The organism is Mesorhizobium sp. Ca11 (assembly GCF_020165275.1).
In the GTDB taxonomy this organism is placed as follows: Bacteria; Pseudomonadota; Alphaproteobacteria; order Rhizobiales; family Rhizobiaceae; genus Mesorhizobium.
This window is the reverse complement of record NZ_JAIUHU010000015.1, coordinates 55,077-143,872: the sequence shown is the minus strand read 5'-3', so window position 1 is coordinate 143,872 and position 88,796 is coordinate 55,077. Positions and strand designations below refer to the sequence as shown.

Below are 88,796 nucleotides of genomic sequence, written 5' to 3'. Positions count from 1 at the left end.
CTGTCCGAAAGGACGACCAGGATTCATTCGGTCTCCTTCCCACTTCAACCATACACCAGAACCAACACACAGGATTCTAGGGTCTGCGCGCGTCGCTTCGCTCCTTGCTTCGCCCTAGAATGACGAACCAACTGGCGCTTCGGCTGAGCTCCACAATGGAACGATTTGCCAACGCAGGCGGCGTCCGATAGCTCCTTCCTAGCTGCCCAGCGGATGCGGCATGTAGCCGACAAAGCCGGCAATCTTCCAGCGTCCGCCGACCTTGCGGCAGAAGTAGAGCGTCTGCCACTTGAGCCGGTCGACGCCGCCGTCGGCCTTGGCGACCGAGCCGTCGAACTTCTTGTGCAGCACCGCGCGGTCGCCGTCGACGTCGATGTCGCGCATGTTGGTGACGCGAAACAGCGCTTCGCGCAGCGGCTCGGCGAATTTCGTCGCCGCGGTTTCCTTGGCCTGCCGCAGCCATTCGTCGCGATAGACCTCCAGCCGGGGGAACTGCAGCCGCCAGGCATCTGCATTGGCAAGGAAATGCGCATGCATGCCGAAGAAGCTTTCCGCGATGAAATCGTCCTCGACCATCGACCAGTCCTGACCGAGGAAGGCGTCGATATCGCGCCGCACCAGCATTTCCCACAGCGCGTGGCGGTCGGCATCGCCTTCCGGAAACGGATTCTTGTCGAAGGTCATGCCGATCTCCCTCATATGCGCGGCCGATTTCAAGCCGCGTCGAGCGCAAGATGCTCAGGCTTCTGTAATAAAGCAACATGGATTTCGAAAGAATGTTGCTTTCCGACATTGGCTCTAGGAGGATCGTGCCGACAGGCGTAGACGGCTATGTAACCCCGGTTCCCGTCGTCGATTGAAGGAGGCTCCCCTTGTCCAAGCAGTGCTTTGGGAAATCCCACGTTCCGCTCTCGCCCGCCGTCCGCGCCGGCGATTTCGTCTATATTTCCGGTCAAGTGCCGGTGGGCAGCGACGGGCTCGTGATCAAGGGCGGCATCGCCGAGCAGGCCGAGCAGGTGCTGCAGAACGTCAAAGCGGCCCTGGCGCTCGCCGGCTGCACCATGGACGATGTGGTGAAGACCACCGTCTGGCTGGAGGACGCGCGCGATTTCGGCACATTCAACACCGTTTATGCAAAACATTTCCCGAAGGATCCGCCGGCGCGGACCACGGTCGAATCGCGCCTGATGATCGACATCAAGATCGAAGTCGAAGCCGTCGCCTATCGGCCGGTCTGATCGCCCGCTCGGATCGCTTGAAACAATTCCAGGAAAAGTGCTTAGCGGTTAGTTCGGCGACTTCGCCGTACCTTCCGTCCGGAATTGCGTGAAACGAACAAACAAAGCGAGGGCACCGATGCAGTTCGATCTCCTGATCAAGGGCGGACGCCTCATCGATCCCGCATCGGGCCTGGACGCGCCACGCGATGTTGCCATTGCCGATGGCCGCGTCACCGCGATCGACGCCGCCATCAATGCCGAGGCGGCGAGTGAAGTCGTCGATGCCAGGGATTGCATCGTCACGCCCGGCCTGATCGACCTGCACAGCCACGTCTATTGGGGCGGCACCTCGCTCGGTGTCGACGCCGACCGGCTCGCCGCCAAGAGCGGCACCACCACCTTCATCGACGCCGGCAGCGCCGGCGCCGGCAATTTCCTGGGTTTTCGCCGCCACGTCATCGAGCGCTCGAAGGTCCGCATCCTGGCTTACGTCAACATCTCCTTCGCCGGCATTTTCGGCTTTTCCAACACGGTGTCCGTCGGCGAATGCAGCGATCTCAGGCTCTGCGAGCCGCGCGAGACCGTGGCGGCAGTGCGCGAGCATGCCGACGTCGTCGTCGGCGTGAAAGTCCGCTCCGGCAAGCATGCCGGCGGCTCGAGCGGCATCGCGCCTGTCGACCTCGCGCTCGAAGCCGCCGACAAGGCCGGCCTGCCGCTGATGGCGCATATCGACGAGCCGCCGCCCGGCCGCTCGGAGGTGCTGCCCAGGCTGCGGCGTGGCGACATTCTCACCCATTGCTTCCGGCCGTTCCCCAACGCGCCCGTGTTCGCCTCCGGCGCGGTGCGGCCGGACATGCGCCTGGCGCGCGAGCGCGGCGTCATCTTCGACATCGGCCACGGCATGGGTTCCTTCGACTTCGAGGTGGCGAAGGCGATGCTCGCCGAAGGCCTGGCGCCCGACGTCATCTCCAGCGACGTGCATCTCTACTGCGTCGACGGTCCGGCCTTCGACATATTGGTCTGCATGTCGAAGCTCATGGCCCTCGGCATGCCGTTGGTCGAGGTGCTGCGCGCGGCGACGCAGCGGCCGGCGGAGGCGATCGCAAGGCCGGAACTCGGCGCGCTGAAGGTCGGCGGCACCGGCGATGTTGCCGTGCTGAAGCTCCAACCCGGCCGCTTCACCTTCGTCGACGCCGTCGGGGCGTCATTGGTCGCGGATCAGCGGCTGGTCTCCAACGGCATCGTCATCGGCGGCAAATGGTGGCCGAACGAAACGACGGATTACAACGAGACGGAGCGCTTCGAGGCCCATTCGCATCACACGCATGTTGATGTGGCGGCGAGGCATTTTGGCCCCTCATCGTCGTCATTCTAGGGCGGAGCGACGCGAAGCGGAGCGCAGACCCTAGAATCCATGCCGTGACTGTCACCGAAGAATGCAGCGGTGCAGAATGGGGCTTGAGACGCCCGGCGAAGAATCCCGTCCTGGTCCGCTTGCGCACGTCACGAATGTCACGGCATGGATTCTAGGGTCTGCGCCGCGTCGCTTCGCTCCTTGCTCCGCCCTAGAATGACGAAGCTAGGATCGCGAATTACTCGGCTCCCCATACACCGGCGTCGCTATCCCCTCCATGCGCGCCTTGAGCTGCAGCGCCACATATTTCGAGTAGAATCTCGACAGCGCCAGATTGCCGCCGTGGAACCATAGCGCTTCCTGTGCCGTCGGCTTCCACATGTTGCGCAATTCGCCCTGCCACGGACCGGGATCGCCCTTCACGCCGGAGCCGAGGCCCCAGCACGGGCCGACCTTGTCGGCGACCTCGCGCGAGACGATTCCCGCAACTGTCTCGTTCATCGACTGATAGCCGGTGCAGCAGATGATTGCGTCGACGGCGAGTTCGCTGCCGTCGTCGAACAGGATGCCGTCCGGCGTCAGCGACTTGATGCTGACACCGCTCTTCACCTGGATCTCGCCGTTCAGGATCAACTCGCAAGCGCCGACATCGATGTAATAGCCCGAGCCTGTCCGATAGGCTTTCATCAACAGTCCTGTCTCGTCCTCGCCGAAGTCGATGGCGAAGCCGCTGTTGCTGAGGCGCTGGTAGAAATCCGCGTCGCGCGCCCGGATCACATCATAAAGCGCCCGCTGGCCCTTCGGCACCAGCGCGAAGGGCGTAGAGGCCACGATCATGTCGGCCTTGTCGGTGGTGATGCCGCGCGCCAGCGCCTTTTCCGAGAAGATCTCGAAGCCGATATCCATCAGCGTGTCGGACTTCACCACCGTCGTCGGCGAGCGCTGCACCATGGTGACCTTGGCGCCCGCTTCCCACAGATCGACGCTGACATCGTGGCCTGAGCTTGCAGCACCTATCACCGCCACGCGCTTGCCGCGAAACTTCTCGCCGGTGGAATATTGGCTGGAATGCAGAAGCTCGCCCTTGAAGCTGTCGGCGCCCGGCAGCTCGATCTGCCGCGGCGGGCCGTAGGCGCCGGTAGCGAAGACGATATGCTTCGGCTTCAGCGTGATGCGCTGGCCGACGCGGTCGACCACCACGGTCCAGACTTTTTCGGCCTCGTCATAGGCGGCGCTGATGCATTTGGTGGCGACCCAGTAGTTCAGCTCCATGACGCGGGTATACATCTCCAGCCAGTCGCCCATCTTGTCCTTGGGCGTGAAGACCGGCCAGTTTTCCGGGAACGGAATGTAGGGCAGATGATCGTACCAGACGGGATCGTGCAGCACGAGCGAGCGGTATCGGTTGCGCCAGGAATCGCCGGCGCGCGCGTTCTTCTCGATGATCAGCGTAGGGACGCCGAGCTGGCGCAGCCGGGCGCCGAGCATGATGCCGCCCTGCCCGCCGCCGATCACCAGGCAATAGGGCTGCTCATGCACGCCGAGATCGCGCGCCTCGCGTGCCCGTGCTTCCGCCCAGGTCTCGCGGTTCGGGTCGGCCTTGTAGCGGATGCCGAGTGGCCGCGCCGGCCCCTTCCGTTCCTCGAACCCCTTGAGTTCGCTCATCGCCGTGAATAGCGTGCGGCAGCGGCCGTCCTTGAGCCGCAGGATCCCCTCGCCGCGCGCCACCGCCGTCTCGAATGTAAACCAGGCTTCGACGGTGCCGTCGTCGACGCTGGGCTCTCCGGACAGCCGCCAGTGCGAGGGCTGCGCCAAGTGGAGCGTGGCCTTGAGCATTTCGCGGATCGCCGCCTGCCCTTCCATGGTCTTGATATTCCAGGTGAAGGTCAAGAGATCGCGCCAGTAGCAATCCTGCGCGAAGAGGTTCGTCGCCGCCTCGATATCGCCGGCCTCGAGCGCCCGGCCGAATGAGCCGAGCCAGGTTGCCGCCTGTTGCGATGGTGCGATGTCGAGCATTTTTCTTCGTTCCCTTTTTGTTCGAATTCTTTTATCCTTTTCGGTCGACCTTGTGAAGCGCATCGTCACGGTCGAGGACAAGGAAGTGAAACTGTCGCCCAAGGAATACGACATCCTGCGCATGCGCGTGCAATATGCCGGCAAGGTGCTGACGCATCAGTTCCTGATGAAGCAGATCTGGAACGACTCGACCGACGTCCAGTATCTCAGGGTCTATGTGCGTCAGCTGCGGCAGAAGATCGAGAAGACGCCGGACCAGTCGCGCTACATCATCACCGAGACGGGAGTGGGATACCGTTTGCGCGAGGTTGAGTAGCTGAGGCAAGCCGTGCTGGTTGGCCGAAACCTTCCAACTTCGTCATCCCTGGGCGGAGCAGCCGCGAAGCGGCGTCGCGGAGACCCTGGGATCCATTCCGTTACCTGGATTGTAGAGCGCAGCGGCGCAGAATTCTGCACCGTGAGCAGCGCTCCTATGTCACGGAATGGATCCTCGGGTCTGCGCGCGTCGCTTCGCTCCTTGCTCCGCCCGTGGATGACGAAGCGTTCAGCCGGCCGGTCTTCGACAACCTAGTCCGCCGATAGATCCGCCGTCCGCGCCAGAGCGCTGCCGAAGCCGTTAAGCGAGATGGTGAAGGAAATCGGCTGCGCAGTGTCGGCCGCCGTGGCGTTGACCTTCAGCGTGGTGCCGTTCTGCAGCAACGGCGTGATATTGGCGTCGAACGTCACCGGTACCAGGCAACCTACCGCCTGGCAGGTGTTGAACTGCAACGTGCCGTCCAGCTTCTTGTCGTCGATTTCGAACGAGATCCCGTTGGCCAAGGCAAGCCCGAAGGGCAGCGCCAGCGTGCCGGCGGCGTCCTCACCGGTCTTGGTCGTCAATTCGATCGCCAGCAGCCGCTGGCCACTCTGCTTGTTGAACTGCTGATGCGACAGGCTGCAGACCTTGTTGGTGCCGGTGACCTGGCAGTTGACCGTCCAGTCGCCATGCGTCTCCGACAGCGCCGAGGCGCCGCCCGGCAGCTGCGGCTTGGCCGCTGCGTCGCCTGACTGAGCGGCCGCGGGCGCCACCTTGTCGGCCTTATTCTGCGCGGCAACTCCCGCTGCCGGCACACCGGCAATGCAGGCGGCTGCCAGCATCGCCGCGAGATACGCGTATTTCGTCCTCATGAGATCCCTTCTTAGCCGCCGCCCGCGTCAGCTAAAAGCTGACCTTCAGAGACACGCTGACCGCATTCTGCTTGACCGTTTGCCCAAAGGCGTCGTTGTACCTGACAGCCAACCCGACGCCGTTAACGCCATCGAGCTCCAGCCCGGCGCCGACCCCGATAGAGGGGCGAATCGATGGCTTCCGTCAAGTGCAATGCGGGATTGCCGGGCAGATTCTCGGCGGCGGCGAAACCCCCTCGATCTCCCACTGCTTGGTGGAGAACTCGACGCCGGCCTTTCCGCAGATGCGGGAACTGGCGATGGCGCTGACCGGGATGTCGGCCCCGATCTCCAGCGCCGGCGTCCCGGCATAGCCAATCGCCCGGCGTCGGTGAGCCGCATCACGTTTCGCGGTTACCCATGGCGTTATTGGCTGCCCGCATTATATGAAATGCATGGTTTTTTGTATGGGAGCCGCGCGGATGCTTCGTCACAGTCTGGCTGTTCTTGCAGGCGCAGTGCTGGCGGCCTCGGTTTATCTGATTGCGCCGTCTTATGCGCAGATCGTCATCCCGACGAACCGCAATGCATTGGTGCAGCAGAATGAGCTGCAGCAGTTGCAGAACCGCTTGCAGCGGCAGCAATACCAGCAGCAGCAGCAAATCTATCGCGAGCTCGACCGGCCGGCCCCGCCCAGGAGCCAGCCCGATGTGCCGGTATTTGACAAGACATGCCGGATGGAAGCGGTCGGCAACACGATTTCCAGGGTTTGCCGCTGACATTTTGTTTTTTTCAGTTTATTAGCCGACTTACTTGCCGGCAAAATGCCGGATTGCAAGGGCGGTGGTTCTAGAGCAATTCCAGGAAAAATGTGACACGGTTTTCCGTCAGGAATTGCGTCAAAACTAAAGAGATGGAGCGGGTCGCCGTTTCCGTGAAACGGTGAAACGCTCTAGAGTTTGCAGGAGGACAGGTTTTTGCCCGCGCGGATAGCGTATGGCAGGGATGCTGCTCTGACGGAATTTGGAATGGCAACAACCAAGAAGAAAGCAGTCCGCAGAGCCAGGAAAGGCCAACGCATCCGCCAGGTGGCGGCCATTCCATATCGGGTGCGAGAAGACGGCAATCTCGAAGTGTTGCTGGTCACCTCACGCACCACGCGGCGCTTCATTGTGCCAAAAGGCTGGCCGATGAAGGGCAAGAGCGGGCGCAAGGCGGCAACGATCGAAGCCCGCGAGGAAGCCGGCGTGCTCGGCAGGACGCTGAAGCAGCCTGCCGGCACCTATTCCTATTGGAAACGCATGCCCAACGGCTTCATTCGCGTCGACGTTGTGGTCTATCTGCTCGAGGTCGCCGAGGAGCTTGCCGATTGGCAGGAAGCCGCGAACCGGCAGCGCGCATGGCTTCCGGCGGTCGACGCCGCCCTGCTCATCGACGAACCGGACCTTTCCACGCTGCTGAGGGATTTGACCGTTCCGTCAGCAAACGCGGCATAAGCAACCATCTTTTCAGTGCCGTCCGGCCGTACCGGCGTGCCGGCCCACGGCCGCGGCTTCAGGTGCGCGTCCTCATTCGCTGCTTGACTCATGCATATCCCAATGGTTATACGTCAATCAATAGCCAACGGGTTATCGGTTAAAAATGACGACCGCGCATGACATGCTGTTCAGGACGCTCGCTGATCCGACGCGACGCGCCATCTTCGAACGCCTCTGCCGTCAGGGCGAGCAGACGGTCGGGGCCCTGACCGCCCAGGCCGGGGTGTCGCAGCCGGCGGTGTCGAAGCATCTGGGCATCCTCAAGGAAGCGGGACTGGTGCGCGACCGCCATGAGGGTCGCCAGACCCATTACAGTGCCCAGCTCAAGGCGCTCGCGCCGTTGATGGACTGGACGCGCCACATGGCGGGGTTTTGGGAAAGCCGCTTCGACGATCTGGAAGACCTGCTCAAAAGGATGGATCAATGAATGAGGCCGCAACGCGCTCCGTCATCGTCGAGCGCGAGATACCTTTTCCGCCAGAAAAGATCTGGCGCGCGCTCACCCAACCGCATCTCATCGAGGAGTGGCTGATGAAGAACAGCTTCAAGCCGGTCGTGGACCATCGCTTCAACATGAGCGCCGAATGGGGCGGCGTCGACTGCCAGGTGCGGACGGTCGAGCCCAACCGAACCCTGTCCTACAGCTGGGACACCAAGGATCTCGAGAGCGTGGTCACCTGGACGCTCACCCCGACGGGCAAGGGCACGCATTTGCGCATGGAGCAGGTCGGCTTCCGCACCGACCAGGAGCCGTATTACCGCGGCGCCACAGTGGGCTGGAAACGCAACTTCACGGCCCTGGAGCAGCTGCTTTCGCGGATCGATTGACGTCCGCCGAAGCCTCAAAAGACAGACACGGTCCCGGCGGGGCGGCAAACCGCAGGCGTAAGCAATGGAGACACCAAAATGAAGATCAAGCTGACCAGCATCTATGTCGACGACCAGGAAAAGGCCCTTGGCTTCTATACCGAAATTCTGGGCTTCACCAAGAAGGCCGACTTCACCAATGGGCCGTTTCGCTGGCTGACTGTCGTCTCGCCTGACGATCCGGACGGCACCGAACTGCAGCTGGCCCTCAACGACAATCCGGCGGCAAAGACTTATCAGCAGGCCATCTTCAAGCAAGGCTAGCCGGCGCTGATGCTGTTCACCGACGACATCAAGAGCGACCATGAGCGCATCAAGGCCAATGGCGGCAGTTTTGCCATGGCGCCGACCGCGGTGACCGGCGCGACCATCGCGCAGCTCAACGACACCTGTGGCAACCTCATTCAGCTTTCGCAACTGGCGCACTGGTAGAGAGCTCGATCCGTATCGTCATTCGCAAGGGAGGTTATATTGAACTGGAGCAAGTGGATCAGGCAGCTTCACCGCTGGCTTTCGATCATCTTCACCGTCACCGTCATTGCCAATTTCGCTGCCATGGCCATGGGCCCGCCGCCCGCCTGGATCGTCTATTCGCCGTTGATTCCGCTTTTCCTGCTGCTGTTCAGCGGCCTCTATATGTTCGTGCTGCCCTATGCCGCCAGATGGCGCGGGGAGCCGGCGGGCGAGCGCACGGGATCGGCCTGATGGCAAAGACGAAATCGAAGGCTGCCGGATCCGCGGACGCCAAACCTGTCCTGCTTTCGGGCGGCAACCCGCAGATCGCCAAGGGCCATGGCGATGCTCCGGTGCAGGCCTATATCGCGGCGATGCCGGGCTGGAAGAGCGAGGTCGGGCGCCGGCTCGACCAGCTCATCATGCAGGCCGTCCCTGGTGTGCAAAAGGCTGTCAAATGGAACTCTCCCTTCTACGGCATGGAAGGCGAAGGCTGGTTCCTCGGCATCCATTGCTTCGCCAAATACATCAAGGTGGCGTTCTTCCGCGGCCTGTCGCTGAAGCCCGTGCCGCCTGTCGAATCCAAGAGCAAGGACACACGCTATTTCCACATCCACGAGAACGAGCCGATCGACGAGGAGCAGTTCGTCTCCTGGGTGAAGCAGGCAAGCCGGCTGCCCGGCGAACGGATGTAAGCGCACGAAAAATCAAGCGCCATCTCCCCGAAAGGGCCATGGTGGCGATCTCTTATTCAGCATCGAGGAGAACCGGACATGCAACAAGGCGACGTACAGGACGGCAAGTCTGCGTCCGAACTGATCGACGGACGGATCAAGGAGCTGGGCGACTGGCGGGGCGAGACGCTTGCCCGACTCCGCGCTCTTATCAGGGAGGCGGCGCCCGAAGCCGTCGAGACATGGAAATGGCGCGGCGTCCCGGTCTGGGAGGATGCCGGCATGATCTGCACCGGCGAGACTTACAAGGCCGTCGTCAAGCTGACCTTCGCCAAAGGCGCGGCGCTGCCCGATCCCAAGAAGCTCTTCAACTCCAGCCTGGAAGGCAACACCCGGCGCGCCATCGATTTCAAGGAAGGCGACAAGATCGACGCCGACGCCCTGAAGGCGCTCGTCCGCGAGGCCGTTGCGCTCAACAAATCCAAGACCAGGCGCTGAGACGAGACTGTCGCGCGGCGCTATCGGATTGATGTTGCCGGCTTTTCTTCCGCGCCCTCGCACCGTAAACCGATATTAGGCACGAAATATCGGCATCAAGCGTGTAAGCGTCCTTCTGTTGCTGAGCAATAACTCATGAAACAAATACTGGGCAAATTTATCGACCGTTAATCCAGGCACGTTATTTGGATTGATGTCGCCAGTAACCGGACGACATGTGGGGAAGAACATCGTCTCAACCGGCGGATGAGCCAGTCGGACAGACACCGAGGGGGCCTGCGCACGGGCCATGGGAATGGGATGAAGCTCTCATCGACCGATGCCGCCCCGCGTCTCATCGGGCTGGTCTGGCCCTTCGTCGCGGTCGTCCTGATCCAGGCGCTGATTGCGACTCTCAGCCTCCACACGTTGTCAGCCGTCCGCGCCTATGTCGGCGGCGAAAGCCAGTGGTCGAAGGGGCAGAAGCACGCCATCTATTTCCTCAGCCTTTATGCCGACACCGGCCGGGAAGAGTATTTCAGCGAATATCGTCAGGCCATCGCCGTGCCGCTGGCAGATCGCACCGCGCGGCTTGCGCTCGAACAGGCTGAGCCCGACACGCATGCGGCCAGACTTGGCTTTCTCGGCGGCAACAACCATCCCGACGATGTCGCCGGCCTGATCTGGCTGTTCCGGAATTTCCGCGGCGTCAGCTATCTCGACACGGCGATCCGCCACTGGACGGCTGCCGACGAGATGATTCTCGCAATCCAAAGACTTGGCGACGACATGCATCGCAGGCTCGAAAAAGGGCCGCCATCGTCAGCCGAGATCGCTCTCTGGAAAGTGCAAATCCACCAGATCGACCATCGGATCGGGCCGCTCGCCAAGGACTTTTCGGACAGTCTCGGCGAGGGATCGCGCTTCATCAAGACGGCGCTGACGGCGGCCAATCTCGCGACAGCCGCGCTGCTTATCCTGCTCGCCGTCTGGCGCACGCGAAAGCTGATGAAACAGCGCCAGGCATTTCAGACAGCCCTCAGCGCCGAGCGCGAGCGGGCTCAGATCACATTGGCCTCGATCGGCCAGGCTGTCATCAGCACCGATGCCAAGGGGCGGCTGGACTATATGAATGCCGGAGCGGAAAGGCTGCTTGCCTGCTCTTTAGCCGCCGCCAAAGGCAGATCGGTCGCCTCGTTGTTCCGGCTCGTGGACAAGGACAGCGGCGTCGAGGAGACCGATCTGATCCCGCGCCTGCTGGCGGGCGAGCCGCGCCGCTCCAATGTTCGCCCGCAGCTTCTGGAGCGCCCCGACGGTTCGGTCGTGCCGGTGGCGCTGAACGGCGCTCCGCTGATCGTTTCCGGCTCGATCCTGGGTTGCGTCCTGGCCCTGCAAGACATGACGCGCGAGCAGGACTATATCGAACGCCTGTCGTGGCAGGCATCGCATGATGCGCTGACCGGTCTCGTCAACCGCCGCGACTTCGAGAAGCGTCTGGCGAGCGCGATCTCAGAAGACCCGGAAAAGTCGCGCCGGCACGCGCTGATGTATCTCGATCTCGATCAGTTCAAGCTGGTCAACGATACCTGCGGCCACGCCGCCGGCGACCAGTTGCTGCGCCAGATCTCGGCGCTGCTCGCCAACGAGCTGCCGCCCGGCGACATCCTGGCGAGACTGGGCGGCGACGAGTTCGGCGTGCTGCTCTTCGATTGCGATGCCGACTGTGCCGCCGCCACCGCCGAACGGTTGCGCGCCACGGTCCAGGATCTGCACTTCTCCTGGGAAGGGCGTCCCTTCAACATCAGCGTCAGCATCGGCATGGTCGAGGTCGCCAATGTCGGCATGACGCTGGAGGAGGTGCTGCGCGCCGCCGACGTCGCCTGCTACATGGCCAAGGAAAAGGGCCGCAACCGCGTCCAGCTCCACAGCGACGGCGACACCGCACTTCGCGAGCGCTTCGGCGAGATGGCCTGGGTGCAGCGCCTGCATGCTGCGCTGGATGAGAACCGCTTCCGGCTGCATGCGCAGGAGATCGCGCCGTTGCGCGACGATATTGCCGAGGCAGGCGCGCATGTCGAAATCCTGCTCAGGCTGACCGACGAGGACGGCAGCTTCGTCACCCCGCAGAGCTTCATTCCGGCGGCGGAGCGCTACGGACTGATGCCGGCGATCGACCGCTGGGTGGTACGCAACGCCTTCGCCATATTGGCGTCGCGACGCACCGATCCGCACGCGGCGCCGATATCCACCTGCGCGATCAATCTCTCCGGCGCCACATTCGGCGACGAGACGTTTCTCGGCTTCATGCGTGAGCAGTTCGCCGCGCACGCCATTGCGCCCGAAACGATCTGCCTGGAGATCACCGAGACCAGTGCCATCGCCAATCTGACCGAGGCCATGCGCTTCATAGCCGATCTGCGCAGCCTGGGCTGCCGCTTCGCGCTCGACGATTTCGGCTCCGGCATGTCGTCCTTCGCCTATCTGAAACATCTGCCGGTCGACTACCTCAAGATCGACGGCGGCTTCGTCAAGGACATGCTCGACGACCGCATCGATCGCGCGATGGTCGAGATGATCCATCACATCGGCAAGGTGACGGGAAAACGCACCATCGCCGAATTCGTCGAAAGCGATGGCATCGTCGAAGCCTTGAAGGCGATCGGCGTCGACTACGCGCAGGGCTATGCCATAGCGAGGCCTCAGCCATTCGACGCGACGACGGTGCTGGGCAGCCATCCAGGTGCAAAGGCGGACGCGTGGAACGGAGTGGCAGGGGCCTTGCGCCGCAAGGCGGGTTAAGCGCTTTGCTTTCCGGATCCGGCCTGCCGTTCCAGCAGGATCGTCGGCTTCTCGTGGTAGGTGGTCCGCAAAATTTCTTTATAGCCGTTCCTTTCGGCCACCTTCTGCGAAGCGCCGTTTTCCGGATCGATGATGCAGACGGTTCTTGCCTGTCCGAACGTCTCGTCACTCCAGGCGACGATCCGCCTCACGACTTCTCGCAAGCCCTTGGCCATGCGCCTCCGAGGCCAGCGCCCAGCCGGCCTCCGGCACGCCTTCGAGAGACGGCACGATCTCGCGCTTGAGGTCGTGGAAGCCGGCCTCGCCGATAAAGCTCCCCCTCGCCTTGTCCTCGATCGCCCAGAATCCATAGCCGATCAGCGACCATAGGCCGGCATGGCGCAGGAAGCGCATCCAGCTCTCCTCCCGCGTGCGCGGCTTGCCGCCGATGAAACGGGTGACGGCGGGCTCCGCCCACATGGCGGCATAGGCTTCAAAATCGTCCAGCCTGTGCGGCCGCAAAACGGTGCGCGCCGTTTCGAGAAGCGGCACGCCGGCTTCGATCTTGATGCTCATGGCATTGCCCTCCATTGACGCGACCGCGCTTAGCAAAACAGCACGCTCGATCAAGAGCCAGGCCAATGCGTTGGCTCTTCCAGCCATAAAAGCCATGGCACGGCAGCATCGCTATGGGCTTTTCGCCCGGCGATGCTAGTTTGCGCGCGAAGCCGACCCAGAAACGCAAGTCGACCGAAGGAAGAACCATGGACACCACAGACCTGTTGCTGGCGATCGCGCATCACCTTCTGGTGTTCTCGCTGGCCGGCATCATCGGCGCCGAGTTCGTGCTGGTGCGCGGCGATTTGGCAGCGGCGACGCTGAAGCGCCTTGCCGGCATCGACCGCCACTACGGCATCATCGCCGCGCTGATCGTCATCGTCGGCATCTGCCGGGTGTTCTTCGGTCTGAAGGGCTGGGAATTCTACGTCTACAATTGGGTGTTCTGGGCAAAGATGGCGGCCTTCGTCATCGTCGGCCTGCTGTCGATTGTGCCGACTATGCGCTTCCTCTCCTGGAACAGGCAGGCGAGCGGCAATCCGTCTTTCGCGGTGCCGGCGGCGGAATTGGCCTCGGTGAAGAACTATGTCCGCGCCGAGGGCTTTATCTTCCTGCTCATTCCAGTTTTTGCCGCGGCCATGGCGCGCGGCTACGGATATTAGAACACCACCCTAGGCCTCGACCGGAAACGTCTCATCCAGCGGCGCGATCGGCACCAGCGGGGCGGGCACGTCGGTGGTCTTTTCCTTCGACTTGCAGATGTCGGCGATGACGCAGACCGGGCAATCGGGCTTGCGCGCCTTGCAGACATAGCGGCCATGCAGGATCAGCCAGTGATGCGCATGGCGCATATATTCGGCGGGGATGACCTTGAGCAGCCCCTGTTCGACCTGATCCGGCGTATTGCCGGGCGCCAGCCCGATACGGTTGCCGATGCGGAAGATATGCGTGTCGACCGCCATGGTATGCTGGCCGAAGGCGACGTTGAGCACGACATTGGCGGTCTTGCGCCCGACGCCCGGCAGCTTCACCAGCTCATCGCGATCCTGCGGCACCTGGCCTGCATAATCGTCGATCAGCGCCTTCGAAAGCGCGATCACGTTCTTGGCCTTGTTGCGCCACAGACCGATGGTGCGGATATAGTCGCCGACCTTGGCCTCGCCCAACGCCAGCATCTTGGCCGGCGTGTCGGCCGCGGCGAACAGCGCCTTCGTCGCCTTGTTGACGCCGGCGTCCGTCGCTTGCGCCGACAGCACCACCGCGACCAGCAGGGTGAAGGCGTTGACATAGTCGAGCTCGCCTTTCGGCTCAGGCCGCTGCACGGAAAAGCGCCGGAAGATCTCATGCACCTCGGCGGGGCTGTAGAGCGACCGCGTGGCGGCTTTTCGCGTCCGTCGACCAGGCGCCCGGCCGTCGCTCGCGATAGCGGCCTGAGGTTTTTTGACAGCTGCGGATTTTTTCGACTTGGGAGGCGCCATTTCCCTCCTATAATATTCCCTCATGAGCGACACAAACGCCTCGTTCCAGGCCGACGAGCCATTTTTCCAGGCCTTGCTGACGCCACACCGCTCGCTCGGCCGCACCGGCTTCCTGATCCTGATGGGAGCGCTTCTGTTCGGCTGGGCGGTCCCCGGCGCGTTCTTCCTGGCGCATGGCGCCTGGCCGGTGTTTGGCTTCTTCGGCCTCGACGTGGTCGCCGTCTACATCGCTTTCCGCGCCAATTACCGGGCTGCGCGCGCCCGTGAGGAAATCTCGGTCTCGCGCACCAGTCTCGACATTCGCAAGACAGCGCCTTCCGGCCGCTCGGAAAACCATCGCTTCAACCCGTTCTGGACGCGGTTCTCGATCGCCCGCCATGCTGAGATCGGCATCACCAAGATGGCCGTCGAGGCGCAAGGCAAGAGTGTCGCGATTGGCGGCTTCCTCAATCCCGACGACCGCGAAAGTTTTGCCACCGCCTTTTCGCGCGCGCTGGCGGCCGCCAAGACGCGCTGATACGTCCAGTGTCTTCGCCCGGATGCAAATCTTAGCCCGAGGTTGCCGCCGACCTTGAGCCTTGAGAATCATAGTCGATCTTGCGCACCGCCTCGTCGGCAAAGCGATCCTGGAGCAGCGAATTGGCCAGCCGGCTCTCCAGCGCCTTGCCGTAGAGCGTCATCAGCAAGGTCTCTCTTGCCCCGGTCAGATCAACCTTTTCGACGGTCATGATCGTCCTCTTCGGCGCGAAGCTGACTCTATCTGGGTGCGGATGGCGGGAAGGCAAGTTTCGGGTGGTGGCAAAGCTCTGGAGGACCGATATTCGCGGTCAAGGAGATATTGCCATGAACGCTCAGATGACCATGAATACGCGGATGAAACCAACCGCGATCCTTGAGAACGACATCACGCCGGAAGGCAGCGACTACGACGTCGTGCGCCGCGCCATCGAGAAGATCAGCCTCGACTATCGCGACCAGCCCTCGCTCGAGGTGCTGGCCGAGGAAGTCGGCGAGACGCCTACCGGCCTGCAGAAACTGTTCACGCGCTGGGCCGGCCTGTCGCCCAAGGCCTTCCTGCAGGCGGTGACGCTCGACCACGCGCGCAGGCTGCTCGATTCAGGCATGCCGCTCCTGGAGACCTCGTTCGAGCTCGGCATGTCCGGTCCCGGCCGGCTGCACGACCTCTTCGTCACCCATGAGGCGATGTCGCCCGGCGACTATAAGACCCGGGGCGCGGGTCTCACCATCCGCTACGGCTATCACATCTCGCCTTTCGGCATCGCGCTCATCATGGTCACCGACCGGGGCCTGGCGGGCCTCGCCTTCTGTGACGCCGGCGGCGAGCGGGCTGCCTTCGCCGACATGTCCGGCCGCTGGCCGAACGCGACTTACGTCGAGGACATGTCCGCCACCCAGGCTTACGCCGCGCGGGTCTTCGACCCGACGCAATGGCGCGCCGACCAGCCGCTGCGCGTGGTGATGATAGGCACTGATTTCCAGCTTCGCGTCTGGGAAGCATTGCTGCGCATCCCGATGGGTAGGGCCTGCACCTATTCCTCGATCGCGGCAAGCATCGGCGCGCCAAGCGCGAGCCGGGCCGTGGGCGCGGCGGTGGGCGCCAACCCGATGTCGTTCGTGGTGCCCTGCCACCGGGCGTTGGGCAAGTCCGGCGCGCTCACCGGCTATCACTGGGGCCTAACGCGCAAGCGCGCCATCCTCGGTTGGGAAGCGGGACAAGTGACGTCCTGAAAAACAATCGATTTTTTCGCGCCTCCTTGCGAAAAACCGCGCATCAAATATAAAGCGGCACAAGCCAAACAAATAAACAGCCTTGTTCATGAAATGCAACCGGCGACAACCTCCGGTTATCGCCGCTTTCTTTGAAGTTGCTTTCCGTTGTTATTTCACTTAACGCTAAATTAACCACGATAAAGAGAAGATAACCCTACATTGAGCCGCATTATCCGGCTCGAAAGCGGGGTCTCAATGAAGTTCTTTCGCGCCGTCACGGCTGCGAGCGTGCTCGCCGCCTGCGGCGGCCAGGCAGCATCGGCCGCCACCACCGGAAATGTGCTGTTCAATGGTACGATCACCGCGACCTGCACGGTCACGATCAACTCCAACGGTACGATGACCGCCAGCAGCAATCTTCAGTCGCTGAGCTCGCATAATGCCGGCGGCTCAGCCGGCAGCGCTCAGGTCGATACCACGGGCGGCGTCTCGCTCAGCGTAGACCCGGTAACCACGACGACCGTGCCGGCTTCGGACGTTACGGCGACGACATGGACCCCCACCTTCGCCACTTCCGGCGCCCAGACGATTGCGGAAACCGGCACTGCGACGGCCCTGACGGTGCCAGGCACATCCACGGTCGCCGTCAATCTTTCCGGCACCAAGAGCGGCACGAACCGCTTCTCCGCCGGCAACTACCAAGCAACGGTGACGCTGCGCTGCGAATAGTCTTGTCGCGAAAGGAGTGATCCTTGAGAACGATTGCAATTCTGGCGGCGGGCCTGACTGCCGTGCTGTTTCCCATCGCCGCGACCGGCCAGTCGATGACGCCGATGCGGGGTGAGGTGCGATCCTTCGCGGATGCCTTCGCCGTTCGTGTCTTCCCAGGCAACCCGTATAACCAGCGCATACGTGTCGAGGTTCATGTCTATGACCAGGATTTCCAGCCGGTCGACGCCAAGATCACGCCAAGCGCCTTCCTTCTGGCCGGCCAGGCGTCGCGTCCGGTTCTGGTGGTCGTCCCGTTCGACGGCGCGAACGAGCGCAAGGTGCGTATCTGTACCGAGAGTATCCCCTTTCCAAGCGAGCAGACCCAGATAAGGGCACAGATATGCGGAAAGTTTTTCGGGCATCGCAGGTTCTGACCTTGTCCCTGCTGTCCGCCTTGGCTGTCGTAAGTCAGGGGCTTGCCGAGGACATCCTGAACCTGAATCAGAACCAGACCGGTTTCAGTCTGCCCGGCGTCAGCCTGCCTCAGGGCCAGGACGAGGTTCATGCCAGCGACGGCACGACCTGCCGCTCAGCCGTCTCCGGCAGCGGCGCCTATCTCGACCTCGGCGTCATCCGGGGCAACAACAGCAGCAATCAGGCCAATAGCGACATCGCAACATACGGCCGCGTGGTGATCCCGATCGGGCAGACGCCGAAACGCGTCGATTGCAGCCGCCTCTACGAGCTGGAAGTCGAGCGCCTGCAGCTTGAATTGAAGCTCCTGAAAATGGGCCTTGGCGCCGATGGTCAGACAACGGGGAGCACGACGGGCATCGCTGCCACGGCTTCCGAGGCTCCTACGGCTCGCTCGGCCGCATCGGCGGGATGGGCCAACGAAGGCTGGAGCATCAGAGGCACGACCGGCAATGAAAAGAAAAAGAAGAGGAAATAGCCGCGCGCTGCTTACGACGGCAGCGCTTGCCGGCTTCTGTCTCCCAGCACAGGCGGCGATCATCGGCACCTGCACCATCATGATCGGTGCCTCGGGAACGATGAAGTCGAACCCCTCTATCAACATATTCGGTTCCAAGCAGGCGGGCGGGTCGAGCGCCGGCGCCACCATCATCGCGAACTCGACGCTGTGTTCGATCCTGAACCTGCTAGACTGCTATACCGTCTCCGCGCCGGCGCCGATCGCCTTCACGTCGGCTCCGAGCGGCGGCGACACCGACGTCTCTTTCGCCTCAGTCTTCCGCCTCGACGGCTCAGGGCTGGATAACCCAGGCGGCTCGCCGCAGCGGCTGACCAACGGCACCCATACCATCCAGGTCGATCTGACCGCCACGAAATCGCCGGGCATCTTCCCGGCCGGCAGTTACCAGGCGGAGGTCACTGTCCGTTGCGAATGATGCTGTGGGCCAGACCGCGCCAGCGACGACATGATCTGGCAACCGGCGGGCTTTGCGGCTAGCTTCGCGCCCAGCCTGCAATTCCAGGGGAAAAAACACGCCATGCATTTCCCCTGGAATTGCGCAAGAAAGCAGAAGTCTTGGAGCAGGTCCGCCTTTCAGCACAGGCTGACCCGCCTCACCGGGAGGCAGTTTTTTGATTATCGTTGTCGGTTCGATCAACCTCGACCTCATCGCCAATGTCGACCGCTTGCCGGAACCCGGCGAGACGGTGCGCGGCTCCGGCTTCGCCACCGCGCCCGGCGGCAAGGGGGCCAACCAGGCGCTGGCCGCGGTGCGCGCCGGCGCGCAAGTGCGCATGGTGGGCGCGGTCGGCAAGGATAGTTTTGCCGCCGAGGCGCTCGCCCTTCTCAGGGCCGGCAATGTCGATCTGTCCGGTGTCGGCGAGACCTTCGCCTCCACCGGCACGGCGTTGATCCTGGTCGGCGGCGACGGCGAAAACGTCATCGCCGTCGTGCCGGGCGCCAATGATTCGGTTGTGCCGGGCGATGTCGCCAAGGCCTATCTCAAGAAAGGCGACGTCGTGCTCCTGCAGCACGAGATCCCGTTGCAGACGGTCGAGGCCACGCTCGACGCGGCGCGCGCGGCGGGCGCCGTCAGCGTGCTCAACACCGCCCCCTTCCGTGCCGAAGCCGCCGACCTCCTCGGCAAGGCCGACTATGCCGTCGCCAACGAAACCGAGTTCGATCTCTATGGCGAGGCGCTCGCGCTTTCGGGGCGCGACCGCCCGGCCCGCATGCGCGACTATGCCAAAAAGACAGGCCGCATCATCGTCGTCACGCTCGGAGGCGACGGGGTGCTGGCCGCCACACCGGGCGATTTCCTTGCCGTTCCGGCGCTGAAGATCACCCCGGTCGACACGGTGGGCGCCGGCGATACGTTTTGCGGCTATTTCGGCGCCGGCCTGTCGTCCGGTCTCTCACTTCAGGATGCGCTCACCCGCGCCGCCGCGGCCGGGTCGCTCGCCTGCCTGAAGCCAGGCGCGCAACCGGCCATCCCACTGGCCAAGGATGTCGACGCGACTTTGGCGGGCACCCGTTGAGCGATGCGCCCCGTCACAAAACATGCCGTGCCGCCGGCCGGCGATATCTGCCGCCTCTCCGCCGTTGAGCTCGCTGAAGGCATCAGACGGCGTCGCTTTTCGGTTCGCGAGGTGGTCGGCGCGTTCCTCGACCGCATCGAGGCCGTGAACCCACAGGTCAATGCCATCGTCTCGCTGCGCGAGCGCGCCGATGTCCTTGCCGAGGCCGGCAGGGCCGATGCTCATCTCGCCCGTGGCGGCGAGGCCGGATCGCTGTACGGCCTGCCGATCGCCATCAAGGACCTTGCCCAGACCAAGGGGCTCAGAACCACCTTCGGCTCGCCGATCTTTGCCGATTTCATTCCCGACACGGACGACTTCTTCGTCGAGCGCGTCCGCGAGGCCGGGGCCATCATCATCGGCAAGACCAATGTTCCGGAATTCGGCCTCGGCTCCAACACCTACAATCCGGTTTTCGGGCCGACGCTCAACGCCTTCGACCCGGCGCTGACCGCCGGCGGCTCGAGCGGCGGCGCGGCCGTGGCGCTGGCGCTCGACATGGTGCCGGTCGCCGACGGCAGCGACTTCGGCGGTTCGCTGCGCAATCCGGCGGCCTACAACAATGTCTACGGCTTCCGTCCCTCGCAGGGCTTGGTGCCTGCTGGCCCGGACGTCGATGTCTTCCATTCGCAGATGGGCGTCGAGGGCCCGATGGGCCGCAGCGTGCGCGACATCGCGCTGCTCCTCGACGAACAGGCGGGCTATCACCCGCATGCACCGCTTTCGCACGACAAGACGGGCTCGTTCCTTGAAGGTTTGCGGACCAAAGCGTCAGGCGGCCGCATCGCCTGGCTGGGCGACCTCGGCGGTCGCTTGCCGACGGAGCCCGGCGTGCTTGACCTTTGCGAGGCTGCGCTTGCCCGCTTCGCCGATGCTTCCTTCCACAGCGAGGCCTTGCTGCCGGATGTCGACTTCGAGGCGCTGTGGCAGGCTTTTGTCACCTTGCGCCAGGCGAGCAGCGGCTGCGGGCTGAAGGCGCATTACGACGATCCGGCAAAACGCAGGCTTCTGAAGCCCGAGGCTGTCTGGGAAGTGGAGCAGGCGATGCGCCTGACCGCGCCGCAGATCCATGCCGCGACCGTCCGGCGCACCTCGTGGCACCGCACGCTGCTGTCGCTGTTCGAGCGCTTCGACCTGATCGCGCTGCCCACTGCCCAGGTCTTCCCGTTCGACGTGACCACCCACTGGCCGCGCGAGGTCGCGGGGCGAACCATGGACAGCTATCACCGCTGGATGCAGGTCTCCGCTTTCGCCACGCTGGGCGGCTGCCCGGCGCTCAACGTGCCGGCCGGCTTCGACGAGAAGGGCCGGCCCATGGGCATGCAGTTGATCGGCCGCCCGCGCGGCGATCTCGCCGTGCTCAAGGCCGGCGCCGCCTACGAGGCAACCCTGCCATGGGCGGCGGGAGCTGCATGACGGGCCGCCCTGTCCGGCCAGCTTGCGCCAGCGTCAATCCCGTGCATTGATCGCGCTCCGCCCAAGTCGGCGCTGTCCTGTTCGAGAGAAATCATGTCGCTGGAACTCTACGCCACCTATGTCGTCGCCTGCATCGTCATCATCCTGGTGCCGGGACCCACGGTCACGCTGATCATCGCCAACAGCATCCGCCACGGCTCGCGCTCCGGCTTGGCCAACGTCGCCGGCACGCAGGCCGGGCTCGCCATCATGATCGCCATCGTCGGCATCGGCCTCAACACGCTGATCGCCGGCATGGGCCACTGGTTCGAATGGGTGCGACTGATCGGCGCCGCTTATCTCATCTGGATGGGCGTGCAGATGTTTCGCGCCAAAGGCGCGCTGAACCCCGACGGCTCGGCCAAAAAGCCGCGCGGCGGCTTCTTCCTGCAGGGTTTTCTGGTGGCGATCTCAAATCCGAAGACCTTGGTGTTCTTCGGCGCCTTCTTCCCGCAGTTCATTTCACCGCAAGGCAATTATACGCTGCAGATCATCGTCATGGGCCTGACCGCGATGATCTTCGCCGCCATGTCGGACTCGACCTATGCCCTTGCCGCTGGCCGCGCCGGGCGCGTTCTGTCGGCCAGCCGCGTCAAGCTGATGTCGCGCATCAGCGGCAGCTTCCTGGTCGGCGGCGGACTGTGGCTGGCATTCTCGAAGGCGAAGTAGCACCTCTCCCTTCTCCCCTTGTGGGAGAAGGTGGATCGGCGCGATAGCGCCGAGACGGATGAGGGGTGTTCCAGCGGAGTGAGACGTCGGCGTTCCCTGGAACACCCCTCATCCGACCGAGCTTCGCTCGGCCACCTTCCCCCACAAGAGGGGAAGGAAAGGCCCTTACAGCCGCCCGAGCCGCTCCACCAGCAGCGCGAAGAAGCCGTCATGGTCGATGTCGCGCATCACCATGGCGTTCTTTTTGCGCTTGGTGACGCCCCACCAGTCGATCACCGTCATGCCCATGGTGAGCTCGGAGGTCGTCTCGACGCTGACATTGCAGTGGCGGCCCTTGAACAGCTCCGGTTTGACGAGATAGGCGATCACGCACGGGTCGTGCAGCGGCCCGCCATCGGTGCCGTATTTCTCCTCGTCATAGCGCTCGAAGAACTCCAGCATCTCGGCGGTCGCGGTGCCGACCTTGGTGCCGAGCTTGCGGAAGGCCTGGATGCGCTCGGACGTGGTCAGCGCCTGGTGGGTGACGTCGAGCGGCATCATCACGATCGGAATGCCCGATTTGAACACCAGATCGGCGGCCTGCGGGTCGACATAGATATTGAATTCGGCGGCCGGCGTGACATTGCCGCCCTCGAAGAAGCCGCCGCCCATCAGGACGATTTCCTTGATCCGCGGCGCGATCCTGGGCTCGCGGATCAGCGCCAGCGCGATGTTGGTGAGCGGTCCGAGCGGGCAGAGCGTGATGGTGCCGCTTTCCTCGCGCATCAGCGTCTCGACGATGAAATCGACGGCATATTGTTCCTGGAGCGGCATGGTCGGCTCGGGCAGCTGCGGGCCGTTCAGGCCGGTCTTGCCATGCACCTCCTCGGCGGTGACGAGTTCACGCGCCAGCGGCCGGATGGCGCCGGCATAGACCTTGATGTCGGGCCGGCCGGCCAGCTCGCATATCTTGCGGGCGTTGTTCTGGGTCAGATTCAGCGGCACGTTGCCGGCTACCGCGGTGATGCCGACGATCTCCAGCTCGGAACTGCCGAGCGCCAGCAATATGGCGACGGCATCGTCCTGGCCGGGATCCGTGTCGATGATGATCTTTCTGGACTGGGGCATTTCAATTCCTTTTGGGAAGTCTTTTTGGGCGGGTTTTAGAGCATGGTTCCCGGAAGGTGGGAACCGGTTTTCGGACGAAATCATGCTCCAATGAAAGGCTGGATGAAGATGACGGTTCGACGAAACGCCATCCTGATTGGCGGCTTGAACTTGATCGCGCGACGGACCATATCAAGACCATCGGGAAAAATGCCATCCGGGTTTTTCCAGTTTGTGTCGCTCTTCAGAGGACAGTGTAACAATGAGTCGAATGACGCCTTTCTCCAGCCCGCTTCTCCTGGGTTTTGATGCCATGGAAAAGACGCTTGAGCGTCTGGCGAAGTCCGGCGACAGCTACCCTCCGTACAATATCGAGCGCCTCAATGCCGCCGACGGCAAGGCCGAAAGGCTGCGCATCACGCTGGCGGTTGCCGGTTTTGCAGAAAGCGACCTCGATGTCACCACGGAGGAAAACCAGCTGATCGTGCGCGGTCGTCAGACCGACGACACCGAGCGCGAATTCCTGCACCGCGGCATCGCCGCGCGCCAGTTCCAGCGCTGCTTCGTGCTGGCCGACGGCATGCGGGTGATCGCGGCGGAACTGAAGAACGGTCTGCTGTCGATCGATCTCGATCGGCCGGAGTCCGAGCGGATGGTACGGAAAATAAACATATCGGTGAAAGACTGACCTTTGCCGATGGCTTTATGCGAGGCGGCCGATCCTGGCGTCCTCGCGCCAAGGAGGCTTGAAATGACCAGAACTGACGAAACGATCACCATGACCAGCGGCGAACTCGCCCATCTCGGCGAAGGTTCGGTCGCTTATCTCAGGAAAGTGTCGAGCGACGACCTGCGCGGCCGCTTCCCCGGCCTCGGCGAGATCGCGCCCGGCCTGGAGCTGTGGGCGCTGTTTGCCGCCAATGGCCAGCCGATTCTGCTTTCCGACGCCCGTGACCGGGCACTGGCGGGTGCGTTGGAGAACGACCTGACCACTGTCGCCATTCACTAAGGCGATTGCTGGCAGTCTGAAATGGAAAGGGCCGCTCCCGGCGGCCCCTCTAGGGTTTCATCCCAAAAACCAGGTTCGATCCCAAAACGTCAGGCCGCGTGCGAGGCCTGCGTATCCGACAAGAGCGCGTGGATCGCCACCGCGTCGCGCGTGCCCCTGATCTTGGCAACCGTGTCGGCATCGCGCAGCACGCGTGCGATGCGCGACAGCGCCTTGAGATGGTCGGCGCCGGCTCCTTCCGGCGCAAGCAGCAAAAACACCAGGTCGACCGGCTGGTCGTCCAGCGCCTCGAAATCGACCGGCGTTTCCAGCCGGGCGAAGACGCCGGCGATCCGCTTCACGCCGGCGAGCTTGCCATGAGGAATGGCAATGCCGTTGCCGACGCCGGTCGAGCCCAGCCGCTCGCGCTGCAGGATGGTGTCGAACACCTCCCGCTCCGGAATCCCCGAAATCGCCGCCGCCCTCTCCGACAGCAATTGCAGAAGCTGCTTTTTGGAATTCGCCTTCAACGCCGGCATGATCGCCGGAACGCTGATGAGATCGCTGAGATCCATGCTTGAAAAATCCCTTGCTCGCCTGCCGCGCCAGTCGTCGCCCCCTTGCGCGGCTGGCTTTTTATCCTTGCGCGACTTTGGTCGTCGACGGATCGATCCAGCCGATGTTGCCATCCGGCCGGCGGTAGACGATGTTGAGATGGTCGGTTCCGGCGTTGCGGAACAGGAAGACCGGGCTGTCGCTGTTGTCGAGCTCGATGACCGCCGAAGCCACCGACATGGTCCGCAGCGTCAAGCTTGATTCGGCGACGATGACCGGAGCGAAGTCCTCCGGAATGTCTTCCTCGTCATCGGTGAGGGGAGCCATCACGGTGTAGGCGATGTCGGTCGGCTCTTCGCCATTGCCGTTGCCGGTGTTGCGCGACTTCAGCCGGCGCTTGTAGCGCCGCAGCCGCGTTTCCAGGCGGTCGGCCGCCGCCTCGAAGGCAAGCGTCGGGTCCTGGGCGTCGCCGGTCGCCTGCAAAGAAGCGCCGGAATCGAGCCGGACCATGCAGTCGGCGGAGAAACGCGACCCCGATTTGATGACCGTGACATGTCCTGAAAAACCCCGATCGAAATATTTCTCGATCGCCTCGCCGACCCGGTCGTTGATGCGTGTGCGGAACGCATCGCCGATGTCCATGTGTTTTCCCGAAATGCGTAGATTCATCTGAAAACTGACCTTCCTTGCTCAGGCTTCAAACTGTTCCCGAGTTTATACCCGTGGTGCGCGCGCACAAGCTTTGCAGCGGCATGCGCGCCGATTTTAGACCCGAACTTTCCGGTTGATCACAAGTCGCCTTCTTGGCCGTCCATGGCCGTGTCTGACGGACCCATTCGCTAGCGGGCATCACCGCCCTGCTCCATGCGGGCGGGCTTCTAGACACTTCATTGCGGCTTGTCAATGAAACTCGGGAATTGTGGGAAATCAGCACCGTCTCGCACCGGCCAGGGCTTGTCGAGATTCGCATCGGCCTAGCGGCCGGCGTTCGCGAGCGCCCGCTTCTCCCGCCGCCGCTGCACCGACGAGGGAATGTTCATGCCTTCGCGATATTTCGCGACGGTGCGGCGCGCGATGTCGACCCCACTTTCCTTGAGCATGTCGACGATGGCGTCGTCGGAAAGCACGTCGATGGGCTTTTCCTCGTCGATCATCTGCTTGATGCGGTCGCGCACGGCCTCGGACGAATGCGCTTCGCCGCCTTCCGCGGAGGCAATCGACGCGGTGAAGAAATAGCGCAGCTCGAAGACGCCGCGCGGCGTCAGCATATATTTGTTGGCGGTGACGCGGCTGACCGTCGATTCATGCATGCCGATGGCGTCGGCCACCGTACGCAGGTTGAGCGGCTTGAGATGGCGCACGCCATGGACGAGGAAAGCGTCCTGTTGCCGCACGATCTCGGACGCCACCTTGAGAATGGTCTTGGCCCGTTGATCGAGGCTGCGCGTCAGCCAGTTGGCGTTCTGCAGGCATTCGGCGAGAAACTCTTTTTCCGCCTGGTCCTTGGCATGGCTCGAAATGCGGGCGAAATAGACATTGTCCACCAGCACGCGAGGCAGCGTATCGGCATTGAGCTCCACCGCCCAGCTGCCGTCATTGGCGGCGTGCACCTCGACATCGGCGACGATCGCGTCGCTCGCGCCGCCCGAAAACGCCAGGCCGGGCCGCGGATCGAGCGCGCGGATCTCGGCCAGCATGTCGAGCAGGTCTTCCTCGTCGACGCCGCAGATGCGTTTCAGCGACTGGAAATCCCGCCGCGCCAGAAGCTCGAGGTTGGCGACCAGCGCCTTCATCGCCGGATCGAGCCGGTCGCGCACCGCCAGTTGCAGCGACAGGCACTCGGCAAGGTCGCGCGCGAAAAGTCCTGCTGGCTCGAAGGTCTGGCACACGCCAAGCACCCGCGCCACCGCCGCGCCGTCCGTGCCGAGCCGAACCGCGATCTCGTCGAGTTCGGTGCGCAGGTACCCGGCTTCGTCGAGCCCCTCGGCCAGCTCACCCGCGATAAGGCGTTCGCCGGGGCTCAAGGAGGCAAGCGCGATTTGCTCGCCGACATGTTCGCGCAGCGTGATGGCGGCCGCGGCCATGTCGCCGACGTCGAACCCCTCGGACGATGCTGCGCCCGCGCCGCCCCCGGCGGCCGACTTCCATTGCGCCGTGAGATCCGGCCCCAGCCTCTCGCTAGTGCCTGGGTCGTCTGGAAACAGGTTCTCCAGGGAAGAATCGAGCTTTTGCGAGATCGCTTCCGCGCTCCACTCCATCTCGCCCTCGAACCAGTCGCCGTCGGTGCCCTTTTCCGGCGATGTCTCGCTTTTCTGGGATAGATCGCCGGCGGCATCGTCCTGCGGCTCGGCCCGTTCCAGCAGCGGGTTGCGCTCGATCTCCTCGTCGATGAAGCGCTCGAGCTCGACATGGGTGAGCTGCAGCAGCCTAATCGACTGCATCAGCTGCGGCGTCATCACCAGCGACTGGGATTGTCTGAGCTGCAGTTTGGCTGCCAGCGCCATGATGGACTTCAAACGCCTCGTCTACGCGTCGACTGTTTTCGGTCGGGCATAGAAACTGGCCCGGCTTTTGCTTGTCAAGCAAAACGCTAGCAGTTGCGGCTTACCGGAGCGTTATCGAGCGCTAAAATGACCGAAAGCCGTGACGCGGCCATCCAAACCGCGTCGAAACCCGCGGTCAGAGCGTGAAACCCTCGCCGAGATAGAGACGCCGCACATCGGCGTTGGCGACGATCTCGTCGGCGCGGCCATGCGTCAGCACCTGACCGGCATGGATGATGTAGGCGCGGTCGATCAGGCCGAGCGTCTCGCGCACATTGTGGTCGGTGATCAAGACGCCGATGCCGCGCGCCGTGAGGTGGCGAACGAGCTGCTGGATGTCGGCGACGGCGATCGGATCGATGCCGGCGAAGGGCTCGTCGAGCAGCATATAGGCAGGCCGCGTCGCCAGCGCCCGCGCGATTTCGAGGCGACGCCGTTCGCCGCCCGACAGCGACATGGACGGCGCCTTGCGCAGATGGCTGATGTGAAACTCCTCGAGCAGCTCGTCGAGCGTTCGCTCGCGTTCCTTGCGGCTCTTTTCCACCACCTCCAGCACGGCCCGGATGTTCTGCTCGACATTCAGGCCGCGGAAGATCGACGCTTCCTGCGGCAGATAGCCGATGCCGAGGCGGGCCCGCCGGTACATCGGCATCGAGGTGACATCGAAGCCGTCGATCTCGATCGAACCTTCGTCGACGGGAACAAGGCCGGTGACCATATAGAAACAGGTGGTCTTGCCAGCGCCGTTGGGGCCGAGCAGGCCGACAGCCTCACCGGCGCGCACGCCGAGCGTCACACCGCTCACCACCTTGCGGCCCTTGTAGCTCTTGGTCAGCCCCTTGGCGATCAGGGTGCCCTTGAACTTCGCCTTGTCGGCGCCGACCGTCGCCGGCGCAGCGGGTTGTGCGGCTGCCCGTCCCGGGAGACGGGCCAGCAGCGAAGTCACGCCGGCCATTACTTGCTCGACGCTCCCTGCTGCGCGTCCTGTTTCTGCGGCTTGAACATCATGATGACGCGAGGACAGCCTTCGACATTGCCGAGGCCGCTCTTCATCTGCACGGTGAGCTTGCAGCCCTTGAGCACATTGTCGCCCTGCGACAGCACCACTTCCTTGCCAGAAAGCACCAGCACCTGCGTCTTCATGTCGAATTTGCCGGTGTCGCCGGTGGCGATCTGGTCGTTCGATTTGATGTAGACTTTGTTCTCGACCTCGAGATGGTCGATATTGGCGGCGCCCGTCATCGCCGATGCGCCTGCTGCGGCACTTTTGCCGGCATTGGCATCCTTGACATAGTAGACCGTCATCTTGCCGGCCTTGAGCAGGGTCGGCCCCTGATTGACCGTCACATTGCCGCTGAACACGGCCATGCTTTCGGCCTGGCGGACCTCGAGCTTGTCGCTTTCGATCTGGATCGGCTGGTCACCCGACAGCTTGAGCCCGGGAATCTGGCTGGTCGCGCTCGACTGCGCGAACGAATGCGCCGTTGCCAAAAACAGCAATGCGGAAGCAGCGCCCGGAAGCCATGCGGATTTACTGCGACGCATTCTGTTCTCCACCGTTTACCCCCGCTGCCTTCAACGCAGTTGGATCTATGTTGACGCGAACCCGGCTCTCGAAGACCACGAGCCTGCCATTGTCCTCGACCGACATCGAGTCCGCGGTGATGCGCGACCCGCCACGGCTGACGTCGACCGGATTGCTCGTCTTCATAGAGCCTTTGCCCATGTCTAGGAAGATCGATTTGAACTTCGCCATCAGGCCGTCCGTCGTCGTCACGCTGACGTCGCTGGTCAGATCCATCGTGTTGGCGTCGCGATTGTAGATACCGTGCGCGGCATCCACCGAGACGATGTTGTCGGTGGCGACGGGCAGTCTGGCGTTGATGCCTTCGAGGTCGATGACGGCCTGCTGGCCGACATCCTGCGTCGCCCTGGTCGCCGTCAGCGAATATGGCAGCTTCTGCTTGGTGAAGCCGTTGAGCTTCGGATTGGCCATCACCAGCTTGCCACCGGAAAACGCCGTGCCGTCGGCCTGCACCGATACCGACAGCGGCGCTTTGAGGTAGGAATAGACCGGAAAGGCGACGGCGATCGCGACCGCGAGCAGCGGTACCGCAAATTTCAGCACGCGGACGCGGCGCGAGTGCCGCCGGGCGCGGTTGAACGCATCGCCACGCGTGCCGCCTTGGTTCGCGGGAGCCGATGCCTCACCGGCATCGCTCGTTTCGTCAGATCGCGCCAACATGACTTTTCTAATGGACCTTTGCCCGCCCAAACACCGCCTATAGGTGGTATGCCGGCACCTACAAGCAAGCACAAGCGGAGGAAAACTGCAAAAATGTGACAGCTGCCGCGCGCAAAATCGAAAGGAATTCGGCGAGACGGCCTGTACTTCATAGCAGATACGGACTGCTTGCGTTAATTTTTCGTGAGCCCGGCGTCACCGCCGGAGGCCGAAGCCGGGCCTTTCGGAACAGTTCCGGGAAAGCTGCGAGCGGTTTCCGACAGGAATTGCATCAGACAAGAAAGTAGAGGGGTCACCCTTCTGTGAAGCGGATGACCCGCGCCAGGAAACGGTAGCCGTGTGTAGAAGCTTGCTTTAAAAGCGTGCTTTCCCACCACCCATGAGGCTGACAATGGCAATGAGAGCCGACGACTTGATCGACCGCCGCCGCTTGCGCCGCAAGCTGACGTTCTGGCGCGTGGTCGCGTTTCTGGTTCTGGCGGCAGCGATCATCGCCTTCTCGACCTGGGTCTATGACGACAATTTTACCGGCCGGGCGGTCCCCCACATCGCCAAGGTCAAGATCGAAGGCACCATCACCGAGGACGAGGAGCTGCTCAAAAGGCTGGAATCGATCCGCAAGTCGCCGGAGGTGAAGGGCGTCATCCTTTCGATCGATTCGCCCGGAGGCACCACGGTCGGCGGCGAGTCCACATTCGACGCCGTGCGCAAGCTTGCCGGTGACAAGCCGGTGGTGGCCGAAGTCGGCACGCTGGCGGCATCGGCCGGCTATATGATCGCAAGTGCAGCCGACCACATTGTCGCCTGCAAGACATCGATCGTCGGCTCGATCGGGGTGCTGATCCAGTATCCCGACGTCAGCGGTCTCATGGACAAGCTCGGCATCAAGCTGGAGGAGGTGAAATCGTCGCCGCTCAAGGCTTCGCCCTCGCCCTTCAAGCCGACCAATGACGACGAGCGCGCCATGGTGCGCAAGCTGATCCTCGACAGCTACGACTGGTTCGTCGGCATCGTCGCCGATCGCCGGAAGATGACGCATGAGCAGGCGCTGGCGCTGGCCGACGGTTCGATCTTCACCGGCCGCCAGGCTTTGGCCAACCACCTGGTCGACGCCGTCGGCGGCGAGCAGGAGGCGATCGACTGGCTGGCGACGAAGGGCGTGGACAGCAAGCTCAAGGTCGTCGAGTGGAAGGACAAGGACAGGCGTGGCGGTTTCCTGTTTTCCCAGTCGATGGCAAAAGTGGCGGCCAAGGCGCTCGGCCTGCCGGATGCCGGCGGCGATATCATTCACGAACTTGGCGCCGACCGCTTGTTTCTTGACGGTCTCGTTTCGGTCTGGCACCCTTAAGGTGCCGTTGGGACGAGCCGAAAAAGCAATAAAATCATCCTGATAATCGGTTGCAGTGGTTTTACGGGGAATGTTCTATGATCAAATCCGAACTTGTGCAGATCATTGCTGCACGCAACCCGCACCTTTTCCTGCGCGACGTCGAAAACATCGTCGGCGCGATCTTTGACGAGATCACCGACGCGCTTGCTGAGGGCAACCGGGTCGAGTTGCGCGGTTTCGGTGCCTTTTCGGTGAAGAACCGTCCGGCCCGCACCGGCCGCAACCCGCGCACCGGCGAGTCCGTCGAGGTCGAGGAAAAATGGGTGCCGTTCTTCAAGACCGGCAAGGAGTTGCGCGAAAGGCTGAACGGCGGCAAATAGGCGCCGGGCCGGCGGGTCGAAACGGCATCTTTGCGCCTAAAGGCATGTCTCCCGAAAGTGGAGACCGGTTTCAGGACAAGACATGCGCGCTTCAAGAAGCCTCTCCATGGAGATTTGATGTTCAATCGCTTCGTCCTCGTCGTGGTCTTCGTGCCGCTGGCCGTCATCCTGATCGCGCTCGCCGTCGCCAATCGCGGCCCTGTCGCCTTCACGGTCGATCCATTTCATCCCGGCAATCCCGCGCTGACGCTGAACCTGCCGCTTTTCATCTTCCTGTTCCTGGCTTTGGCCATCGGCATGGTCGTCGGAAGCCTGGCCACCTGGGTGAAGCAGGGACGCTATCGCAAGCTCGCGCGCCAGCGCGGCCTCGAGGCGGAAAACCTGCGCCAGGCGGTGAGCCGCACGCCCGTGGCGCCCAAGCGACCGGCGCTGCCCAGCCCGACGAACTAATGCATATCGCCCAGAAGTGCGCAGCGGTTTTGGGACAACGACATGCATCGAACAAAGGCTTAAAGCGCGTCGCCTGAATCTGTTTTCAGCGCGACGCGCTTTAGCAATTCCAGGCAAAGTGCGTAGCGGTTTTCCGTCCGGAATTGCGTAGAAGACAGTCGAGCGTCATTTCGACACCACGGAGCTTTCAATGTTGACCATTTCGGCCGCCGAGGTCGACCGCGCGCTGACCTTTCCCGGCCTTGTCGAGACATTGCGCACGGCTTTTCGCGATGGCGCCGTGCAGCCGGTTCGTCACCATCATGGCGTTGAACGGCCGGACGGCGCCGCCTCGACCTTGCTTTTGATGCCGGCCTGGACCGACTTCAACGCCGCGGGCACCTCCGAGGGAGGCCATATCGGCGTCAAGATCGTCACCGTGTCGCCGGACAACAATGCCATCGGCAAGCCGGCGGTGATGGGCCTTTATCTTTTGCTCGACGGCCTCACCGGCGAGCCGCAAGCGCTGATCGACGGCCAACGGCTGACGCAGTGGCGTACGACCTGCGCCTCCGCGCTCGCCGCCTCCTATCTCGCCCGCAAGGACGCCTCGCGGCTTCTGGTGATCGGCGCCGGCGCGCTGTCGCCCTTCCTTGCCAAGGCGCATTCTGCAGTCAGGCCGATCACATCCATCCGCATCTGGAACCGCACGCCGGCCAATGCCGAAAAAGTGGCGGCGGCCTTGCGCGCCGAAGGCCTTCCGGCAAGTGCCGCCGGCGATCTCGACGCGGAGCTTGCCGAGGCCGACATCGTCGCTTCCGCGACCATCTCGAACACGCCGCTGGTCAAGGGCGCGCTGCTGAAGCCGGGCGCCCATGTCGATCTCGTCGGCGGCTTCACGCCGACGATGCGTGAGAGCGACGACGATGCGATCAAGCGCGCCCGCGTCTATGTCGACACCCGCGCCGGCGCCACCAAGGAAGCCGGCGACATCGTCCAGCCGCTGGCGTCAGGCGTGCTGAAGCCGGAAGCGATCGTCGCCGACCTGCACGAGCTCGCGCGCGGCGAGAAACAGGGCCGGCAAACCGACGACGAGATCACGCTGTTCAAGTCGGTCGGCGCGGCGCTAGAGGATCTCGCCGCCGGCGTCGCCGTCTACAACGCGCTCAAATAGGCAGTAGGGATTGGGCAGTAGGCAATAGGGAAGATAGGCCTACGGCCTACGGCCTACTGCCTACTGCTCAGTCGCCCAGTAGACGCGCAGGCGATGATTGTCGGGATCGAGCGCGACGAAGGTGCGGCCGAAATCAAGATCGGTTGGGGTCTGCAGAATGTTGAGGCTCCTGCCAGTCCAATCCGCATGGGTGGCATCGACCGCTGCCGCGTTCTCGACGGCAAGCACGAGCTCGCCGCCACCGCCCGCTGCCGCCGCAGCCGGTTCCACCGTGTGGCGCGACCAGAGGCCGAGCTTGAACCCCTTGTCGAGCACGAACATGACGAAGGTCGGCGAGGATTCGACCGGCTCGCGTCCGAGCAGTGAAGCGTAGAACGCGCCGCTCTTTTCCGGGCTGTCGACATAGAGGATGACGAAATTCGGCGTGGTCATATCTGATCTCCAAAGTGTCTGAACCTTGGAGACGATATGCGAACCAGCTGTCAGATTCTGGCAGCAGCGATCAGCCGGAAGCGTCTTTCGCGCCGTTCCGGCCGGGCGCGTCAAGGCTCGCCCGCCACTCCTTCAGCATCGCCTGGCGGCGGCGCGGATAGCGGATGTCTGTCGCTGTCAGGCCGGACATCCGGTCGGCGCGGAAATGCCGGAAATCCTGGCGCGTTTCGCACCACGCCACCATCACCCGCACCTTGTCGAAGAAGGCGAGCGCGAAGGGCCAAACCAGGCGCTTCGATGCCGCTCCCGCAGCGTCATGGTAGAGGAAGCCAAGCTTGCGCTCGTCGCGGATCGCCTGCCGCACGATGCCGAGGTCGATCGCTTCGGCATTTTCCGAGCCCGGCCCGACAAGCAGCGTCGTCGCATCGAGATCGTCGCGCAGGTCATCCGGCAGCACCGCCGCGATCTTGGCCAGCGCATCCGCCGCGGCGGCCGCCAGCCTTTTGTCCGGCTGCTTCGCCACCCAGCGCGAGCCGAGCACGATCGCCTCGATCTCCTCGTCGCTGAACATCAGCGGCGGCAGCATGAAGCCGGGCTTCAGCACATAGCCAAGCCCCGCCTCGCCCTCGATCGGCGCGCCCTGCCCCTGCAGCGTCGCGATGTCGCGATAGAGGGTACGGATCGACACGCCGATTGCGTCCGCAAGCGTGCGGCCGCTCACCGGCCGGCGATGGCGGCGAAGGATCTGAACGAGGTCGAGCAGGCGGGCTGAACGGGACATGAATGGCTAATCGGCGTGCCGGACAATAGGGCTGGCCTGCACATCGCGGCAAGCGACCTTCTGCCACGGAACGCCCGCGTCCCGTTCCCGTTCTCCCCACAATGGAGATGCGCGGGATCCTGCTGTTCTGGTCGGTGCTGACCGCTTTCGTCGCGGCGCTCAGCCTTGGGCCGTCCTTTGCCCATGTGCTGGAATCGCTGCCGAGGCTGACGAAATGGTCGCCGGCGCTCTGGCGAGAGGCGACGGTCTTCAACGGTCAATTCCTGCTCTTTGCCGTCATCGGAGCGCCGCTCGATATCGCAGCGATCCTCTGTCCGGCGCTGCTTGCCTGGATGCTGCGTGGGGACCCGTTTGCCTTCCGGTTCGTGCTCGCCGCCACACTGCTTTATGCCGTCTCGCTGGCGCTCTGGTTCGGACTGGTCAAGCCGGCCAACGACATTCTTGCGACCTGGGCGCCCGGACCGATCCCGGACGATTTCGAGGCCGTCCGGCTGCGTTGGGAGACCGGCCACATGGCGGTGGCCGCGGCGAAGGCGCTTGGCTTCGTTTCGCTTTGTTTCGGCCTGCTCGGTATCCGGCATGGTTGATGACAGCACCATTGAATGAGCCAGGCTTTGTTGCGCCGGTGGGCTGAGCTGTGGCAGAAGCGGGCCGAACCGCCGGAGATGACCTTTCTTGAAATCTTTTCGCGACAAACGCCGCGATGGCCGCCCGCATCCCGCAAGGGCGGAACAGTCCCGCCCGCGTGATGCGTTCGCGGCCGGACGGCAGCAGGCCGCACCTGCCGAGCGCCGTGAAACAAAGCCGGCGGAGCGGCAGGAAGCCAAGCCGGCGCCGCGCGTGCTTGCGCGCCGCGAGGGCGCGTTGCCCGCCGAGCGCCTGCCATTGATCCTCGAAGTCGCGCCCAATGCCGATTACGCCCTGCTGGACAGCGGCGCCGGCGAGAAGCTCGAGCAATACGGCCCCTACCGCATCGTGCGGCCCGAAGGCCAGGCGATCTGGCAGCGGGCCCTGCCGGCGAAGGAGTGGGAGCGCGCCGACGCCATCTTCACCGGCGACACCGACGAGGAAGGCATCGGCCGCTGGCGGTTTCCGAAGGCGCCGCTCGGCGAAACCTGGCCGATGAAGCATGACGGCATCGATTATCTCGGCCGCTTCACATCCTTCCGCCATGTCGGCGTCTTTCCGGAGCAAGCCTCGCATTGGGACCATATGGCGGGGCTGATCGCGTCGGCGAAGCGTCCGGTCAAGGTGCTGAACCTTTTCGGCTATACGGGGCTTGCCTCGCTGGTGGCGGCCCGCGCCGGCGCCGAGGTCACCCATGTCGACGCCTCGAAGAAGGCGATCGGCTGGGCGCGCGAGAACCAGGAGATGGCCGGCCTTGCCGACAAGCCGATCCGCTGGATCGTCGAGGACGCAATGAAATTCGCCGAGCGCGAGGAACGCCGCGGCAGCCGCTACGACATCGTGCTGTTCGATCCGCCGGCCTATGGCCGCGGACCCAAGGGCGAGGTCTGGCAATTGTTCGAGGACCTGCCGGGCCTCACCGAGCTTTGCCGCTCGATCCTGACGCCGAAACCGCTCGCCGTCGTCCTCACCGCCTATTCGATCCGCGCTTCCTTCTTCGCTATCCATGCGCTGATGCGCGATACCTTCGCCGGCATGGGCGGCACGGTCGAATCCGGCGAGCTGATCATTCGCGAGAAATCCGCCGGCCGCGCGCTGTCGACCTCGCTGTTCTCGCGCTGGGTGGCTTGAATGACGGCACATGACGGCGCTCGCCCGGTCGGGCAGGTCAAGGAAGTCACCAGCCTTGCCAATCCCCTGGTCAAGGACATCAAGGCGCTGGCGCTCAAGAAATTCCGCGACCAGCAGAACGCCTTCATGGCCGAGGGCCTGAAGCTGGTCATCGATGCCCTCGACCTCGGCTGGTCGATCAGGACCTTGGTCTTCGCCAAGGCCGGACGCGGCAACCCGGCCGTCGAAAAAGTCGCCGCGCGGACCGTTGCCGCCGGCGGCATGGTGCTCGAAGTTTCCGAAAAGGTGCTCGCTGCCATCACCCGCCGTGAGAACCCGCAAATAGTGGTCGGCGTCTTTGCGCAGCAGACGGTGCCGCTGAAGGACATCCGCGCCAGGGACGGCGATGTCTGGGTGGCGCTCGACCGGGTGCGCGACCCCGGCAATCTCGGCACCGTGATCCGCACCGTCGACGCCGTCGGCGCCAAGGGCGTCATCCTGGTCGGCGACACCACCGACCCGTTCTCGCTGGAGACGGTGCGCGCCACCATGGGCTCGATCTTCGCCGTGCCGGTCGCCAGGGCGACCGAGCAGGCCTTCCTCGCCTGGCGCCGCGATTTCTCCGGCCTTGTCGCCGGAACCCATCTCAAGGGCGCGGTCGACTATCGCTCGGTCGATTTCTCCAGGGGACCGGTCCTGCTGCTGATGGGCAACGAGCAGCAGGGCCTGCCGGACAGTCTCGCCGAAAGCTGCGACCGGCTGCTCAGAATTCCCCAGGCAGGCCGGGCCGATTCGCTCAATCTGGCGGTCGCCACCGGCGTGATGTTGTTCGAGATCCGGCGCGGCGCGTTGAAGCTCGAGCCTGCCAACGACATCCGATGAGGACTACCAAATGAAATCCTGGTCCCCTTACGCGGTGCTGGTCGTCATCGCCATCGCGCTCGACCAGTGGATCAAGCAGCTGGTCGAGAACGGTCTCGCCTTTCAGGAGAAGGTCGATCTGCTGCCATTCCTGGCGCTGTTCCGCACCTACAACACCGGCATCGCCTTCTCGATGTTCCAGTCCTTCGGCGATACCGGCCTGGTGGTCATCGCCGTGCTGGTCGTCGCCTTCGTGCTCTATCTCGCCACGCGCACGTCGGCCGGCCATGTCGTCGCTCGTATCGGCTTTGCGCTGATCATCGGCGGCGCGCTCGGCAACCTCATCGACCGCGCCGTCTACGGTCACGTCATCGACTACATCCTGTTCCACACGCCCGTCTGGTCCTTCGCGGTCTTCAATCTCGCCGACACCTTCATCTCGGTCGGCGCAGCGCTTGTCGTCTTCGACGAGCTGATCGGCTGGCGGCGCGAAGCCAAGTCCCAAGACCTTGGCAATTGACCTCACGCGGTTGAAACCGCAGACTTCCTCATCAGCCAGAGGCGAGGAGAAAATCATGCCCGACACCTTCAAAGCCATCCTCGTCTCGCGCGATGCCGACAAGAAACAGTCCGTCGATGTCGTCGACCTCGCCGAGGCCGACCTGATGGAAGGTGACGTCACCGTCGCCGTCGAGGCGACGACGGTGAACTACAAGGACGGGCTCGCCATCACCGGCAAGGCCCCGGTCGTGCGCCGCTGGCCGCTGGTTCCAGGCATCGATTTCGCCGGCACCGTGATCTCCTCCTCGCATGCCGACTGGCGCAAGGGAGACAAGGTGATCCTCAACGGCTGGGGCGTCGGCGAGACGCATTACGGCGCCTATGCCGGCCGCGCCCGCGTCAAGGGCGACTGGCTGGTGCCGCTGCCCGAGGGCATGAGCGCGCATGATGCGATGGCTGTCGGCACGGCGGGCTACACGGCAATGCTCTCGGTCATGGCGCTGGAGCGGCACGGAATCGTGCCGGACCGCGGTCCCGTGGTGGTGACGGGCGCTGCCGGCGGCGTCGGCTCGGTCGCCATCTCGATCCTGTCGAGCCTCGGCTATCATGTCATCGCCTCGACCGGCCGCAACGCCGAGAGCCCGTATCTGATCGATCTTGGCGCGGCCGAGGTGATCTCGCGCGAAGAGCTCAGCCAGCCCGCGAAACCGCTCGCCAAGGAGCGCTGGGCAGGCGGCGTCGACTCGGTCGGCAGCCATACCTTGGCCAATGTGCTGTCGATGACCTCCTATGGCGGCGCGATCGCCGCCTGCGGCCTGGCCGGCGGCATGGATCTGCCCGGAAGCGTCGCGCCCTTCATTCTGCGTGGCGTCTCGCTGCTCGGCATCGATTCGGTGATGGCGCCGAAGCCGGTACGCCTGGAAGCATGGCGCCGCATCGGCACCGACCTCGACTCCAAGAAGCTGTCGACGTTGTCCCGCACGATCGGTTTCGACGGCATTGTCGCCGCCGCGCGCGATATCGTCGAGGGCAAGGTCAGGGGTCGCGTCGTTGTCGATATGTAGCTCGCAACGACCTCGCGAAGCTCGGTTTCGCCCGCGCATGCGGGCGGTCGGAATCCGCGCGATTCGCTAAAATTCGAACGATCCCTCCCAGCCTTCCATAATTTCTGTCTGGCATGGTCTGCGCATGGTCGCGGTCTCCGACATCAGACAGGACAGCAAAGCCGCCGGCGCTGACAGGCTCATCCCCGATGCGCCGAAGCGGCAGGTGCTCGTCGCGCCGCCGCTGGCTCCCGACCTGCCGGGGGCCCGCCACGACGGCCTGCTCTTCCTGACGATCGTTGCCGCCATCGCCATCATGGCGGGGCTCGCGCATCTCACCGGAGCGCCGCTCATCATCACCGCCGGCCTCGCCGCCATAGCCTTTGCGGGCTTGGCCATGCATCTGCGCAGCCGTCGCGATGAGCGCCGCACCGCAGCGCTTCTCGACGAGACCGCCGCGCGCAGCCGCGCCGAGATCGAAACCCTCGCCGACCGCATGTGGGAGATGCAGGAGAGCGAGGAGCGCTTCCGCGGCCTGATCGACGCGCTGGGCGACCTCGTCGTCCATCGCGATCGCGACGGCCACATCGTTTATGCCAACAGCGTCTTTGCCTCGCTTGTCGAGCTCGATGCGCGCGATCTTGCCGGCAAGACCTTGTCCGAGCTTGGCATCGATGTCGGCATCGTTCCCGACGCCGCCTTCTCCGATCATGAATGCCTGAGCTCGACCGATGTCGCGATCCGCACCCCGAACGGACCACGCTGGTTCTCCTGGATCGAATTGTCGGTGCGCGACAAGGACACGGGCGCGGTCTCGCACCGGGCGATCGCCCGCGACATCACCGCCCGCAAGCGCGCCGAATCCTCGCTGATCACCGCGCGCGAACGGGCCGAATATGCCAGCCAGGCCAAGTCACGCTTCCTCGCCACCGTCAGCCATGAGATCCGCACGCCGATGAACGGCATCATGGGCATGGCGAAGCTGCTTGCCGATACCGACCTCTCGCCCGAACAGCGCACCTATGTCGGCGCCGTTTCCACCTCGGCCAGCGCGCTGCTCGCGCTCATCGAGGACCTGCTCGACTATTCCAAGATCGAGGCCGGCCGCTTCGAACCCGAGCCCCAGCCGACCTCGCTGCGCGAGATCGCCGACAACATCATCGAACTTCTGGCCGCAAAGGCCTTCGCCAAGAACATCGGCCTCGGCTGCCATGTCGAGCCCGATGTGCCGCAGATGATCACCGCCGATCCAGGCCGCGTGCGCCAGGTGCTGCTCAACCTCATCGGCAATGCGGTGAAGTTCACCGACACGGGCGGGGTGCTGCTGAGCGTGGCGCGCGCCCGCAGCGAAACCACCGACCGTATCTGCTTCACCATCGCCGACACCGGCCCGGGCCTGCGCGAAGAGGACATGGAGCGCATTTTCGAGGAATTCGAGCAGTCCGACGGCACCTCGACCAGGGTGCATGGCGGCGCTGGCCTCGGGCTTGCCATCTCGAAGCGGCTGGCGACGGCGATGGGCGGCTCGATCTCGGTTTCGAGCCGGCTCGGCGAAGGATCCGAATTCGTCCTGGAGCTTCCGGCGGTCGCCGCGACCGAGCCGCCACCGCATCGCCACAACATCCTTGCCGACCGGCGGGCGGTAATCGTGTCGAAAAACGCCATCGAGGCCGATGCCATCGCCCGCGCGATCAAGGCCCATGGCGGCATCGTCGAGGTTGCCGCGACACCGAGCCAGGCCGCCCCCTTCGCTGCGGGCTGCAACGTCCTTCTGATCGATGCCGCGCTCGAAAACAGCGACGGGAGGCTGCTCAAGCGGCTGCGCGATTCTGGCTTTGCCGACTGCGAGGCCATCACCCTGATTGCGCCGACGGATCGCGGCATGCTCGGCGAATTCCGGGCCAGCGGCTACGCCACCTTCCTGGCCCGGCCGGTGCGGGGCGAGACCCTGCTGCGTGTGCTGTTGACCAGCCATGGCTCGGCGCTAGCCAAGCCGCTGCCGAAGCCGCGCGGTGCCCCCTCGGTGCGCAAGCGCGACCAGGGCCTGTCGGTGCTGATCGCGGAAGACAATGACATCAACGCCATGCTCGCCCGCGCCACGCTGCTCAAGGCCGGACACCGCGTCAAGATCGTCGGCAACGGCAAGGCCGCGGTCGATGCCGTTACCGATGCCGGCCTCAAGTTCCGCTTCGATGTGGTGCTGATGGACCTGCATATGCCTGTCATGGACGGGCTGGACGCGATCGCCGCCATCCGTCGCCATGAAGAGTCCCTGGCCATGCCCCCGATTCCGATCATGGTGCTTTCGGCCGACAGCCAGGAAAAGACCCGGCATGCCGTGCTTGCCCATGGCGCCAGCGGTTTCGTGACCAAGCCGCTCGACCCGGACGCGCTCGTCCAGGCGGTCGAGGGCCAGGTTGCCGCCTGAGGAAATTTCTAACCGTTGAACGCCTTGGCTTGCTTGGCTTCCGCGATCACAAGATAGCCGGTTGAGTGTATTGCCCAGCCGACAAAGTATTGCCCGCCACGTCGTATCACGGTACTGTCACAATCCTGTTGCACCTACACCGTATCCCCGTGCCAAGAGGGATGGCTCGAAGGAGAATCACTCGTGCATACAGTCGTGCCTGAATGTGACACTCGGCCGAATGCCGGCGGCGCCCTGCTCGCCGCCCGTACCGCCGACGCCGTCGCAAGCGGCGCTCCGCTGGGCCGCATCGGCAATCTCGAAGTGCGGCTCGCGCGCAACGAGGCCGAGATCGCCGCCGCCCAGGAAGTGCGCTACCGGGTATTCTACGACGAGCTTGGCGCGAGGAAGGACCTGTTCCAGGCGCAGGACCGGCGCGACGCCGACCGGTTCGACCCTCTCTGCGATCACCTTCTGGTGTTGGACAATTCCCTTCCCGGCCCTGAGCACCGCCGCATCGTCGGCACCTACCGCCTGCTGCGGCAGGAAATCGCCGCGACGGCCGGCGGCTTCTATTCCGAGGGCGAGTTCGAGCTCACCAAGCTGATTGCGCGGCATCCCGGCCAGCGCTTCCTCGAACTCGGCCGTTCCTGCGTTCTGCCGGAATACCGCTCCAAGCGCACCATCGAGGCGCTCTGGCAAGGCATCTGGGCCTATATCAACCACTACGACATCGGCGTGATGACCGGCTGCGCCTCGTTCCACGGCATCGTGCCGGCGGCGCATGCCGAGGCGCTGACCTATCTCGCCCATCATTGCCGCACCAACTCCGCCTGGGATGTTCGCGCGGTTCCGGGACGTTACTGCTCGATGGACCTGATGCCGATCGAGGCGGTGAACGCCAAGGCGGCGATCGCCGCCATGCCGCCGCTGGTCAAGGGTTATCTGCGCGTCGGCGCCCGCATCGGCGACGGCTGCGTCATCGACCACGAATTCTCGACCGTCGACGTCTTCGTCGTCATGCCGGTCAAGGAGATTGGCGCCCGCTATGTCAACTACTATGGCGGCGAAGGGCAGCGTTTCGCGGCATAGCGAATAGCGAATAGCGAATAGCGAATAGCGAATAGCGAATAGAAGAAAGTGGCGGGATCTGTTCCGTTCAACCCCTATTCGCTCCTCGCTCCCTCAGGGAATATCCTCCGGCCTTCGCCCCGGCCGGCTCTTATAGGCCGGAAACGACCAGCCGAATTTAAGCGCTCCGCCGCGCACCGCGAATGCCCCCGCGAAGCCGAGCAGGCTGGACGCCAGCGCCGGCAGGCCGGCAAGATCGCCAAGGGTGAAGATGGCGGCGCCGGCAAGCGCGGCCGTGACATAGATCTCGGGCCTGAGCAGCACCGATGGCTCGCCGGCAAGCAGGTCGCGCAGAATACCGCCGAAGGTCGCCGTCAAGACGCCGGTGATGACCGACACGACGGGCGAGCCGGTGATCGCCAGCCCCTTGGCCGCGCCCATCACCGAAAAAGCGGCAAGGCCGACGGCATCGAGCCACAGCAGCAGCTTGTAGCGGGATTCGAACCGGTGGGCGCTGAAGAAGACCAGCACCGCGACGACGGCGCAGATCAGTACATAACCGCTGTTGGCGACCCAGAACACCGGCAGGTTGAGGATGACGTCACGCAGCGTCCCGCCGCCGATGCCGGTGACGCTGGCCAGGAACAGAAAGCCGATGATGTCGAGTTCTTTGCGCGATGCGGCAAGCGCGCCCGTCGCCGCGAAGACGGCCACGCCGGCATAGTCGAGCGACGCGATGGGGTTCATGGGCGAGCGAGTAGTGAGTAGCGAATAGAGTAGGGAAATAGCACGAAGCCGGGGATAAATATCAGCCCCTACTCGCTACTTCCTATTCGCTACTCTCACGCATCCTTCTCGGCCTGCTCGTTCACCGGGCCCGGCTCGACCTTGGCCTCGGCGGCCGCCTTCGGGCCGCCCTTGGCGACGCCGACCATCGCTGGCCGCAGCACGCGCTCGCCGATCGAATAGCCTGGCTGCACAACCTGGACGACAGTGCCTGCGGGAACATCCGGATTGGGGACCTCGAACATCGCCTGGTGGAAGTTCGGATCGAACTTCTCGCCTTCGGGCGCGAGTCTCTTGACCCCGTGGCGCTCCAGCGCCGAAAGCATGGCGCGCTCGGTAAGGTCGACCCCTTCGATCAGCGATTTGAAGCCGGCGTCGCCGCTGGCCTTTGCCTCGGCGGGAATCGCGTCCAGCGCGCGGCGCAGATTGTCGGACACCGACAGCATGTCGCGCGCGAAATTGGCGACGGCATAGGCGCGGGCGTCCTGGACGTCGCGCGCGGTGCGCCGCCGCAAATTCTCCATTTCGGCCGCCGCGCGCAGTGCACGGTCCTTCAGTTCCTCGTTTTCCTTCAGCAGCCGCACCAACGCTTCGTAGTCGCCGTCGACGCCGCCCTCCGCACGCTCGCCGGAAGCCTCGGCGGCTTCGATCTCTTCGGGCGTGCGTTCGTCTTTTGCCTGGTCGCTCATCGCGTTTCCCGTCATTTCGAATTGCTCTGGATTTGCGCCCGATATCGAGGTTTGGAGGGCAAAAATCAAGGGGCAAGCGCAGGCGGCCGGCGGCAGGCTGCCGTTCCAAATTAATTCAAACTTTACCGTATCACGCAGCTTTGCTTGCTCTCGAGCACTGCCACGGGAACCATGAACCGCCCGCGGGAGTTTCGAAGCCGACACAGGATTTTGGGACGATGAACGGCAACAACGGCAACAGGCGCGCCGAATTGGCCAACGATATCAGGCGGCAGGCGGGCAGCGAAGCGACGAAGCGCTTTCTGCGCACCTTGCCGGTATTTCGCCTGGAAAGGGAGATGCCCCGGCAGTTGACCGACCTGCTTGACCGCCTCGACGGCGCCGAGGCGGAGAACGCGGACGACCCGCGGCGTCAGTAGCCGCGCGCCGCAACTGACAAGTTTCAGGCCGCCTTCCTGTCGTCGCGCATCAGCACTTCGCCGTGACGGATCTCGGTGCCGAGCACCTTCAGGCATTCCCGCATGAAGGCGGCTAGGCCCGGCCAGCCCTTGGCTGAAACCAGATTGCCGTCGACATGGGCGCCGTTCGGCGCGACATCGATATAGATGCCGCCGGCAAGCGTCACTTCCGGCTCGCAATAATGCAGCGCCGCCACTTCCTTGCCGCGCACCACGCCGTCGACCGCGATCAGGATCTGCGCGCCGTGACAGATGGTGAAGATCGGCTTGCCGGTTTCATGGAAATGCCTGACCAGCGCCTGCACGCGCTTGTCGATGCGGATATATTCCGGCCCGCGGCCGCCCGCCGCATAGACAGCATCGTAGTCGGCTGGGCTCACCTCGGCGAAGGTCTTGTTGAGGATGTAATCGTGACCGGGTTTTTCGGTATAGGTCTGGTGGCCCTCGAAGTCGTGCAATGAGGTCTTGAGCACGTCGCCGGCCTTCTTGTCCGGGCACACGACATGGACGGTGTGGCCGACCGCGTGCATGGCCTGCTCGAAGACGAAAATCTCGTATTCCTCGCTGAACTCGCCAACGAGCATCAGTATCTTTTTACCGGCCATGCTGTTCCTCCCTTCGCTCGCTGCTATTTCGAAATGCGAAATAATGAACCGATCCTAAGGGCAGGCCTGACTAAGGGGAAGCCAGAATCGCTAATGTGGTCTGACCAGATGGATTTGATCGCACCAGCATGCATATAAGAAGGGGCCGCGGAGGGAAAATGGAAAACCCTGGTCCGGCCAAGCAGACAATGATCGGGCGGCCACCCGGATCATGTCCGCGGCTTCCTCGGCAATCATGATCGTAGCGCATTGGTGTTGCCGCCGATCAGGGTGGCCATCACCGATGGCGTCGGCCACCGTAACGCCGTCAGAGAAGGTGCAAGATGCCGCCCCTAAGCAATTCGTCCCTCGTGGTCGAACGCCAAGAAACATCAAGCCACCCGACATCTATGGTCCGACAGGGCCGGGTAACCCTATGTGGCGCGAGCGAAGACCGCACGCACGCGACGGACATTAGATTTATTAAATTGCTCGGAATCTGGACATCGATGACAATGAGACAAGTTAATGAACCGCCGACGAGCCACTGAGTCAGCGATTATGCACGATTGGAGAAAGAGATGTCAGGTCGAATTGACATTTCGAGTGTAGCAGCATTCCCCGCTGTCCTATGGGCGATCGGCGCTGCGCGCGAGAGCGCACTGTCTATCTGCAAACTCTTTGCAGGCTGCGACTCGCTGTTCGACGTATGGAGCAGGCTAACTTCATTTGATCAAATCGTCTTCATGGGATTGCTTTGCAATCTTGCTTTTCTTTTAAGTTTAATCCTCACCCTTTGGGCGAATGCAAAGTCAATGAAGCCACCTATGAATAATAGATCGATGAAAGCCTGAGGAATTGCTATGCGCCTGCTTAGCCGAGTTAATCTTAATTCGTTGAAGATTGTGGAAAGCGCTGCTCGCCACAGGAGCTTCACGCGTGCCGGCGAAGAACAATTCATCACACCTTCTGCGGTAAGCCAGCGTATCAAGGGCCTCGAAGACCAATTGCGCTTCAAGATTTTTGAGCGCGGTCATAATACCGTGTCGCTGACGCCGGAAGGTGAGATGTATGTGGCGCAGGTGCGGGAGGCCCTGGAACGAATCGTCGCGGCCAGCATGGAGGCAACCGGCCAGTCCCAGGCGCATGTACTTCGGATATGTGTTTTGCCGACCTTCGCGGCGCGCTGGCTATTCCCAAGGCTGCTGACTTTCCAACGCCAGTACCCGGATATCGAGATGCGTGTCTCCACATCCTACGCCACGCATGAATTCTCTACCTCCGAGTACGATCTTGAGATCCGCTATGGCGACGGTAACTTCCCTGGCCTCAATTCAGAACTTCTATTCAAGGAAGACCTGACGCCGGTATGTAGCCGTAGGCTGTTCCACGAAGTTCTGGGCGACAAGCCGCTTTCGAAGGTAACGCCGGAGGATTTGCGCCATTTTACCTTGCTCCACTCCGACACATGCACCCAGAATTGGCAGTCGTGGCTCGATTTTGCCGATGCGAGCTACGTGCTTGGCGCGACCACAAGCCTCTATTTCGATTCCTGCATGATGGCCTACGAGGCGGCCAACGCCGGCATGGGCTTTGCCGTCGCCAACCGCGCCTATATGACGAGTGACATCCGAGCCGAACGGCTGGTAGCGCCGTTCGCTGTCCACCACCCGAATACGGCTGGCTGGTATCTCGTGTGCCCAGAGGACAAGCTTTCAGCCCGCAAACTTGCCTTGTTTGGGCAATGGTTGATGGCGGAAGCCGCCTTGACACAACGCCAATTAGATTTGGAGATCGTCAGCTTAACGACGAGTAGACGGGCGGTAGCCTAGCGTCAGCCGGGGCGCTTGCGCCGCCAGGAATATTTTGGGCCCTTGGCCTCCGGTTCGACCGCCGGCTGGTAGTAAAGCGGCAAGCCGCCGGTGCGGCCTTCCTCCAGCCGCTTCAAGAGCACCGGATTGGAGACCTCGAACTCGTCGAAGCCGAGCCGCAGCATATGCGGCAGCTGGTCGACCAGCACCTGCCCGGTGGCGCGCACCGCGCCCTTGAATTGATGCCGGGCGCGCAGCAATTCGCCCTTGGAAAAAGAGCGGCCGTCATTGAAGGCCGGGAAGGCCAGCGCCACCAGCGACAGCTGGTCGAGCAGGCCGGTTATCTTGTCCAGCTCGTCGCCGGGCTGCAGCAGGACGCCGAGACGCTCCTTGGCTGACTTGCGAACGTCTTCATCCAGCCCGAGAAAGGCCTGCAGAGGCAGGATGAAGCGGCCGTTGCCGGCAAGCGCCTCGGCGCTTTCGGCGTGGGTCCACTCATCCTCGCGAAAACCGTCACGGGTCCAGAGGCGGGTCCCCGCTGTCGTCGATCCAGTCATCAAAATTCCTAAGTTCCAAAGAGTCCCAAGGATATGTCGAGATTCAGGTCAGGCCGAGCCGAAAATGGTGGCTTCCGAGAACCGGAGCGGAGCGTACTTGAACTACGTGAGCACCGGAAGCGCAGGAAGTCGCCATTTGCAAGCCGGCATCACCTGAATATCGGCGTATCCTAAAGTGAGGCGTCGGTCAGCGACTTTTCCAGCCCCGACAAATGAATGCCGCACTCGGTCTTGGCGTGCCCCGCCCAGCGGCCGCTGCGCGCATCCTCGCCCGGCTGCACCGGCTGCGTGCAGGGAAAGCAGCCGATCGAGAGATAGCCATAGGCGACCAGCGGATTTTCGCGCAGCGCATGCGCCCGCATATAGTCGGCCTGGTCCGATGTCGTCCAATGCGCCAGCGGATTGATGCGGATGCGCGAGCCGACGGCCTCGAAGACGGGCAAAGCCGTGCGCGTCGAAGCCTGGAAGCGCTTGCGCCCCGTGAACCAGGCGCGGAACGGCTCGACGCCGCGCGCCAGCGGCTCGACCTTGCGCACATTGCAGCAGGAATCGGTGTCGGTCTCGTGCAGCCTGCCGGTCGGGTCGACGCGTTGGAGCGCGGTCTCTTCCGGCTTGATCACCCTGATGTCGGTGAGGCCGAAATCGGCGACCAGCGCGTCGCGATAGCCGAGCGTCTCCTCGAAATGCTTGCCGGTGTCGAGGAAGATGACCGGCAGCGCGCGGTCGATCTCCGAAATCATGTGCAGCAGCACGGCGGAGTCCGCGCCGAAGGAAGACACCGCGGCGACCGCGCCGCGGAATTCGTGCGCCGACCGTTCGATGATCTCGATCGGCTTCAGATGGCCCAACAGCGCGTCGAGCCCCGCTGCCTCGGCGGCAACGCCGGTCTCGACTTCGCCTGTCCGGTCAAGCGGCCTTGGTTTCGCCAGCATAGAGCGCCTCCTTGAACGGCGCGGGACCGACACGGCGGTAGGCGTCGATGAAACGTTCGTCGGGACTGAGCCGAAGGCCGAGATAGGTATCGACGATCTGCTCGATGGCATCGGTGATCTCATCGGAGGAGAAGCCGCGGCCGATGATCTCGCCGACGGATGTGTTTTCGTCGGCCGAACCGCCAAGCGTCACCTGATAGAGCTCGGTGCCTTTCTTCTCCACGCCCAGAATGCCGATATGGCCGACATGGTGGTGGCCGCAGGCATTGATGCAGCCGGAGATCTTCAGCTTCAGCTCGCCGATCTCGCGCTGCCGCTCCAGCGAGGCGAAGCGGCGCGAGATTTCCTGCGCTACCGGGATCGAGCGCGCCGTGGCCAGCGCGCAATAATCGAGGCCCGGGCACGAGATGATGTCGCTGATCAGATTGGAATTGGCTGTTGCCAGGCCGATCTCGACCAGCGCGTCGTAGACCGCCTTGAGGTCGGCGCGCGCTACATGCGGCAGGATCAGGTTCTGTTCGTGGCTGACGCGCAATTCGTCGAAGGCGTATTTCTCGGCGATGTCGGCAACCGCTTCCATCTGGCTGTCCGTTGCGTCGCCGGGCACCTCGCCGATGCCCTTGAGCGAGATGGTCACCGCCGCATAGTCGGGATGGCGATGCGTCACGACATTCTGGTCGAGCCATTCCGAAAAGCTCTTCGAATCGAGCCTGGCCTGTTTCACCGCATCATCGCCTTCCGGACGGGAAACCAGCGCCGGCGGCGCGAAATAGGCGTTGATCGCCTGGATATCGGCTTCCGGCAGCTTGAGCTCGGCGTCCCTCAGCTCCTGCCACTCGGCCTCGACCTGGCGGGTGATCTCCTCCACGCCGGTCTCGTGCACCAGGATCTTGATGCGCGCCTTGAACTTGTTGTCGCGACGGCCGTAGAGGTTGTACACGCGCAGGATGGCCGTGCAGTAGGACAGCAACTCCGCCTCCGGCAGGAAGTCGCGGATCTTTCTCGCCACCATCGGCGTGCGGCCCTGGCCGCCGCCTATGTAGACGGCAAAGCCCAGCTCGCCGGCCGCGTTCTTCTTCAGATGCAGGCCGATGTCATGCGTCTGGATGGCGGCGCGGTCGCGCTCGGCGCCGGTCACCGCGATCTTGAACTTGCGCGGCAGGTACGAGAACTCGGGATGCACCGACGACCATTGGCGCAGGATTTCCGCATAGGGACGCGGATCGGCGACCTCGTCGGCGGCGGCTCCGGCGAAATGGTCGGCGGTGACGTTGCGGATGCAGTTGCCGCTGGTCTGGATGGCGTGCATCTCGACGCTCGCCAGATCGGCGAGGATCGCAGGGATGTCCGACAGCGCCGGCCAGTTGAACTGGATGTTCTGGCGCGTGGTGAAATGGCCGTAGCCCTTGTCGTATTTGCGCGCGATGTGGCCGAGCATGCGCAATTGCCTGCTGTTCAACGTGCCGTAGGGCACGGCGATGCGCAGCATATAGGCGTGCAGCTGCAGATAGACGCCATTCATCAGCCTGAGCGGCCGGAACTGGTCCTCGGTGATCTCGCCGGCAAGCCGGCGCTGCACCTGGTCGCTGAACTCGGCGACACGGGCCTGTACGAAATCCTGGTCGAACTCGTCGTAACGGTACATGCTTCGTCTTTCAGGGCGCGTCCGCCCGCTGCTTTTCTTGGGGTTAAGCCGCCCGCGCCGCTTCCGGGCTTGCCTGCTTGCCGAGATCGGTGCGGATGGTCGGGCCCGCGGCGCGGATCTTTTCGCGCAGCCGCACCGGCTCGACCAAGCCATCGACGATCGCAACATCGATGATGTTGACGTCGACCACCTCATTGTTGGCGGCGGCCGCGGCGCCGATCGCTTCCAGCCGGTCCTCCGCCGCCTTGTCGTGCGCGATATCGGCATGGCCGACCGTCTCCGCCCAGCCGCCGGCGGCGTACCAGACGGCGATGCCGTCGGAGAGCCTGTTCGCGGTGAGAACCTTCATTGCCGGACTCCTTCGGCCACGGCTGAAGCCGCGCCCTCATGCTTATGTGCCGCGAGCGGCTCGGATTGTGCAAAATTGGCACCGGCGACGGCATCGCCGATGATCGTCATCACCGGTCCGGTGAGATCGGCGCGCTCCTCCAGCGACGGCAGGTCGGCAAGCGTGCCGTGGAAACGGCGACGGTTGCCGAGGCTGGCATTCTCGACGACGGCAACGGCAGTATCCGGCGACAGTCCTGCTTCGATCAGCCGGCCGGCGACTTCGGCAGCCACCGAACGGCCCATATAGACGGCAACGGTCGCGCCCGAAATGGCAAGCTTGGCCCAGTCGGGCAGCGAGTTGCCCTTGAGGTCGTGGCCTGTGGTGAACACCATCGAGGACGAAACGCCGCGCAGCGTCAGCGGCAGCTCGAAATCAGCGGCGGCGGCAAAGGCGGCGGTGACGCCCGGAACCACCTCATAGGCGATCCCGGCCTCGCGCAGCGCCGCCATCTCCTCGCCGGCACGGCCGAACACCAGCGGATCGCCGGACTTCAGCCGCACCACGCGCTTGCCGGCGCGGCCCAGCTCGATGAGCAGCGCGTTAATCTCTTCCTGGCTCTTGGAATGGCAGCCCTTGCGTTTTCCGACCGGCAGGCGCTCGGCGTCGCGGCGGCCCATGGCGACGATCGCCTCCGGCACCAGCGCGTCGTAGACGATGGCATCGGCCTCCATCAGCAGGCGGTGCGCGCGCAAAGTCAAAAGGTCCTCCGCGCCCGGACCTGCGCCGACCAGCGCGATATGTCCGTCGACCGGAGCATCCTGGGCCAAGAGGTCGAGCGCCGCGCCATGCGCCTCGGCGACGTCGCCGGCTTCGATGGCCTTGGCCGGCGAACCGGCGAAGAAATCGCTCCAGAAGCGGCGGCGCCGATTGCCTTTCGGCAGCGTCTCGGCGGCGGCGCGAAAAGACGCGGCAAGTGAAGCCAGCCGGCCGAGCGACGGCGACAGCATGCGGTCGATGCGCCCGCGCAGCATCTGCGCCAGAACCGGTCCGACGCCCTCTGTGCCGATGGCGATCGCCACCGGCGCCCGATTGACCAATGCGGGCGTGAAGAAATCGCACAGCTCCGGACGGTCCACGGCATTGACCGCAATGCCCAGCCGCCGCGCGTCCTCGACGACGCGGCGATCGAGCGCCTCGTCGCCGCTGGCGGCGAACACCAGGGCAGCACCTTGGAGATGCGCGGCCTGATAGGCTGCGTTGATGTGAACAGCGCCGGCCGACGCGATGAAATCCAGCAGGCCGTCGCTGGCATCGTCGGCAACGATGCGCAACACCGCGCTCGATTGCGAAAGCAGCCGCGCCTTGGCGAGCGCCTCCTCGCCATTGCCGATGATGGCTACGGCTTCGCCGTCGACCCGCATGAAGACGGGAAAGGCATTGAGCTTGGCGTTGGCTGACGACATGGCAATGAGCAATATTGGAATAGTTTGGCAGTTTTACGCGGCCACGCCCAAAATCAGAAGGCAAGCACTCGCGCGTCGCCGAACGGCAGGCAATCGCTTTTTCGCAACTGCGAAGGCCAAGAGAAAAAAATTCTACTTTGACGGTGAGACGGCCGGAGCGGCATAAGAAACAGCCTTGATCCGTCGTAATTTTTAGCGCCTGACCGAGAAAGCCGCAAAACAGTTTATTCTAAATTCTACTAAGTTAGTAGATTAAAGCTGACCCTGCGGGATAGGCGCTCGACCGAGTCTGCCGGAAGCGATCGAGACGCCATCGCCGGATCGGAACAATCATGCCTCGCGGCTCGTTTGCCTAGCAATCCATTTGCGGATCCCAAGCTCCATCTATCGGCAAGCAGCAAGCAAGGAGGAACGCCATGAGCATCAAGCTGAAACACGGACTGTGGGTCATCGTGGCTGATGGCGAAAAGGCGCTTTTCCTGCGCAACCAGGGCGACGCCAAGTTCCCGAACCTCGAAGTGGTGCAGGAGATGGAGCAGGAGAACCCCGCCACGCGCGAGCAAGGCAGCGACAAGCCGGGCCGCCAGAGCAACGAGGGTCCCCGCAGCGCCGTCGAGGAAACCGACTGGCACCGTCTCGGCAAGGAGCGCTTCGCCGTCGAGATTGCCGACCGGCTCTACAAGCTGGCGCACCGCGGCGCGTTCGACGCGGTCGTGCTGATCGCGCCGCCGCAGGTGCTTGGCGAGATGCGCCAGAAACTGCACAAGGAGGTTTGCGAGAAGGTGCAGGCGGAAATCCCAAAGACACTCACGAACCACACGATTCCCGACATCGAGAACCTGTTGCAAGCGGCATAAGGCGCCGAAAAAAAGCGGCTTCGAGGCTGGGTCGCGTCCCGAAGCCGTCTCTTTGTCGGCGCGGCGCCGATTTCCGGTGCGCGCCACCTTCAGCGTCGAATTCTGCGCGGCGGCGGTTGCATCATCGCCGCTGCGGCCATCATATTGCCGAAGGCGACGGCCTCGGCGGGCGCCCATCCGACATCGTGAATTTTCGAAAGGCGCTCCATAGACAATGCCGCATGACACGCCCCTTATCGCCACCATCGTCGCCGGTCTGGGGCTTGCATTCGTCTTCGGGGCGTTAACCAACCGTTTCCGCATCCCGCCGCTCGTCGGCTATCTTGTCGCTGGCGTCCTTGTCGGTCCGAACACGCCCGGCTTCGTCGCCGACGCCAGCCTCGCCAACGAGCTCGCGGAAATCGGCGTCATCCTTTTGATGTTCGGCGTCGGCCTGCATTTTTCGCTGAAGGACCTTCTGTCCGTCCGCGCCATCGCGGTGCCGGGCGCCATCGTGCAGATCGGCTTTGCGACCCTGCTCGGCGTCGGACTTGCCTGGCTGCTCGGCTGGTCGCTTGGCGCCGGCCTGGTCTTTGGCCTGGCGCTTTCGGTCGCCTCGACCGTGGTGCTTTTGCGCGCCATGCAGGAGCGGCGGCTGATCGAGACCGAGCGCGGCCGCATCGCCGTCGGCTGGCTGATCGTCGAGGATCTCGCCATGGTGCTGGCGCTGGTGCTCTTGCCGGCGCTCGCCGGCGTGCTCGGGGGCCAGCCCCAGGTCGACGACCATGCGAGCCTGCTTTCGCTGCCCGCCAGCTACGGCATTTGGGGCGTGGTCGGCGTCACGCTCGCCAAGGTCGCCGCCTTCGTCGTCGTCATGCTGGTGGTCGGCCGCAGGGTCATTCCGTGGATCCTGCATTACGTCGCTCACACCGGCTCCCGGGAATTGTTCCGGCTCGCGGTGCTGGCCATCGCGCTCGGCGTCGCCTTCGGCGCGGCGAAGCTGTTCGGCGTCTCGCTGGCGCTCGGCGCCTTCTTCGCCGGCATGATCATGAGCGAATCCGAGCTCAGCCACCGCGCGGCGGAAGAATCGCTGCCGCTGCGCGACGCCTTTTCGGTGCTGTTCTTCGTCTCGGTCGGCATGCTATTCGACCCGTTCAGCCTGATCAGCAACGGCCTGCCGATTCTCGCCACCTTGGCCATCATCATTATCGGCAAGTCGATCGCCGCTTTCTTCATCGTCATTGTCTTCCGTTACCCGATCGCGACCGCGCTGATGATTTCGGCGAGCCTTGCCCAGATCGGCGAATTCTCCTTCATCCTGGCCGAGCTTGGCGTCGGCTTGAAACTGTTGCCCGAGCAGGGCCGCGACCTGATCCTCGCTGGCGCCATCCTCTCGATCCTGCTCAACCCGCTGATGTTCCTCGTTGTCGACTGGATGAAGCCGTGGCTGGAAAGGCGCGCCGGCAAGGCCGCGCCGGCCGAAGAGCAAAGGCCTATCGGCCCGGCGACCGAGCCCGGCCAGGTTGCTTCGGTGTCGGCGGCTCCAGAAAAGGAGGACGGCCCGCCGCCGAAGACGACCCTCGCCGGCCATTCCATCCTCATCGGCTACGGCCGCGTCGGCAGCCTTGTGGGCGCTGCGCTGAAGGAAGCCGCCCTGCCCTTCCTGGTCATCGAGGACGCCGACAAGACGCTGGCCAAGCTGCGCGACGACGGCGTCGAGACCATCGCCGGCAACGCCGCCAATGCGGACGTCTTCGCAGCCGCCAACCCGGAAGGCGCCAAGCGGCTGATCCTCGCCATTCCCAACGCCTTCGAAGCCGGCCAAATCGTGCTTCGGGCCCGCACGGCCAATCCGGCGATCAGCGTCATTGCCCGCGCTCATTCCGACGCCGAGGTCGAGCATCTCAAAGGGCTCGGCGCAGACATCGTGATCATGGGCGAGCGCGAGATCGCCCGCGGCATCGTCGAGGTGGTGACCGGCAAGACCACCGATCCGGCCGCGCCTGGCATGGAGATCGATCCGCAGCCCGCTTGATGGATGTCAGGCCAGGAACGCGGAGCCGCCATTCTGCGCGATATCGCTGAGGTATTTTGCCGGCGGCTTGCCCAGCGCCTTTTTGAACATGGTGATGAAAGCGGTCACGGATTCATAGCCGAGATCGCCCGACACCTGCTGCACGCTGGCGCCGGAAGACAGCTCCCGAAGCGCCACGATCAGATGCAGCTGCTGGCGCCAGCGTCCGAAACTCAGGCCCGTCTCCTTCACAACGAGCCGCGCCAGGCTGCTCTCGCTGAGCGCGACGCGGCCGGCCCATTGCGCCAACGTGCTGCGATCGGCGGGGTCGTCGGCCAGCGCTTCGGCGATCCGCCGCAGCCGCGGCTCGGCCGAGATCGGCAAATGCAATTGCTGCACAGGCATGCGCGGCAGTTCCGCGAGCAGCACGCTCCCCAGGAAGTTGCCGCGCGCATCGTCCGGCGCGCACTCCGACAGTTCGATGATGAGCTCGCGCAGCAGCGGCGAGATCGAAAGCGTGCAGCACCGGTCCGGCAGGTCGGCGGCGCCGGGCTCGATATAGACGAAGAAAATCCGCGCATTCGCCGTCGCGATGTTGCTGTGTTCCATGCGGCTCGGCACCCACACCCCGCAATGCGGCGGCACCATCCAAAGCCCGCTCGCAACGCGGCAGGTGACGCCGCCGCCGAGCGCGAAGACGAGCTGCGCCTTGCGGTGCCAATGCTCACGCGCCTCGGCCCTGGTCTCGGTGACGTCGACGCCAACGGCCATCGCCGGCGCAGCCACATCGTCGACGTCGAAATCCAGCCAGGGCCAGCGAAGCGGCTGTCTCATCCTTGACTGCTTTCAGCGATCATCTGGCCTTATCTCTAAATTCTTCAACCAGGAAAGTCGATAGGCTCCAGCCAATTCGTCAATCGATCGCGACTCCCAAACGCCAATTTCAAAAGGATGGGCCCATGCTCGCTCTCGCCATCTCTTCCGACAGCCCCGACCGGCTGAAGCTCACCCAGGTCGATCACCCAAACTGCAATGGAAATGAAGCATTGGTGGCAGTTCATGCAACATCGTTGAATCGTGGCGAGCTGCGCCTGCTCGGCTTACGACCTGACGGGTGGATACCTGGCCAGGACATCGTCGGCATTGTCGAGCGCGCGGCGGCCGATGGCTCGGGCCCGACCGCGGGCACGCGCGTTGCCGCCTTGGTCGACCAGGCCGGCTGGGCCGAACGGGTCGCGGTTCCGACCGATCGTCTTGCCGTCGTGCCGGACGCGGTCAGCTTCGCGTCCGCAGCCACGCTTCCGGTCGCGGGCACGACGGCGCTGAGAACCTTGCGCCATGGCGGCGATCTCGCCGGACAGCAGGTCCTGATCACCGGCGCAAGCGGCGCGGTCGGCCGCTTCCAGGTCCAGATCGCCAGCGAGCAAGGCGCTTCAGTGACAGCGGTCGCTTCGGCGCGGCATCACGATGACCTTCGCGATCTGGGCGCCGGGCAGGTCGTCGAGTCGATCGAACTGGCCGAGGGATCCTTTTCGCTGATCACCGAGTCGGTCGGCGGCAAAAGCCTCGCCGATGCGATCGAACGCATCGCGCCCGGCGGGACCATCGTCATGTTCGGTTCGAGCAGCGGCGAGCTCACGCCGATCGGTTTCCGTCAGTTCGTTCCGGGCCACGAAGGCGCGAGGCTTCAGACCTTCGCCTATTACACGTCCGGTTCAGCCATCGGCGCCGACATCGCCGCGCTGCTCGATCTTGTCGCGGCCGGCAGGCTCGAAACGCGCGTGGCCATGACCGTGCCGTGGACGGAGATCGGCCGGGCCCTGGACGCGCTGCGGCAACGCAGCTTCAGCGGCAAGGCCGTTGTCACCATGACCTGAAGTCAGCCAATCAAACGTGCTGGCCGCCATTGATGTGGATCTCCGAGCCGGTCACGTAGGACGCCTGGCCCGAGCACAGGAAGAAGATGATGTCGGCAACTTCCGAAGTGGCGCCCAGTCGTCTCAGCGGGATCGTCTCGACTATTCTGTCGGTGCCGGGCGAAAGGATCGCCGTGTCGATCTCGCCCGGCGCGATCGCGTTGACGCGGATGCCGTGCGGGCCGAAGTCATGTGCCATCTCGCGCGTCAGCGAGCCGAGCGCCGCTTTCGATGTGGCATAGGCCGTGCCGGCGAACGGATGCACACGTGTGCCGGCGATCGAGGTGACATTGACGATCGAGCCCTTGGCAGCGGCGAGTTCCTTGAACAGCCCCCTTGCCAGCATGATCGGCGCGAAGAAATTGACCTGGAACACGTCGCGCCAGACATGCATCGGCGTCTCGATCGAGTCCATTCGCCTGCCGTCTTTCAGCTTCGGCGAAATGCCGGCGTTGTTGACCAGGGCGTGCAGCTGTCCGCCATGCGCCTCAAGCCGATGACGGATTTCCGAAACGGCGATGCCGACATCTTCCTGGTCGGCGAGGTCGACCTTGATGTGGTCCTCGGGGCCGGCCGGCCACGGGCAATCCTCGGCGAAGGCCTGGCGCGAGCAGGTGATGACGCGCCAGCCCTCGCGCGAAAAGCGCTTCACCGTCGCATGGCCGATGCCGCGGCTGGCGCCGGTGAGCACGATTGTTTTTCTGCTGTCGGTCTCGGCCATGGTTTTGTCTCCGGCCGGACATGTAGCCGAAGGCGCTTGCCATTGCGAGAGGTGAAGTTGCCGCTCTAACCCCCGCCCAGAATATCGAGGATCGAAGTCTGGCGCTTTTTCGTCGGGCCGCCGACATTGCCAGGCGGCACCGGATGCTTGATCGAGGCGGTCTCGCCGCTGTCGCTCGGCATATCGAAGCCGGCGGCATCGACCGTCTCGGCAGGTCGCGCGGTCCGCACCGGACGCGCGGGCGCCTGGGCGACAGGCTGCGATCGAGCAGCAGGCTGTGACTGGCCGACAGCCGCCGGCGGCGCAGGCGGCGGCTGCGAGGCGTCCGCCGACGGGATCTCGTCCGGCACGATCGTGTCGGACGGCGTCGACTTCCAGGTGCCGGGCAGCGGCCGCACCGGCACGCCCTCATGCGCGGCCACCATGAATTCGTGCCAGGCCTGCGCCGGCAGGGCGCCGCCGGTGACCTTCTTCATCGGGCTGCCATCGTCATTGCCGAACCACACGCCCGTCGTGAGATTGGCGGTGTAGCCGACGAACCAGGCGTCGCGCGAGTTCTGGCTGGTGCCGGTCTTGCCGGCCGACGGCCAATTGAAGGCCGCCTTCTTGGCGGTGCCGATCTCGACCGTGCCGGTCATCATCGAATTCATCATGCCGACGGTGTCGGCCTTGACGACGCGCGGCGCGCTGCCGCCGCTGTTCTCGTAAAGCACCTTGCCGTCGCCGGTGGTGATGCGGCGGATGAAATGGACGTCCGGCTTGTAGCCGCCATTGGCGAACGGGACGTAGGCGGAAGTCAGCTCCAGCGGCGTCACCTCCGAGGTGCCGAGCGCGATCGAGGTGTTGGCCTGCAGATCGGACTGGATGCCCATGCGATGCGCGGCTTCCACCACCGCGTCGGGCCCGACTTCCATAGTGAGCTGCGCCGCCACCGAGTTCAGCGACTTGGCCAAAGCCGTGGCCAGCGTCACCTTGCCGTAATATTTGCCGCCGTAATTGTCCGGCGTCCATTTGCCGATTTTGATCGGCGCGTCGTTGCGGATGCTGTCCGGCGTGCGGCCGGCCTCCAGCGCCGCCATGTAGACGAACGGCTTGAAGGCCGAGCCCGGCTGCCGGCGCGCTTCCGAGGCGCGGTCGAACTGGCTGGTCGAATAATCATAGCCGCCGACCATGGCGCGCACCGCGCCGGAATCATCGATCGACACCAGCGCGCCTTGGCTGACGTTGAGCTTCTTACCGCTTTCGTCGATCAGCCGGCGGATCGACTGTTCGGCAAGCTTCTGCAGGGTCAAGTCGACAGTGGTGTCGACGACGATGTCGCCGCGCACCTCGCCGATGAGATCGGGAAGCTCCTCCATCACCGTGTCGGCGACATAGTTCTCGGAGCCGGTCCAGTAGGACGGCGCGCGCGTCGCCGGCGCGCTCAGCGCCACCTTATATTCCTTATCACTGATCTTGCCTTCCGCGCGCATGGCCGCGAGCACGAGTTGCGCCCGCTCCTCGGCCGCTTTGGGATCGCGTGCCGGCGAAAGCTTGGACGGCGCCTTGAGCAGCCCGGCCAGCAACGCGGCCTCCGAAAGGCTCACGTCGCGCGCGCTCTTGCCGAAATAGCGCCGCGAAGCCGCTTCCACGCCATAGGCTCCGGATCCGAAATAGACCCGGTTGAGATACATTTCGAGGATCTGGTCCTTGCTGTGCTTGTGTTCGAGCCACAGCGCCAGAAGCACTTCCTGCACCTTGCGCTCCAGCGTGCGGTCCGGCGTCAGGAACAGGTTCTTGGCCAGCTGCTGCGTCAGCGTCGAGCCGCCCTGCGAGAAATGGCCGCCGAGAACGTTGGTGACCATGGCGCGTGAAAGCCCGATCGGATCGATGCCGAAATGCGAATAGAAGCGGCGGTCCTCGATGGCGACGACGGCTTGCGGGATATAAGGCGACATTTCGTGCAGGCCGACCGCCTCGCCGCCCGACATGCCGCGATTGGCGATCAGCCCGCCATCGACCGAGACGATCTTGATGTTGGGCGCGCGGTCGGGGATCGACCAGGTGGTCGCCGCCGGCATCTTGGCGCCGTAATAGACGACGATGCCGGCCGCCGCGATGCCGCCCCAGATGCAGAACACGAAGCACCAGTAGACCAGGCGGGTGGCGATGCCAAGCAAGCCCCGCCGGCTGCGGTCGCGGCCGCGACCGCGTGATTTCTTTGCGGATCTGCCCTTTGCAGTGGATTTACGGCTGCGCGGCACGACGCGATCCTCCTCGCTCACCGAAAAGCCTTCGGAGGATTTCGCGCGCGGCGCCTCCTCGAAACTCGGTTCGATGCGACTGTTTCTGCGGTTCGCCATGCGCTCTTGCTAGCCTGCCCCCGGGTGCCGATGGCGTTCGGGTTGAAGATTAGATGCGGCGGTTTAAAGGCGGGTTAAAGCAGGGTTTATGCAGCCTTTTGAAACCCTTAGGATTTTCTGAATCCAACGGTCTCGCGGCGTCGTTCGCAGCCAAGTCGACGGCCCTGCGGCAATCTCGTTGTGACGTTGCTCAAAATCCCGCTGCCTTGGCCAGATAGGGCGCCAGCGCCAGCGCGTAGGTTGCCGTGAGATGATGGTTGTCGCGCAGCACGACGATGTTGCCGACCACCGCCGGGCAGCTGTCCTTGCCGCAGAGCGCATCGTTCATATCGACCACGGTCACCCCCGCCACGGACCGGGCGGCGAGCGCGTAGATGTTTTCCCGTTCGACCTCGGCGCGCGGATTGATGCATTTGGCCGGGTCCGTGCCCAGGCAGGTGCGCGGGTCGAACAGGCTGAAAGGCGTGTTGCGGATGGCGACGACGCGCACGTCCTGACTTGTGAGCTCGCCCCAGACACTGCGCAATCCCTCAATCATCGCACCCTGGGTAACGCTGGTGTAGTTGCTCTGGCTGGTGATCACGAAATCGGGCTTCAATTTGGCGATTTCAGCGAGAGCTTTCTCCCGCCACAGCGCGCATTGCTCGTACGGCTTGCCGTCGTCAAGGATAGTGACCCGGGTTACCGGGCATGCCGCCTTGGTGAAGGTGACGAGCCTCCATTTTCTGTCTTTGGCGATTTTGTCGATGGCCGGCACCCATTGCGCCGCGTGGGAATCGCCCATCACGACAATGGTCCTCGTCCCCGCCGGGTCGCCGAGCTGGCAACCGGTCGCGTCGGTTCCCTTCTGCTGCTGATGACACTTCATCCTGTAGATGACGGGCACGTCGCTGCCGATCTTGCTCAAGGGCGGCAATGGCTTGACACCCTGGGGTACGACAGCGTTCGCCAGCAAGGCCGCAGGTCCCGGATAATTCGGCGTTCCGATCAGGCCGGTATCGATGGGCTGCCGGTCGATCGCGTAGACGAGTCCGCCGGCCACCGCCACGCACAACCCCACCGCCACCGTGCCGTCGATCAGCGGCCGCCATGCCCGGGACGAGCGCGAATGGCGATAGGGCTGTTCGACGAAGCGGTAGGAGAGTTCGGAAACCATCAGGGTGACGACGATCAGCAGAACACCATCAACAAGGTCGATGGCGCCGCGCTGCGCGGCGTAAAAAATGATCAGCGGCCAATGCCACAGGTAGATCGAATAGGAGCGATCGCCGATATAGCGCAGCATGGCGATGTCGAGGCCGCGGAAGCGGCCCATGCGTACGCTGCCGGCCGCAATGATCAAGGTCGTGCCGAGTGTCGGCAGCAGCGCCTTGAAACCCGGAAAATCGGTCGACCTTGAAAACAGCATCGCCGATGCGAGCGCCGCCAAGCTGCCGGCGACAACCATCGCTGTCCGCACGCGGCCGTTTGGCCGGAAGCGGTCGGAGGTCAGCGCCAGCAGTCCGCCGAGGGCCAGCTCCCAGACCCGCGTATGGGTGACGAAATAGGCCCAAGCCGGATCGGATCGGGTGAGAGCGACGGAAGCCGCGAGCGAGCCCGCCATGACCACGCCGAGCACGAAGACGAGCGTCTGCATCGGTGAATGTCCGCGACGCCTGGCCCACCACAGGACCGCCAACATCAGCAGCGGCCAGACGATGTAGAACTGCTCCTCGATCGACAGCGACCAGAAATGCTGCACGGGGCTCGGCGCGTCCTCAGCGCCGAGATAATCCACGGCCTGTTCGGCAAGCCGCCAGTTCTGCATGTAGAGCGCGCTTGCGATCACCTGTTTGGCGGTTTCTTCCCACCATGCGTCCGACACGAACAGCAGCGTTCCAGCGAGCGTGACCAGGAGCGCGACGATCGCCGCCGGCAGCAGCCGCCTGACCCGACGCGTGTAAAAGCCGACCAGCGAGATGCCGTCTTCGCTGAGCGCCATGCGGGTGAGCAGGCCGGTGATCAGGAAGCCGGAGATGACGAAGAAGATGTCGACCCCGACATAGCCGCCGGGAAGCGCTGCCGGCCAGATGTGGAAAATCACCACAAAGGCGACGGCAAGCCCGCGCAGCCCCTGTATCTCCGGCCGAAATCCCCCCGGCGCAATGTCGTCTCGCAAAGCCGGTCTAGCCCCTCACCGCGCCGGTCTCCCGGCTGGCCACCATGGTCAATTCTGCTGGATCGAAATGCCTTTGTCGTCAATCTTGAGCTCGACGCCTTTCGGCCTGGTCTGCTCGCGATAGACATAGATGCCGAGCGCGATGACAACCGCGACCAGCGCCCCGATGATGAGATAGAGCGTGTTCTGTCTCATTGCGCCCCCTTGTTGCGGCCAAGCCTCGCGCCCGCCCTGAAATTGTCAGGTGAGGATCGCCTACTGGCCGTCGTCCCCATCATCGGTTGCCGGCCGCCAGCTCGTCGGTTCGACTTTCTTCTGCGTGTCGCTGTCGGTATAGACCCACCAGCCGCCGTCGCGATATTGCCCGACGGATTCGTTGACGACACCGTCGCGGTCCTTCCACATGATCGTGACTTTGGAGCCGTCCTTGGGCGCGCTCGCGATCGGTTTGCGCTCTGCCATTTCACTTCTCCACGGGCTGGGTCGACGGACCTTCGTCCCTCAACTATGCGCGAAAATATCTTCCTCAGCCCAGCCCATAAGGTCGAGCTTGGCGCGCGTCGGCAGGAAACGGAAGCAGGCGTCCGCCTCCTTGGTGCGGTTCTCGCGCGCCAGGCGCGCGCCCAGCACCTCGCGCAACCTGTGCAGGTAGAGCACGTCCGAGGCGGCATATTCGAGCTGTTCGGGCGAGAGCGTTTCGGCCGCCCAGTCGGAGGATTGCTGCACCTTGGACAGGCCGATGCCGAGCAGTTCGCCGCAGAGATCCTTCAGCCCGTGGCGGTCGGTATAGGTGCGGGTGAGCCGTGAGGCGATCTTGGTGCAAAACACCGGCTCGGCCATCACGCCGAAGGCATGGTAGAGCACGGCGATGTCGAAGCGGCCGTAGTGAAACAGCTTGGTGATCGTGTTGTTTCTCAGCAGGCTGGCGAGGTTCGGCGCCTCCTTCTGGCCTGGTGCGATCTGGATGACATCGGCGCTGCCATCGCCGGGCGAAATCTGCACCACACAGAGCCGGTCGCGATGCGGGTTGAGCCCCAGCGTTTCCGTGTCGATGGCCACCGCCCCGACATTGTAGCGCGACAGGTCGGGCAGATCGTTTTTGTGGAAACGGATATCGGTCATTCTCTTCTCCCGGTCGCGGCTGCGGCGTTGCGCATCCTCGCAACGCCGCGGCACTTCGCGCTAGCTAATTCGTCCTCGCCGCGATCCGAAGAAAAATCAACAGAAAGTTGAATTTCAAGGTTTTCGTGATTTTGGCTCAGCGGGTCAGCGCGTCGAGAATGCGCGCCCAGGACCGCTGCCCCTTGTGGAACGAGGTCAGCTCATACTTCTCGTTCGGCGAATGAATGCGATCGTCGTCGAGGCCGAAGCCGACCAGCAGCGATTCCATGCCGAGATAGGTCTGGAAATCGCCGACCACGGGAATGGAACCGCCGCCGCCGGTGGTGACCGCCTGCTTCTCCCATTCGTCGGACAGCGCATCCTTGGCCTTGGCCAGGAACGGCGAGTCGTAGGAAAGCTGGATCGCCGGCGAGCCGCCATGCGGGTGGAATTCGACCGAGCAGTCGCCGGGAATGCGTTCGCGCACGAAAGCCTGGAAGGCGGCGCGGATCTTCTTTGGATCCTGCTTGTGAACGAGCCGGAACGACACTTTCGCCGACGCTTGCGCCGCGATTACCGTCTTGAAACCCTTGCCGGTATAACCGCCGATGATGCCGTTGAATTCCGCGGTCGGCCGCGCCCAGGTGAGCTCGAGCACCGAGCGGCCCTTCTCGCCGGCGGGAATGGAAAGGCCGACCGGTCCGAGGAAGGTCTCGGCCGTCTCGCCAAGTCCCTCCCAGGATTTCAGCACCTGCGAGGGCGTCTCCTCGACGCCGTCATAGAAGCCCGCAATGGTGACGCGGCCGTCCTTGTCGTGAATATCCGCCAGCACCTTGGCCAGGATGCGGATCGGATTGGCGGCCGGGCCGCCATAGAGGCCCGAATGCAGGTCGCGGTTGGCCGCCTTGACGGTGACCTCCTCGCCGACCATGCCACGCAGCGACACGCAGATCGACGGCGTCTCGCGGTTCCACATGCTGGTGTCGCAGACCAGCGCGAAATCCGCCTTCAGCTCGGCCGCGTTGGCTTCCAGGAACGGCTTCAGCGACGGCGAGCCGGATTCCTCCTCGCCTTCGAACAGGATAGTGACGCGGCAAGGCAGGTTGCCATGCACCTGCTTCCACGCGCGGCAGGCCTCGACGAAGGTCATCAGCTGCCCCTTGTCGTCGGCCGAGCCGCGCCCGGTGATCACTTTGCGGCCGGGCTCGATCTCCTTGATCGAAGGCGCAAACGGATCGGTTTCCCACAATTCGATCGGATCGACCGGCTGGACGTCATAGTGGCCATAGAACAGCACATGCGGCGCGCCCGCCGGTCCCTCGTGATGCGCCACCACCATCGGATGTCCGGGCGTATCGCGCACACTGGCGTCGAAGCCGATCAGCTTGAGCTCGGCGACCAGCCATTGGGCGCCCGCGCGGCAATCGGCGGCAAAGGCCGGATCGGTGGAGATTGACTTGATGCCGAGCAGGCCGAACAGCCGCTCCAGGCTCTGGTCGAGATTCTGGTCGAGACGGTCGAGGACGGGGGAAATTCTGGACATGCTTTTTGCCTTTCGATTTTGGGCAGACCCTAAAGGGCCATGCCGAAAACGAAAAGCCCGCGATCATTGGACCAAGCGGCAAAGGCTTGCCTGAAGGCAAAAAAGAACCGCCGTGGTGGAGGGGGAACCACGGCGGTCTCTACTCGAAACGTTGCGGCAGCCCGGAGAGGGGGGATAGGCTGCCGCAGTTTGCCCGGGATAGGCGGGGGACGGGCCTTACTCCGGACTTCGGCGAAAAACTGCCGATGACGTGTATTTGGGTCTGTGAACATGGCGATTCAAGGGCACGAAAATTACACTTTTGTAACATACCCGTGAGCGGCAAATTTCCAGCCCGGACAGGATGTGTCAGGGGTGTTGCCCGAACCGGTGGGTTCCACAGCCTTAGCCATGGACCGCGAAGCCGGGCCGCGCTATCCCTGCCGGCATGAAAAAAGGCGATCACCTCTTCCTCGTCGACGGCTCCGGCTACATTTTCCGCGCCTATCACGCGCTGCCGCCGCTCAACCGCAAATCCGACGGCCTGCCGACCAGCGCCGTGCTCGGCTTCTGCAACATGGTGTGGAAGCTGATGCAGGACGCCCGCAACACCGATGTCGGCGTGGTGCCGACGCATTTCGCCGTCATCTTCGACTATTCGTCAAAAACCTTCCGCAGCGATCTCTACCCCGAATACAAGGCCAACCGCTCCGCGCCGCCGGAAGACCTGATCCCGCAATTCGGGCTGATCCGCCAGGCGACCGCAGCCTTCAATGTCCCTTGCATAGAGACGGAGGGTTTTGAAGCCGACGATATCATCGCGACTTATTGCCGGCTGGCTTGCGAAGCCGGCGCTGATACCACCATCATCTCCTCCGACAAGGATCTGATGCAGCTGGTCGGTCCGACCGTCGGCATGTACGACCCGATGAAGGATCGCCAGATCGGCATTCCCGAGGTGATCGAGAAATGGGGCGTGCCGCCCGAAAAGATGATCGACCTGCAGGCGCTGACCGGCGACTCGGTCGACAATGTTCCGGGCGTGCCGGGCATCGGCCCGAAGACCGCGGCGCAATTGCTGGAACAGTTCGGCGACCTTGACGGGCTGCTGGCGCGCGCTTCGGAGATCAAGCAGGAGAAACGGCGCGAGACCATCATCGCCAATGCCGACAAGGCGCGCATCTCGCGCGAGTTGGTGACGTTGAAGAACGACGTGCCGCTGAAGGAAGGGCTGGACGATCTTGTCCTGCATGCGCCGGATGGCCCGAAGCTGATCGGCTTCCTGAAGACGATGGAGTTCACCACACTGACCCGACGCGTCGCCGAAGCGACCGCAACCGACATTGGCGACGTCCAGGCCACCGCCGTCACCATCGAGCGCGCCGATACCGCGCATGGCCCCGATATCGGCGCCGGCGCACCGCCGGTGCCAAGGCCGATCGCGTCCACACAGGGCGACGCCATAAAACCGGCTGCGCCGGTCAGGGGCGAGGACGCGCCGCCGCAAGGCGACACCCCATCGCTCCTCTCTGCCCTGCGGCTGGAGCAGGCGGCCGCCCGCAAGATCGACCCTTCGGCCTATGCGCCCATTCGCGACACGGCCGCGCTCGAGGCCTGGATAGCCGAAGCCCGCGAGGCCGGTGTCCTTGCGTTCGACGCCGAGACCAGCTCGTCCGACCCGATGCGGGCGGACCTGATCGGCCTGTCCATGGCGCTCGCGCCTGGCCGCGCCGTCTATGTGCCGCTTGCCCACAAGAGCGGCAATGGCGACCTGCTCGGCGGCGGCATGCTGGAGAACCAGATCCCGGTCCGCAAGGCGCTGGCGCTGCTGAAGCCGCTGCTTGAGGACCGATCGGTCCTCAAGATCGTCCAGGATATGAAATACGACATTGTCGTGATGAGCCGGCACGGCATCGAGATCGGTCCGTTCGACGACACGATGCTGATCTCCTACGTGCTCGATGCCGGCACATCCGGCGGTCACGACCTCGTCTCGCTGTCGGAGAAGTGGCTCGGCCACGCGCCGGCCTCCAAGAAGGAGCTCGCCGGCTCGGGCAAGAGCGCCATCGGCTTCGATCAGGTCGATATCGAACGCGCGACCGCCTACGCTGCCGAGCAGGCCGACCTGGCGCTGCAGCTCTGGCGGGTGCTGAAGCCGAGGCTTGCCGCCAAGGGCCTCGTTTCCGTCTATGAGCGTCTGGAAAGGCCGCTTGTGCCCGTGCTTGCCCGCATGGAGCAGCGCGGCATCTCGGTCGACCGCCAGATCCTGTCGCGGCTTTCCGGCGAGCTGGCTCAAGGCGCGGCCCGCGTCGAGGAAGAGATCTACGGGATCGTCGGCGAGCGCATCAACATCGGCTCGCCAAAACAGCTCGGCGACATATTGTTCGGCAAGATGGGGCTGCCAGGCGGCTCGAAGACCAAGACCGGCCAATGGTCGACCTCGGCACAGTTGCTGGAAGATCTCGCCGCCGAGGGCCACGAGCTGCCGCGCAAGATCGTCGACTGGCGCCAGCTCACCAAGCTGAAATCGACCTATACCGACGCGCTGCCCGGTTTCATCAACCCCGGCACCAATCGCGTCCACACTTCCTATGCGCTGGCAGCAACCACCACCGGGCGGCTGTCATCCTCCGATCCCAATCTGCAGAACATCCCGGTGCGCACGGCGGAAGGCCGCAAGATCAGGACCGCCTTCATTGCGGAGAAAGGCCACAAGCTGGTCTCGGCCGACTACAGCCAGATCGAATTGCGCGTGCTTGCGCATGTCGCCGAAATCCCGCAGCTCAAACAGGCCTTCGCCGACGGCGCCGACATCCATGCCATCACCGCGTCGGAAATGTTCAATGTGCCGGTCGAAGGCATGCCTTCGGAGGTGCGCCGGCGCGCCAAGGCGATCAATTTCGGCATCATCTACGGCATCTCGGCCTTCGGCCTCGCCAACCAGCTGTCGATCCCGCGCGAGGAGGCGGGCGCCTACATCAAACGCTATTTCGAGCGTTTTCCGGGTATTCGGGACTATATCGAGGAGACCAAGGCCTATGCGCGGGAGAACGGTTTCGTCGAGACAATCTTCGGCCGCCGCATCCACTATCCGGAGATAAGGGCCTCCAATCCGTCGGTGCGCGCCTTCAACGAGCGCGCCTCAATCAACGCCAGACTTCAAGGCACCGCCGCCGATATCATCCGCCGCGCCATGGTCCATATGGAAGAAGCGCTGGAGAAGGCGAAGCTCTCCGCCCGTATGCTGTTGCAGGTGCATGACGAGTTGATCTTCGAAACGGTGGAAGCGGAGGTCGAGGCGACGATCCCAGTGGTGCGCAAGGTGATGGAGAATGCGCCGATGCCGGCGGTCTCGATGTCGGTGCCGCTGCATGTCGATGCGCGGGCCGCGGATAATTGGGACGAGGCGCATTAGGCGTCTCACGTTCGTTCGTCATCCACGGGCGGAGCAAGGAGCGAAGCGACGCGCGCAGACCCGAGGATCCATGCCGCGACGCGCGCCGTAGTGCGCGGCGGTTGTGGATAGCTTGCCGAGCACGCCGCTTGTCAATGCAGATTCTGCACCGTGGCGGTGCGTGTATGTCACGGAATGGATACTAGGGTCTGCGCGCGTCGCTTCGCTCCTTGCTCCGCCCTAGTATGACGAAGTGAAGGCTTACGCAGCCTCAGCCCTGCACTTGGCGCACACACCGCGAAACTCAATCACCGCCTTCTTGGCTGCAAATCCCGTCGAGCGCACCCATTCGTCCAGCCGGTGGCCGACATCGTGGTCGGACATCTCGGTCACCTGGCCGCAATTGTCGCAGATGGCGAAGGCCGTCATCGAATGGCTGTGGTCGTGCGGCTCGGCGCAGGCGACGAAGGAGTTGAGGCTTTCGAGCCGGTGCACGAAGCCGGACTTCACCAGCGTGTCGAGCGCCCGGTAGACCTGCAGCGGCGCGCGGAAACCGCGCTCGCGCAGCTGGTCGAGCAAAGTATAGGCGCTGAGCGGTCCGCTGGACGCCTCGAGCTTCTCGAGCACGCAGAGCTGGTTCTTGGTCAGCGCATCTCTTGCCGTCATCTTGTTCGCCCAATCGACGCTCGCGGCAGATCTCGCGAACGACTTCAATTCCCCTGAGATAACGACGAACGAGCGATTTTGCCACTGTTTCCGCAGCTGCGCATCCCTTCTGATGCGCGCCCCGACGAGATGGTTCGCCAGCTGATCGCTACTTGCGCGGCGGCCCCTTGCGTTCGGCCGAAGCCGCCCAGAGGTTGATGTCGGACTCGCGGGCGTGGCTGTCGATCTCGGCGAGCTCGGCGTCGGAGAACTCGAGCGCCTTGAGCGCGCCGACGCAATCCTCGACCTGTTCCGGCCGGCTGGCCCCGATCAGCGCCGTGGTCACGCGGCCTTTGCGTAGCACCCAGGCCAGCGCCATCTGCGCCAAGGTCTGGCCGCGGCGGCCGGCAATGGCGTTGAGCGCCTTGATGTTGGCGATCGACTTGTCGTTGATGAAGGCCGGTCGCAACGACTTGCCCTGGGATGCGCGGCTGCCCTCGGGGATGCCGCCGAGATATTTGTCGGTCAGCATGCCCTGCGCCAGCGGCGAGAACACGATCGAGCCGATGCCGAGCCCCTCCAGCGTGTCGAGCAGCCCATCCTCCTCGACCCAGCGGTTGAGCATCGAATAGCTCGGCTGGTGGATGAGGCAAGGGGTGCCGAGCTGGCGCAAAATGTCGGCTGCTTCCCGCGTGCGCTGCGAGTTGTAGGAGGAGATGCCGGCATAGAGCGCCTTGCCCGAGCGCACCGCGTGGTCGAGCGCGCCCATCGTTTCTTCGAGCGGCGTCTCGGGATCGAAACGGTGCGAATAGAAGATATCGACATAGTCGAGCCCCATTCGCTTGAGGCTCTGGTCGAGGCTGGCCAGCACATATTTGCGGCTGCCCCATTCGCCATACGGACCATCCCACATCTCGTAGCCGGCCTTGGTCGAGATGACCATCTCGTCGCGGTAGGCGGCGAAATCGGTGCGCAGGATCTCGCCGAACGCGGTTTCGGCCGAGCCGGGCGGCGGGCCGTAATTGTTGGCGAGGTCGAAATGCGTGATGCCGAGATCGAAGGCCTTGCGCACGATCGCCTGCTTGGTCCTGTGCGGCGTATCGTTGCCGAAATTGTGCCATAGCCCGAGCGAGATCGCCGGCAGCTTCAGGCCGGACCGTCCGCAGCGGTTATAGATCATCTTCTCGTAGCGATTTTCGGCGGCGACATAGGGCATAGGGAATCCTTGGGATCGAAACGGCGCGGCGACCACCGCCAGCCTGATTTGAATCGATGCTTGCCCCTAACCCTTACCCTCTCCCCGCCGGAACGGGGAGAGGGGTTGCCACCTACTTTTTCTTCGCCAGCAACGCCTTCGCGTCCTTGACGCCGAGCGCGGCCGGCCGCTCGCAGGTCGTCTGCATGGCGACATATTTGCCGCTTTCGCCCGAGCGCAGGATGCCGGTCATGACATCGACGGCGTGCAGCGCCAGCTCCATCGAGCAGCGGTGCGGCCGCCCTTCGCCAATCGCGATTGCCATGTCGGCAAGGCCGGCGGTGCGATAATTAGCCATCATGCCCTGGCCGTGCATCTCGTTCGGCACGCCGAACGGATGGTTCCACTTGGGCAGCCTCTTCACCGGCTTGGCCGAGTCGGTGAAGCGTACATCGCCGCCGAAGAAATTCGGATCCGGCACGAAGACGGTGCCCAATTCGCCGTAGAGCTCCATCGGCGCGTGGCCATGGCTCCAGACGTCCCAGCTGGTGTTGAGCGTGATCACCGCGCCATTCACGAATTCGAGCAGCGCATGGATGGTGGTCGGCGTGTTCACCGGGATCTTCTCGCCCGCCCGCGGTTTGGAGCTGATGGTGCGCTCCTTGGCCGGCGTCGTTGCGAAGGCGGCCACCTGCTTCACCGGCCCGATCAGCTGGATCAGGTTGGTGACATAGTACGGCCCGATGTCGAGCACCGGGCCGGCGCCCGGCTGGAAGAAGAAATCCGGGTTGGGGTGCCAGTGCTCCATGCCGTGGCCCATCACATGGCAGGTGCCGCTGGTGATCGCGCCGAGCTTGCCGCTGTCGATGAGATCGCGGACCAGTTGGTGCGCGCCGCCGAGGAAGGTGTCCGGCGCCGAACCGATGCGCAGGCCCTTCTTCTCGGCCCGTTTCTTGAGATCGAGCCCTTCCTCGATCGACAAGACGAACGGCTTTTCCGAATAGACATGCTTGCCGGCGTCGAGCACCGCTTTGGAGATTTCGTAGTGCACCGCCGGAACCGTCAGGTTGACGATGATGTCGATCTCGTCGTCCTTGAGTAGGTCGTTGACCGTCTCGGCACGCAGCTTGAACTCCTTCGCCCGCGCTTTCGCGGCCTCCATGTTGATATCCGCGCAGGCGCGCATCTTGATGCCGCGGAACAGCGGCGCCAGCGAGAAATACGCCTTCGAGATGTTGCCGCAGCCGATGACGCCGATGCCAAGTTTCTCTGCCATTTCGATTACTCCTGCCAGCTCTTGGCTGCTGCGATTGAGCGGCGGGCATAGCGCTCGATGTCGTTGGGGTTGTCCTGCTCCATGACGAAATACTGCGCCGCGCTCTTGGCGCGCAACGTCTTGAACAGGCCCGCCCAGTCGATCGTGCCGTGACCGACATCGGACCAGCCGTCCTCGTCCAGCCCCTCGCCCGGCTTCGCCATGTCCTTGACGTGGACGGCAACGATGCGCTTGCCATGCTTCTCGATCCAGGGCAGCGGATCGGCGCCGCCGCGCACCACCCAGGCGACGTCCATTTCCCAGCCGATGTCCGGTGCCGCGGACAGGATGTGGTCCTGCGGCAGCGAGCCGTCCGCAAGCGCCTTGAACTCGAAATCATGGTTATGCCAGGCAAAGCCGTAGCCAGCCTTTTCTGCCACTTCGCCGACCTTGGCGAGGCGCTCGCCGAAGCCGCGCCAGCCGGCGGCGTCGGACGGCCGCTGATCGGGCATCAGATAGGGGCAGATCAGCAGCCTGATGCCGAGCGCGTCGGCGATCTTGCGCACGCCGTCGAAATCGTTCTCCAGCGCCTCGATCGAGAAATGCCCGGTCGGCATCGCAAGCCCGTTCTTGTCGAGCTCGGCGCGAAACGCCTTCGGGTCGTCATAGACGCCGCCAAAGCCTTCGACCTGGCTGTAGCCGAGCTCGCCGAGCATTTTCACCACGTCGTTCCATGGTTGAAAATTGCGAGCGCTGTAGAGTTGGAATGACCAGTTCATGTCCTGTCCGTTCTGCTTGGGAGGTTAAAGGCGGTTGCCGGTCTGGGCGTCGAAGAGCGAAGCGCGCATCGGATCGAAGCCGACGGTCACCGCCTCATCATTCCGGGGCGTACGCTCCGAGGTAACCCGGACGCTGAATTTCTGTTGAGCGAGCTGCAGCCAGACCAGCGTGTCGGAGCCCATCGGTTCCACCACTTCGACTTTGCTGGCCGCCGAGAATGGCCAGCCGGCGCCGCTGTTCAGACTCACATGTTCGGGCCTGATGCCGAACACGGCTGGTCCGGGTTCCGGCTGCCGATCGAAACCATAGGTACTGAGTGGAATCTTCAGACCATCGGCGAGAAAATGCCAGCCGCCATCCGCGTTTTCCAAATGGCCGTCGACAAAGTTCATCGCCGGCGAGCCGAGGAAGCCGGCGACGAAGCGGTTGACCGGACGGTTGTAGATGGTCTGCGGCGCGTCGAGCTGCTGGATGACGCCGCCCTTCATCACCGCGATGCGGTCGGCGAGCGTCATTGCCTCGATCTGATCGTGGGTGACGTAGATCATGGTGTTTTCGAGCTTGCGGTGCAGCAGCTTGATCTCGACGCGCAGTTCCGCCCGCAGCTTGGCATCGAGATTGGAGAGCGGCTCGTCGAACAGGAAGACGTCGACGTCGCGCACCAGTGCCCGCCCGATCGCCACGCGCTGGCGCTGGCCGCCGGAGAGCGCCGAAGGCTTGCGCTGCAACAGCGGCTCGATCTGCAGGATCTCGGCGGCGCGTGCGATGCGCTTGGCGATCTCGTCCTTGGCCAGGCCGGCAACGCGCAGACCGAAGGACAGGTTCTTCTCCACCGTCATCTGCGGATAGAGCGCGTAGGACTGGAACACCATGCCGATGCCGCGGTCCTTAGGCTCCTCCCAGGTGACGTTCTTGCCCTTGATGAAGATGCGACCTTCCGAAATGTCGAGCAGGCCGGCTATGCAGTTGAGCAAGGTGGATTTGCCGCAGCCGGACGGTCCCAGAAGCACGATGAACTCGCCCTCGGCGACGTCGAGATTGAGCGTCTTCAGCACCGACATCACACCGAAATTGAGCGACAGGTCCTGGATCGAAACGCTGGGATTGGCGATTGCCGCTGCCATCATCATCCTTTCACTGCGCCGGCCGCGATGCCGCGCACAAAGAGCTTGCCGGAAATGAAATAGACGATGAGCGGAACGAGTCCGGTGAGGATCGTCGCGGCCATGTTGACGTTGTATTCCTTCACGCCCTGCACCGAATTGACGATGTTGTTGAGCTGCACCGTCATCGGGTAGGTGTCGGGGCGCGTGTAGACGACGCCGAACAGGAAGTCGTTCCAGATGCCGGTGACCTGCAGGATGATGGCGACGATGAAGATCGGCAGCGACATCGGCAGCATGATGCGCAGATAAATGCCCCAGAAGCCGGCGCCGTCGACGCGCGCCGCGCGGAACAGCTCCTCCGGCATCGACGTGAAATAGTTGCGGAACAAGAGCGTCAGGATCGGCATGCCGAAGATCGAATGCACGATCACAAGGCCGGTCAGCGTGCCGTATATGCCGATCTCGCGCAGGATGATGACGATCGGATAGATCATCACCTGGTAGGGAATGAAGGCGCCGACGATCAGGATGATGAAGAAGGTGTCGGCGCCCTTGAAGCGCCAGTTGGCCAAGGCATAGCCGTTCACCGAGGCGATCGCGATCGACAGCAGCACCGACGGCACGGTGATGCGTACCGAATTCCAGAAACCGCGAGAAAGCCCGTCGCAGTTGAGGCCGGTGCAGGCGGTCGCCCAAGCTTTCACCCAGGGTTCGAAGGTGATTTCCATCGGCGGCGAGAAGATGTTGCCGAGGCGGATTTCCGGCATGCCCTTGAGCGACGTGACGATCATCACGTAGAGCGGCAAAAGGTAATAGAGCGCCACGACGATCAGCGTGCCGTAGAGAAAGATGTTGCGGCGCGAGAGCGCATGCCGCGGCTTCGCGCCGGCGGGCCCGGCGTCGTCGCGCGGAAGGACGCCCGCATCGGACGGGGAGGCAGTGACATCAACCACGCCGGCGGCCTCCGAACTCGAGATAGGCCCATGGCACGATGACGATCATCACCGAGAGCAGCATCATGGTCGAGGCGGCGAAGCCCTGGCCGAGATTCTGGGCGAAGAACATGTAGTCGTAGACGTATTTTGCCGGCACTTCGGAGGCGATGCCCGGCCCGCCGCTGGTCTGCGCCACGACGAGGTCATAGACCTTGACGATGCCGGCGGCGATGATGACCAGCGTGGTGATGAAGACCGGCCGCATCATCGGGATGACGATGAACAGGTAGGTCTTCCACATCGGGATGCCGTCCACTCGCGCCGCCTTCCATATGTCTTCGTCGATGCCGCGCAGGCCGGCAAGCATCAGGCACATGATCAGCCCCGTGCCCTGCCAGAGCGCGGCGATGGAGATGCCGTAGATGACGATGCTGGAATTATAGAGCGGGTCGAAGCTGAAGCTCGTCCAGCCGAGGTCGCGCACGACGCGCTGGATGCCGAAATCCGGGTTGAGCAGCCATTGCCAGACCAGCCCGGTGACGATGAAGGAGAGCGCGAAGGGATAGAGGAAGATGGTGCGGAACGTATCCTCGAAGCGGATCTTCTGGTCGAGGAGCGCCGCCAGGACGAAGCCGATCACCAGCGAGAACACCAGCGAGATCACGCCATAGATCAGGAGGTTCTCGATCGAGATCAGCCAGCGCGGCGTCGCCCACAACCGATAATACTGGTCGAGGCCGACGAAGTTGAGCCGTGGCAGCAGCTTCGAATTGGTGAAGGAGTAGAGAACCGTCCACGCCGTGCCGCCGACGAACACCACAAGCGCGGTGAGCACCATCGGAATCGATGCGATCTTCGCATTGAGGTTACGGAAAAGCTGGTTGGGACGTTCGCTATTGCTCATCTCGACAGCCGGGCTGGGGCAATGAGGACATCATGCTCCCGACCCGTTAGGCAGGGGCCGGGAGCTGGCGGGGCGCCGGTAGATCAATCGGCCGAAGCGATGATGGCGGCGAAGCGCTTCTGCGCCTCTTCGACCGTCATGTCCGGCTTGGCGAAGAACTCGGAGAACAGGTCCTCCTTCTGCTTCTGGCTGTCCTGCGAAAGCAGTTGGTCCGTCCACGGCATGACGGCGCCCTTGGCGAGGATGGCGAGGCCCTTCTTCATGCAGTCGTTCGCCGCGTTGAGGTCGACGTCGCCCCGCACCGGCAGCGAGCCCTTCTTGAGGTTGAAGGCGACCTGGGTCTTCGGATCGAGCAAGGTCTCGGCGAGCACCGCCTGCGCCTTCGTCTTTGCCTCATCCTTGAGCAACGGGAAGTAGAAGGCGTCGCCGCCCGTGGCGATGACTTCGTTCAGGCCGAGGCCGGGCAGGCAGGTATAGTCCTTGCCGGCCGTCTTGCCGGCAACCTGGAACTCGCCCTGCGCCCAGTCGCCCATAATCTGGCCGGCGGCCTTGCCGGTGATGACCAGATTGGTGGCCTGATTCCAGTCCTGCACATTGGTGTTCTTGGCCATCTTGCGGGCGTCGTCCGCCGCCTTGAACACCTTGGCGATCTCCGGGCCTGCCGCGAAGGCGGCGTCCTTGTCCTTGTAGACCTTGAGGAACGTGTCGGTGCCCCCGGTCGCGGCCATCAGCACGTCGAAGGCGCCCGAGGCTTGCCAGGCCTGTCCGCCGACCGCGAGCGGAATGATGCCCGCCTTTTCCAGCGCCGGCGCATCCGCCACGAATTCATTCCAGTCCTTCGGCACAGGTAGGCCGGCCTTCTGGAAGGCCTCGTTGGACAGCCACAGCCACTGCCAGGAATGGATATTGACCGGCACGCAATAGATCTTGCCGTCGATGGTGCAACTATCGAGCAGGCTCTTCGGCCGCACGATCTCCGTCCACTTGTCCTTGGTGGCGATATCGGTGAGGTCGCGCATCAGCCCGGCCTGCACCAACTCCTCGGCCTGGCGGCCGTGGTTGAACTGGGTGGCGCCCATTGGATCGCCGCCGGTGATGCGGCTGATCATGATCGGCCGCGCCGTGCCGCCGGAGCCTGCAATGGCGCCGTCGACCCAGTGGTTGCCCGTCGCGTCGAAAGCCTTGGCAAGCTCGGCCACCGCTGCCGCCTCGCCGCCGGAAGTCCACCAATGGGTGACTTCCAGGTCGGTCGCGGCCGCCGGACCGGCGAAGTTGAGCGCAACTGTCGCGGCAAAGGCGGCAGTCAGGAATTTGTATCGCATTTCGGCTCCTCCCAGAATCTGAAACGTTACAGATTTTCGATACGGCAAATGATCCGCCTAGGCAACCCCTCGCCTTGAGGCCAGGCAAGGTTTTTTCGCGACGCGAACAAAATCTTTCTCCCGAGGCGGCAATGTCGGTGTCAGATCAGTCGATTGGTGCCAAAAGAAGGCCCAGACCGATATTTCTTTGTGATTCCAGCGACTTTCGGCTCCTCTCCGCATCCGCGATGCCGGCGGCGCGACCTTGCCGGTTGATCACGAAGATTGGCAATCTGTAACGTTTCAGTATATTGAGCCGAGCCGCAAACTGAAGGTCGCGCAAATGTCACCGCCGCACGATTGCCGGTCGGCCCCGCGACTGCTATGCGCCTGACGGGCGGGACGATGGATAGACGGATAACGAAGAAGGGCGACGACGACACGTCCGGCAAGGAACGGCCGACGTTGAAGACGCTTGCCTTCATGACCGGGCTGGGCGTCACGACAGTCTCGCGCGCGCTGAAGGATGCGCCCGAGATCGGCGCCGAGACCAGGCGCCGCGTCCAGCTCGTCGCCAAGCAGATCGGCTATCGCCCGAACCGCGCCGGCGTGCGCTTGAGAACCGGCAAGACCAACGTGATATCGCTTGTGCTGAACACCGAGCACGAGCTCATGAGCTTCGTCTCGGACATCATCTACGGCGTCACCGAGGTGATCGCCGACACGCCCTACCATCTGATCGTCACGCCCTATTCGCGCTCGCAGGATCCGCTGGACCCGGTGCGCTATCTGGTCGAGACGGGCTCGGCCGACGGCGTCATCATCTCGCGCACCCAGCCCAACGATCCACGGGCGCGCTATATGCTGGAGCGCGGCATTCCCTTCGCCACGCATGGCCGCACCGACATGGGGCTGGTGCATCCCTATCACGACTTCGACAATTATGCCTTTGCCGGCGAAGCCGTCCGCTACCTCGCCGGCAGGGGCCGCCACCGGCTTGCCCTGGTGACGCCTCCGGTCGGCCTCACCTATCACGGCCATACGGTCGCCGGCTTTGCCGATGCGCTGAGTGAGGTGGGTGCCAGCGAGGTGCCGTTCAACACCGTCTCTATCGATCAGTCGATCGAGCAGATCAGGATGCGGACCGCGCAATTGATGCGGCGCAAGGACCGTCCGGACGGCTTTGTCAGCAGCGCCGCCGCCGCGACGCTCGCCATCGTGGCCGGCATCGAGGATGCCGGGCTGAAGCTCGGCCGCGACGTCGACGTGGTGTCGAAACAATCGTCGGAACTGCTGCATCTGTTCCGGCGAGAGCTGCTCGTCGTCAACGAGAATTTCCGGCTCGCCGGCTCCGAGCTCGCCCGCGCCGTGCTCGGCTGGATCGGCGGCGCCGATCCAGGCACGCTGCAATCGCTCAGCACGCCGAGCGAGGTTTTGCCCTATCGCGGCTGACTGGCGCGACTTGAGGGGCAGGTCAGGCCGAGTCGAAAATGGTGGCTTCCGAGAACCGGAGCGGAGCGTACTTAAAGTACGTGAGCACCGGAAGCGCAGGAAGCCGCCATTTGCAGGCCGGCCTCACCTGGCCCTAGGCGGCCCCACTCCCCCATGGGCCATGAAACGCCCCCTCTTCCCCGATGCGCTCGAAGCCGTGCGCGCCGAAGAAGTCGCGCTGCGCCTGGATCAGGTTCGAGGTGCCGCGTCCTTGGCGGTAGCTGTCGAAATAGGCGAGCGCCGACGACAGCGCCGGCACCGGCGAGCCGGCCTCGGAGGCGCGCCCCACGATGCGCCTCAGCGACGGATGCGCCTCCTTCATCATGGCGATGAAGGCCGGCGCCATCAGCAGATTGGTGGAAGCGCTGCCTGAGCCGAAGGCCTCGGCCATCGTGTCCAGCATCTGCGAGCGGATGATGCAGCCGGCGCGCCAGATCTTGGCGATGGTCGGCATGGGCAGATTCCAGTTGAATTCCTTGGAGGCGCCGCTCATCACCGCGAAACCTTGCGCGTAAGCCCCGATCTTGCCGGCGAACAATGCCAACTCCAGGTCCTTGAGCAGCGCGCCGCTGTCGCCGGAAATCTTTTCGACGCCGATATTGCCATAGGCCTTTTCCGCCGCCTGCCGCTCATCCTTGATCGAGGACAGCACGCGCGCCGCGACCGCCGCCTCGATCGCCGTCGCCGGAATGCCGAGCTGCTGCGCTTCGATGACCGACCATTTGCCGGTGCCCTTCTGCCCGGCGCGGTCGAGGATGATGTCGGCAACCGGCTTGCCGGTCTTGGGATCGTCGGCGGCGAGAACTTTTGCGGTGATCTCGATCAGGTAGGAATTGAGCCGGCCCTTGTTCCATTCTTCGAAGACCTTGCCGATCTCCTTCGGCGCCATGCCGAGGCCGTCGCGCAAGATGCCGTAGATCTCGGCGATCATCTGCATGTCGGCATATTCGATGCCGTTGTGGATGGTCTTGACGAAATGGCCGGCGCCGTCGGTGCCGAGCCAGGCGGCGCAGGGCTCGCCCTTGAACTTGGCCGAGATCGCCGTCAGCACTTTCTCGACGCGCTTCCAGGACTCCTCAGTGCCGCCGACCATGATCGAGGGGCCGTGCCGCGCGCCCTCCTCGCCGCCCGACACGCCCATGCCGATAAAGGTCAGGCCCGAGCCGGACAGCTCCGAGAAGCGGCGCATCGTGTCGCGGAAATTGGCGTTGCCGGCATCGATCACGATGTCGTTGGCCGACAGCACGCCGCGCAGCGCCGCGATCTGCTCGTCGACCGGCTTGCCGGCCAGCACCATGATGATGATCGGCCGCGGAGGCCGGATCGCGGCGGCGAGCTCCTCCAGGCTGTAGCAGGGAACGACCATGTCCTTCAGCGAACCGGCACTCTCGACAAAGGCGTCGGTGCGCGACGGCGTGCGGTTGAAGACTGCGATGCGGTGCCCGTGCTCGGCGATGTTGAGCGCCAGGTTGGAACCCATCGTGCCAAGGCCGATCAGGCCGATTTCGGCTTTTTCCATCGTTTCTTCCCTGCGTTCGGATGCTTCTTGTAGGCTGCGTCCTGGAGAACGCCTTTCCCAGATGAATGACGGGCCTTGGCGGCGGCGTCAACCGTCTCGCAGAATTGTGTCGAGGTCGGTGAGACCAAGGGTGAAGACTGAGGGCGAAATGGTGAATGGTGAATAGTGAAATGGACAGGCGAACGTCGTCGCGACGCGGAAACGAAAATCGCCTGCTATTCACCATTCACTATTCACCATTCACTCTCAATTTCACTCTGCGCGAATATTAATTGGCGCCTCGACCTTCACCACCTCGAAGTCCGAAACGAGGATATCGAGCCGGGCGTTCCAGCGGCCGGGAAGCGGGATAGCGAGATTGTCGATACGCCAGGTGCCGTCGCCGGGTTTTCTCGCCGGCCACTTGATCGGCTCGATGCCGGAATCCGGCTTCGACAGCACCAGCGTCACCGCCTTGGCGTCGAGAGGCCCGAAATCGCCGGTCATGATCATAATCGAAGCGGCGACCTCGCCGGCATGGCCTGGCGTGATGCTGAGATCGGCCATCGCCTTCAGCGCATGGACGTGGATCGACACCGGCTGCGCGGCGGCGATCGCCAGCGCGCGTGGCGGCGGGGTGAAGCGCCAGCCGGCGGCGACGCCGAAAATGGCAAGCACGATGACCACCTCGATGCCGATCGAGCGCGCCATCCGCCGCTGCACCTCGGTGTCGCCGGCCTCGGCGGGCGCGGTCAACGTCCAGCGGTTGATGGCGGCCAACGTGAACAGGAAGAGCAGCAGCGTGAGCTTGAGCAGCAGCAGCCGGCCATAAGCGGTATGGATCAGCGCCGCCGGCTGCTGCACTTGGATGATCGCCAGCACGATGCCGCTGGCGGCAAGGACAGCCACGACCGGCAGGATCGCGCGCGAGAAGCGCCGCAGAAAGACCTTCGCTTCCGCCGGCTGCTGCCGCAGCGCGAGGCCGAGCGGCGCCAGCGCGCCGGCCCAGAAGGCGATCGCGGTGTCGTGCAGGAACACCAGCGGCCGCGTCAGCCATTGCGGTTCGGCGGCGCTGGCGTGACCGCTCGCAGCAAGGGCCGCGCCAACACCGAGCAGTGATACGGACGCCGCCAGCTTGCGCAAGCCCGACGGTCCGGCAAGAGAAAGCAAAGCCAAGCCGAGCGCGATCAGGCCGAGCAGCATCGTCCAGACGAAGCTCGTCTCGAGCGCGGTCTTCCAGACAGCCGGTGTCGCAAACCGGGCGAGCGGCGCGCCGAGCGCATCCAGCCCCTGCAGGCCGAGCGAAAGCGGCGCTCCGACGAGACCGATAAGAAGCGCCGCGATGACGAAGCGTCGGCCGCGGCGCCGGTCCTCGGCGAGCCAGGCAAGTGCGAACGCGCCGCCGATGCCGAGAAAAAGTCCGGCATAGAGAAACAGCTTGCCGAGCCAGATCGCTGCCCGCAGCGTCCAGTCGACGGCCTCACCCGCCATTGGTGCCGCGCTTGGCGCGCCCATGGAAAACAGCGCCGAGCCGCCGACCGGATGACCATCGACCGAAACGACTCGCCAACTCAGCACATGCGTGCCGGATTTGAGCGCTTCGGGATTGTCGATCTCGACGGTCTGGTCCTTGAGGCGGAAGGATGTCAGCGCAAGCTGTGAGCCGTCCGGCCGCACAAGCGTCAGCACCAGCGGCGAGACGGGCTCGCTGAAGGTCAGCGAGAATTTGCCGGGACTTTGCGTCAGCACGGCGCCGTCAGCCGGGTCGGTCGCGACCAGCGCGGCATGCGCCAAAGCGCGGCCGGGCACGACGAGCAGCGCCATCGCCACGAGCATTGCCGCCAGCCAGACAAGCGAGCCGGCAAGCATGCAGTTCATCGAGGAAGGCAGTGCTGCGTTCATGCCGTCATAACTGGAAATGTTGGCGCATCCCGAGGGAGCGCGCCAACAGAGATCATTTCTTCGGCAGCAATTTGATGCCGGGCGCGGGCGTTTCCAAGGCGTCCTCGTCCTGGCCGGCCGCCGGGATCTCGATCCAGCGCTCGGCGACGTCGCCGCATTCCTGCACCACCGGGAAATAGAGCATCTGGCCGGCCGGCAGATCGGCCGCCAGCGAAGCGCGGAAGACGAATTCGTCATAGAATTCGTCCGGCAGATTGCCGCCGCTCCAGTCGATTTCCTTCACGCCGGTGGTCAAGGTCTCGCCATAGAGCTGGTAGGATTTCTCGTATTTGCCCTTCTTGACCTGCAGCGTCCAGCCGGGCTTGGGCATCGGCTTCACCGCGATGGCGCCTTCGGGTATCTGCACACGCACCGCGGTCGTTGCCTTGCCCTCGCAGCCATGCGGCACGCGCAAGACGGCCTTGTAGGTCGAGCCGACGGCCGCTTCCTGCGTTTCGAGCGTGATGTGGGCGAGCGCGGCATTGGTCCCGAGCGCGCAAAGCGCGCCCGCCGCCAAAACATACTTCTTCATGAATTGTGCCTCGATTTCGAATTGACGGGTTAGTCGGCGTGATCCATGTCCATATCGCCGGTGCCCGTCTCGCCCATGCCTTCGACGGCGAACTCGACGGTGACGCTGCCCGCCTTCTCGAAGGTCAGCGTCGCGGAGAATTTCTCGCCCTGCTTCGGCTGCCGCTTCAAGCCGGTGAACATCAGGTGATAGGCGCCCGGCTTCAGCGCGACCTTGCCGCCGGCCGGGATCTCCAGCCCGCCCTCGACCGGCCGCATGGTCATGACGCCGTCCTTGACGCCCATCTCATGCAGTTCGGCCTTTTCGGAGATGTCGGAGGAGATCGACAGCAGCCGGTCCGGCGCGCTGCCCTTGTTGATCACGGTGAAATAGCCGCCGCCCACCTTGGCGCTCGGCGGCGTCGCCCGCGACCAGGGATGCTCGATCTCGAGATCGCCGACCTTGAACTCATGCGCCAAGGCGGCGGGAATGCAGGCCAAGAGAAGAAAAAGGCTGAGCACGGCAAGGCCAACGCGCAGCAGGAGGTGAAACGGCGGCGCGCCGCGAAGGGCGAAGGCTTGCGCTTTGGGAAGAAGATTGGACATGGTTGCTCCATGAGTACGGGATCGCGCCGGAATGCGGCCGCGAACAGTCTGATCTTTGGATGAATAGGCCTGCGGAAGGTTCCGCGGATCAGACCATCGCCGGCGGCGCGCGCGGATTGGCCGGAGACCGGTCGCGGGCGAAATCCTGGTGCCGGAAGGCCGGAAGCTGGAAGGCGACGGCCTCGAAAAGCTGGGTCCTGGCCAGGGCGACGGCCTCTGGCGGCGGGATATGCGCCGCCGAAACCATGTTGCAGCCGAGCGAGCAGCAGGCCGGCAGATGTTGTTGGTGGGGATCGCCGCCGGGGAGTTTTACAGCCCCTTCATGCGTGCAGATGACGTTGCCGAAGGCGTCGACCTGCGAAGGCGCGCCGAAGGCGAAAGCGCCGAGAGAGGACTGCAGCAATAGAAGCAGCGCCGCGACGAACGCGGCCGGCATGCTCCATCGTCTCAGCCGGATATCCAACGCAAAGCCTCTCCCGGAAACGCGTCGACGGTAGCACGGGGAATGCGCGCGGGAAATCGGCAAAACCGCGCTGCGGCAACGCGGCGCGACGCGATTGTTTTTATGCATGTCGTTGTCCCAAAACCGCTGCACGCTTCTGGACGACATGCGTTAGGGTCTGTCGAGATTCAGGTCAGGCCGAGCCGAGAATGGTGGCTTCCGAGAACCGGAGCGGAGCGTACTTAAGGTACGTGAGCACCGGAAGCGCAGGAAGCCGCCCTTCGCAGGCCGGCATCACCTGAATCTCGACAGACCCTAGGCGGGCTGCATCTGCCGCCCTTCGGGAATTGAGGTCAGCAGCGTCTGGCGCGCCGACTTCAGGTGCTTGCGACAGGCGGCGTCCACCTTGCCGGGATCGCGCGATTTCAGCGCCGCGATGTAGGCGAGATGCTCCTGAATAGCGACCTCGTTGCGCTGGCGCTCCTCAGCCTTGTTCCACTGATAGTGGTAATGGAAGATCATCGCGATGACATCGTAGAAGTCGACGATGAAGCGATTGTGCGAGGCGCGGTGGATCAGCCGGTGGAAGCGCTCGTCGAGCTCGGAGAATTCGTTGAAGCGCGTGGCGATCTCGCTGGCGAGCTGGCGATGCTCGAGCTCCAGCCGGTCAAGATCGGCCCATACCGCGCTATCTTCCGGCAGCGCGGCGAAAGCCGCCGCCGAACGCAGCTCGAAAATCTCGCGGATCTCGGTCAGCTCCAGCGCGAAGGCGCGCGTGAAACCCTTCAGCACCCAATGGCTGTTGCGCCGCTTCTCGATCAGCCCGAAGCGCGAGAAGCGGATCAGGAATTCGCGCACGCTGGTGGTGCCGACGCCGATCTCGCGCGCCAGCTCCAGCTCGTTGATCTGCATGCCGGCTTCGGCGCCTCCCGCAAGCAGACGCCGCATGAAAGAGCGCTCGATGATCTCGGCCAGCGAGTCGGTCTCCTCCTCGGGGAAGAAGTCCTCGGACCGCGGCGCCCTGAGCACGGTCTTATTACGCTTGTTCCAGTCGATAAGCCCGGTTTCTTCCATGCGCGCAAGGATGCTGCGCACCGTGGTGCGGCTGACGCCGAGCAGCGTGCCGAGCTCAGGCTCCGACGGCAGGCTCTTGGTCTCGTCGAGCAACCTGAGGCAGCGGTTGAAGGCGTCCTTGTAGACATTGTTGCTTTTCGACATGCCCCGTATCCCCCAACGCTTGCGGCGGCCTGCCGGAAACGCGATATGATCGGTGTTCCTAGAGCAGTTCAGCGTTTCTCGGAATCGCCGAACTGCGCTAAATCTTTGTTTCTGCGCAATTCCGGACGGAAAGCCGCTACGCCCTTTTCCTGGAATTGCTCTGGCGCAGGCCTCCGAAAAGCGGAACGCTTTTCGCCGGCTTGCCAAACGGGCGGCGCGAGCGTCCAAAAGACGAGCGCCAACCGAGCGAAAAAACAATTGACGCAAAATTGTTTTTTCCCGATAAAAGACATTACCTTTAAACGGGCGCAAGTCAATCCGCCCGCATTCCCAGGATCACCCAGGACAGCCGCCCGTGAACGTTGCAAACACCATCCTTCTCTCAGCCTCCGATAATGTCGCCGTTGCCAACGGGCGCATCGAGATTGGAACGCCATTGCCGGGCGGCGCAACCGCGACTGCCGTGATCGAGCCGGGCCACAAGGTGGCGATCAAGCCGATCCCGGCGGGCGAAGCGGTTGTGAAATACGCGCAGGCGATCGGCCGCGCCACGCAAGATATTGCGCCCGGCGAGCATGTTCATTCGCACAATCTGGTTTTCGAGAGCGGCCGCTTGCCGGTGGTGCCGCCGAGCGAGGCCGAGCACGCCACCGAGGCCGACCGCAAGCGCACCTTCATGGGCTACCGCCGCGCCGATGGGCGCTCCGGCACGCGCAACTTCATCGGCATCATCGCCAGTGTCAATTGCTCGTCGACCGTCTGCCATGCCATTGCGGACGAAGCCAACCGCACGCTTCTGCCGAAATATCCCGGCATCGACGGTTTCGTGCCGATCGTGCACGGCCAGGGCTGCGGCATGAGCGCCACCGGCGACGGCATGATGGTTCTGCACCGCACTTTAGCCGGCTATGCGCGCCATCCGAATTTCGGCGGCGTGCTAATGGTGGGCCTGGGCTGCGAGGTCAACCAACTCACGCTTTACGGCCAGAAGGGCGTGGCCGCGGGAAAGCGGCATTTCAACATCCAGGAAGCCGGCGGCTCGCGCAAATCGGTCGAGCGCGCGATGGGCGTTCTGGCCGAGATCGCCGAGGAAGTGGGCCAGCTGCAGCGTGAGCCGATCCCGGTCTCGGAGATCGTCGTCGGGCTGCAATGCGGCGGCTCGGACGGCATGTCCGGCATCACGGCAAATCCGGCATTGGGCGCCGCCGTCGATATCCTGGCAGACTGCGGCGGCATCGGCATCTTGTCGGAGACCACCGAGATCTATGGCGCCGAGCATCTGCTGGCCTACCGCGCCGCCTCGCCCGAGATCGCCGCCAAGCTTGACGGCTTTGTGAAGTGGTGGGAGGACCATACCGCCAAGCACGGCGCCTCGATCGACAACAATCCCTCGCCCGGCAACAAGCGCGGTGGCCTGACCACGATCCTCGAGAAATCACTGGGCGCGGTCGCCAAGGGCGGCCAGACGCCGCTCAACGGCGTTTTCGGCTATGCCGAGAAAGTCTCGGGCAGCGGCCTGGTGTTCATGGACACGCCCGGCTACGATCCGGTTTCGGCCACCGGCCAGGTCGCCGGCGGCGCCAATGTCATCGTCTTCACCACCGGCCGCGGCTCCTGCTTTGGCTGCCGGCCGACGCCGTCGATCAAAGTCGCCACCAATTCGACCATGTATCACCAGATGGAAGAGGACATGGACGTCAATTGCGGGGTTATCGCCTCGGGCGAGAAGACCATCGCCGGCATGGGCCGCGAGATCTTCGAGCTGATCATCGAGACGGCGTCCGGCCGCAAGACCAAGAGCGAGGCGTTCGGCTACGGCGACAACGAATTCGTGCCGTGGCACCTCGGCGCGACGCTTTAATCAAAGGCCGTTATCGGGTCGGAAGCGCCACCGACAACAGGAGGCGACCTTCACTACCGTGCAGGCTTTTTCTATGGAATAAATATTCCATGTTGACAGAATTATGAAATTATTGTTCCATGCCGATAAGGAGGAACGGGAGCATCCGAGCACTGCCCAGGGACGAGCCGAACGGACCCTAGCCCGCATCGCGCACGGCAGCAGACATCGCTTGCATCGGTCACGGCAATGCTCTATCAAAAAACGGTATCTGTTTTTTATTGATAAAGTTCTGTTTGGGCCGCGCCTATCCAGATGGAGCTTCCGCAACCTTCACCAGGCGACTTAGGGAGGAACCTAATGAAATTCGTGACCAGCCTTCTCAACCGCCGCGCCTTCGTGGCTTTGGCCGCCGCTTCGATGCTCGCCGGCGCGATGCATTCCGCGCCCGCCTCGGCGGCCGACGTGACCATTCCGATCATCGTCAAGGATACCACATCCTTCTACTGGCAGATCGTTCTGGCCGGCGCCCGCAAGGCCGGCAAGGATCTCGGCGTCAACGTGCCGGAACTCGGCGCCCAGGCCGAAACCGACGTCAACGGCCAGATCTCGATCCTGGAAAACGCCGTCGCCAGCAACCCGGCGGCCGTCGTCATCTCGCCGACCGAGTTCAAGGCGCTCGGCAAGCCGATCGACGAGGCTGCCTCCAAGGTCAAGGTCATCGGCATCGACTCCGGCGCCGATTCCAAGGCCTTCACCTCCTTCCTGACCACCGACAACGTGCAGGGCGGCCGCGTCGCCGCTGACGGCCTCGCCGCCGCAATCGGCGCCGCCAACGGCGGCAAGGTGGAAGGCAAAGTCGCGCTGATCACGGCACTTCCCGGCGCCGGCTCGCTCGAGCAGCGCAAGCAAGGCTTCATCGAACAGATCAAGGCCAAGTATCCGGGCCTCGAGCTTGTCGCCGACAAATATGCCGACGGCCAGGCCACCACCGGCCTCAACATCGCGACCGACCTGATCACCGCCAATCCGGACCTCAAGGGCATCTTCGCCTCGAACCTGATCATGGCGCAGGGCGTCGGCCAGGCGATCGCCGAAAACAATCTCGGCGGCAAGGTGGCGCTGATCGGCTTTGACAGCGACGAAAAGCTGATCAAGTTCCTCAATGACGGCGTCATCTCGGGCCTGGTCGTCCAGGATCCGTACCGGATGGGCTATGACGGCATCAAGACCGCCTTGGCCGCCTCGAAGGGCGAGAAGGTCGAGGCCAATGTCGACACCGGCGCGAACCTCGTCACCAAAGACAACATGAAGGATCCCAAGATCGACGCGCTGCTCAACCCGAAGCTCAAGTGAGCAGCATCGCGACAGTCGTTTCCGGGGCCTCGCGCCCCGGAAACATCCATCGGGGCGATTTGGAAATTCGCCGGCCCGATTTAGGCTCCGCCTTCAAGATGCGCGCCAGACGCATCGCTGCGTACCCAATGGTTGAGGCCAATCTGGGAGGATTGTCATGACGTCGACGGCGCAGGAATTGCATCCGGCCCCCACGCTGGAACCGGGCAGGACGATCCTCGAGCTCAACGGCCTGGAAAAGCGCTACCCCGGCACGCATGCGCTGAAACCTGTGCATCTTGCCTTCAAGGCAGGCGAGATCCACGCGATCGTCGGCGAGAACGGCGCCGGCAAGTCGACCCTGATAAAACTCCTGACCGGCGTCATGCCGCGCACTTCCGGCGAGGTGATCTGGGAAGGCAAGCCGACCGCCTTGGCCACGCCGCATGAGGCGATGGCGCTGGGCATCAACGCCGTCCACCAGGAGGTGGTGCTGTGCCGCCATCTCACCGTCGCCGCCAACATGTTCCTCGGCGAGGAGGAGTCACGCTTCGGCCTGCTGCAGCAGCGCGCCATGGTGAAGGACGCGCAGAAGATCATCGACGGGCTGGGCTTCGACTTGCCGGCGCATGTCATGCTTGGCGATCTCACCATCGGCCAGCAGCAGTTGATCGCCGCGGCGCGGGCCACCGTGCGCGGCACCAAATTCCTGATTTTCGACGAGCCTACCGCTTACCTCACCCGCAAGGAGGCCGACCAGCTCTTCAAGCTGATCCGGCGGCTCAAGGGCGAAGGCGTCACCATCATCTATATCAGCCACCGCATGGAGGAAGTGTTCGAGCTCGCCGACCGCGTTTCCGTGCTGCGCGACGGCACTCTGGTCGGCACCCGCAACATCGCCGAGACCGACGAGCCCGAACTGGTCAAGCTGATGATCAACCGCTCGATCGAGCAGATCTACCACAAGGAACATTTCACCCCCGGCGCCACGATTGTCGAGACGAGGAACCTTTCGGGCAAAGGCTTCGAGAATGTCTCGGTGACCGTCCGCGCCGGCGAGATCGTCGGCCTCTACGGCCTGATCGGTGCCGGCCGCAGCGAGTTCGTCACCACGCTTTACGGCCGCCACAGGAAGTCGGCCGGCCAGATTCTCTGGCAAGGCAAGGAGGTCCAGGTCAACTCCGAGCACGATGCGATCCGGCTCGGCATGGCGCTGGCGCCGGAAAGCCGCCGCGACCAGGGTCTGTGCCTCAATTTGCCGGTCGGCATCAACCTCAACCTGCCTATCTACAAGCGCATCTCCAGCAATTTTCTGATCTCCGGCGCCAAGGAGAAGGCCGAGGCCGACCGCCAGATCGCCGACCTGCGCATCAAGACGCCGACGCGCCATGCGCTCGCCTCCAGCCTGTCGGGCGGCAACCAGCAGAAGATCGTCATCGGCAAATGGCTGGCGCATGGCGCCAAGCTGTTCATCTTCGACGAGCCGACGGTGGGCGTCGATGTCGGCACCAAGGCCGAGATCTACCGCCTGTTCTCGACGCTCTTGTCCAAGGGCGCCGGCATCATCCTGATCTCGTCCTATCTGCCGGAAGTCTATGAGCTTGCCGATACGCTGCACGTGTTCCGGCGCGGCAAGCTGGTCGCGACCCATGGTTTCCGGACCGCCAGCCACGAGGATATTCTGGGTCAGGCACTGGCCGAGAAACAAGAAAAGTCGGGAGGACAAAAATGAGCACCGAGGCGATCCCCGCCGAAAAACCCAAGCGCAATTTCAACGCCCTGTTCGGCCTGACGCTGCTTGGCCTTTTGCTCCTGATGTGGATCGTGCTGGCCGTCGCCACGCCGTCCTTCGCCACGACGCTCAACATCACCAACCTTCTGCGTCAGGGATCGCTGATCGCCATCCTCGCCGTCGGCCAGACCTTCGTCATCATCACCGGCGGCATCGATCTGTCGGTCGGCGCGGTGGTCGGCTTCACCACCGTCATTGTCGCGCTTTTGATCAACGCCGGCTGGCCGATCTGGGCCGCGGTGCTGATCACGCTGCTGGTGGGCGTCGCCATCGGCCTCTTCCACGGCTTCGGCATCGTCAAGATGGGCCTGCCGCCCTTCATCATCACCTTGGCCACCATGACCTCGCTGCGCGGCATCGGCCTCCTGATGACGAACGGCAACTCGATCTCCATCAACAGCGACTCGTTCCAGGCTTTCTCGCGCGGCTCGCTCGCGGGCATTCCCTACCTGTTCTGGATGGTGATCCTGGTCGCCATCCCGTCCTACGTGTTCCTGCACCATACGCGCTGGGGCCGCTACCTGTTCTCGGTCGGCTCCAACGCCGAGGCCGCGCGCCTGTCCGGCGTCAACGTGCCGCGAACCATCTTCATGGCCTACATCCTGTCCGGCCTGCTTGCCGCCATCGTCGGCGTGCTCCTGGCCTCGCGCATCGGCATCGGCAACCCGACGCAGGGCGACACTTATGAGCTGCAGGCCATCGCCTCGTCGGTGATCGGCGGCACCTCGCTGTTTGGCGCCATCGGCTCCGTGCACGGTCCGCTGATCGGCTCCTTCATCCTTTCGACCATCAACAACGGCGCCAACCTGCTCAACGTCAACACCTTCTGGCAGCGCGTCATCACCGGCCTGCTGATCATCGTCATCGTCTACTTCGACGGCCTGCGTCGTCGCGGCAAATGACTCCTACGTGAAACTAACGCGCCGGCCCCGCTCGAGCGGCGCCGGCGCTCTTTGCCTGGATTTGCGATATGAAAGCCGTTGTCTGCCGTTCGCCCGGCGAGCTTGTCCTCGAAGACCGCGCCGGGCCCGGCGCACCGCCGCCCGGCTGGGCGCGCGTTGCGGTCAGCCATGTCGGCATCTGCGGAACCGACTACCACATCTTCGAAGGCAAGCACCCGTTTCTGGCCTATCCGCGCATCATGGGCCATGAGGTTGCCGGCACGATCGTCGAGAAGGGCGAAGGCGTCGAGATCAGCGTCGGCGAGCCGGTCGTCATCAATCCCTATCTTTCATGCGGCAAATGCATTGCCTGCCGGCGCGGCAAGCCGAACTGCTGCGTGAAGATCGAGGTGCTGGGCGTCCATCGCGACGGCGCCATGTGCGACGAAATCCTGGTGCCGGCGCAGAACCTCTACCCGACGAACGGCCTGTCGCTGGCCGACGCCGCGGCGGTGGAATTCCTGGCCATCGGCGCGCATGCGGTACGCCGATCGCTCGGGCTGCCCGGCCAGCGCACGCTGGTCATCGGCGCCGGCCCGATCGGCCTCGGCACGGCGATCTTC

Annotated in this window: 90 protein-coding genes and 3 pseudogenes (1 of these 93 only partly in view); 48 read left to right on the top strand and 45 right to left on the bottom strand. The window is 63.7% G+C overall.

Annotation, left to right across the window (positions count from 1 at the left end):
• Positions 1 to 198: 198 nt before the first annotated feature.
• Positions 199 to 684, bottom strand: a complete 486-nt coding sequence (locus LB538_RS23685; RefSeq protein WP_095766686.1) for a hypothetical protein — start codon at positions 682 to 684, stop codon at positions 199 to 201.
• Positions 685 to 872: 188 nt separating this feature from the next.
• On the opposite strand from LB538_RS23685, the gene LB538_RS23680 reads away from it, so the two are divergent.
• Together LB538_RS23680 and LB538_RS23675 are read left to right on the top strand one after the other, a co-directional pair.
• A complete protein-coding gene (locus tag LB538_RS23680; protein WP_140846294.1) occupies positions 873 to 1,238 on the top strand; it encodes a RidA family protein in 366 nt (121 codons plus the stop codon).
• 118 nt (positions 1,239 to 1,356) lie between these two features.
• Complete coding sequence (locus LB538_RS23675) at positions 1,357 to 2,595, top strand: amidohydrolase/deacetylase family metallohydrolase (RefSeq protein WP_224532200.1); 1,239 nt, start codon at positions 1,357 to 1,359, stop codon at positions 2,593 to 2,595.
• Between the two features lie 204 nt (positions 2,596 to 2,799).
• Here LB538_RS23675 and LB538_RS23670 read toward each other — a convergent pair whose 3' ends face one another.
• Positions 2,800 to 4,590, bottom strand: coding sequence for an NAD(P)/FAD-dependent oxidoreductase (locus LB538_RS23670; protein WP_224532201.1), 1,791 nt, complete (start codon positions 4,588 to 4,590; stop codon positions 2,800 to 2,802).
• 40 nt (positions 4,591 to 4,630) lie between these two features.
• Between LB538_RS23670 and LB538_RS23665 the strand changes: the two are divergent.
• Positions 4,631 to 4,906: pseudogene (locus LB538_RS23665) on the top strand (winged helix-turn-helix domain-containing protein); the annotation flags it as partial.
• Positions 4,907 to 5,157: 251 nt separating this feature from the next.
• Here the strand turns inward: LB538_RS23665 and LB538_RS23660 are convergent.
• Entirely contained in the window at positions 5,158 to 5,757 is a 600-nt protein-coding gene (locus tag LB538_RS23660) for an invasion associated locus B family protein (protein WP_224532202.1), read from the bottom strand.
• A gap of 95 nt (positions 5,758 to 5,852) precedes the next feature.
• Between LB538_RS23660 and LB538_RS23655 the strand changes: the two genes are divergently transcribed.
• The 10 genes and pseudogenes from LB538_RS23655 to LB538_RS23610 all read left to right on the top strand — a co-directional run bounded on the left by LB538_RS23655 (position 5,853) and on the right by LB538_RS23610 (position 12,544).
• Entirely contained in the window at positions 5,853 to 6,110 is a 258-nt protein-coding gene (locus LB538_RS23655) for a hypothetical protein (RefSeq protein WP_224532203.1), read from the top strand.
• 81 nt (positions 6,111 to 6,191) lie between these two features.
• Positions 6,192 to 6,515: a hypothetical protein gene (locus LB538_RS23650; protein WP_224532204.1), complete on the top strand. Its 324-nt coding sequence runs from the start codon at positions 6,192 to 6,194 to the stop codon at positions 6,513 to 6,515.
• Between the two features lie 249 nt (positions 6,516 to 6,764).
• On the top strand, positions 6,765 to 7,232 hold the full coding sequence (locus LB538_RS23645) for an NUDIX hydrolase (protein ID WP_224532205.1): 468 nt from the start codon (positions 6,765 to 6,767) through the stop codon (positions 7,230 to 7,232).
• 145 nt (positions 7,233 to 7,377) lie between these two features.
• Complete coding sequence (locus LB538_RS23640) at positions 7,378 to 7,701, top strand: ArsR/SmtB family transcription factor (RefSeq protein WP_095769286.1); 324 nt, start codon at positions 7,378 to 7,380, stop codon at positions 7,699 to 7,701.
• Entirely contained in the window at positions 7,698 to 8,102 is a 405-nt protein-coding gene (locus LB538_RS23635; RefSeq protein ID WP_095769285.1) for an SRPBCC domain-containing protein, read from the top strand. Before LB538_RS23640 ends, LB538_RS23635 begins: the two co-directional genes overlap by 4 nt.
• 78 nt (positions 8,103 to 8,180) lie before the next feature.
• Positions 8,181 to 8,573 (top strand): annotated as a pseudogene (locus LB538_RS29385) (VOC family protein).
• A gap of 39 nt (positions 8,574 to 8,612) precedes the next feature.
• The gene (locus LB538_RS23625; protein WP_095769283.1) at positions 8,613 to 8,846 is read left to right on the top strand and encodes a hypothetical protein; all 234 of its coding nucleotides are present in this window, start codon (positions 8,613 to 8,615) and stop codon (positions 8,844 to 8,846) included.
• Positions 8,846 to 9,289, top strand: a complete 444-nt coding sequence (locus LB538_RS23620; RefSeq protein ID WP_224532206.1) for a DUF1801 domain-containing protein — start codon at positions 8,846 to 8,848, stop codon at positions 9,287 to 9,289. The genes LB538_RS23625 and LB538_RS23620 overlap by 1 nt, the downstream gene beginning before the upstream one ends.
• A gap of 78 nt (positions 9,290 to 9,367) precedes the next feature.
• The gene (locus tag LB538_RS23615; RefSeq protein WP_224532207.1) at positions 9,368 to 9,766 is read left to right on the top strand and encodes a DUF1801 domain-containing protein; all 399 of its coding nucleotides are present in this window, start codon (positions 9,368 to 9,370) and stop codon (positions 9,764 to 9,766) included.
• Positions 9,767 to 10,066: 300 nt separating this feature from the next.
• A complete protein-coding gene (locus LB538_RS23610) occupies positions 10,067 to 12,544 on the top strand; it encodes an EAL domain-containing protein (protein ID WP_224532208.1) in 2,478 nt (825 codons plus the stop codon).
• Here LB538_RS23610 and LB538_RS23605 read toward each other — a convergent pair.
• Positions 12,541 to 13,099 (bottom strand): annotated as a pseudogene (locus LB538_RS23605) (GNAT family N-acetyltransferase). The gene LB538_RS23610 and the pseudogene LB538_RS23605 overlap by 4 nt on opposite strands.
• A 188-nt stretch (positions 13,100 to 13,287) precedes the next feature.
• Between LB538_RS23605 and LB538_RS23600 the strand changes: the two are divergent.
• Complete coding sequence (locus LB538_RS23600) at positions 13,288 to 13,743, top strand: DUF2214 family protein (protein ID WP_140636930.1); 456 nt, start codon at positions 13,288 to 13,290, stop codon at positions 13,741 to 13,743.
• 9 nt (positions 13,744 to 13,752) lie between these two features.
• On the opposite strand, the gene nth is transcribed toward LB538_RS23600, so the two are convergent.
• Complete coding sequence (nth, locus tag LB538_RS23595; RefSeq protein ID WP_411909053.1) at positions 13,753 to 14,583, bottom strand: endonuclease III; 831 nt, start codon at positions 14,581 to 14,583, stop codon at positions 13,753 to 13,755.
• On the opposite strand from nth, the gene LB538_RS23590 reads away from it, so the two are divergent.
• A complete protein-coding gene (locus LB538_RS23590) occupies positions 14,582 to 15,076 on the top strand; it encodes a DUF2244 domain-containing protein (RefSeq protein WP_224532210.1) in 495 nt (164 codons plus the stop codon). The genes nth and LB538_RS23590 overlap by 2 nt on opposite strands.
• Before the next feature lie 31 nt (positions 15,077 to 15,107).
• Here LB538_RS23590 and LB538_RS23585 read toward each other — a convergent pair whose 3' ends face one another.
• Positions 15,108 to 15,287: a hypothetical protein gene (locus LB538_RS23585; RefSeq protein ID WP_224532211.1), complete on the bottom strand. Its 180-nt coding sequence runs from the start codon at positions 15,285 to 15,287 to the stop codon at positions 15,108 to 15,110.
• A gap of 115 nt (positions 15,288 to 15,402) precedes the next feature.
• Between LB538_RS23585 and LB538_RS23580 the strand changes: the two genes are divergently transcribed.
• The 8 genes from LB538_RS23580 (at position 15,403) to LB538_RS23545 (ending at position 21,675) form a co-directional block, all read left to right on the top strand.
• Complete coding sequence (locus LB538_RS23580) at positions 15,403 to 16,308, top strand: methylated-DNA--[protein]-cysteine S-methyltransferase (protein WP_176477139.1); 906 nt, start codon at positions 15,403 to 15,405, stop codon at positions 16,306 to 16,308.
• Positions 16,309 to 16,545: 237 nt separating this feature from the next.
• On the top strand, positions 16,546 to 17,019 hold the full coding sequence (locus LB538_RS23575; protein ID WP_224532212.1) for a hypothetical protein: 474 nt from the start codon (positions 16,546 to 16,548) through the stop codon (positions 17,017 to 17,019).
• 23 nt (positions 17,020 to 17,042) lie between these two features.
• The gene (locus LB538_RS23570) at positions 17,043 to 17,435 is read left to right on the top strand and encodes a hypothetical protein (RefSeq protein ID WP_140546269.1); all 393 of its coding nucleotides are present in this window, start codon (positions 17,043 to 17,045) and stop codon (positions 17,433 to 17,435) included.
• Positions 17,402 to 17,953 (top strand): hypothetical protein, encoded by a 552-nt coding sequence (locus LB538_RS23565; RefSeq protein ID WP_224532213.1) that lies wholly within the window; start codon positions 17,402 to 17,404, stop codon positions 17,951 to 17,953. Before LB538_RS23570 ends, LB538_RS23565 begins: the two co-directional genes overlap by 34 nt.
• Positions 17,928 to 18,410 carry a hypothetical protein gene (locus tag LB538_RS23560; protein ID WP_095769274.1) on the top strand — a complete coding sequence of 161 codons (483 nt, stop codon included), beginning with the start codon at positions 17,928 to 17,930 and terminating at the stop codon, positions 18,408 to 18,410. Before LB538_RS23565 ends, LB538_RS23560 begins: the two co-directional genes overlap by 26 nt.
• A gap of 196 nt (positions 18,411 to 18,606) precedes the next feature.
• The gene (locus tag LB538_RS23555) at positions 18,607 to 19,512 is read left to right on the top strand and encodes a ribokinase (RefSeq protein ID WP_224532214.1); all 906 of its coding nucleotides are present in this window, start codon (positions 18,607 to 18,609) and stop codon (positions 19,510 to 19,512) included.
• 3 nt (positions 19,513 to 19,515) lie between these two features.
• On the top strand, positions 19,516 to 20,967 hold the full coding sequence (locus tag LB538_RS23550) for an amidase (protein WP_224532215.1): 1,452 nt from the start codon (positions 19,516 to 19,518) through the stop codon (positions 20,965 to 20,967).
• A gap of 93 nt (positions 20,968 to 21,060) precedes the next feature.
• Positions 21,061 to 21,675, top strand: coding sequence for a LysE family translocator (locus LB538_RS23545; RefSeq protein ID WP_224532216.1), 615 nt, complete (start codon positions 21,061 to 21,063; stop codon positions 21,673 to 21,675).
• A 165-nt stretch (positions 21,676 to 21,840) separates the two neighbouring features.
• Here LB538_RS23545 and LB538_RS23540 read toward each other — a convergent pair whose 3' ends face one another.
• On the bottom strand, positions 21,841 to 22,782 hold the full coding sequence (locus LB538_RS23540; protein ID WP_224532217.1) for a nucleoside hydrolase: 942 nt from the start codon (positions 22,780 to 22,782) through the stop codon (positions 21,841 to 21,843).
• Positions 22,783 to 23,023: 241 nt separating this feature from the next.
• On the opposite strand from LB538_RS23540, the gene LB538_RS23535 reads away from it, so the two are divergent.
• A complete protein-coding gene (locus LB538_RS23535; RefSeq protein ID WP_095769269.1) occupies positions 23,024 to 23,449 on the top strand; it encodes an Hsp20 family protein in 426 nt (141 codons plus the stop codon).
• 63 nt (positions 23,450 to 23,512) lie between these two features.
• On the top strand, positions 23,513 to 23,770 hold the full coding sequence (locus LB538_RS23530) for a DUF1150 family protein (protein ID WP_036257920.1): 258 nt from the start codon (positions 23,513 to 23,515) through the stop codon (positions 23,768 to 23,770).
• Between the two features lie 89 nt (positions 23,771 to 23,859).
• Here LB538_RS23530 and ptsN read toward each other — a convergent pair whose 3' ends face one another.
• The 6 genes from ptsN to lptC all read right to left on the bottom strand — a co-directional run bounded on the left by ptsN (position 23,860) and on the right by lptC (position 29,092).
• Positions 23,860 to 24,324: a PTS IIA-like nitrogen regulatory protein PtsN gene (ptsN, locus tag LB538_RS23525; protein ID WP_042641064.1), complete on the bottom strand. Its 465-nt coding sequence runs from the start codon at positions 24,322 to 24,324 to the stop codon at positions 23,860 to 23,862.
• 61 nt (positions 24,325 to 24,385) lie between these two features.
• The gene (gene hpf / locus LB538_RS23520; protein ID WP_095769268.1) at positions 24,386 to 24,973 is read right to left on the bottom strand and encodes a ribosome hibernation-promoting factor, HPF/YfiA family; all 588 of its coding nucleotides are present in this window, start codon (positions 24,971 to 24,973) and stop codon (positions 24,386 to 24,388) included.
• Positions 24,974 to 25,278: 305 nt separating this feature from the next.
• On the bottom strand, positions 25,279 to 26,808 hold the full coding sequence (gene rpoN / locus LB538_RS23515) for an RNA polymerase factor sigma-54 (protein ID WP_224532218.1): 1,530 nt from the start codon (positions 26,806 to 26,808) through the stop codon (positions 25,279 to 25,281).
• A 175-nt stretch (positions 26,809 to 26,983) separates the two neighbouring features.
• Positions 26,984 to 27,802, bottom strand: coding sequence for an LPS export ABC transporter ATP-binding protein (lptB, locus tag LB538_RS23510; protein ID WP_095769266.1), 819 nt, complete (start codon positions 27,800 to 27,802; stop codon positions 26,984 to 26,986).
• On the bottom strand, positions 27,802 to 28,392 hold the full coding sequence (locus LB538_RS23505) for an LptA/OstA family protein (protein WP_224532219.1): 591 nt from the start codon (positions 28,390 to 28,392) through the stop codon (positions 27,802 to 27,804). The genes lptB and LB538_RS23505 overlap by 1 nt, the downstream gene beginning before the upstream one ends.
• Positions 28,379 to 29,092: an LPS export ABC transporter periplasmic protein LptC gene (gene lptC / locus LB538_RS23500; RefSeq protein ID WP_224532220.1), complete on the bottom strand. Its 714-nt coding sequence runs from the start codon at positions 29,090 to 29,092 to the stop codon at positions 28,379 to 28,381. The genes LB538_RS23505 and lptC overlap by 14 nt, the downstream gene beginning before the upstream one ends.
• Positions 29,093 to 29,483: 391 nt before the next feature.
• Here lptC and sppA point away from each other — a divergent pair, with 391 nt between their 5' ends.
• The 4 genes from sppA (at position 29,484) to LB538_RS23480 (ending at position 32,405) form a co-directional block, all read left to right on the top strand.
• Entirely contained in the window at positions 29,484 to 30,440 is a 957-nt protein-coding gene (gene sppA, locus LB538_RS23495; protein ID WP_224532221.1) for a signal peptide peptidase SppA, read from the top strand.
• Positions 30,441 to 30,517: 77 nt separating this feature from the next.
• Complete coding sequence (locus tag LB538_RS23490; protein ID WP_027165368.1) at positions 30,518 to 30,802, top strand: integration host factor subunit beta; 285 nt, start codon at positions 30,518 to 30,520, stop codon at positions 30,800 to 30,802.
• A gap of 117 nt (positions 30,803 to 30,919) precedes the next feature.
• Positions 30,920 to 31,252, top strand: coding sequence for a LapA family protein (locus LB538_RS23485; protein ID WP_224532222.1), 333 nt, complete (start codon positions 30,920 to 30,922; stop codon positions 31,250 to 31,252).
• Positions 31,253 to 31,442: 190 nt separating this feature from the next.
• Positions 31,443 to 32,405, top strand: a complete 963-nt coding sequence (locus LB538_RS23480; protein ID WP_224532223.1) for an ornithine cyclodeaminase family protein — start codon at positions 31,443 to 31,445, stop codon at positions 32,403 to 32,405.
• A 60-nt stretch (positions 32,406 to 32,465) separates the two neighbouring features.
• Here LB538_RS23480 and LB538_RS23475 read toward each other — a convergent pair whose 3' ends face one another.
• Together LB538_RS23475 and LB538_RS23470 are read right to left on the bottom strand one after the other, a co-directional pair.
• Positions 32,466 to 32,837, bottom strand: coding sequence for a VOC family protein (locus LB538_RS23475; protein ID WP_224532224.1), 372 nt, complete (start codon positions 32,835 to 32,837; stop codon positions 32,466 to 32,468).
• Between the two features lie 70 nt (positions 32,838 to 32,907).
• The gene (locus tag LB538_RS23470; protein ID WP_224532225.1) at positions 32,908 to 33,618 is read right to left on the bottom strand and encodes a helix-turn-helix transcriptional regulator; all 711 of its coding nucleotides are present in this window, start codon (positions 33,616 to 33,618) and stop codon (positions 32,908 to 32,910) included.
• A gap of 101 nt (positions 33,619 to 33,719) precedes the next feature.
• Between LB538_RS23470 and LB538_RS23465 the strand changes: the two genes are divergently transcribed.
• From LB538_RS23465 to LB538_RS23435, 7 genes are all read left to right on the top strand, one after another.
• Positions 33,720 to 34,205 carry a DUF1772 domain-containing protein gene (locus LB538_RS23465; protein ID WP_224532226.1) on the top strand — a complete coding sequence of 162 codons (486 nt, stop codon included), beginning with the start codon at positions 33,720 to 33,722 and terminating at the stop codon, positions 34,203 to 34,205.
• Between the two features lie 88 nt (positions 34,206 to 34,293).
• Positions 34,294 to 35,376 (top strand): class I SAM-dependent rRNA methyltransferase, encoded by a 1,083-nt coding sequence (locus LB538_RS23460; protein WP_224532227.1) that lies wholly within the window; start codon positions 34,294 to 34,296, stop codon positions 35,374 to 35,376.
• The gene (locus LB538_RS23455; protein ID WP_224532228.1) at positions 35,377 to 36,237 is read left to right on the top strand and encodes a TrmH family RNA methyltransferase; all 861 of its coding nucleotides are present in this window, start codon (positions 35,377 to 35,379) and stop codon (positions 36,235 to 36,237) included.
• A 10-nt stretch (positions 36,238 to 36,247) separates the two neighbouring features.
• Positions 36,248 to 36,736: a signal peptidase II gene (gene lspA, locus LB538_RS23450; RefSeq protein WP_140845247.1), complete on the top strand. Its 489-nt coding sequence runs from the start codon at positions 36,248 to 36,250 to the stop codon at positions 36,734 to 36,736.
• A 55-nt stretch (positions 36,737 to 36,791) separates the two neighbouring features.
• Positions 36,792 to 37,781: an MDR family oxidoreductase gene (locus LB538_RS23445; RefSeq protein ID WP_224532229.1), complete on the top strand. Its 990-nt coding sequence runs from the start codon at positions 36,792 to 36,794 to the stop codon at positions 37,779 to 37,781.
• 124 nt (positions 37,782 to 37,905) lie between these two features.
• Entirely contained in the window at positions 37,906 to 40,188 is a 2,283-nt protein-coding gene (locus LB538_RS23440) for a PAS domain-containing hybrid sensor histidine kinase/response regulator (protein WP_224532230.1), read from the top strand.
• A gap of 183 nt (positions 40,189 to 40,371) precedes the next feature.
• The gene (locus tag LB538_RS23435; RefSeq protein ID WP_095769253.1) at positions 40,372 to 41,259 is read left to right on the top strand and encodes a GNAT family N-acetyltransferase; all 888 of its coding nucleotides are present in this window, start codon (positions 40,372 to 40,374) and stop codon (positions 41,257 to 41,259) included.
• A gap of 93 nt (positions 41,260 to 41,352) precedes the next feature.
• On the opposite strand, the gene LB538_RS23430 is transcribed toward LB538_RS23435, so the two are convergent.
• Positions 41,353 to 41,985 carry a trimeric intracellular cation channel family protein gene (locus LB538_RS23430; RefSeq protein ID WP_095769252.1) on the bottom strand — a complete coding sequence of 211 codons (633 nt, stop codon included), beginning with the start codon at positions 41,983 to 41,985 and terminating at the stop codon, positions 41,353 to 41,355.
• A gap of 95 nt (positions 41,986 to 42,080) precedes the next feature.
• Positions 42,081 to 42,713, bottom strand: coding sequence for a nucleotide exchange factor GrpE (gene grpE / locus LB538_RS23425; protein WP_095769251.1), 633 nt, complete (start codon positions 42,711 to 42,713; stop codon positions 42,081 to 42,083).
• 218 nt (positions 42,714 to 42,931) lie between these two features.
• On the opposite strand from grpE, the gene LB538_RS23420 reads away from it, so the two are divergent.
• Positions 42,932 to 43,132, top strand: a complete 201-nt coding sequence (locus LB538_RS23420) for a hypothetical protein (protein ID WP_140845241.1) — start codon at positions 42,932 to 42,934, stop codon at positions 43,130 to 43,132.
• Between the two features lie 23 nt (positions 43,133 to 43,155).
• On the opposite strand, the gene LB538_RS23415 is transcribed toward LB538_RS23420, so the two are convergent.
• Complete coding sequence (locus LB538_RS23415; RefSeq protein WP_224532231.1) at positions 43,156 to 43,776, bottom strand: DJ-1/PfpI family protein; 621 nt, start codon at positions 43,774 to 43,776, stop codon at positions 43,156 to 43,158.
• 842 nt (positions 43,777 to 44,618) lie between these two features.
• Between LB538_RS23415 and LB538_RS23410 the strand changes: the two genes are divergently transcribed.
• Positions 44,619 to 45,587 (top strand): LysR substrate-binding domain-containing protein, encoded by a 969-nt coding sequence (locus LB538_RS23410; RefSeq protein WP_224532232.1) that lies wholly within the window; start codon positions 44,619 to 44,621, stop codon positions 45,585 to 45,587.
• Positions 45,588 to 45,589: 2 nt separating this feature from the next.
• Here the strand turns inward: LB538_RS23410 and LB538_RS23405 are convergent, their stop codons facing one another.
• The 5 genes from LB538_RS23405 to cysG all read right to left on the bottom strand — a co-directional run bounded on the left by LB538_RS23405 (position 45,590) and on the right by cysG (position 50,494).
• Entirely contained in the window at positions 45,590 to 46,123 is a 534-nt protein-coding gene (locus LB538_RS23405; RefSeq protein WP_224532233.1) for a DUF934 domain-containing protein, read from the bottom strand.
• A 170-nt stretch (positions 46,124 to 46,293) separates the two neighbouring features.
• On the bottom strand, positions 46,294 to 47,055 hold the full coding sequence (locus LB538_RS23400) for a phosphoadenylyl-sulfate reductase (RefSeq protein WP_095769247.1): 762 nt from the start codon (positions 47,053 to 47,055) through the stop codon (positions 46,294 to 46,296).
• Positions 47,030 to 48,700, bottom strand: coding sequence for a nitrite/sulfite reductase (locus LB538_RS23395; RefSeq protein ID WP_224532234.1), 1,671 nt, complete (start codon positions 48,698 to 48,700; stop codon positions 47,030 to 47,032). The genes LB538_RS23400 and LB538_RS23395 overlap by 26 nt, the downstream gene beginning before the upstream one ends.
• A 43-nt stretch (positions 48,701 to 48,743) precedes the next feature.
• Positions 48,744 to 49,049 carry a DUF2849 domain-containing protein gene (locus LB538_RS23390; RefSeq protein ID WP_224532235.1) on the bottom strand — a complete coding sequence of 102 codons (306 nt, stop codon included), beginning with the start codon at positions 49,047 to 49,049 and terminating at the stop codon, positions 48,744 to 48,746.
• The gene (gene cysG, locus LB538_RS23385; protein WP_224532236.1) at positions 49,046 to 50,494 is read right to left on the bottom strand and encodes a siroheme synthase CysG; all 1,449 of its coding nucleotides are present in this window, start codon (positions 50,492 to 50,494) and stop codon (positions 49,046 to 49,048) included. The genes LB538_RS23390 and cysG overlap by 4 nt, the downstream gene beginning before the upstream one ends.
• Positions 50,495 to 50,910: 416 nt before the next feature.
• Here cysG and LB538_RS23380 point away from each other — a divergent pair, with 416 nt between their 5' ends.
• Together LB538_RS23380 and ybaL are read left to right on the top strand one after the other, a co-directional pair.
• Positions 50,911 to 51,351, top strand: a complete 441-nt coding sequence (locus tag LB538_RS23380) for a host attachment family protein (protein ID WP_095769243.1) — start codon at positions 50,911 to 50,913, stop codon at positions 51,349 to 51,351.
• 214 nt (positions 51,352 to 51,565) lie between these two features.
• A complete protein-coding gene (ybaL, locus tag LB538_RS23375; RefSeq protein ID WP_224532237.1) occupies positions 51,566 to 53,365 on the top strand; it encodes a YbaL family putative K(+) efflux transporter in 1,800 nt (599 codons plus the stop codon).
• A 6-nt stretch (positions 53,366 to 53,371) separates the two neighbouring features.
• Here ybaL and LB538_RS23370 read toward each other — a convergent pair whose 3' ends face one another.
• A complete protein-coding gene (locus LB538_RS23370; RefSeq protein ID WP_224532238.1) occupies positions 53,372 to 54,178 on the bottom strand; it encodes an AraC family transcriptional regulator in 807 nt (268 codons plus the stop codon).
• Between the two features lie 125 nt (positions 54,179 to 54,303).
• On the opposite strand from LB538_RS23370, the gene LB538_RS23365 reads away from it, so the two are divergent.
• Positions 54,304 to 55,221: a zinc-binding dehydrogenase gene (locus LB538_RS23365; protein ID WP_224532239.1), complete on the top strand. Its 918-nt coding sequence runs from the start codon at positions 54,304 to 54,306 to the stop codon at positions 55,219 to 55,221.
• 10 nt (positions 55,222 to 55,231) lie between these two features.
• On the opposite strand, the gene LB538_RS23360 is transcribed toward LB538_RS23365, so the two are convergent.
• The 7 genes from LB538_RS23360 to LB538_RS23330 form a co-directional block, all read right to left on the bottom strand.
• Positions 55,232 to 55,981, bottom strand: coding sequence for an SDR family NAD(P)-dependent oxidoreductase (locus LB538_RS23360; protein ID WP_095769240.1), 750 nt, complete (start codon positions 55,979 to 55,981; stop codon positions 55,232 to 55,234).
• A gap of 65 nt (positions 55,982 to 56,046) precedes the next feature.
• A complete protein-coding gene (locus tag LB538_RS23355; protein WP_224532240.1) occupies positions 56,047 to 58,323 on the bottom strand; it encodes a transglycosylase domain-containing protein in 2,277 nt (758 codons plus the stop codon).
• 190 nt (positions 58,324 to 58,513) lie between these two features.
• The gene (locus tag LB538_RS23350) at positions 58,514 to 60,481 is read right to left on the bottom strand and encodes an acyltransferase family protein (protein WP_224532241.1); all 1,968 of its coding nucleotides are present in this window, start codon (positions 60,479 to 60,481) and stop codon (positions 58,514 to 58,516) included.
• A 48-nt stretch (positions 60,482 to 60,529) separates the two neighbouring features.
• Positions 60,530 to 60,676, bottom strand: coding sequence for a hypothetical protein (locus LB538_RS23345; protein ID WP_140644594.1), 147 nt, complete (start codon positions 60,674 to 60,676; stop codon positions 60,530 to 60,532).
• 60 nt (positions 60,677 to 60,736) lie between these two features.
• A complete protein-coding gene (locus LB538_RS23340) occupies positions 60,737 to 60,943 on the bottom strand; it encodes a hypothetical protein (RefSeq protein WP_095769236.1) in 207 nt (68 codons plus the stop codon).
• Positions 60,944 to 60,982: 39 nt separating this feature from the next.
• The gene (locus LB538_RS23335; protein WP_095769235.1) at positions 60,983 to 61,603 is read right to left on the bottom strand and encodes a ribonuclease D; all 621 of its coding nucleotides are present in this window, start codon (positions 61,601 to 61,603) and stop codon (positions 60,983 to 60,985) included.
• 136 nt (positions 61,604 to 61,739) lie between these two features.
• Positions 61,740 to 63,125 (bottom strand): M20/M25/M40 family metallo-hydrolase, encoded by a 1,386-nt coding sequence (locus LB538_RS23330; RefSeq protein ID WP_224532708.1) that lies wholly within the window; start codon positions 63,123 to 63,125, stop codon positions 61,740 to 61,742.
• Between the two features lie 427 nt (positions 63,126 to 63,552).
• On the opposite strand from LB538_RS23330, the gene polA reads away from it, so the two are divergent.
• Positions 63,553 to 66,519, top strand: a complete 2,967-nt coding sequence (gene polA / locus LB538_RS23325) for a DNA polymerase I (protein ID WP_224532710.1) — start codon at positions 63,553 to 63,555, stop codon at positions 66,517 to 66,519.
• Positions 66,520 to 66,759: 240 nt separating this feature from the next.
• Here polA and LB538_RS23320 read toward each other — a convergent pair whose 3' ends face one another.
• The 8 genes from LB538_RS23320 to LB538_RS23285 all read right to left on the bottom strand — a co-directional run bounded on the left by LB538_RS23320 (position 66,760) and on the right by LB538_RS23285 (position 74,640).
• A complete protein-coding gene (locus tag LB538_RS23320; protein WP_042640862.1) occupies positions 66,760 to 67,164 on the bottom strand; it encodes a Fur family transcriptional regulator in 405 nt (134 codons plus the stop codon).
• Between the two features lie 148 nt (positions 67,165 to 67,312).
• Positions 67,313 to 68,359, bottom strand: coding sequence for an L-glyceraldehyde 3-phosphate reductase (gene mgrA, locus LB538_RS23315; RefSeq protein ID WP_224532712.1), 1,047 nt, complete (start codon positions 68,357 to 68,359; stop codon positions 67,313 to 67,315).
• Between the two features lie 112 nt (positions 68,360 to 68,471).
• The gene (locus tag LB538_RS23310; RefSeq protein ID WP_224532714.1) at positions 68,472 to 69,614 is read right to left on the bottom strand and encodes a Gfo/Idh/MocA family protein; all 1,143 of its coding nucleotides are present in this window, start codon (positions 69,612 to 69,614) and stop codon (positions 68,472 to 68,474) included.
• A 5-nt stretch (positions 69,615 to 69,619) separates the two neighbouring features.
• Positions 69,620 to 70,372, bottom strand: a complete 753-nt coding sequence (locus LB538_RS23305; RefSeq protein WP_224532716.1) for a sugar phosphate isomerase/epimerase family protein — start codon at positions 70,370 to 70,372, stop codon at positions 69,620 to 69,622.
• Positions 70,373 to 70,396: 24 nt separating this feature from the next.
• Positions 70,397 to 71,497 (bottom strand): ABC transporter ATP-binding protein, encoded by a 1,101-nt coding sequence (locus LB538_RS23300; RefSeq protein ID WP_224532718.1) that lies wholly within the window; start codon positions 71,495 to 71,497, stop codon positions 70,397 to 70,399.
• A gap of 2 nt (positions 71,498 to 71,499) precedes the next feature.
• The gene (locus tag LB538_RS23295) at positions 71,500 to 72,432 is read right to left on the bottom strand and encodes a carbohydrate ABC transporter permease (RefSeq protein WP_224532719.1); all 933 of its coding nucleotides are present in this window, start codon (positions 72,430 to 72,432) and stop codon (positions 71,500 to 71,502) included.
• Positions 72,425 to 73,318, bottom strand: coding sequence for a carbohydrate ABC transporter permease (locus LB538_RS23290; protein ID WP_095769228.1), 894 nt, complete (start codon positions 73,316 to 73,318; stop codon positions 72,425 to 72,427). The genes LB538_RS23295 and LB538_RS23290 overlap by 8 nt, the downstream gene beginning before the upstream one ends.
• Before the next feature lie 83 nt (positions 73,319 to 73,401).
• A complete protein-coding gene (locus LB538_RS23285; protein ID WP_095769227.1) occupies positions 73,402 to 74,640 on the bottom strand; it encodes an ABC transporter substrate-binding protein in 1,239 nt (412 codons plus the stop codon).
• A 384-nt stretch (positions 74,641 to 75,024) separates the two neighbouring features.
• Between LB538_RS23285 and LB538_RS23280 the strand changes: the two genes are divergently transcribed.
• A complete protein-coding gene (locus LB538_RS23280) occupies positions 75,025 to 76,071 on the top strand; it encodes a LacI family transcriptional regulator (RefSeq protein ID WP_224532720.1) in 1,047 nt (348 codons plus the stop codon).
• A gap of 133 nt (positions 76,072 to 76,204) precedes the next feature.
• On the opposite strand, the gene gndA is transcribed toward LB538_RS23280, so the two are convergent.
• The 6 genes from gndA to LB538_RS23250 form a co-directional block, all read right to left on the bottom strand.
• On the bottom strand, positions 76,205 to 77,692 hold the full coding sequence (gene gndA, locus LB538_RS23275; RefSeq protein ID WP_224532104.1) for an NADP-dependent phosphogluconate dehydrogenase: 1,488 nt from the start codon (positions 77,690 to 77,692) through the stop codon (positions 76,205 to 76,207).
• Positions 77,693 to 77,881: 189 nt separating this feature from the next.
• Positions 77,882 to 79,510, bottom strand: coding sequence for a copper resistance CopC/CopD family protein (locus tag LB538_RS23270; RefSeq protein ID WP_224532059.1), 1,629 nt, complete (start codon positions 79,508 to 79,510; stop codon positions 77,882 to 77,884).
• A 52-nt stretch (positions 79,511 to 79,562) separates the two neighbouring features.
• Positions 79,563 to 80,081, bottom strand: coding sequence for a YcnI family protein (locus tag LB538_RS23265; protein WP_224532060.1), 519 nt, complete (start codon positions 80,079 to 80,081; stop codon positions 79,563 to 79,565).
• 29 nt (positions 80,082 to 80,110) lie between these two features.
• Complete coding sequence (locus LB538_RS23260) at positions 80,111 to 80,665, bottom strand: copper chaperone PCu(A)C (protein WP_224532061.1); 555 nt, start codon at positions 80,663 to 80,665, stop codon at positions 80,111 to 80,113.
• Between the two features lie 88 nt (positions 80,666 to 80,753).
• A complete protein-coding gene (locus LB538_RS23255; protein WP_224532062.1) occupies positions 80,754 to 81,101 on the bottom strand; it encodes a DUF2946 family protein in 348 nt (115 codons plus the stop codon).
• Between the two features lie 321 nt (positions 81,102 to 81,422).
• Positions 81,423 to 82,325: a GntR family transcriptional regulator gene (locus LB538_RS23250; protein WP_095769222.1), complete on the bottom strand. Its 903-nt coding sequence runs from the start codon at positions 82,323 to 82,325 to the stop codon at positions 81,423 to 81,425.
• 355 nt (positions 82,326 to 82,680) lie between these two features.
• Here LB538_RS23250 and LB538_RS23245 point away from each other — a divergent pair, with 355 nt between their 5' ends.
• From LB538_RS23245 to LB538_RS23225, 5 genes are all read left to right on the top strand, one after another.
• Positions 82,681 to 84,186: a UxaA family hydrolase gene (locus LB538_RS23245; protein ID WP_224532063.1), complete on the top strand. Its 1,506-nt coding sequence runs from the start codon at positions 82,681 to 82,683 to the stop codon at positions 84,184 to 84,186.
• A gap of 339 nt (positions 84,187 to 84,525) precedes the next feature.
• Positions 84,526 to 85,521: an ABC transporter substrate-binding protein gene (locus LB538_RS23240; protein WP_095769220.1), complete on the top strand. Its 996-nt coding sequence runs from the start codon at positions 84,526 to 84,528 to the stop codon at positions 85,519 to 85,521.
• A 157-nt stretch (positions 85,522 to 85,678) separates the two neighbouring features.
• Positions 85,679 to 87,232, top strand: a complete 1,554-nt coding sequence (locus LB538_RS23235) for a sugar ABC transporter ATP-binding protein (protein WP_224532064.1) — start codon at positions 85,679 to 85,681, stop codon at positions 87,230 to 87,232.
• Entirely contained in the window at positions 87,229 to 88,194 is a 966-nt protein-coding gene (locus LB538_RS23230; protein WP_224532065.1) for an ABC transporter permease, read from the top strand. Before LB538_RS23235 ends, LB538_RS23230 begins: the two co-directional genes overlap by 4 nt.
• A 68-nt stretch (positions 88,195 to 88,262) precedes the next feature.
• Positions 88,263 to 88,796: the 5' portion of a zinc-binding alcohol dehydrogenase family protein gene (locus LB538_RS23225; protein ID WP_224532066.1), read on the top strand. 483 nt of this gene lie beyond the right edge of the window; only the first 534 of its 1,017 coding nucleotides appear in the window; its start codon is at positions 88,263 to 88,265; its stop codon lies off the right edge, out of view.

Coding starts and splice junctions, on each gene's coding strand:
- LB538_RS23365 (WP_224532239.1), top strand. CDS start 54,304: ATGCTCGCTCTCGCCATCTCTTCCGACAGCCCCGACCGGCTGAAGCTC.
- LB538_RS23530 (WP_036257920.1), top strand. CDS start 23,513: ATGACCAGAACTGACGAAACGATCACCATGACCAGCGGCGAACTCGCC.
- cysG (WP_224532236.1), bottom strand. CDS start 50,494: ATGTCGTCAGCCAACGCCAAGCTCAATGCCTTTCCCGTCTTCATGCGG.
- polA (WP_224532710.1), top strand. CDS start 63,553: ATGAAAAAAGGCGATCACCTCTTCCTCGTCGACGGCTCCGGCTACATT.
- lspA (WP_140845247.1), top strand. CDS start 36,248: ATGAAATCCTGGTCCCCTTACGCGGTGCTGGTCGTCATCGCCATCGCG.
- LB538_RS23230 (WP_224532065.1), top strand. CDS start 87,229: ATGAGCACCGAGGCGATCCCCGCCGAAAAACCCAAGCGCAATTTCAAC.
- LB538_RS23280 (WP_224532720.1), top strand. CDS start 75,025: ATGGATAGACGGATAACGAAGAAGGGCGACGACGACACGTCCGGCAAG.
- LB538_RS23405 (WP_224532233.1), bottom strand. CDS start 46,123: ATGACTGGATCGACGACAGCGGGGACCCGCCTCTGGACCCGTGACGGT.
- LB538_RS23235 (WP_224532064.1), top strand. CDS start 85,679: ATGACGTCGACGGCGCAGGAATTGCATCCGGCCCCCACGCTGGAACCG.
- LB538_RS23565 (WP_224532213.1), top strand. CDS start 17,402: ATGCGGAAAGTTTTTCGGGCATCGCAGGTTCTGACCTTGTCCCTGCTG.
- LB538_RS23395 (WP_224532234.1), bottom strand. CDS start 48,700: ATGTACCGTTACGACGAGTTCGACCAGGATTTCGTACAGGCCCGTGTC.
- LB538_RS23535 (WP_095769269.1), top strand. CDS start 23,024: ATGAGTCGAATGACGCCTTTCTCCAGCCCGCTTCTCCTGGGTTTTGAT.
- LB538_RS23255 (WP_224532062.1), bottom strand. CDS start 81,101: ATGCCGGCCGCGTTCGTCGCGGCGCTGCTTCTATTGCTGCAGTCCTCT.
- mgrA (WP_224532712.1), bottom strand. CDS start 68,359: ATGCCCTATGTCGCCGCCGAAAATCGCTACGAGAAGATGATCTATAAC.
- LB538_RS23540 (WP_224532217.1), bottom strand. CDS start 22,782: ATGCCCCAGTCCAGAAAGATCATCATCGACACGGATCCCGGCCAGGAC.
- LB538_RS23390 (WP_224532235.1), bottom strand. CDS start 49,049: ATGAAGGTTCTCACCGCGAACAGGCTCTCCGACGGCATCGCCGTCTGG.
- lptC (WP_224532220.1), bottom strand. CDS start 29,092: ATGTTGGCGCGATCTGACGAAACGAGCGATGCCGGTGAGGCATCGGCT.
- LB538_RS23420 (WP_140845241.1), top strand. CDS start 42,932: ATGAACGGCAACAACGGCAACAGGCGCGCCGAATTGGCCAACGATATC.
- LB538_RS23550 (WP_224532215.1), top strand. CDS start 19,516: ATGCGCCCCGTCACAAAACATGCCGTGCCGCCGGCCGGCGATATCTGC.
- nth (WP_411909053.1), bottom strand. CDS start 14,583: ATGAGGGAATATTATAGGAGGGAAATGGCGCCTCCCAAGTCGAAAAAA.
- LB538_RS23455 (WP_224532228.1), top strand. CDS start 35,377: ATGACGGCACATGACGGCGCTCGCCCGGTCGGGCAGGTCAAGGAAGTC.
- LB538_RS23430 (WP_095769252.1), bottom strand. CDS start 41,985: ATGAACCCCATCGCGTCGCTCGACTATGCCGGCGTGGCCGTCTTCGCG.
- LB538_RS23610 (WP_224532208.1), top strand. CDS start 10,067: ATGAAGCTCTCATCGACCGATGCCGCCCCGCGTCTCATCGGGCTGGTC.
- LB538_RS23560 (WP_095769274.1), top strand. CDS start 17,928: ATGAAAAGAAAAAGAAGAGGAAATAGCCGCGCGCTGCTTACGACGGCA.
- LB538_RS23290 (WP_095769228.1), bottom strand. CDS start 73,318: ATGAGCAATAGCGAACGTCCCAACCAGCTTTTCCGTAACCTCAATGCG.
- LB538_RS23505 (WP_224532219.1), bottom strand. CDS start 28,392: ATGCGTCGCAGTAAATCCGCATGGCTTCCGGGCGCTGCTTCCGCATTG.
- LB538_RS23415 (WP_224532231.1), bottom strand. CDS start 43,776: ATGGCCGGTAAAAAGATACTGATGCTCGTTGGCGAGTTCAGCGAGGAA.
- LB538_RS23640 (WP_095769286.1), top strand. CDS start 7,378: ATGACGACCGCGCATGACATGCTGTTCAGGACGCTCGCTGATCCGACG.
- LB538_RS23345 (WP_140644594.1), bottom strand. CDS start 60,676: ATGAGACAGAACACGCTCTATCTCATCATCGGGGCGCTGGTCGCGGTT.
- LB538_RS23685 (WP_095766686.1), bottom strand. CDS start 684: ATGACCTTCGACAAGAATCCGTTTCCGGAAGGCGATGCCGACCGCCAC.
- LB538_RS23590 (WP_224532210.1), top strand. CDS start 14,582: ATGAGCGACACAAACGCCTCGTTCCAGGCCGACGAGCCATTTTTCCAG.
- LB538_RS23355 (WP_224532240.1), bottom strand. CDS start 58,323: ATGGCGAACCGCAGAAACAGTCGCATCGAACCGAGTTTCGAGGAGGCG.
- LB538_RS23675 (WP_224532200.1), top strand. CDS start 1,357: ATGCAGTTCGATCTCCTGATCAAGGGCGGACGCCTCATCGATCCCGCA.
- LB538_RS23335 (WP_095769235.1), bottom strand. CDS start 61,603: ATGACCGATATCCGTTTCCACAAAAACGATCTGCCCGACCTGTCGCGC.
- LB538_RS23470 (WP_224532225.1), bottom strand. CDS start 33,618: ATGTCCCGTTCAGCCCGCCTGCTCGACCTCGTTCAGATCCTTCGCCGC.
- LB538_RS23300 (WP_224532718.1), bottom strand. CDS start 71,497: ATGGCAGCGGCAATCGCCAATCCCAGCGTTTCGATCCAGGACCTGTCG.
- LB538_RS23650 (WP_224532204.1), top strand. CDS start 6,192: ATGGTTTTTTGTATGGGAGCCGCGCGGATGCTTCGTCACAGTCTGGCT.
- LB538_RS23305 (WP_224532716.1), bottom strand. CDS start 70,372: ATGAACTGGTCATTCCAACTCTACAGCGCTCGCAATTTTCAACCATGG.
- LB538_RS23480 (WP_224532223.1), top strand. CDS start 31,443: ATGTTGACCATTTCGGCCGCCGAGGTCGACCGCGCGCTGACCTTTCCC.
- LB538_RS23410 (WP_224532232.1), top strand. CDS start 44,619: ATGCGCCTGCTTAGCCGAGTTAATCTTAATTCGTTGAAGATTGTGGAA.
- LB538_RS23370 (WP_224532238.1), bottom strand. CDS start 54,178: ATGAGACAGCCGCTTCGCTGGCCCTGGCTGGATTTCGACGTCGACGAT.
- LB538_RS23580 (WP_176477139.1), top strand. CDS start 15,403: ATGAACGCTCAGATGACCATGAATACGCGGATGAAACCAACCGCGATC.
- LB538_RS23585 (WP_224532211.1), bottom strand. CDS start 15,287: ATGACCGTCGAAAAGGTTGATCTGACCGGGGCAAGAGAGACCTTGCTG.
- LB538_RS23400 (WP_095769247.1), bottom strand. CDS start 47,055: ATGCTGGCGAAACCAAGGCCGCTTGACCGGACAGGCGAAGTCGAGACC.
- LB538_RS23600 (WP_140636930.1), top strand. CDS start 13,288: ATGGACACCACAGACCTGTTGCTGGCGATCGCGCATCACCTTCTGGTG.
- LB538_RS23440 (WP_224532230.1), top strand. CDS start 37,906: ATGGTCGCGGTCTCCGACATCAGACAGGACAGCAAAGCCGCCGGCGCT.
- LB538_RS23240 (WP_095769220.1), top strand. CDS start 84,526: ATGAAATTCGTGACCAGCCTTCTCAACCGCCGCGCCTTCGTGGCTTTG.
- LB538_RS23265 (WP_224532060.1), bottom strand. CDS start 80,081: ATGAAGAAGTATGTTTTGGCGGCGGGCGCGCTTTGCGCGCTCGGGACC.
- LB538_RS23340 (WP_095769236.1), bottom strand. CDS start 60,943: ATGGCAGAGCGCAAACCGATCGCGAGCGCGCCCAAGGACGGCTCCAAA.
- LB538_RS23670 (WP_224532201.1), bottom strand. CDS start 4,590: ATGCTCGACATCGCACCATCGCAACAGGCGGCAACCTGGCTCGGCTCA.
- hpf (WP_095769268.1), bottom strand. CDS start 24,973: ATGAATCTACGCATTTCGGGAAAACACATGGACATCGGCGATGCGTTC.
- LB538_RS23475 (WP_224532224.1), bottom strand. CDS start 32,837: ATGACCACGCCGAATTTCGTCATCCTCTATGTCGACAGCCCGGAAAAG.
- ptsN (WP_042641064.1), bottom strand. CDS start 24,324: ATGGATCTCAGCGATCTCATCAGCGTTCCGGCGATCATGCCGGCGTTG.
- LB538_RS23285 (WP_095769227.1), bottom strand. CDS start 74,640: ATGCGATACAAATTCCTGACTGCCGCCTTTGCCGCGACAGTTGCGCTC.
- LB538_RS23330 (WP_224532708.1), bottom strand. CDS start 63,125: ATGTCCAGAATTTCCCCCGTCCTCGACCGTCTCGACCAGAATCTCGAC.
- LB538_RS23485 (WP_224532222.1), top strand. CDS start 30,920: ATGTTCAATCGCTTCGTCCTCGTCGTGGTCTTCGTGCCGCTGGCCGTC.
- LB538_RS23260 (WP_224532061.1), bottom strand. CDS start 80,665: ATGTCCAATCTTCTTCCCAAAGCGCAAGCCTTCGCCCTTCGCGGCGCG.
- LB538_RS23310 (WP_224532714.1), bottom strand. CDS start 69,614: ATGGCAGAGAAACTTGGCATCGGCGTCATCGGCTGCGGCAACATCTCG.
- LB538_RS23545 (WP_224532216.1), top strand. CDS start 21,061: ATGTCGCTGGAACTCTACGCCACCTATGTCGTCGCCTGCATCGTCATC.
- grpE (WP_095769251.1), bottom strand. CDS start 42,713: ATGAGCGACCAGGCAAAAGACGAACGCACGCCCGAAGAGATCGAAGCC.
- LB538_RS23465 (WP_224532226.1), top strand. CDS start 33,720: ATGGAGATGCGCGGGATCCTGCTGTTCTGGTCGGTGCTGACCGCTTTC.
- sppA (WP_224532221.1), top strand. CDS start 29,484: ATGGCAATGAGAGCCGACGACTTGATCGACCGCCGCCGCTTGCGCCGC.
- LB538_RS23575 (WP_224532212.1), top strand. CDS start 16,546: ATGAAGTTCTTTCGCGCCGTCACGGCTGCGAGCGTGCTCGCCGCCTGC.
- LB538_RS23360 (WP_095769240.1), bottom strand. CDS start 55,981: ATGGCCGAGACCGACAGCAGAAAAACAATCGTGCTCACCGGCGCCAGC.
- LB538_RS23620 (WP_224532206.1), top strand. CDS start 8,846: ATGGCAAAGACGAAATCGAAGGCTGCCGGATCCGCGGACGCCAAACCT.
- ybaL (WP_224532237.1), top strand. CDS start 51,566: ATGCCGCATGACACGCCCCTTATCGCCACCATCGTCGCCGGTCTGGGG.
- LB538_RS23660 (WP_224532202.1), bottom strand. CDS start 5,757: ATGAGGACGAAATACGCGTATCTCGCGGCGATGCTGGCAGCCGCCTGC.
- LB538_RS23320 (WP_042640862.1), bottom strand. CDS start 67,164: ATGACGGCAAGAGATGCGCTGACCAAGAACCAGCTCTGCGTGCTCGAG.
- LB538_RS23445 (WP_224532229.1), top strand. CDS start 36,792: ATGCCCGACACCTTCAAAGCCATCCTCGTCTCGCGCGATGCCGACAAG.
- LB538_RS23615 (WP_224532207.1), top strand. CDS start 9,368: ATGCAACAAGGCGACGTACAGGACGGCAAGTCTGCGTCCGAACTGATC.
- LB538_RS23250 (WP_095769222.1), bottom strand. CDS start 82,325: ATGTCGAAAAGCAACAATGTCTACAAGGACGCCTTCAACCGCTGCCTC.
- LB538_RS23270 (WP_224532059.1), bottom strand. CDS start 79,510: ATGAACGCAGCACTGCCTTCCTCGATGAACTGCATGCTTGCCGGCTCG.
- rpoN (WP_224532218.1), bottom strand. CDS start 26,808: ATGGCGCTGGCAGCCAAACTGCAGCTCAGACAATCCCAGTCGCTGGTG.
- LB538_RS23380 (WP_095769243.1), top strand. CDS start 50,911: ATGAGCATCAAGCTGAAACACGGACTGTGGGTCATCGTGGCTGATGGC.
- LB538_RS23490 (WP_027165368.1), top strand. CDS start 30,518: ATGATCAAATCCGAACTTGTGCAGATCATTGCTGCACGCAACCCGCAC.
- LB538_RS23635 (WP_095769285.1), top strand. CDS start 7,698: ATGAATGAGGCCGCAACGCGCTCCGTCATCGTCGAGCGCGAGATACCT.
- lptB (WP_095769266.1), bottom strand. CDS start 27,802: ATGGCCGGCGTGACTTCGCTGCTGGCCCGTCTCCCGGGACGGGCAGCC.
- LB538_RS23645 (WP_224532205.1), top strand. CDS start 6,765: ATGGCAACAACCAAGAAGAAAGCAGTCCGCAGAGCCAGGAAAGGCCAA.